Source organism: Mucilaginibacter sp. UYCu711 (genome assembly GCF_050433825.1).
Lineage (GTDB): Bacteria > Bacteroidota > Bacteroidia > Sphingobacteriales > Sphingobacteriaceae > Mucilaginibacter.
Map to the genome: position 1 here is coordinate 633,915 of NZ_JBNPWM010000001.1, position 115,343 is coordinate 749,257.

103 protein-coding genes and 1 tRNA gene (2 of these 104 cut by a window edge) are annotated in these 115,343 nt (G+C 40.1%); 74 read left to right on the forward strand and 30 right to left on the reverse strand.

The window, feature by feature from the left end; translation table 11 throughout:
* The 4 genes from purL to ABIB50_RS02980 all read left to right on the forward strand — a co-directional run.
* Window positions 1–2,209 carry the 3' portion of a phosphoribosylformylglycinamidine synthase subunit PurL gene (gene purL / locus ABIB50_RS02965; protein WP_429377129.1) on the forward strand. 17 nt of this gene lie to the left of the window's left edge, so 2,209 of the gene's 2,226 nt are visible here — the last part of the coding sequence; the start codon falls outside the window, past its left edge; the stop codon is at window positions 2,207–2,209.
* 48 nt (window positions 2,210–2,257) lie between these two features.
* Window positions 2,258–2,647: an SMU1112c/YaeR family gloxylase I-like metalloprotein gene (gloA2, locus tag ABIB50_RS02970; RefSeq protein ID WP_429377131.1), complete on the forward strand. Its 390-nt coding sequence runs from the start codon at window positions 2,258–2,260 to the stop codon at window positions 2,645–2,647.
* A gap of 122 nt (window positions 2,648–2,769) precedes the next feature.
* Window positions 2,770–3,474, forward strand: a complete 705-nt coding sequence (locus tag ABIB50_RS02975) for a tRNA1(Val) (adenine(37)-N6)-methyltransferase (protein ID WP_429377133.1) — start codon at window positions 2,770–2,772, stop codon at window positions 3,472–3,474.
* The gene (locus ABIB50_RS02980; protein WP_429377135.1) at window positions 3,475–3,969 is read left to right on the forward strand and encodes a metallophosphoesterase family protein; all 495 of its coding nucleotides are present in this window, start codon (window positions 3,475–3,477) and stop codon (window positions 3,967–3,969) included.
* Window positions 3,970–4,209: 240 nt separating this feature from the next.
* Here ABIB50_RS02980 and rnhA read toward each other — a convergent pair whose 3' ends face one another.
* On the reverse strand, window positions 4,210–4,680 hold the full coding sequence (gene rnhA / locus ABIB50_RS02985) for a ribonuclease HI (RefSeq protein ID WP_429377136.1): 471 nt from the start codon (window positions 4,678–4,680) through the stop codon (window positions 4,210–4,212).
* A 92-nt stretch (window positions 4,681–4,772) separates the two neighbouring features.
* The gene (locus ABIB50_RS02990) at window positions 4,773–6,866 is read right to left on the reverse strand and encodes a heavy metal translocating P-type ATPase (RefSeq protein WP_429377138.1); all 2,094 of its coding nucleotides are present in this window, start codon (window positions 6,864–6,866) and stop codon (window positions 4,773–4,775) included.
* Window positions 6,867–6,974: 108 nt separating this feature from the next.
* Between ABIB50_RS02990 and ABIB50_RS02995 the strand changes: the two genes are divergently transcribed.
* Window positions 6,975–7,053: transfer RNA gene (locus tag ABIB50_RS02995), tRNA-His, on the forward strand.
* A gap of 69 nt (window positions 7,054–7,122) precedes the next feature.
* On the opposite strand, the gene ABIB50_RS03000 is transcribed toward ABIB50_RS02995, so the two are convergent.
* Window positions 7,123–8,241, reverse strand: a complete 1,119-nt coding sequence (locus ABIB50_RS03000) for a zinc finger domain-containing protein (RefSeq protein WP_429377140.1) — start codon at window positions 8,239–8,241, stop codon at window positions 7,123–7,125.
* Between the two features lie 23 nt (window positions 8,242–8,264).
* The gene (locus ABIB50_RS03005; protein ID WP_429377142.1) at window positions 8,265–9,371 is read right to left on the reverse strand and encodes an SPFH domain-containing protein; all 1,107 of its coding nucleotides are present in this window, start codon (window positions 9,369–9,371) and stop codon (window positions 8,265–8,267) included.
* Between the two features lie 412 nt (window positions 9,372–9,783).
* On the opposite strand from ABIB50_RS03005, the gene ABIB50_RS03010 reads away from it, so the two are divergent.
* Together ABIB50_RS03010 and ABIB50_RS03015 are read left to right on the forward strand one after the other, a co-directional pair.
* Entirely contained in the window at window positions 9,784–12,066 is a 2,283-nt protein-coding gene (locus tag ABIB50_RS03010; protein ID WP_429377144.1) for a GH92 family glycosyl hydrolase, read from the forward strand.
* 126 nt (window positions 12,067–12,192) lie between these two features.
* Window positions 12,193–14,967, forward strand: a complete 2,775-nt coding sequence (locus ABIB50_RS03015; RefSeq protein ID WP_429377145.1) for a M14 family metallopeptidase — start codon at window positions 12,193–12,195, stop codon at window positions 14,965–14,967.
* Window positions 14,968–15,028: 61 nt separating this feature from the next.
* On the opposite strand, the gene ABIB50_RS03020 is transcribed toward ABIB50_RS03015, so the two are convergent.
* Entirely contained in the window at window positions 15,029–15,460 is a 432-nt protein-coding gene (locus tag ABIB50_RS03020) for a hypothetical protein (RefSeq protein WP_429377147.1), read from the reverse strand.
* A 151-nt stretch (window positions 15,461–15,611) separates the two neighbouring features.
* On the opposite strand from ABIB50_RS03020, the gene ABIB50_RS03025 reads away from it, so the two are divergent.
* The 5 genes from ABIB50_RS03025 (at window position 15,612) to ABIB50_RS03045 (ending at window position 23,184) form a co-directional block, all read left to right on the forward strand.
* Window positions 15,612–16,334, forward strand: coding sequence for a hypothetical protein (locus ABIB50_RS03025; protein ID WP_429377149.1), 723 nt, complete (start codon window positions 15,612–15,614; stop codon window positions 16,332–16,334).
* A 123-nt stretch (window positions 16,335–16,457) separates the two neighbouring features.
* Window positions 16,458–17,312: an OmpA family protein gene (locus ABIB50_RS03030; RefSeq protein ID WP_429377151.1), complete on the forward strand. Its 855-nt coding sequence runs from the start codon at window positions 16,458–16,460 to the stop codon at window positions 17,310–17,312.
* 104 nt (window positions 17,313–17,416) lie between these two features.
* Complete coding sequence (locus ABIB50_RS03035) at window positions 17,417–20,113, forward strand: glycoside hydrolase family 78 protein (RefSeq protein WP_429377152.1); 2,697 nt, start codon at window positions 17,417–17,419, stop codon at window positions 20,111–20,113.
* 242 nt (window positions 20,114–20,355) lie between these two features.
* Window positions 20,356–21,453, forward strand: a complete 1,098-nt coding sequence (locus ABIB50_RS03040; protein ID WP_429377154.1) for a hypothetical protein — start codon at window positions 20,356–20,358, stop codon at window positions 21,451–21,453.
* A 21-nt stretch (window positions 21,454–21,474) separates the two neighbouring features.
* Window positions 21,475–23,184, forward strand: a complete 1,710-nt coding sequence (locus tag ABIB50_RS03045) for a family 43 glycosylhydrolase (protein ID WP_429377155.1) — start codon at window positions 21,475–21,477, stop codon at window positions 23,182–23,184.
* Between the two features lie 4 nt (window positions 23,185–23,188).
* On the opposite strand, the gene ABIB50_RS03050 is transcribed toward ABIB50_RS03045, so the two are convergent.
* The gene (locus ABIB50_RS03050; RefSeq protein WP_429377157.1) at window positions 23,189–23,353 is read right to left on the reverse strand and encodes a hypothetical protein; all 165 of its coding nucleotides are present in this window, start codon (window positions 23,351–23,353) and stop codon (window positions 23,189–23,191) included.
* Between the two features lie 38 nt (window positions 23,354–23,391).
* Entirely contained in the window at window positions 23,392–24,684 is a 1,293-nt protein-coding gene (locus tag ABIB50_RS03055; RefSeq protein WP_429377159.1) for a DEAD/DEAH box helicase, read from the reverse strand.
* 180 nt (window positions 24,685–24,864) lie between these two features.
* Between ABIB50_RS03055 and ABIB50_RS03060 the strand changes: the two genes are divergently transcribed.
* From ABIB50_RS03060 to ABIB50_RS03070, 3 genes are all read left to right on the forward strand, one after another.
* Window positions 24,865–26,631: a hypothetical protein gene (locus ABIB50_RS03060; RefSeq protein ID WP_429377160.1), complete on the forward strand. Its 1,767-nt coding sequence runs from the start codon at window positions 24,865–24,867 to the stop codon at window positions 26,629–26,631.
* 431 nt (window positions 26,632–27,062) lie between these two features.
* Window positions 27,063–27,248: a hypothetical protein gene (locus ABIB50_RS03065; RefSeq protein WP_429377162.1), complete on the forward strand. Its 186-nt coding sequence runs from the start codon at window positions 27,063–27,065 to the stop codon at window positions 27,246–27,248.
* Between the two features lie 108 nt (window positions 27,249–27,356).
* A complete protein-coding gene (locus ABIB50_RS03070; RefSeq protein ID WP_429377164.1) occupies window positions 27,357–28,043 on the forward strand; it encodes a hypothetical protein in 687 nt (228 codons plus the stop codon).
* 6 nt (window positions 28,044–28,049) lie between these two features.
* On the opposite strand, the gene ABIB50_RS03075 is transcribed toward ABIB50_RS03070, so the two are convergent.
* Genes ABIB50_RS03075 through ABIB50_RS03095 form a run of 5 tightly spaced genes read right to left on the reverse strand, consistent with a single transcriptional unit; the run spans window position 28,050 to window position 31,953 of the window.
* Complete coding sequence (locus tag ABIB50_RS03075) at window positions 28,050–28,640, reverse strand: thioredoxin family protein (RefSeq protein WP_429377165.1); 591 nt, start codon at window positions 28,638–28,640, stop codon at window positions 28,050–28,052.
* 34 nt (window positions 28,641–28,674) lie between these two features.
* Window positions 28,675–29,931, reverse strand: coding sequence for an aspartate kinase (locus ABIB50_RS03080; RefSeq protein WP_429377167.1), 1,257 nt, complete (start codon window positions 29,929–29,931; stop codon window positions 28,675–28,677).
* Complete coding sequence (locus ABIB50_RS03085; RefSeq protein WP_429377168.1) at window positions 29,932–30,732, reverse strand: DUF3298 domain-containing protein; 801 nt, start codon at window positions 30,730–30,732, stop codon at window positions 29,932–29,934.
* A gap of 2 nt (window positions 30,733–30,734) precedes the next feature.
* A complete protein-coding gene (locus ABIB50_RS03090; RefSeq protein ID WP_429377170.1) occupies window positions 30,735–31,220 on the reverse strand; it encodes an N-acetyltransferase family protein in 486 nt (161 codons plus the stop codon).
* A gap of 43 nt (window positions 31,221–31,263) precedes the next feature.
* Complete coding sequence (locus ABIB50_RS03095) at window positions 31,264–31,953, reverse strand: YggS family pyridoxal phosphate-dependent enzyme (protein WP_429377171.1); 690 nt, start codon at window positions 31,951–31,953, stop codon at window positions 31,264–31,266.
* Between the two features lie 42 nt (window positions 31,954–31,995).
* Here ABIB50_RS03095 and ABIB50_RS03100 point away from each other — a divergent pair, with 42 nt between their 5' ends.
* On the forward strand, window positions 31,996–32,556 hold the full coding sequence (locus ABIB50_RS03100; protein ID WP_429377173.1) for a DUF4296 domain-containing protein: 561 nt from the start codon (window positions 31,996–31,998) through the stop codon (window positions 32,554–32,556).
* Window positions 32,557–34,917 carry an endonuclease MutS2 gene (locus ABIB50_RS03105; RefSeq protein ID WP_429377175.1) on the forward strand — a complete coding sequence of 787 codons (2,361 nt, stop codon included), beginning with the start codon at window positions 32,557–32,559 and terminating at the stop codon, window positions 34,915–34,917.
* Window positions 34,918–34,969: 52 nt separating this feature from the next.
* Here the strand turns inward: ABIB50_RS03105 and ABIB50_RS03110 are convergent, their stop codons facing one another.
* On the reverse strand, window positions 34,970–35,341 hold the full coding sequence (locus ABIB50_RS03110; RefSeq protein ID WP_429377177.1) for a hypothetical protein: 372 nt from the start codon (window positions 35,339–35,341) through the stop codon (window positions 34,970–34,972).
* 102 nt (window positions 35,342–35,443) lie between these two features.
* Here ABIB50_RS03110 and ABIB50_RS03115 point away from each other — a divergent pair, with 102 nt between their 5' ends.
* Window positions 35,444–36,142 carry a CoA transferase subunit A gene (locus ABIB50_RS03115; protein ID WP_429377179.1) on the forward strand — a complete coding sequence of 233 codons (699 nt, stop codon included), beginning with the start codon at window positions 35,444–35,446 and terminating at the stop codon, window positions 36,140–36,142.
* A 48-nt stretch (window positions 36,143–36,190) separates the two neighbouring features.
* Window positions 36,191–36,850 (forward strand): 3-oxoacid CoA-transferase subunit B, encoded by a 660-nt coding sequence (locus tag ABIB50_RS03120; RefSeq protein ID WP_429377181.1) that lies wholly within the window; start codon window positions 36,191–36,193, stop codon window positions 36,848–36,850.
* On the opposite strand, the gene ABIB50_RS03125 is transcribed toward ABIB50_RS03120, so the two are convergent.
* From ABIB50_RS03125 to ABIB50_RS03135, 3 genes are read right to left on the reverse strand one after another with little or no spacing between them, the layout of a single operon-like run.
* The gene (locus ABIB50_RS03125; RefSeq protein WP_429377183.1) at window positions 36,843–37,478 is read right to left on the reverse strand and encodes a uridine kinase family protein; all 636 of its coding nucleotides are present in this window, start codon (window positions 37,476–37,478) and stop codon (window positions 36,843–36,845) included. The genes ABIB50_RS03120 and ABIB50_RS03125 overlap by 8 nt on opposite strands.
* Window positions 37,471–38,412 carry a LysM peptidoglycan-binding domain-containing protein gene (locus ABIB50_RS03130; RefSeq protein WP_429377185.1) on the reverse strand — a complete coding sequence of 314 codons (942 nt, stop codon included), beginning with the start codon at window positions 38,410–38,412 and terminating at the stop codon, window positions 37,471–37,473. The genes ABIB50_RS03125 and ABIB50_RS03130 overlap by 8 nt, the downstream gene beginning before the upstream one ends.
* Window positions 38,413–38,433: 21 nt before the next feature.
* A complete protein-coding gene (locus tag ABIB50_RS03135) occupies window positions 38,434–39,186 on the reverse strand; it encodes a DUF4905 domain-containing protein (RefSeq protein ID WP_429377187.1) in 753 nt (250 codons plus the stop codon).
* A 97-nt stretch (window positions 39,187–39,283) separates the two neighbouring features.
* Here ABIB50_RS03135 and ABIB50_RS03140 point away from each other — a divergent pair, with 97 nt between their 5' ends.
* The gene (locus ABIB50_RS03140; protein ID WP_429377189.1) at window positions 39,284–39,763 is read left to right on the forward strand and encodes a Dps family protein; all 480 of its coding nucleotides are present in this window, start codon (window positions 39,284–39,286) and stop codon (window positions 39,761–39,763) included.
* 86 nt (window positions 39,764–39,849) lie between these two features.
* Here ABIB50_RS03140 and ABIB50_RS03145 read toward each other — a convergent pair whose 3' ends face one another.
* Together ABIB50_RS03145 and ABIB50_RS03150 are read right to left on the reverse strand one after the other, a co-directional pair.
* Complete coding sequence (locus tag ABIB50_RS03145) at window positions 39,850–41,322, reverse strand: hypothetical protein (protein WP_429377190.1); 1,473 nt, start codon at window positions 41,320–41,322, stop codon at window positions 39,850–39,852.
* Window positions 41,323–41,333: 11 nt separating this feature from the next.
* On the reverse strand, window positions 41,334–42,242 hold the full coding sequence (locus tag ABIB50_RS03150; protein WP_429377191.1) for a hypothetical protein: 909 nt from the start codon (window positions 42,240–42,242) through the stop codon (window positions 41,334–41,336).
* A gap of 131 nt (window positions 42,243–42,373) precedes the next feature.
* Here ABIB50_RS03150 and proS point away from each other — a divergent pair, with 131 nt between their 5' ends.
* The 4 genes from proS to ABIB50_RS03170 all read left to right on the forward strand — a co-directional run bounded on the left by proS (window position 42,374) and on the right by ABIB50_RS03170 (window position 46,434).
* A complete protein-coding gene (proS, locus tag ABIB50_RS03155) occupies window positions 42,374–43,846 on the forward strand; it encodes a proline--tRNA ligase (RefSeq protein WP_429377192.1) in 1,473 nt (490 codons plus the stop codon).
* A gap of 75 nt (window positions 43,847–43,921) precedes the next feature.
* Complete coding sequence (locus tag ABIB50_RS03160; RefSeq protein WP_429377193.1) at window positions 43,922–45,061, forward strand: cystathionine gamma-synthase; 1,140 nt, start codon at window positions 43,922–43,924, stop codon at window positions 45,059–45,061.
* 156 nt (window positions 45,062–45,217) lie between these two features.
* Entirely contained in the window at window positions 45,218–46,030 is an 813-nt protein-coding gene (locus ABIB50_RS03165) for a TIGR02757 family protein (RefSeq protein ID WP_429377194.1), read from the forward strand.
* A gap of 41 nt (window positions 46,031–46,071) precedes the next feature.
* On the forward strand, window positions 46,072–46,434 hold the full coding sequence (locus tag ABIB50_RS03170) for a DUF5655 domain-containing protein (RefSeq protein ID WP_429377195.1): 363 nt from the start codon (window positions 46,072–46,074) through the stop codon (window positions 46,432–46,434).
* Between the two features lie 227 nt (window positions 46,435–46,661).
* On the opposite strand, the gene ABIB50_RS03175 is transcribed toward ABIB50_RS03170, so the two are convergent.
* On the reverse strand, window positions 46,662–47,720 hold the full coding sequence (locus ABIB50_RS03175) for a nucleoid-associated protein (protein WP_429377196.1): 1,059 nt from the start codon (window positions 47,718–47,720) through the stop codon (window positions 46,662–46,664).
* Window positions 47,721–47,794: 74 nt separating this feature from the next.
* Here ABIB50_RS03175 and mnmE point away from each other — a divergent pair, with 74 nt between their 5' ends.
* Window positions 47,795–49,156 (forward strand): tRNA uridine-5-carboxymethylaminomethyl(34) synthesis GTPase MnmE, encoded by a 1,362-nt coding sequence (gene mnmE, locus ABIB50_RS03180; RefSeq protein ID WP_429377197.1) that lies wholly within the window; start codon window positions 47,795–47,797, stop codon window positions 49,154–49,156.
* Window positions 49,157–49,454: 298 nt separating this feature from the next.
* Window positions 49,455–49,601 carry a lmo0937 family membrane protein gene (locus tag ABIB50_RS03185; RefSeq protein ID WP_429377198.1) on the forward strand — a complete coding sequence of 49 codons (147 nt, stop codon included), beginning with the start codon at window positions 49,455–49,457 and terminating at the stop codon, window positions 49,599–49,601.
* 289 nt (window positions 49,602–49,890) lie between these two features.
* On the opposite strand, the gene ABIB50_RS03190 is transcribed toward ABIB50_RS03185, so the two are convergent.
* Window positions 49,891–50,058 (reverse strand): hypothetical protein, encoded by a 168-nt coding sequence (locus ABIB50_RS03190; protein WP_429377199.1) that lies wholly within the window; start codon window positions 50,056–50,058, stop codon window positions 49,891–49,893.
* A gap of 371 nt (window positions 50,059–50,429) precedes the next feature.
* Between ABIB50_RS03190 and ABIB50_RS03195 the strand changes: the two genes are divergently transcribed.
* From ABIB50_RS03195 to ABIB50_RS03235, 9 genes are all read left to right on the forward strand, one after another.
* The gene (locus tag ABIB50_RS03195) at window positions 50,430–52,649 is read left to right on the forward strand and encodes a bifunctional alpha,alpha-trehalose-phosphate synthase (UDP-forming)/trehalose-phosphatase (RefSeq protein WP_429377200.1); all 2,220 of its coding nucleotides are present in this window, start codon (window positions 50,430–50,432) and stop codon (window positions 52,647–52,649) included.
* A 6-nt stretch (window positions 52,650–52,655) separates the two neighbouring features.
* A complete protein-coding gene (locus tag ABIB50_RS03200) occupies window positions 52,656–54,437 on the forward strand; it encodes a glycoside hydrolase family 15 protein (protein WP_429377202.1) in 1,782 nt (593 codons plus the stop codon).
* A 2-nt stretch (window positions 54,438–54,439) separates the two neighbouring features.
* Complete coding sequence (locus ABIB50_RS03205; RefSeq protein WP_429377203.1) at window positions 54,440–55,534, forward strand: mechanosensitive ion channel family protein; 1,095 nt, start codon at window positions 54,440–54,442, stop codon at window positions 55,532–55,534.
* 77 nt (window positions 55,535–55,611) lie between these two features.
* A complete protein-coding gene (locus tag ABIB50_RS03210; RefSeq protein ID WP_429377204.1) occupies window positions 55,612–57,465 on the forward strand; it encodes a mechanosensitive ion channel family protein in 1,854 nt (617 codons plus the stop codon).
* 50 nt (window positions 57,466–57,515) lie between these two features.
* Complete coding sequence (locus tag ABIB50_RS03215) at window positions 57,516–57,731, forward strand: hypothetical protein (RefSeq protein WP_429377206.1); 216 nt, start codon at window positions 57,516–57,518, stop codon at window positions 57,729–57,731.
* 15 nt (window positions 57,732–57,746) lie between these two features.
* On the forward strand, window positions 57,747–58,991 hold the full coding sequence (locus tag ABIB50_RS03220) for a cation:proton antiporter (RefSeq protein WP_429377208.1): 1,245 nt from the start codon (window positions 57,747–57,749) through the stop codon (window positions 58,989–58,991).
* A 31-nt stretch (window positions 58,992–59,022) separates the two neighbouring features.
* Window positions 59,023–59,916: a mechanosensitive ion channel family protein gene (locus tag ABIB50_RS03225; RefSeq protein WP_429377209.1), complete on the forward strand. Its 894-nt coding sequence runs from the start codon at window positions 59,023–59,025 to the stop codon at window positions 59,914–59,916.
* The gene (locus tag ABIB50_RS03230) at window positions 59,913–61,661 is read left to right on the forward strand and encodes an APC family permease (RefSeq protein ID WP_429377210.1); all 1,749 of its coding nucleotides are present in this window, start codon (window positions 59,913–59,915) and stop codon (window positions 61,659–61,661) included. The genes ABIB50_RS03225 and ABIB50_RS03230 overlap by 4 nt, the downstream gene beginning before the upstream one ends.
* A gap of 50 nt (window positions 61,662–61,711) precedes the next feature.
* On the forward strand, window positions 61,712–62,182 hold the full coding sequence (locus ABIB50_RS03235) for a DUF2147 domain-containing protein (protein ID WP_429377211.1): 471 nt from the start codon (window positions 61,712–61,714) through the stop codon (window positions 62,180–62,182).
* Here ABIB50_RS03235 and ABIB50_RS03240 read toward each other — a convergent pair.
* Window positions 62,175–62,618: a hypothetical protein gene (locus ABIB50_RS03240; RefSeq protein ID WP_429377213.1), complete on the reverse strand. Its 444-nt coding sequence runs from the start codon at window positions 62,616–62,618 to the stop codon at window positions 62,175–62,177. The two genes, ABIB50_RS03235 and ABIB50_RS03240, sit on opposite strands and share 8 nt — an antisense overlap.
* A 279-nt stretch (window positions 62,619–62,897) precedes the next feature.
* Between ABIB50_RS03240 and ABIB50_RS03245 the strand changes: the two genes are divergently transcribed.
* From ABIB50_RS03245 to ABIB50_RS03275, 7 genes are all read left to right on the forward strand, one after another.
* The gene (locus tag ABIB50_RS03245; protein WP_429377214.1) at window positions 62,898–63,215 is read left to right on the forward strand and encodes an HPF/RaiA family ribosome-associated protein; all 318 of its coding nucleotides are present in this window, start codon (window positions 62,898–62,900) and stop codon (window positions 63,213–63,215) included.
* A gap of 12 nt (window positions 63,216–63,227) precedes the next feature.
* Entirely contained in the window at window positions 63,228–64,733 is a 1,506-nt protein-coding gene (locus ABIB50_RS03250; protein ID WP_429377216.1) for a trypsin-like peptidase domain-containing protein, read from the forward strand.
* A gap of 10 nt (window positions 64,734–64,743) precedes the next feature.
* Entirely contained in the window at window positions 64,744–65,178 is a 435-nt protein-coding gene (locus ABIB50_RS03255; protein WP_429377218.1) for a hypothetical protein, read from the forward strand.
* A gap of 21 nt (window positions 65,179–65,199) precedes the next feature.
* Window positions 65,200–65,439: a hypothetical protein gene (locus ABIB50_RS03260; protein WP_429377219.1), complete on the forward strand. Its 240-nt coding sequence runs from the start codon at window positions 65,200–65,202 to the stop codon at window positions 65,437–65,439.
* A 3-nt stretch (window positions 65,440–65,442) separates the two neighbouring features.
* The gene (locus tag ABIB50_RS03265; protein WP_429377221.1) at window positions 65,443–65,832 is read left to right on the forward strand and encodes a hypothetical protein; all 390 of its coding nucleotides are present in this window, start codon (window positions 65,443–65,445) and stop codon (window positions 65,830–65,832) included.
* A 161-nt stretch (window positions 65,833–65,993) separates the two neighbouring features.
* A complete protein-coding gene (locus ABIB50_RS03270) occupies window positions 65,994–67,094 on the forward strand; it encodes an AI-2E family transporter (RefSeq protein ID WP_429377223.1) in 1,101 nt (366 codons plus the stop codon).
* Window positions 67,095–67,156: 62 nt separating this feature from the next.
* Window positions 67,157–67,540, forward strand: coding sequence for a TraR/DksA family transcriptional regulator (locus ABIB50_RS03275; RefSeq protein WP_429377461.1), 384 nt, complete (start codon window positions 67,157–67,159; stop codon window positions 67,538–67,540).
* A 446-nt stretch (window positions 67,541–67,986) separates the two neighbouring features.
* On the opposite strand, the gene ABIB50_RS03280 is transcribed toward ABIB50_RS03275, so the two are convergent.
* The 6 genes from ABIB50_RS03280 to ABIB50_RS03305 are packed head-to-tail and all read right to left on the reverse strand — an operon-like array spanning window position 67,987 to window position 73,454.
* On the reverse strand, window positions 67,987–68,901 hold the full coding sequence (locus ABIB50_RS03280; protein WP_429377224.1) for a hypothetical protein: 915 nt from the start codon (window positions 68,899–68,901) through the stop codon (window positions 67,987–67,989).
* Between the two features lie 22 nt (window positions 68,902–68,923).
* Complete coding sequence (locus ABIB50_RS03285) at window positions 68,924–70,363, reverse strand: MBOAT family O-acyltransferase (protein ID WP_429377225.1); 1,440 nt, start codon at window positions 70,361–70,363, stop codon at window positions 68,924–68,926.
* An 11-nt stretch (window positions 70,364–70,374) separates the two neighbouring features.
* Window positions 70,375–71,097 carry an SDR family NAD(P)-dependent oxidoreductase gene (locus ABIB50_RS03290; protein WP_429377226.1) on the reverse strand — a complete coding sequence of 241 codons (723 nt, stop codon included), beginning with the start codon at window positions 71,095–71,097 and terminating at the stop codon, window positions 70,375–70,377.
* The gene (locus ABIB50_RS03295) at window positions 71,094–71,492 is read right to left on the reverse strand and encodes a MaoC/PaaZ C-terminal domain-containing protein (RefSeq protein WP_429377228.1); all 399 of its coding nucleotides are present in this window, start codon (window positions 71,490–71,492) and stop codon (window positions 71,094–71,096) included. The genes ABIB50_RS03290 and ABIB50_RS03295 overlap by 4 nt, the downstream gene beginning before the upstream one ends.
* On the reverse strand, window positions 71,489–71,728 hold the full coding sequence (locus ABIB50_RS03300; protein WP_429377229.1) for an acyl carrier protein: 240 nt from the start codon (window positions 71,726–71,728) through the stop codon (window positions 71,489–71,491). Before ABIB50_RS03300 ends, ABIB50_RS03295 begins: the two co-directional genes overlap by 4 nt.
* Window positions 71,721–73,454: an HAD-IIIC family phosphatase gene (locus tag ABIB50_RS03305; protein ID WP_429377231.1), complete on the reverse strand. Its 1,734-nt coding sequence runs from the start codon at window positions 73,452–73,454 to the stop codon at window positions 71,721–71,723. Before ABIB50_RS03305 ends, ABIB50_RS03300 begins: the two co-directional genes overlap by 8 nt.
* 336 nt (window positions 73,455–73,790) lie before the next feature.
* On the opposite strand from ABIB50_RS03305, the gene ABIB50_RS03310 reads away from it, so the two are divergent.
* From ABIB50_RS03310 to ABIB50_RS03425, 24 genes are all read left to right on the forward strand, one after another.
* A complete protein-coding gene (locus tag ABIB50_RS03310; RefSeq protein WP_429377233.1) occupies window positions 73,791–76,076 on the forward strand; it encodes an SLBB domain-containing protein in 2,286 nt (761 codons plus the stop codon).
* Window positions 76,077–76,308: 232 nt separating this feature from the next.
* On the forward strand, window positions 76,309–77,130 hold the full coding sequence (locus tag ABIB50_RS03315; protein WP_429377234.1) for a hypothetical protein: 822 nt from the start codon (window positions 76,309–76,311) through the stop codon (window positions 77,128–77,130).
* Window positions 77,114–78,412, forward strand: coding sequence for a nucleotide sugar dehydrogenase (locus ABIB50_RS03320; RefSeq protein WP_429377235.1), 1,299 nt, complete (start codon window positions 77,114–77,116; stop codon window positions 78,410–78,412). Before ABIB50_RS03315 ends, ABIB50_RS03320 begins: the two co-directional genes overlap by 17 nt.
* 9 nt (window positions 78,413–78,421) lie before the next feature.
* Window positions 78,422–79,390 (forward strand): SDR family oxidoreductase, encoded by a 969-nt coding sequence (locus ABIB50_RS03325; protein WP_429377236.1) that lies wholly within the window; start codon window positions 78,422–78,424, stop codon window positions 79,388–79,390.
* 27 nt (window positions 79,391–79,417) lie between these two features.
* Window positions 79,418–80,194, forward strand: coding sequence for a glucose-1-phosphate cytidylyltransferase (gene rfbF / locus ABIB50_RS03330; RefSeq protein ID WP_429377237.1), 777 nt, complete (start codon window positions 79,418–79,420; stop codon window positions 80,192–80,194).
* On the forward strand, window positions 80,179–81,273 hold the full coding sequence (gene rfbG, locus ABIB50_RS03335; RefSeq protein ID WP_429377238.1) for a CDP-glucose 4,6-dehydratase: 1,095 nt from the start codon (window positions 80,179–80,181) through the stop codon (window positions 81,271–81,273). The genes rfbF and rfbG overlap by 16 nt, the downstream gene beginning before the upstream one ends.
* Window positions 81,273–81,824, forward strand: coding sequence for a dTDP-4-dehydrorhamnose 3,5-epimerase (gene rfbC, locus ABIB50_RS03340; protein ID WP_429377239.1), 552 nt, complete (start codon window positions 81,273–81,275; stop codon window positions 81,822–81,824). The genes rfbG and rfbC overlap by 1 nt, the downstream gene beginning before the upstream one ends.
* Window positions 81,825–81,827: 3 nt before the next feature.
* Window positions 81,828–83,060 carry a methyltransferase domain-containing protein gene (locus ABIB50_RS03345; protein ID WP_429377241.1) on the forward strand — a complete coding sequence of 411 codons (1,233 nt, stop codon included), beginning with the start codon at window positions 81,828–81,830 and terminating at the stop codon, window positions 83,058–83,060.
* A 9-nt stretch (window positions 83,061–83,069) separates the two neighbouring features.
* Complete coding sequence (locus tag ABIB50_RS03350) at window positions 83,070–84,191, forward strand: DegT/DnrJ/EryC1/StrS family aminotransferase (protein WP_429377243.1); 1,122 nt, start codon at window positions 83,070–83,072, stop codon at window positions 84,189–84,191.
* 6 nt (window positions 84,192–84,197) lie between these two features.
* Window positions 84,198–85,004 (forward strand): formyltransferase family protein, encoded by an 807-nt coding sequence (locus ABIB50_RS03355; RefSeq protein WP_429377244.1) that lies wholly within the window; start codon window positions 84,198–84,200, stop codon window positions 85,002–85,004.
* A gap of 20 nt (window positions 85,005–85,024) precedes the next feature.
* Complete coding sequence (locus tag ABIB50_RS03360; protein ID WP_429377246.1) at window positions 85,025–85,696, forward strand: hypothetical protein; 672 nt, start codon at window positions 85,025–85,027, stop codon at window positions 85,694–85,696.
* Between the two features lie 16 nt (window positions 85,697–85,712).
* Window positions 85,713–87,218, forward strand: coding sequence for a lipopolysaccharide biosynthesis protein (locus tag ABIB50_RS03365; RefSeq protein WP_429377248.1), 1,506 nt, complete (start codon window positions 85,713–85,715; stop codon window positions 87,216–87,218).
* Between the two features lies 1 nt (window position 87,219).
* Window positions 87,220–88,242 carry a glycosyltransferase family 2 protein gene (locus ABIB50_RS03370; RefSeq protein WP_429377250.1) on the forward strand — a complete coding sequence of 341 codons (1,023 nt, stop codon included), beginning with the start codon at window positions 87,220–87,222 and terminating at the stop codon, window positions 88,240–88,242.
* Between the two features lie 203 nt (window positions 88,243–88,445).
* Entirely contained in the window at window positions 88,446–88,709 is a 264-nt protein-coding gene (locus ABIB50_RS03375) for a hypothetical protein (protein WP_429377252.1), read from the forward strand.
* Between the two features lie 119 nt (window positions 88,710–88,828).
* Window positions 88,829–89,944 carry a glycosyltransferase family 4 protein gene (locus tag ABIB50_RS03380; RefSeq protein WP_429377253.1) on the forward strand — a complete coding sequence of 372 codons (1,116 nt, stop codon included), beginning with the start codon at window positions 88,829–88,831 and terminating at the stop codon, window positions 89,942–89,944.
* Between the two features lie 18 nt (window positions 89,945–89,962).
* Entirely contained in the window at window positions 89,963–90,835 is an 873-nt protein-coding gene (locus tag ABIB50_RS03385) for a class I SAM-dependent methyltransferase (protein ID WP_429377254.1), read from the forward strand.
* Between the two features lie 8 nt (window positions 90,836–90,843).
* Window positions 90,844–91,740 carry a glycosyltransferase family 2 protein gene (locus ABIB50_RS03390; RefSeq protein ID WP_429377256.1) on the forward strand — a complete coding sequence of 299 codons (897 nt, stop codon included), beginning with the start codon at window positions 90,844–90,846 and terminating at the stop codon, window positions 91,738–91,740.
* Window position 91,741: 1 nt separating this feature from the next.
* A complete protein-coding gene (gene asnB / locus ABIB50_RS03395) occupies window positions 91,742–93,646 on the forward strand; it encodes an asparagine synthase (glutamine-hydrolyzing) (RefSeq protein ID WP_429377258.1) in 1,905 nt (634 codons plus the stop codon).
* Window positions 93,639–94,874 carry a glycosyltransferase gene (locus ABIB50_RS03400; protein WP_429377259.1) on the forward strand — a complete coding sequence of 412 codons (1,236 nt, stop codon included), beginning with the start codon at window positions 93,639–93,641 and terminating at the stop codon, window positions 94,872–94,874. Before asnB ends, ABIB50_RS03400 begins: the two co-directional genes overlap by 8 nt.
* A gap of 36 nt (window positions 94,875–94,910) precedes the next feature.
* Window positions 94,911–95,867, forward strand: a complete 957-nt coding sequence (locus tag ABIB50_RS03405) for an NAD-dependent epimerase/dehydratase family protein (protein ID WP_429377261.1) — start codon at window positions 94,911–94,913, stop codon at window positions 95,865–95,867.
* Between the two features lie 29 nt (window positions 95,868–95,896).
* The gene (locus ABIB50_RS03410; protein ID WP_429377262.1) at window positions 95,897–96,862 is read left to right on the forward strand and encodes a glycosyltransferase family 61 protein; all 966 of its coding nucleotides are present in this window, start codon (window positions 95,897–95,899) and stop codon (window positions 96,860–96,862) included.
* A gap of 34 nt (window positions 96,863–96,896) precedes the next feature.
* A complete protein-coding gene (locus ABIB50_RS03415) occupies window positions 96,897–97,970 on the forward strand; it encodes a glycosyltransferase family 4 protein (RefSeq protein ID WP_429377263.1) in 1,074 nt (357 codons plus the stop codon).
* A 161-nt stretch (window positions 97,971–98,131) separates the two neighbouring features.
* Entirely contained in the window at window positions 98,132–99,469 is a 1,338-nt protein-coding gene (locus ABIB50_RS03420; RefSeq protein ID WP_429377265.1) for an FG-GAP-like repeat-containing protein, read from the forward strand.
* Window positions 99,470–99,482: 13 nt separating this feature from the next.
* Window positions 99,483–100,049: a transglutaminase domain-containing protein gene (locus tag ABIB50_RS03425; protein WP_429377267.1), complete on the forward strand. Its 567-nt coding sequence runs from the start codon at window positions 99,483–99,485 to the stop codon at window positions 100,047–100,049.
* Here ABIB50_RS03425 and ABIB50_RS03430 read toward each other — a convergent pair.
* Window positions 100,033–101,382, reverse strand: a complete 1,350-nt coding sequence (locus ABIB50_RS03430) for a hypothetical protein (RefSeq protein ID WP_429377268.1) — start codon at window positions 101,380–101,382, stop codon at window positions 100,033–100,035. The two genes, ABIB50_RS03425 and ABIB50_RS03430, sit on opposite strands and share 17 nt — an antisense overlap.
* A 137-nt stretch (window positions 101,383–101,519) precedes the next feature.
* Here ABIB50_RS03430 and ABIB50_RS03435 point away from each other — a divergent pair, with 137 nt between their 5' ends.
* The 5 genes from ABIB50_RS03435 (at window position 101,520) to ABIB50_RS03455 (ending at window position 108,231) form a co-directional block, all read left to right on the forward strand.
* Entirely contained in the window at window positions 101,520–102,719 is a 1,200-nt protein-coding gene (locus ABIB50_RS03435) for a glycosyltransferase (RefSeq protein WP_429377269.1), read from the forward strand.
* 24 nt (window positions 102,720–102,743) lie between these two features.
* Window positions 102,744–103,706 (forward strand): NAD-dependent epimerase/dehydratase family protein, encoded by a 963-nt coding sequence (locus tag ABIB50_RS03440; protein ID WP_429377271.1) that lies wholly within the window; start codon window positions 102,744–102,746, stop codon window positions 103,704–103,706.
* 46 nt (window positions 103,707–103,752) lie between these two features.
* The gene (locus ABIB50_RS03445) at window positions 103,753–105,483 is read left to right on the forward strand and encodes a hypothetical protein (RefSeq protein WP_429377272.1); all 1,731 of its coding nucleotides are present in this window, start codon (window positions 103,753–103,755) and stop codon (window positions 105,481–105,483) included.
* Window positions 105,484–105,886: 403 nt separating this feature from the next.
* Window positions 105,887–107,164 carry an MBOAT family O-acyltransferase gene (locus ABIB50_RS03450; RefSeq protein WP_429377274.1) on the forward strand — a complete coding sequence of 426 codons (1,278 nt, stop codon included), beginning with the start codon at window positions 105,887–105,889 and terminating at the stop codon, window positions 107,162–107,164.
* Between the two features lie 2 nt (window positions 107,165–107,166).
* Window positions 107,167–108,231 (forward strand): hypothetical protein, encoded by a 1,065-nt coding sequence (locus ABIB50_RS03455; RefSeq protein ID WP_429377276.1) that lies wholly within the window; start codon window positions 107,167–107,169, stop codon window positions 108,229–108,231.
* A gap of 115 nt (window positions 108,232–108,346) precedes the next feature.
* On the opposite strand, the gene ABIB50_RS03460 is transcribed toward ABIB50_RS03455, so the two are convergent.
* Together ABIB50_RS03460 and ABIB50_RS03465 are read right to left on the reverse strand one after the other, a co-directional pair.
* A complete protein-coding gene (locus tag ABIB50_RS03460) occupies window positions 108,347–109,018 on the reverse strand; it encodes a GDSL-type esterase/lipase family protein (protein WP_429377278.1) in 672 nt (223 codons plus the stop codon).
* A 60-nt stretch (window positions 109,019–109,078) separates the two neighbouring features.
* Complete coding sequence (locus tag ABIB50_RS03465) at window positions 109,079–110,695, reverse strand: Na+/H+ antiporter (protein WP_429377280.1); 1,617 nt, start codon at window positions 110,693–110,695, stop codon at window positions 109,079–109,081.
* Between the two features lie 176 nt (window positions 110,696–110,871).
* Between ABIB50_RS03465 and ABIB50_RS03470 the strand changes: the two genes are divergently transcribed.
* The 3 genes from ABIB50_RS03470 to ABIB50_RS03480 form a co-directional block, all read left to right on the forward strand.
* The gene (locus ABIB50_RS03470; RefSeq protein WP_429377281.1) at window positions 110,872–112,335 is read left to right on the forward strand and encodes a 3-keto-disaccharide hydrolase; all 1,464 of its coding nucleotides are present in this window, start codon (window positions 110,872–110,874) and stop codon (window positions 112,333–112,335) included.
* 14 nt (window positions 112,336–112,349) lie between these two features.
* Window positions 112,350–114,431, forward strand: coding sequence for a plastocyanin/azurin family copper-binding protein (locus tag ABIB50_RS03475; RefSeq protein ID WP_429377282.1), 2,082 nt, complete (start codon window positions 112,350–112,352; stop codon window positions 114,429–114,431).
* A gap of 294 nt (window positions 114,432–114,725) precedes the next feature.
* A protein-coding gene (locus tag ABIB50_RS03480; RefSeq protein WP_429377284.1) for a serine hydrolase crosses the window boundary here: on the forward strand, window positions 114,726–115,343 show its 5' end (the start). It continues 1,566 nt past the right edge of the window; 618 of the gene's 2,184 nt are visible here — the first part of the coding sequence; its start codon is at window positions 114,726–114,728; its stop codon lies off the right edge, out of view.

The window sequence follows — 115,343 nt, forward strand, 5'->3', positions numbered from 1 at the left end:
TACCACCGTTGAAACAGCCAAAGATTTAGGCTTATTACCCGCCGAATACGATCGAATATTAGAAATAATGGGCCGCGTACCCAACTTTACCGAGCTATCTATATTCTCTGTAATGTGGAGCGAGCACTGCTCATACAAAAACTCAATTACCTGGTTAAAAACTTTACCAAAAGACAGTCCGCGTATGCTGGCTAAAGCCGGCGAAGAAAATGCAGGCCTGGTTGACTTAGGTGACGGCATTGGCTGTGCATTTAAGATAGAATCACATAACCACCCATCAGCGTTAGAGCCTTACCAGGGCGCTGCCACCGGTGTGGGCGGTATTAACCGGGATATTTTTACTATGGGTGCAAGGCCCATCGCGCAGCTAAACTCACTGCGTTTTGGCGATATTAAACTGGATAAAACCAAGTGGTTAATTAAAGGTGTTGTTAAGGGCATCAGCCACTACGGTAATGCCTTTGGTATACCAACTGTTGGCGGCGAGTTGTTTTTTGACGATTGCTACAATGTTAATCCTTTAGTTAACGCTTTCTCGGCCGGTATTGTTAAGGCCGGCGAAACCGTATCAGCAACATCATACGGTGTTGGTAACCCGGTTTATATCGTAGGTTCGGCAACGGGTAAAGACGGGATCCATGGCGCGGCGTTCGCATCAAAAAATATTACCGAAGATTCTGTTAACGATTTACCGGCTGTACAGGTGGGCGACCCGTTTCAGGAGAAATTGTTATTGGAAGCTACTTTAGAAGTTATTAAAACCGGTGCCGTTGTTGGTATGCAGGATATGGGCGCGGCAGGTATTATCTGCTCAAACTCTGAGATGTCGGCCAAAGGCGAGCATGGTATGAAGATAAATCTTGATGCGGTACCAACCCGCCAGGATAACATGAAACCATTTGAGATCCTGTTGTCAGAATCTCAGGAGCGGATGCTGATCGTAGTACACAAGGGCCGCGAAAAAGAAGTTGAAGCCGTTTTTGATAAATGGGATTTGAACTGCGCCATCATAGGCGAGGTTACCGATACCAAACGCCTGGAATACTACGCAGGTGGCGTATTAGTTGCTGACGTACCTGCTGATGATTTGGTATTGGGCGGCGGCGCACCGGTTTACGAGCGCGAATACCGCGAGCCTGCTTACTTTGCAGAGAATCAAAAATTTAAAATAGAAGACGTGCCTGAGCCGGCTAATTTATTAGACGTGGCAGAGCATTTAATATCGCATCCAAACATCGCTTCAAAACGCTGGGTCAGCGATCAGTATGATTCGATGGTGGGAGTGTCTACCATGACCACCAACCGCCCGTGTGACGCGGCTGTGGTAAACGTTATTGGTACCGATAAAGCCATTGTTATAACAGTTGATTGTAACTCGCGTTACGTATATGCCGATCCGCAGAAAGGTACGGCTATAGCCGTTGCCGAAGCTGCACGTAATATTACCTGCGCCGGCGGTGAACCGGTTGCAATAACCAATTGCTTAAACTTTGGTAACCCATACGTTCCTGAAGTTTACTGGCAGTTTGTTGGCGCTATAAAAGGTATGGGCGAAGCTTGTGCTAAGTTTGAAACCCCGGTTACCGGTGGTAACGTAAGTTTCTACAACCAATCTACCGACGACGGCCCGGTATTCCCGACACCAACCATTGGTATGTTAGGGGTGATGGACGATATCAGCAATATCATGACATCAGACTTTAAACAGCCTGATGACCTGGTTTACTTAATTGGCGAATCTGTTAATGATATCGCATCGTCACAATACTTAGCTTCCTACCATAAAATATTGGCTGCACCGGCACCGCATTTTGATATCGATAAAGAATACGATATGCACCAGGTAGTTAAAGAGCTGATCAAACATAAAATGATCCAGTCGGCCCATGATGTTGCTGACGGCGGCTTGTTTATTACTCTAATTGAATCGGCTCTGCCAAATGGTTTGGGCTTTGATATCGTGTCAGACGGTTCTGTCCGTAAAGATGCTTTCCTGTTTGGCGAAGCGCAAGGCAGGGTAGTGGTAAGTGTAGCCCCGGCCGATCAGGAGCGCTTTATAGAGCTAATGGCTACCAGCGAAGTTGAATTTAGTTTACTGGGTACGGTTACTCATCTTGGTAATTTAAGTATCGATGAAGAACCATTCGGTAACATTACCGACGTCAAACTGGTTTACGATAACGTATTGCACGCCATATTGGGAGACTAAGCCCCCCTCTAAATCTCCCCCGGTAGGGGAGACTTTTTGAATTAAAGTATGTTAAAGATAAACCGGGTACACCATATTGCTATAATTTGCGCTGATTACGAACGGTCGAAGCACTTTTATACGCAGATACTCGGGTTTAAAATACTCCAGGAGAACTATCGCGCGGAGCGCAAATCATATAAGCTTGATCTGGAAGTGGGCAACCTCTACCAGATCGAGCTTTTTTCTTTTCCCGACCCAACACCAAGGCCATCGCGTCCCGAAGCTGCCGGCCTGCGTCATTTAGCTTTCGAAGTGGATAATATTGATGATGCCGCAGCAGCTATAACAGCCGATGGTGTAATTGTCGAGCCGATCCGCATAGATGAATTTACGGGCAAGCGTTTTACCTTTTTTGCTGATCCGGATGGATTGCCTATTGAGTTTTACGAGAAGTAGAGCTTTTTTGTCATCCTGAGCGATAGCGAAGGATCTGCGAACTGTGCCTGCAAACTAAACATACGCCGCTTGGCAGATGCTTCGTTCCTCAGCATGACAAACTTATATGCTATCTTCACCTAATGTTCCGCTTCAAACAATTTAATGTAGACCAAACCGGGTGCGCCATGAAGATCAATACCGACGGCGTGCTGTTGGGTGCTTTAGCGGACGCAGATCAACCCAAAACTATATTAGATATTGGCACCGGTACAGGGGTAATTGCGCTAATGCTGGCGCAACGCTTCGCCGATGCGAAGATTGATGCGGTTGAAATAGATGAACCCGCTTCAGCAACTGCCGGGCACAATTTTGCAGGCTCGCCATTTGCAGATAGATTGAATTTATATGCGGATAGCTTTGAAAGTTACTTAAATAACCATCCCGGCAGGAAATACGACCTGATAGTTTCTAACCCGCCGTTCTACATTAACTCGCTGGAATCGCCCGGAGCCAAAAAGAGTTTAGCTAAACATACTGACCAGCAATTTTTTGAAACACTAATAGAAACTGTAGCTAAACACCTGGTAACAATTGGTAGTTTTTGGGTGATATTGCCCTTAGAAACTGCGCAGTTGGTAAAGGGCTTAAGTTCAAAACATGGATTAACTATTAAAAAAGTTATCAATGTATTATCCTATCCTGATTCAGAACCTCACCGTGAAATTTTAGTTTTAACTTTGAACGGTGAGAGAGAAGCTGATGAGCAATTTGTTATTTATGCTGAACCAAAGATATATTCGGAACGGTATGAGCAAGTATTAAAACCATTTTTTACGATATTTTAAATGACCCGCATAGGCCTTATATCTGACACTCACAGCTACCTTGACGATGCCGTATTCAAACATTTTGAAAACTGCGACGAGGTATGGCATGCCGGCGATTTTGGGAATATTGAATTGGTAGATAAGCTGGCCGCTTTTAAACCTTTACGCGGCGTTTATGGCAATATTGATGGTAAAGAGATCCGCCAAACTTACTCTGAAAACCTGCGGTTTAAATGCGAAGATATGGCTGTTTGGATGACACATATTGGTGGTTATCCGGATAGATACGATATGCGGATAAGAGCCGAAATCTATGCTGATCCGCCGCAGTTATTCATCTCGGGCCACTCGCATATTTTAAAAGTGATCTATGATAAAAAGATCAATTGTCTGCACCTAAACCCCGGCGCTGCGGGTAAGCAGGGCTGGCAAAAAGTGCGCACCCTAATGCGGTTTAATATTGAGGGAAATAAGATTCAGGATTTGCAGGTAATAGAACTGAGCAGTAAATAACAATACCTAAGATACTTAGGCGTGTTTCACTCGAAGTGTTTCACAAAAATTTTAAATGCGACCTGAAATTTATGTAATATCCTAATTAATAGATATTTATGGATTTTATCTAAACTATTACTACTGTTGCAAAGTGTTTCACCCGGTTTTAGGTAACAATCTTATTTACAATAACTTACAATCAAATAAGTGTTTCAGGTGTTTCAAAGTGTTTCATTTTTTAGTGAAACACTAAGCGGATTAAAACATATTTGTTTTTGCTGCTTCCATCTCGAAAACAGTGTCGATCAACAGCTCCCTTTGCTTACCGGCAGCTACCGCCAGTTCATCGCAGCGCTCGTTCTCCGGGTGGCCGTTATGCCCGCGCACCCATGTAAATTTGATATTATGCAGCTTGCTGATATCGAGGTAACGCAGCCAAAGGTCCTTATTCTTTTTATCCTTAAAGCCCTTTTGCAGCCAGCCGTAAACCCAGCGCTTTTCTATCGAGTCAATAACATATTTAGAATCAGAGAAGATCATCACATCCTGGTTGGGCTTGGTGATGGCCTCCAGTCCTTTTATAACCGCCAACAACTCCATACGGTTATTGGTGGTTTTGCGGAAACCTTCAGACAGTTCTTTATAATGTTGTCCCGAGCGTAAGATCACCCCATATCCACCCGGACCCGGGTTACCGCTTGATGCACCGTCTGTGTAAATTTCTATCATGCCCCCCAGCCCCCTAAAGGGGGAGCTATTATGGTGGGCTAAAATTAATAATAAAACAGGAAATTATGCTTAATAATTCCCCCTTTAGGGGGTTAGGGGGCTATGCGTTTGCTTTTCAGCCTGATTGAATTACCAATTACCACCACATCCGAGAAAGCCATGGTGAATGCACCTACCATCGGGTTTAAGAAACCTAATGCAGCTATCGGTATCGCAATAATGTTATAAGCAAATGCCCAGAAAAGGTTTTGTTTGATGGTAATTAAAGTATGCTTACTGATCTGCAGGAACTTAACCACCGAGCCAAGGTCGGTATTCAATAAGATAACCCGCGCTGATTGGATAGCTATCTGGCTTGCATCGTTCATGGATACACCTACATCGGCCTTGGTTAGGGCGGGGGCATCGTTAATACCGTCGCCTATCATTACGGTTTTACCTTTTTGTTTATAAATGTCGATGACAGTTAACTTCTCGTCCGGTAGTTTCTCGGCGTGCACTTCATCGATACCTATAGCTTTGGCAACCTTAAGGCAGCGGTTTTTACGATCGCCGCTTAATAATACCGGCACAATGCCCATTGCCTTAAGCTGGCTTACCAACGATGTTGCTTCGGGTTTAATGGTATCATCAATTGCTATCTGTGCCAGCAATACCTGGTTCTTATAAAGCGACAGGTTGAAATCGTTCTCGTTAGCAGTTTTACCGGTACCCAGGAAATAGGTATTGCCATCTACATCCTCGGCGCGCATGCCTAAGCCTTTTTCCTCGGTGGCGCTGCGTAATATCAGCTTGCTTTTAGGCAGATCTTTCAACCCATCCACTAATGACTTAGCTATAGGATGGTTCGAGCGTTCCTCGATAGCCATAATAATGCCGCGGATATGTTCCAGGTCAACGCCATCCTCAACCTTAATATCATTAATGCTGAATTTGCCGGTGGTTAGCGTCCCTGTTTTATCAAAGACTACATATTTGGTGTTGGCAACAGCTTCAATGGTATCGCCGCCTTTAATCAATATACCATTCTTTGCCGCACGGCCCAGGCCGACCATAACAGCGGTAGGCGTAGCCAATCCCATAGCGCACGGGCAGGAGATCACCAGCACCGCTATGGCATTCATTAATGATACCTGCAGGCCCTTATCGCTTAAAAAGTAAGTAGCTACAAACGTTACTACAGCTATTAATATCACGGCAGGTACAAATATAGATGCTACCTTATCGCCCAGCTTTTGTACGGGCGGTTTGGCTGCCTGTGCCTTTTTCATTAATTCAATAATCTGTGACAGGATGGTATTTGAGCCTACCTTGGTAGCAATCATCCGGAAGTTGCCGTTTACCACAATGGTGCCGCCTATAACTTTATCATATTTTTCTTTATCAACCGGTACGCTCTCGCCGGTAAGCATGGCTTCATCAACCGATGCATTGCCTTCTAATATATCACCATCGACAGGGATCTTATCACCATGGTTAACAATTAAGGTATCACCTGCCCGTACATCGCGGGCGTTGATCACCTCAACTGTACCATCAACAATCCTGTTAGCATTTACCTGTTGGAATTTGACAAGGTCCTTTACAGCTGATGTAGTTTGATTTACCGAACGTTTCTCGAAAACGTTACCCAGTAGTACCAGCGTAATAATAGTGGCGCAGGTCTCATAAAACTGGTATTGTTCGCCCAGGTTCTGGATGGTACCCACCAGGCTGTAAACAAAAGCCGAGGTTGAGCCGATGAAGATCAGCACATCCATATTAGGCACACCGCCTTTAACCGAATGAAAAGCGCTTTTACCAAAATGCAGGAAGCCCACAATAAAAACAGGCAGGCATAATAGCAATTGAACCATTGGCATATGCAGTACATGCCACGGGAAAATCATGTGCAAAAGGAGGGGAGCGGTGAATATCACGCAGAAAACAAACTTGTTTTCTACCTTCTCGTAAAATTTTGGTTCATGCAGCGTACCCTCTTCAACTACTTTAAAGCCTAATTGCTCAATGCCTTTAATGATCTCGGGCAGTTGTATTGTACCATTGTTACTGAACTTCACTTCCTCGCCGGCAAAGTCTACCAGGATGTTGTTTAAGCCTTTCTTCTCCAATAATTTATGTATGGATAGGGCGCAGTTATTACAATGCATCCCCGTTACGTTTAATTCTACCAATTGCTCTGCCATAGTGATACAAATTTACTGATACCCAAAGGCTAAACGGGTAAGCCTAATGTAATATTAAAAAAGGCTTTGCATTTAGCCCGAAGATTTTTACATTTGCACTCCCAACACGGTAGATGTAGCTCAGTTGGTTAGAGCATCGGTTTGTGGTACCGAGGGTCGTGGGTTCGAGCCCCATCATTTACCCCCAAAATTAAAAAGGGAAAGATCATTTGATCTTTCCCTTTTTTTTATGCCTCAAATTTGTATTACTTGCTAATTACCTATTTTGAGCATATAACACTATTACAGCTATCAGAATCAAAACAGCCACCACAGCAAAAACAATCTTCCAAACACTTAACGGCCGTTCGCCGATTACTTCACCAGTGCTGGCGTTAATGGTGAACTGATAGATTTTATTGTTATAGTTATAAGCGCTTATCCAAACAGGCAACATTAAGTATTTTATGGCTTTGTTATTGTATTCGGTGTCAGTATTGCCAATCCTTTGCTCGTCGCCGCCTATGTCATTCCTTATTTCAGCATTGATCTTTTCAACAGTTTGCGCAATCGCCAGGTTCAATCCATCCTGCGGATTGATCTGGTAGGTTTCAGACCTGAAGCCGCTCATATAGCGTTCATCAAACTTAACCAGCATATTAAACGCCCAGGGTTCTAACTTATAAAGTGTTTTGCCTGGTAATGATTTACTGGCCGGTACAATCAAATCCCTAAAACCACAATCAACGGTTCCTGATGCACTGCTCCAGCTGGTATGGCGTACTTCGCGGGTACGTGTTTCGCTTTTGCCGTCAACGGTTTCTGTATAAGTTTCTGTGGTATAATAATAATCGCCGCGTTCGCCAACGTAGTCTGTAACCGTATCGGTATCATACGCCCAATGGGGGATGTAGACACCATTTAATATCGATGTGTTGCCACTTACCTTCTTTGCCAGATCATTAGGTGACCACCATAAACCCTTTACCCATTGCTGAAAGAATGAAACAGCTTGCGGTTGTGTTACTGCAAAAGGTAAAACATAATGCGGTGTAACATATTGCTTTCCGCCTTCCAGATCAAGCACCAGTGGCGCTGTGCAAAACGAGCATTTATCTGACGTCACAAATGAATCAAAAACTGTTTGCGAGCCACAGCTTTTGCAAAGTACCGTTTTAACGTCCTTATTTTGTTTCTCGGAGTCTATGCTCTCCACAAAATCATCATAGTCTATCGCCTCAATTGCATGGCTATCACCGGTAGTTGTTATGGCGTTACTTTCACCACAATAATCACACTTTAGGTTATTTGTGCCGGGCGCGAAATGTAATAGCGCTCCGCAACCGGCGCAATTTAGTGTATTGTTTATTGCTGAGATATTGCTAACAGTACTCATATTAGGGTTTAGGTTTGGTTTAATTAAGATAACGGGGGAGGCTCATTGTTAAAGAAATCTGTGATCTCAGGTACAGATGCGGCGGCACCCCATTCGGTCATGCCCTTTTTCCAAACTAATGATTCTTTTGCCAATGTGTTGTTTTTAACCATTGCATTAATATCACTTAAACTATAAGGGCCTTCTGATTTTCCATCTTTAGCAATATGATATTCTGCCGTAGGTATAGATGGTGGATTACCGCCTGGTGAATTTGGATTAAATTGATTTTGCTGAAACACATTACCAACCTGTCCCATCATAGCTGCACCAACACCTAAACCCATACCAGCGGCCCCTAAGTTGCCACCAATGGTATTTTCGGCAGCTTTTTCCATCGCATTAGCAGCCTGGAATTGGGCGTATGCGCCTAGATTGCCGATGATACCCATTTCGCTGCGTTTATCAAGCATCTGCTCAACTTCCGTTGGTAACGAAATGTTCTCGACCAATAGCTTGGTAAGGTTAAGCCCCAGCTCTGCAAAATCAGGTTGGATGCTTTGGCTTATTACCGTACCCATCTCGTTATAATTAGCGGCAAGGTCTAATATGTTTATTTTAGATTGCGCTACCGAGTCCATACCTCTTGATACAATGGTATTACGCAGCTGCTCGTTAATGTTCTCTACAATAAACTCGGGGTTGGTGGCAGATATTTGTTGGAGAAACGTTTTGGCATCCGATACTTTAAAATTGAAAGAGCCAAACGCACGGATCCTTACAGGCCCAAATTCGGCATCGCGAATCATCACCGGGTTTTTAGTACCCCATTTTTGGTTTGTAAACTGGCGGGTACTTACAAAATAAACATCTGCTTTAAATGGGCTGTTAAAGCCATACTTCCAACTCAATAAAGTTGTTAATATAGGCATGTTTTGGGTTTGCAACTCGTAGGTGCCGGGCAAAAATACGTCAGCAATACGGCCCTCATTTATAAAAATTGCGGCTTGCGACTCGCGGACGATAAGTTTGGCACCCATTTTAATAGCGTTATCATTACGCGGGAATTTCCAAACCAATGTATTCTGGGTATTATCAACCCATTCTATTACATCTATAAACTCGTTAATTAAACGATCAAAAAAACTCATATGGTAAAGGTTAAATAAAAACTAAATATGGAAAAAAGTTATGGCATTGCGCTATATACGTTAGATTATTTAATTGACTGTTTGTTACAGTTTAGGCTTTATCAACCCGCTGTAGTAGTCTGCATATAATAATCTTTAATGCTTCCTTCTTTTATCCCATCAGCCATGTTAAGAAATTTATCATTGGGAAAAGTGTGATTATATCAGCCAAAAGTGTAAGCAGTCCGTGGGACTCCTCGAAGGGTAAAGTGATAAAATCAGTGTCCTCCCTTGGCTGATGGCCATCCAATTGAGATTCTTCTTTTTTTGGCATTGCGGAACCGAGTAAGTTAAATGGTAATTAGGCTTAATAAATAGTGGTTGACTTTAATGGATTTTTTTGTTTCTTTACTATCCAATAAACCACCAATTCATGATGAAAGCTAAATACTTATTGACCCTTACGGGGATAGTAGGGTCGTTAAGCCTGTCGTTTATAGCAAATGCACAAAAAGCTGCTAAAGCGCCGGCTAAACAACCTGTTGATTATGTAAACCCATATATCGGCGCCATTAGCCATATGCTGGTGCCAACTTACCCAACCACGCATTTGCCTAATAGTATGATGCGCGTGTTCCCGGTTAGGCATGATTATACTACTAATATGTTGGGCGGTCTGCCGCTGATAGTAACGCATCACCGGTCGGCATCAAGCTTTAATTTTTACGCTTACCAGGGCGATGAAAACGCGATAACCCCAACCAAACAACTAAGCTACGACCAGGAAAAAACAACACCATACCGTTACAGTGTTTACCTGGACGAACTGAATATAGGTGTTGATTTTGCACCATCACACCAAAGCGCTGTTTATCAAATCACCTTTGATAAGTCAGGCGCCGCCTATCTTGTATTCAATACAGGCGGCCGTGGCGGAATGGTAAAAGCTGTAGGCAACACCATTACAGGATCTAAAGAACTTGGAAATAAAACATCAGTATATATTTATGCTGAAACAGACGTAACCCCAATTAAAACCGGCGTACCAAGCCGTGGTGGGAGCATTGCCTGGGATGCTGCGCCGGCAGGTTCAATTGTTTTAGGATATCCTGCAGGCACCAAAAAGATCGGTATGCGTTATGGCGTTTCATTTATCAGTGCAGAGCAGGCTAAGAAAAACCTTAACCGCGAGATCAAAACTTATGATGTAAATACAATAGCTACTATCGGCCGTAAAATATGGAATGACGCTTTAGGCAAAATAGCCGTAGCAGGGGCGGTTGATAAAGAAACTACCGTGTTCTATACGTCTTTATACCGTACTTTTGAACGCCCGGTTTGTATCAGCGAAGATGGAAAATATTTTAGCGCGTCTGACGGGCAGGTGCATAATGATGAAGGCCGCCCGTTTTATACTGATGACTGGACCTGGGACACTTATCGCGCAGCACACCCTTTGCGTGTATTGATCAACAAACAGGTGGAAAATGATATCCTAAACTCGTACGTGCACATGGCTGAGCAAACTCCAAACCACTGGATGCCGACTTTCCCGGGTATATCTGGCGATGACAGGGGCATGAACTCTAACCACGGCATAGCAAGTATTGCTGATGCGTATGCAAAGGGTTTAAGAGGTTTCGACCTGGCCAAAGCTTACGAAGTTTCCAAAGGCGCTATCGAGGATAAGTCGTTGCTGCCATGGTCAAAAGCTGTGCCGTCAGGCGAGTTGGATGCGTTCTACAAGCAAAAAGGCTATTTCCCTGCGTTAAAACCGGGCGAAAAGGAAACTGTTGCCAATGTAAGCCAATGGGAAAAACGCCAGCCAATTGCGGTTACTTTAGGTACATCGTACGACGAATGGTGCTTGTCGCAAATTGCAAAGGACTTGGGTAAAACTGACGATGCACAACATTATTTAAAAGCATCATACAACTACCGCAATGTATTTAACCCTAAAACCGGTTTCTTCCACCCAAAAGATAAAGACGGCAATTTTATTGAGCCGTTAGATTACCGTACCTCAGGCGGACCGGGTGCACGCGATTATTACGATGAAAATAACGGCTATGTTTATCGTTGGGATGTGCAGCACAACATCGGCGACTTAGTGAATTTAGTTGGCGGTAACGAAAAATTTGTAGCGGCGCTTGAAAATATGTTTAATGAGCCTATCCCGGGATCGAGATGGGATTTCTATGCTATATTGCCGGATCATACTGGTAACGTAGGTATGTTCTCGATGGCTAACGAGCCAAGTTTCCATATCCCGTATTTATATAACTATGCCGGCGCGCCTTGGCGTACACAAAAACGTATCCGTTCGTTGTTAGACCAATGGTACCGCAATGACCTGATGGGTGTACCCGGTGATGAAGACGGCGGCGGTATGACAGCATTTGTTGTATTTAGCCAGTTAGGATTTTACCCGGTTACTCCGGGATCGCCAACCTATAACATCGGCAGCCCATGCTTCCCGTCGGTAAAAATGAATGTAGGTAACGGCAAGTTCTTCGAGGTAAAGGCACAAAACGCTTCATTTACTAATAAGTATATCCAATCGGCTAAACTAAACGGCAAGGTTTGGAATAAGCCATGGTTTAATCATAGCGATATTGCTAATGGCGGTGTGCTGGAATTAGTGATGGGACCGGTTGCAAATAAAATGTGGGGCAAAGATTCGCCGCCCCCTTCGGCAGCAGAAATGCCTAACTAATAAAGCGATCTTTAAATAACGCCTGCCGGGAAACCAGCGGGCGTTATTGTTTTGGCCCGCCACCAAAAAGTTACAATATAAATTACGCGAAAATTATTAAATTGAGCCATTAACTGATAACCGCTCATGATCAAAAAAATATGCCTTGCCGCGCTTAGCACGGTAATAGCTGCCGGTACATTGCTGGCGCAAACTGTCCCCACGCCAAAAGAACATTTTGGCTTTAATATCGGCGATGATTACCAACTGGCCAACTATACCCAAACCGAAGCTTATTTTAAGAAATTAGCTGCAACGCCACGTGCCAGATATCTGGATATGGGCCTTACCGAAGAAGGGCGGCATCAATTTATGCTGATCATATCATCGCCCGAAAATTTAAAGAAACTCGACTTTTATAAAAACATCTCCCTAAAACTAACCCGTGCAGAAGGACTGACTGACGCCGAAGCCCATAACCTTGCCGACCAGGGTAAAGCTGTTGTTTGGATAGATGGCGGCTTACATGCCAGCGAAACAGTTGGTGCGCACCAGTTAATAGAAACGGCCTACCAGTTAACCAGCCGTACCGACGAGGAAACTCTGCGTATACTGGATCATGATATCATATTAATGGTGCACGCCAATCCCGATGGACAGGAACTGATCTCCAACTGGTATATGCAGGAAAAGGACGTAAAAAAACGTAACATGAATGTGCCGCGCCTTTGGGAGAAATATATAGGCCATGATAACAACCGCGACTTTTATATGATGAATATGAAAGAGAGCCAGAACATAACCCATCAGCAATATTTAGAGTGGCTGCCGCAGATAGTGTATAACCATCACCAGGCCGGGCCGGCAGGGTCAATTGTGGCAGGTCCGCCGTTTCGCGATCCGTTTAATTATGTGTTTGATCCACTATTGGTTACCAGCTTAGATGCGGTAGGCTCGGCCATGAACAGCCGCTTAAATAAAGAGGGAAAACCAGGGTACACCCAACGCTCGGGCACCGAGTTTTCTACCTGGTGGAACGGTGGCTTACGCACGGCGACTTACTTTCACAACCTGGTTGGCTTATTAACCGAGATTGTAGGCAGCCCTACACCATCAACCATACCTTTGGTGCCGGATAGGCTGATCCCTAACAGCGGCACACCGTTCCCGGTTACACCGCAAAGCTGGCATTTCAAGCAATCGATAGATTATTCGGTGTCATTAAACTACGCTGTCCTAAACTATGCGGCCCGTAATAGCGACGAAATGTTATACAATGCTTATATAATGGGCAAAAACTCTATCGACAGGGGCAGTAACGATTACTGGACATTATCGCCTAAGCGTGCCGAAGCTATTAAACAACTGTATGCAAAAGCACAGGCAGGTACTGCACCTGCAAAACCAGATAGTATAGGTGGTGGCGGTCGTGGTGCTGCCGCAGGGGCAGTAACTGTTGGTGGCGGCAGGGGAGGTAATATCCCTGTAAGGTATTTCGATTCGGTATTGCGCAAACCTGAGCTGCGCGATCCCAGGGGTTACATTATTCCGGCAGATCAGGCAGATTTCGCGACGGCGGTTAGGTTTATCAATACCTGTATCATGTCCGGCCTGGTTGTGCAAAAAGCAACTGCCGCTTTTGCTGTTGCCGGTGTTTCGTATCCTGCGGGATCATATATCCTTAAAACAAACCAGGCATTCCGTCCCGAGGTTTTAGACCGGTTTGAGCCACAGGATCACCCGAATGATTTCCTGTTCCCTGGCGGCCCCCCTATACGTCCGTATGATATGACCGGCTGGACCTTGGCTTACCAGATGGGCGTTAAGTTTACAAGAGTACTGGATGATTTTACCGGGCCTTTTACACGCATCCCATACGGACAATTACAATCACCGCCTGCTGCAAAAGTTCCGACAATATCTAAAATCGGTTATTATATAAGCGCAGCTGCAAATAACTCGTTTATTGCTGTCAATGATCTTTTGCAAGCAGGTGTTGAGGTGTATCGGATACAAAGTGAGAGAAAAGAAGTTGTAAAGGGTACTTTCTACGTTCCGTATTCGGAAAAAGCAAAATCAATACTAGACAAGAATGCGGCATCATTAGGTATATTGGCTGAGCGGGTTGTCATTAAACCAGGTGCTATTGCGTTAATCAAAACTGCGCGCATTGCCCTCTGGGATACCTATGGCGGCTCTATGCAATCGGGCTGGACAAGGTGGTTATTCGAGCAGTATCACTTCCCTTTCAAAGTAGTTTATCCTAAAGAGATTGATGCAGGCGATCTGAAAAGTAAATATGATGTAATCTTATTTGTTAATGGAGCCATCCCGGGGCCAAACGGCCGTGCATTTAACCGCACCGATAGCGTGCCCGATGCTTATAAAGAAATGACCGGCCGTATCACCGTCGAAAAATCTATTCCGCAATTAAAAGCTTTTTTAGAGGCTGGCGGTAATATTGTTACTGTTGGTTCAAGCGCCAACCTGGCTTATCAGCTTAAATTGCCGGTACACTCTGCATTGGCAGACAGTGTAAATGGTAAAGAAGTGCCGTTCTCGGGCGATAAGTTTTATGTGCCGGGAGCAGTGCTTAGGGTAAGCTTGGATGACACCCAGCCGGCAAATTGGGGTATGGAAAAAGAAGCTGATGTGCTTTATGATAACAGCCCGGTATTTAAATTAAATACCGATGCTGCGGCAAAAGGCGTCAAGCCTTTAATGTGGTTTGCAACCGATAAACCGCTACGCAGTGGTTGGGCCTGGGGGCAGAAGTATTTAAAGGATGGTGTGGCCGCATTTTCTGCACCGGTAGGCGCGGGGATGTTGTATTCGTTTGGTCCGGAGATAACTTTCAGAGGCCAATCGCACGGGACGTTTAAACTGTTATTTAACGAGTTGTATACCAAGAGTGGTAAATAGTTAGGACTTACCTAAACAAGAAGGCTTCCCGATTTTCGGGAGGCCTTCTTGTTTAAAGCAGCTATTTCACTTTACTAAATTTAGAAACATACCCATCATACACATTTTGTGACATCGTTAACGTATCGCCTTTTATACTGATAATATCTGTTTCCTGTGCCGGTACCGATTGCGGGTTAAAGCGTAACAGGTTATCATCCTTTTGGGTAAATATGCTTTTGGCCTGGACGATGTCATAATTTCCCTGCTGGGTTATCTCTGCATTTGTAGATCTAACAAATTTATGATCTGCTTTAAACTCAACGATGTCCAGTTGAGATGGAATTGCTACATAAAGTGTATGAGTTGAGGCGAAAAACAAACTTTCAAATTTCCATTTGCCTACTAATTGTTGTTCGATTTGCTGGTCGATATTTGGGATGACCGTTTGTTTTTTACAGGAAGTTGCCGCAAATAATGTAATAGCTGTGATAAGATAAATAAGTAGTTTCATAAGTTTTGGGTTTTTGTAGATGAAACGGCGCTGATCATAAAAACGCTACAAAAGCCTGTTGTTAACTAAAACGACAATTAATCTTTTAAAATTCATTTATCAGAAAAAGGTATTAACTTGTAATACCAATTACACCCTATACCTAATTAACATGAAAAGAAAAAATATCCTAACCCTGTTAGTAATGCTTATTGTATTGCTAACATCCTGTAAAAAAAGCGAAAGTGCCGGGGATACTCCGGCTAAAAAGCTGAAATATCTAACACAAGTTATTAGCGTGCAAAACGGTAATACCGCTACTTCTGATTATACTTACGATGACAAAAAAAGATTAAGCATGATAACCGCTGGTACCGCTGTAACTACTTATACTTACAATGCCGATAAACTTTTTTCTGTTGAAAGGGTAGACCAACCTAATGGATTTAGAGAAGTGAGGGAACTTGCGTACAAGGATGGCGAAATATCCTCGATCCGCGCTACCATTTATAGAAATAATGTTTTAAATTCAGATATCACCTATAATTTTCTTGTTGTAGGGGGCAGGATAACTGAGAGCCATTATGAGATTTATGTAGACACTTATACCTACGACAGCAGAGGCAATGTTACTAAGGTTTACTTTAATAAAACAAATTTTAGTAACGAATATAGCTACGATGATAAGCCAGGCCGGTTTACCAATGGCATTCCAAAATATGGAATAAATTCGGATATTGAGTTTTTGTCGCCAAATAACCAGGTAACAAGGACCAACGTTGTTACTACATATATTTACGGCAGTGACGGATACCCTACCGGTGCTACAGCTGTTAGCGGTGCTGGAACTTCAGCCGTGACTACTAAGTACACTTACGTATATACTGAATTTTAAACTTTGCCGCATGATTTAGTGATTTTAACACCTGACGCCAAAAGTATTTCAAACTTTTTTAGATATAGTATGTTTGCTATGGATATTATAGATGTATTATAATATTATAAAAACTACAAATCTATGAAAAGTAAATTCCCCTTATTGCTGATGCTAATTGCCGCTGCCATTACGCAGGGTTGTGTAAGCAATAAAAAATACGCCGAATTGCAGACAAGCTATACCGCCCTGCAAACTAAACAAACAGAACTAAAACAAAGCTATGATCTTACCCAACGCGAACTCGAAGGATCAAAGACAAGGGTTAGAAGCTTAGAAGAACAAATAGCCTCAGAAAAAAGTAACCGTGCAGCGTTGCAGGATGCTTTGACCAAATGTTTAGCAGGCAACAACCAGGGTAATGTTAACATTGCCAAACTGGCCGACCAGATAACAGCATCAGACAAATACATCAAACAACTGATAGCCGCTAAAGGTAAAAGCGATTCGCTTAATATGGTGTTAACCAATAACCTTACCCGTTCATTAAGCCAGGCAGAAATGAAAGATGTTGATGTACAGGTATTAAAAGGTGTAGTTTATATCTCCTTATCTGATAATATGTTGTATAAATCAGGCAGCTATGAAATATCAGACCAGGCAGGTGCAACACTAAGCAAGATAGCTAAAATCATTATGGATTATTCAAATTACGATGTGCTGATTGAAGGTAATACTGATAATGTGCCTATCAAACAACCTAACATCCGTAACAACTGGGATTTGAGTACTTTAAGAGCATCATCAGTTGTGCAGGCTTTGCAAAACAACTATTCGGTTGATCCTAAACGTTTAACAGCCGGTGGCCGTGGCGAATATAACCCGATAGCTGATAATACAACAGATGCAGGAAAAATGAAAAACAGGCGTACGCAAATTATCATCACCCCTAAACTTGATCAGTTTATGGACCTGATAGGTAAGCCGGTAACAAAATAACCGTAATATTTCTATTACCTCAACGCCTTTGCCTAACCGCAAGGGCGTTTTTTGTTTGAATGAACCGCTTATTTTATATATTAGTCGTTCAAACCAATTCTATAATGAACCAAGTTTTACCAGTTAAATTTTCTGTAAAGAAAAGCATCACTTACGTGCTTATATCAGCTGCGACTTTATCAAGCTTTACCAAAGCCAAGGCCGCCGAAAAGATAGACGATCTTAAAACCGAATATTTGGTTAATCCATTCGGGATAGATGCTGTGCATCCGCGCCTTTCATGGCTAATGAACGCCGGTAACCGCGGTGCTATGCAAACCGGCTACCAAATATCAGTAGGCACCGATTCTGTCGCTTTAACAAAAGGCATCGCATCGGTATGGAAAACGGCTAAAGTATTATCGGGTACCAGCAGGGTAGTGTATGGTGGTAAAACCCTTCAGCCTTATACTAAATACTACTGGCGCGTTTCTGTTTGGGATGAAACCGGTAAGGCCACTTTATCGCCTATAGCAAGTTTTGAAACCGGCTTAATAGATAAAAGTAACTGGAAGGGCACTTTCATAAGCGATAACCGCGGACCGGAAGTTAAGCCGGCACCATATTTCAGGAATGTATTTTCGCTGGGTAAAAGGGTAAAATCGGCCCGCGCTTATATAGCGGTGTCGGGTTTGTATGAACTTTATATCAACGGCGAAAAGATTGGCAACCATCGCCTTGACCCAATGTATACCCGTTTCGACAGGCGGACCCTGTACGTTACCCACGATGTAACCAAACAACTGCAAACCGGTAAAAATGCGGTAGGAGTGATTTTAGGCAACGGCTGGTACAACATGCAAAGTACAGCAGTGTGGGATTTTCACAAGGCGCCATGGCGTAACCGCCCTACTTTTTGTTTGGACCTGCGGGTAACTTACACAGACGGCACAACTGAAACTATAACCTCAGATCGTAGCTGGAAATCGTCATCAGGCCCTATTATATTTAACAGTATTTATACCGCCGAGCATTACGATGCGCGCCTGGAGCAACCGGGATGGAACACCACCAACTTTACAGAAACAAGGGCCTGGCGAACGGTAATTATCCGCCCTGCACCATCAGCAAATATTGTGTCGCAGGCTATGCAGCCTATCCGCGCTATCGAAACTATCCCTACCGCCGATATGAAAAAGCTGGACGACAGCACGTATATGTTTAACATAGGCCGTACAATTGCCGGTGTAAGCAAAATTACCGTTAGCGGCGAGGCCGGTACGGTTATCCGCTTAAAACATACCGAGAAATTGGGAAAAAACGGGTATGGCGATATGTCAAACATTGATGTGCATTACCGCCCTACTGATAAGTCGGATCCTTTCCAGACCGATATATTTATTTTAAGCGGCAAAGGTGAAGAAACCTTTATGCCACGCTTCAATTACAAAGGTTTTCAGTATGTTGAGGTTACCAGCAATAAACCCATCAGCCTAAAAAAAGAAAGCCTTACCGCTTATTTTATGCATAGCGATGTGGCAACGGTGGGTAAGATCAACTCGTCGAACACCACCTTAAATAAAATATGGTTTGCGTGCAATAACTCTTACCTGTCTAACTTATACGGTTATCCAACCGACTGCCCGCAGCGCGAAAAGAACGGCTGGACGGGCGACGCGCACATAGCCAGCGAAACCGGTTTATATGGCTTTGATGGCGTAACCATTTACGAAAAATGGATGGCCGATCACCGCGACGAACAGCAGCCAAATGGTGTGCTATCATCTATTATACCCTCTGACGGTTGGGGGTATGAGTGGGGCAACGGTCCTGACTGGACAAGTACCATAGCTATTATCCCATGGAACCTCTACCAGTTTTATGGTGACAGCAAAACTTTAAATGATAACTATGATGCTATTAAACGTTATGTAAACCATATTGATGAGTTATATCCAAGCGGTATTACCACCTGGGGTTTGGGTGATTGGGTGCCGGTAAAATCAAAATCGCCGGTTGAGTTTGTATCGTCTATTTATTATTTTACTGATGTAAATATCCTGGCAAAAGCGGCTAAATTATTCGGCAGGGCAGAAGATGAAAAGCGGTATACTGCTTTGGCTCTAAAGATAAAAAATGCCCTTAACACGAAATATTTAAACACCACCACCGGCATATACGATAAAGGCTACCAAACCGAGTTAAGCATGCCTTTATACTGGGGTTTGGTGCCCGAAAATTTAAAGGCAAAAGTTGCAGCCAACCTTGCCGAGCGTGTTAAACAGGATAACAACCACCTTGATGCCGGGATACTGGGCGCTAAAGCCATTTTAGGCGCACTGAGCGACAATGGTTATGCAGACGTGGCTTATTCCATCGCTTCGCAAGAAACCTTCCCGTCATGGGGCTGGTGGATAAAAAATGGAGCTACCACATTGTATGAAAACTGGGATGTGTTTGCCAAAAGCGACCTGTCATTAAACCACATTATGTTTGGCGAGATCAATGCCTGGTACTTTAAAGGTATTGCGGGTATCAGGATAGACCCCGCAAGCCCGGGCTTTAAAAATGTTTGGCTGGAGCCTAATTTTGTTACCGGTTTGGATCATTTTGAAGCAGAGCATACCGGCCCTTACGGTAAGATTGTTTCTAACTGGAAACGTGATGGCGACATGGTTAAATATTCGGTAACTGTGCCGGCTAATTCAACGGCTACTGTTGTTTTACCGGCCGGTAAAAAGGTGGTGTTAAACGGAAAGCCCGTTGTTATTGGTAAAGGGTTGAAGATAGCCTCGGGGAGTTATGAATTTACGATCAGATAGGATCTAAGACTTTTTATTATTAACGCCCCTGCATAATGTGGGGCTTTTTTGTTTCTATCATAAAAAAGCAAAAAAATACGCAATCGATACCGTTAGCCTAATTGCGCTGTTTTGGCCGTTTTTGTCTTGATAATCAACAGGTTTATCGGGCTGAGCCACTACTCATCTTTTTGCATCAGGACAAATATGTTTATAATTGCTTCCGTATGCGGTTTCTCCGCGACATTACCAATTAAACCGTCATGAAAAAAAGTCTCTTAATCATCGTGATATTAACCGTTTTCTCAAGCGTAACCTTCGCGCAGAAGAAAGGTAAAACCAAAGCCACAGCTAAAAGTGCGACCCCATGCATGGATGTGCTTAACCTGTTTACTGCAGCTAACGTGCCCGCCATGGCACCAGAAGAAGAGTTGGCCCCGTTGATCGGTTCGACAGAAGTAACACCGGCAAACCTACCCGGAAACGGCCTGGCGCAGCATCCGATGTTATATGTTGGTGAAAACTGCAACAGGATGTTCTTAATTAAAGACGGCAAAGTTATCTGGACCTACAATACAGGTAAAGGACCTGAGTTTGATGATGTGTGGATGATGTCGAACGGTAATATTCTGTTTAGCCGGATGAAATATATCGCGGTAATCTCGCCGGATAAAAAAGTGCTTTGGAAAATGGACTTTAAAGTACCACAAGGGATGGATCATACTGAAGTACATGCCTGCCAGCCTATTGGTTTGGATAAAGTGATGTTTGTAGTTAATGGCCTGCCACCCAAATTGTATGTTGTTAATTTCAAGACAGGCAAAGTTGAAGTAGAACAAGAATTACCGTTTAAAAAAGAGACTGATGCCCGCGGTATTCACGGACAATTCAGGCGCGCCCGCGTTACCGCGCAGGGAACTTACCTTATTTCTTACATGAGCATGGGTAAGGTAGTTGAATTTGATAAGGATTTTAAAGAGATCTGGAGCTATGAGATTCCGCAACCGTGGGCGGCAATAAGGTTAAAGAATGGTAACACATTGATAACCGATGAAAAAGATTGGCTAACCCGTGAAGTTAACGCTAAGAAAGAAACCGTATGGGAGTTTAATTGCAAAACGGATCTGCCTGCCGAATACCAGTTTACATCTGCCCCGCAAAGCTGTACCAGGCTGGCAAACGGTAATACGATATTCACCTCGCGCGGACAAAGCGGTAAAGGCCCGCAGATGATAGAAGTTACAAAGGACAAGAAAGTGGTTTGGGTACTGCACGATTGGAAAACTGTAGGCGATGGAACCGCGGTACAGATCCTTGATGATCCGGGTATTCCTGAAATCCCGGGACAGTCTGAGCATTAATAAAAAGAATTAATAGAGCATATGAATCTTAACCGTTATTTTTTCCGGGCTTTTATAGCCTGTTTGTTAGGCTGTGTATTTTTAGTGCCAACAGAAGTAAAGAGCCAGCAAACATTTTGTAACCCGATGAATATAAGCTATCGGTTTACGCTTGATAAACCGTCGCGCCGTACAGCTGCCGACCCGGTGATTGTTTTATATAAAGACAACTATTACCTGTTCGCGACAGCTTCTGGCGGTTATTGGTATTCTAAAGATCTGCTTAAATGGACCTTTGTAACTACTAAAGATTTGCCGTTTGAAAAGGATGCCCCGGCAGCTGCTGTCATCAACGGGTCTATGTATTATATGCCCTTAAACAGTCATATCATTTATAAATCGGATGATCCGATGAGTGGTAAATGGGAGGAGTACACCAAAACGTTCCCGCTATCAATTGGCGACCCTGATTTTTTTCAGGACACCGATGGAAAAGTTTATATGTATTTTGGTTGTACCAACAACGGCTATTTACAAGCGGTAGAATTAGATCCAAACAATAAGCTTAACCCAATTGGTAAACCCGTAAATGTTTTAAAAGGCGACCCTGCAACACGTGGCTGGGAAAGGCCGGGCGACTACAATACCCAAACAGACGCGCCATGGACAGAAGCGCCTTGGGTAACCAAGCATAATGGTAAATATTATTACCAATATTCGGCGCCTGGTACGCAGTATAAGAGCTATGCCGATGGTTATTTTGTTTCTAATAATCCGCTTGGGCCATTTACTTACGCGCAAAGCAGCCCGTTTTCGGCTAAGCCAGAGGGCTTTATTACAGGTGCCGGCCATGCCGCCACATTTACCGATAAATATGGCAATTACTGGCGGGTGGTAACTATGGTGATCTCGGTAAAACACAGGTTTGAACGCAGATTGGGGTTAGTGCCGGTAACGTTTGACAAAAACGATAACATGGTTGCCCATACTGAATTTGCCGATTACCCGATGGTAATGCCCGATAATAAAATTAAAGATATCAGTGAGCTTTACCCCGGTTGGATGATGTTATCGTACAATAAAAAGGTCGAAGCCTCATCAAGCCTTGAAGCCAACCCACCGGAACTTTCCGTTAACGAAGAGATCCGCGATTACTGGAGCGCCAAAACAGGCGACAAAGGGGAGTGGTTGAGTGTCGATTTAGGGTCAGTATCCACTATAAAAGCGGTCCAGCTAAACTTTGCCGAAAACAATACCCAACTTTATGGCCGCGACGGTATAATGGCGCAGCAATATTTGTTGCAATATTCTGCCGATAAAAAGAATTGGGAAACACTGGTTGACAAAACTACTAATGAAGAGGATCTAACCCATCAATACCACGTATTTAAGATTCCTGTTAAGGCGCGTTACCTAAAAGTAACCAATTACCGCGTACCGGGCGGCACGTTTGCCGTTTCGGGTTTCCGGGTGTTTGGAACAGGTGTTATTCTAAAACCTGCTAAAGTAAACTCCGTTGAAATAGTAAGGGACGCCGTGGATACCCGCAACGTAAAACTACGCTGGAAAAAAGCGCTTAATGCCACAGGATACAACATTAGGTTCGGTGTGCAAAAGAACAATCTAAATAGGGTGTACCAGGTTTATAACGATACCGAACTAACCATCCGCAGTTTAAACAAAGATCAAAAATATTGGTTCGCGGTAGATGCTTTTGGAGAGAATGGGGTTACGAGGGGAGAGGTGAAGTAGTATATTAGATAATATTAAAGAGCTCGTCTACAGTATTAAATTTTTTACCATAGCCAGCCTTCAACTCTTCCATTGCGGCTATAGTGTTGGCATTAGGAATGTTTAGTTTCTTTACTTTAATAGTTATGCCTAATTCTTTCCGAAATTCTTTAAGCGGTCGGGTTTGCATACACAAAAATAATATTTATTAAATCAATTATAGTTCCTCTACCCGTGCTTTTTCTTCATGTTCATTTTAGCTTTTTGGCCCGAGCTAAAATTGTAGTTTTTATTGTTGGATGCCTTCTTTTCGTGGAACGCCGCGCCTACTTCCGGCTCGGTTGATTTTATCGACTGTTTAGTCGGTTTGGGTTTAGCGTCGTTTACAATAACCAAATCATCGGGTAGGGCAGCAGGCTGCATTCTTTTACCGGTGGCCTGCTCAATTTTTTTAATCTCGCTCAAATCTAAGTCGGTAGCAAACGTAAGAGCGATGGTTTCATCGTCGCCGGTAGTATTGGTAACGCGATTAATATAGGTTTCTTTCTCTTCTGGCAAATCAAAATGCACCAGGAAGGGGATACCCGAAAGGTCCGGTGTTTCTTCGGGTGCGTCAACTATTATTAATGCCCTTGCTTCAGCCTCAGCTTTAAATTCGGCTGTCGTTTTAAAACCTTTTACATCAAAAAATGGCGGGTTTAAATAACCAATTGCATCATTCATCCGGCGGTTAAGGCTTTGAAATACTTTTTCGGCTGTTGCCTGGTTGTTTACAAATATGGCGGCTTTGGTAAAAACCTCCTCATCATACATAAACAGGTTAAGCAGGTTTAGCTTGGTGGCAAAATTAGGTACGTTATATAATAATTGCTGATGTACCGCTAATGGCGTTTCCTCCAACGCTTCCACTTCAATTGTTGCCGCAAGTTGCATAAACGGGGCTAACACTTTTTCCAATTTGCTATGCATTACATCTGTAAATACCAAATGCTGGCATTTGCCAATACTGTTTGCCAACTCGGTAATAGGCAGCTGCATCCCTTTTTTTAGCATGCGGTCGGCATCATCAACAATAAATAAATCAACTTTATTTAAGTTAAGGGCCAGTTTCAGGTAAATGGCACGTGCGCGGTCGGGCGTAGCCACTACAATATCGGCACCATCGGCCAGGGCGTCCATTTGCGCTTCGGTACCCGGTGTAACGTAAAGGCCAACAATAGCTATAGCGGTATTTTTATTAAGGCGGTCAAATAATTCTATTACCGCCAGTACATCTTCTTTTTCGGGTACCAGTATTAATACCTTAGGTACGCCTTCGGGCGCGTAATTAAAGCGGTTAAGGGTACCTAAAACATAAGTAGTGGTTTTTCCAAAACCTTCGGGAGCAATGGCAATAATATCTTGTCCGCCGGTTATCCGGGTCAGGGTTTTTTGCTGAACTTCTTTTGGCGTATCATACCCCAGTTCGGTTACCGACCTTATTAATTGTTTATTCAGTTTTAACTTATCAAACCCTGCCATTGTATCGTATTAATTATTAAAACGCAAAATTACCTTTATAATCCCATAATCAGCAAATTTCTGTTGAAGAATGAAAAATGAGGGCATTTTACAGGTGCAACTATTTTTACTGCTCAACAAAACTTAACATAATTAAATATTAATTATTACTTTAGTTTTAAGTAATAATTACACACCCCTATGAAACTGTTGATTACCAAAGCCAATAGCTATGTTGTTGGGGTATTGATGTTTCTTTTCACATCCACCTGCATTTTACGTGCAGACGGGGCTGCTATAGTCAAAAATCCGTTTGATACACTTAAACAGGTTAGAAAGGAAAACCGTGCTGATGCTGCCACAGGTTTCTACAAAAAACACTACAGACGTATAGCAGAGGCACAGGCTATGAACTATCTGGATCAGCTTACCACAATTGCCCGCGGGTACGACGATAAGGTATTGGAGAGTGTTGTGTTTGACCTTAAGGCAGATTATTATGCCGTAAATAAACTGTTTAATAACTTAAGCATAAGTTACTACCAAAAAGCAATAACCTTCGCTAACGAGCATAACTTACCTTTACAAACCGCAATTTATCTGCATCATGAGGGTATGTTTTATTCTAATTTCAAACATAACACTACTGCGTGCCAGTATTTTTTAAAAGCGCAGGAAGAGTTTAAGAAGGTTGGATTTAAGAATGTGCCTAACATGAGCAGTTACTATGCCCAGGTTGCCGACTTTTATTATCACCTGGGCGACTATCATAACGCTATGATCCAATTACAGGAAGCGTTAAAATATAATATAGGTACCGCCCGCGAGAAGGTTAGTATTATAACTACGATAGGGCTGATTTATAGAAACTCCAATCAATATCAGCAAGCGCTTAATAATTTTAATAACGCGTTTAACATTGCCCTGCATAGCAGGGATACCGCATGGATGGGTATAGTAAAAGGTAATATTGGGTCGATATACTTTTTGCAGGGTGATTATGACAAAGCGTTACCTTATATACGAGCAGATTATAACCAGTCATTAAAATATGGTGAAAAAATTAATGCTACCATCGCATTGTTAAGATTGGCAAAAATAAACCTGGCAAATAATAAGATCGAAATGGGGTTAAAGCAACTGGCCATTGCCGAAACATTGATACGTAACAGCCCGGTGCCTGTTTTAAATTTAAGGGTTGACATCCTAGACCTTAAAGCACAGTATTATGATCAAATGGGCTTAGCCGCCAAAGCGCTCGATATTAAAAAAAAGTACCAATTAGCTAACGATAGTTTAGTGGCTCAAAATAACATTGCCGCCGTCGAGGTGGTTAAAATGCGGTACCTGATCAGTAAGCAACAGGCCGAAGAACGTAGGCTAAAAATGCAGGCAAATACCAAAGATGAACAACGTAATACGTTTTTTATTGTGGTTTTTTTGGTTATGGTAATTGCCATATGGTTATACAACAGGCAAGTATTGAAAATAAAAAAGGATAAACAGATCTTGTTATCCGAAAAACGCAGGGTAGATGAGGAGTTGAAATTTACCGAAATGAAATTAAATGCCTATACAGAAAATCTGCGGAAAAATAACGTGCTGATAGAAAGCTTTAAACAACAAATAGATCAACTTAAAAATAAAAATGCTGATGATGTAGTTGTGAAGCACCTTGAGGAATTAATGCAGGCACATATCATGACTGATGATAGCTGCGCCGAGTTTAAAAGGATATTCTTAAAAGTTTATCCCAACTTTTTTTTTGAAATAAAAAAAGCTTTCTTACATCTTTCAGAAACGGATATAAGGTTGTTAACCCTGGTTAAATTACAATGCAATAATAAAGAGATGGCAAACATGCTTGGGATAACTATAGAAGGTATCAAAAAAGCAAAACAGCGTCTCCGCAAAAAAATGCAGCTTGACGAGCAGGTCACTATTGAAGAAGCTATCTCAAATATTTAATTGCCCTGTATTAAATTTGTCCAGTTTTTGTACACTGTGTGCAATATATCCCGCTCGTTAAGTGGGGGTTAATTTTTAAGTAATTATTTTTTATCTAAATATTGCATTTTTAAGAAACAGTTGCTTTATAATTAACGTATAAGGTTCTTAATTATTAACATAATATCCCTAACGTTATGGCAATTTTTAAGGAAAGAAAAAAATGTAAAAAATGTGAATCGGGTGTACTGGATACCAGGGTACCCAGGGGCGTTTTAGCTAAGCTATTTCTTTTTTGGATCCCTTTAAAGCGCTACAGATGTAATGAATGCTGGAAAAAAAGTTACGTAATAGGTTCGGTATGGGTAGAAAAGAAACATAACCTGGTAACTGCGTAGCTACAATATCGGTACAGTTGTTGCTGTAATTAATGGAACTAAAAAACTATTATTATGAAAACGCAGGACATTAAAAACAATAACCACGGACAGGGCGGCACAACTGCCGACCGGGCATTTACCAATCAAAATGAAAAGTTAAAAGAAAGAGGCATCAGCAATGCTGGTGGTCAACGTTCTTTCCAGACATCAAGTAAAGATAGTATGCACAAGCCTGAACGAAGGAAACCTATTTTATAAGATAAAATGCCCCGGATAAGGGGCATTTTTGTTTAGTGATCTTTTACATTTCGTTATTAAAATTTAGGTTACAGGTATTTTAGGCATAATACATACTTTTGCAGGGATATGAAAAAAATACTCTTCGTTTGCTTAGTAGTGCTTACCGCGTGCCATTCAAAACCCAAAACTCCGTTCCAGGTAGTAAAATCAACCAAAATTAAGGACGGTGTAAAACTTGATGTGCAGGTAAAGAGCCGTATAAGCAAACAGGAAATGATAGACATAGCCTGTTACATAAAAAGTGATAGCTCCGACTATAAAAACCTACAGGTAGATTACATACTGCCCGGCAATAATTACGAAAATAAAGGTGGCATTTCTGTATATGCTACCGCTGCATATCATGATCAAGCCGTAGTTAACCCGGCTGATACCGTAAAAGATAATGACAATGACCTGCTAAGTTTTGAGTTTATTGGTTTTACAGCGGTACAGGCAAAAGAGCTGTTAGCCATGAATCCAAAAGAACTGACCGGCAAACACCTGATAGGTAAATTTATAGATGATGCTACTAAAACTATTACCATTATTTGCGAGGACAAACAAGAGGATAACCAACTGTACATTTTAGAGCTGGATGCTGTAGGTAACGTAGTATCGGCTATTGCGCCTATGGAAGTAACATCAAAAGGCATCAAGAAAATGGTGGTTAGCCAGCAAGGCGATTATATGGTTTTAAAGGATAGCATACTAACCCTATACAGCAGCACAGACTACGATAAGCCTTTTAGGAGCATTAAGCAGGTATTATAAACCAAATTATTTTGATGCAGGCTTTACGGGGGCAGGCTTTGCTACCGGCACGATTTTGTTCATGGCAAAACGTTTGCTTATAACTTCCAGTTGCTCATCATTCAAATTCGAGGTTGCTTTTAAAACTTTGGCAAAATAAGCCACTTCGTTTTCCTGAGCAGGACAGCCTACGCTTTCGCCGGGCGTATCTAATGAAGCGCCTGCCGGGCGTATCTGGCTATCAGCTAATAATTTGCATTTGGCATCTAATATTACCCAAAATGGAAGGCCGCTTTTTTCGCCCTTATACGTTTTTAATACATCCAACGAGCCAGGGTTTTCCAAATTAGCTTTGGCTGGTTGCTCCAATACATCTAAATGTGCTATTACGTAGTTATCATCAAATAGCTTTTTACAGGTCGGGTCACTAATACTGGCATCCATTTTTTTGCACCAGCCGCACCAAGAGGCATGGAACATTAGCAATACCTTTTTATTTTCTTTTTTTGCCTGAGCGTATGCTTGTTTCAGTACAACATCACTGGCAGGCAATGCTTCTTGTGCGAATGCTTTAATACCCAAAAGTATAATGGCGAGTAATAAAAAATGCTTTTTCATGGTTTGTTTGTTTAATGCAATGTACAAATTATAATTATTTCAAAACCACTTGTGCTGTATTACGGCTACTCTGCTCCAGAAAAATAGTTTTTCCTTCTGTTAAATCCCTTACCGCGTTACCTGTATAATGCCTCACGGTTATTAAAGTTAAGCCGCTGTTATACCTGGCTTTATAAACCGAATTTAGATTCTCTAATAACCCATTAAAATACTCCTCTTTATAATCAAAGCAAACGCTAAAACTCAGGGCCGATGTTTGCATAACGTTTACTTTAACCCGGCTTTTGGCAAATCTGCCCAGGATATCGCTCAGGTGATCTTCGGATATAAACGAGTAATCTTTAGTTGATATAGAAAGCAATACCTGGTTCTGCTTAATAATGATAACCGGCTTTGAAAATACGTTAGCAGCATTTTCTTTAATTACGGTACCGGATGCGGCAGGATCATTAAATGGTTTTACCAGCAAGGGTATCTTAGCGTTTTGCAGTGGCTTTATAGTTTTAGGGTGAATAACCGTAGCGCCGTAATAGGTCATTTCAATAGCTTCAGTATAGTTTAGCTCATCAAATTTTACGGTATCAGCAAACAGTTTAGGGTCGGCGTTTAAAATACCGGGCACATCTTTCCAGGTAGTGACAGATTCGGCACCCAAACAAGCCGCGAATATCGAAGCCGTATAATCAGATCCTTCACGGCCCAGCGTTGTTGTGAAATTCTCAGACGTTCCGCCGAGAAAGCCCTGGGTAACCACAATACTGCGTGCTAATTGCGAAGGCAGGCTTAGCGTTATGCTGCCGCGGGTTTTGTCCCATTGTACTACGCCTTCGCGGTAAGTGTTGTCGGTATGGATATAGCCCCGCACATCCAGCCATTGGCTTTTAAGGCCGGCTTTGTTTAAATAAGCGGCAATTATGCGGGTAGATACCAATTCGCCGACCGATACGATCTGGTCATATATAAAATCAAAATCATCATGCGGTTCATCCTCTATCATCCAGTCTATCTCCACAAAAGTATTCGCAACCTCATCAAACACAGCGTCGTTGCTGTCAAATAGCCCGGCTAATATATCGTAATGATATTGTTTAATGCCTTCGTAAATATCCTGCATATCATCGGTTTGGTCTACGTAGGCTTTGGTCAATTTCTCTAAAGCGTTGGTAGTTTTACCCATTGCCGATACCACTATAAGTAACTGCTCACTTTTATATTTTTCAACCACCTTAATTAGGTTGATGATACCTTCCGCATCCTTAACCGATGCACCTCCGAATTTAAAAACAAGCATTTATTTAAGATATTGAGTGATGACCGTATTAGGTTTGAGTAATGTTTTGATCTTAGCGTAGGGGATAAACAACTCTGTTTGCCCGGCAGCATAAGGTTTTATTTCGTATTGATTGTACAGGAATTTTAAGCCTAATGGGGTGATAACGAAATTGTTGTTAAGCGCGAATTTACTGTCTTTAAAAAAATAATCGTCCGCCAGCGAAGCGGTATCGGTTAGCTTTTCCTGTTTTCTAAAAATAGTATCAGCAATCGCGGTCAATTTCACCTTGTAATTATCGGCAAAAATCTCGCCCAGGCCTATGCTTTTTTGAGCTTTGGTATTCCAGTTAATAAACGTAGTGATCGAACTGCCATGCGCACCGCCCTGAAATTTGTACCCGCTTATTTCTAATGTAGTTAAACTCGAGTCCTGTCTTAATATTTTGGCGCGGCTGGCCAGCGTAAAAAACATTACCGATCTTTTATCCCGTTTTTTAAATGCAGTGTAAGCCGATAGGAAATGCTCCACATATTCCTTCAGTTCAATTCCCGGTTCGTCAGCGCCAAATAGGTTTATCAGCGTAGCACCAACAGTATCGTTTAAATTTGCCTGCCCTTCAAATATGGGGTAGTTAATTTTCACTACTGTACAACCGCTATCCGGCTTATTCTCGCAATCTGCCGCACGTTCTTTAATCGCTTTATAAGTATAGGTTAACGTATCTGTTGTAATATCGGCCTTTACGTTATTGTGTTCACCCCATTGGCACGAGCTTAACCCTAATATTCCCCCTAAAAACAACAGATATCCAATCTTCATACTTAATAATTTAATAACTGTTCGCGGGATAATGAAGCATTTAACCAGCCAGCCTCGATAGCTGCATTGTATTTAGCATAAAAGTTTAATGCCGGTTCGTTCCAGTCCAATACCTGCCATACCATACCACTAAAACCTAATTCTTTGGCTTCTATTATAAGCTGGTCGAATAATAATTTACCAATTCCGCGGCCGCGCATGGGCTCGGTAACAATAAAATCTTCCAAATACATACGGCAACCTTTCCAGGTAGAGAAGCGGACATAGTACAGCGCAAATCCAACCACCAAACCGCCAGCCTCGGCAACATAAGCTTTCCATACCGGTTTGTCACCAAATCCGGCGGCTTCAAATTCTTCTATGGTTACGGTTACTTCCTGCGGGGCCTTTTCATACAGGGCCAGCTCATTAACCAGTTCTAACAGGCGGATGCAATCTTCTTTTACGGCTACTCTTAAATTAATATTCGTCATTGTGTCATTAGTCATTAGGTTATTTGTTTAGGTTGGAAATAATTAAATCTGAAATTGCCTAATTATTGTTCCAATGCTTAATAACCCTGTCGCCAAAAATAGTGCTGCCTACGCGGATCATATTGCTGCCTTGCTCAATAGCTATTTCATAGTCTGACGACATACCCATCGATATTACATCAAAGCTTTCTTCCTTCCTAAAAAAACTTTGTTTAATACCATCAAAAAACGTTTTCAATTCCTGGAACTCGTCCTTCAATTGCTTCTCTTTATCGGTATTGGTAGCAATCCCCATTAAGCCGCGGATGCGAATGTTTTTTAACGTGGTAAACTCATCGCTTCGCAATAATTCTATCGCTTCGTCAAAGCCCAGGCCAAACTTGGTTTCTTCGTCGGCAATATAAATTTGCAGCAGGCAATCAATTACACGCTTATTCTTTTCGGCTTGTTTGTTTATTTCCTGCAATAGCTTTAGGCTATCAACCGACTGGATCATGCTGATAAAAGGGGCAATGTATTTTACCTTGTTGCTTTGCAGGTGCCCAATCTGGTGCCATTCAATGTCTTTAGGCAACTGTTCATGCTTCTCTACCATTTCCTGTACAGTGTTTTCGCCAAACAAACGCTGGCCGGCATCGTAGGCTTCCTGTATATCGGCAACCGGTTTTGTTTTTGATACTGCTATTAATGATACTTTTTTAAGTATAGTTTCGTTTTTTAAGCTTTTGATATTATCTGCAATGCTCATTTATCCGTAATTTTGACTTCAATTAAACCGCTAAATTACAGAATGCGTAAACATATCTCCTTGTTTTTTTCAGCTTTGCTATTTTTATATGCCTGTAAAGGCGGCGGCGATGCTTCGGGTGTTATAGACCGCGATGAAATGGTGAACCTTTTGGTAGATGTTCATATAGTTGACGGTAGCCTGTCTATGCAACCCAATGTCGATAGCCTGTATAAAGTTGGTACCGGCAGATACCTGTTGGTATTTAAACAACATCAGACGGATTCGGCACAATTTAAAAGGAGTATGAAATATTACGCCACGCAGCCCGAAACAATGCTGAAAATTTATGACGACGTAAATAAAAAGTTGCAGGCTAAAAACGATTCGTTAGCTATGATAATTTTGAAAGACCAGCAACGGGTTGTCAAAGATCAGGCAAAAGCTTCAAAACAACTGCAGACGATAAATGAAAAAAAGGAAAAAGCCAGGCAAGACTCCCTGCTGAAAATGATAAAAGACCATGAGCAGAAAATAATGAAGGAGAATACGAGAAAATTTAAGCTGGATTCTATCAAAAGATCAAAAGCAATTAAGCCTAAACACAATAAAAAGTTAGTATAAATGCTTTACCCTGAGAATACTATTGATAAGCTGGGATTTACCGAGGTAAAGGAATTAATAAAAGCGCACTGCCTGAGTGTTATGGGTCAGCAAATGGTTGAGAAGATCCAGGTAATGAGTAATTACGATAACATCAGCAAGTTTTTAAGCCAGGCGCACGAGTTTAAAAACATCCTGCAAAACGATGCCGCCTTGCCTATTCAGCATTTTTTTGATATTAAGGCGCTGGCCAACAAGGCCCGGCTTGAAGGCGCATTTTTAACCGAGGAAGAGTTTTACCAGGTTTTAGCGTCGTTAAATACGGTTTTTGCGGTTATAGCTTATTTTAATGAGCGCGAGGGCCAGTATCCAAATCTGGAAGCCTTGTTTGAGCATTTACCTATCGAAAAGGCCATAATCCGGAAGATAGAACAGGTGATTGATGCAAAGGGTAAGATAAAACCAAACGCATCGCGCGAGCTGGCCGATATTTCGACAGGCATAGCTAAGGCCGAACAAGAGGCCCGGAGAAAAATAGACCAGGTCTTTAAAAGCGCATCAGGTAACGGCTGGACTGCAGACGGCTCATTAACCGTTCGCGACGGGCGCTTATGTATCCCCTTACTGGCCGAAAATAAGCGTAAGCTAAAAGGCTTTATTCATGATGAGTCTGCATCGGGTCAAACCGTTTACATGGAGCCTGAGGAAGTTTTTACGCTGAATAACAAGATCCGCGACCTTGAGTTTGAACGCCGCCGCGAGATCATTAAAATACTAACCGCCTTAACAGACGAATTAAGGCCGTATGTGCCACTTTTATTATCATATCATAGCTTACTTACCAAACTGGATTTTGTGCGTGCCAAGGCGCTGTTTGCCATTGATATTGAAGGCGAATTGCCGCAGGTGGTAAACGAAGCAAGGTTAAAGCTGGTAAACGCCCGGCATCCGCTGCTGTTCCTCAATTTTAAGAAAGAGCATAAAACTGTAGTGCCGCTTAACCTGCAGATAGATGACCGTACAAGGGTTGTTGTGGTATCGGGCCCTAACGCAGGCGGTAAGTCGGTATGTATGAAAACGGTTGGTTTGCTTCAGCTGATGGTGCAGGCCGGTTTATTGATCCCGGCAGATGAGGCAAGCGTGGTGGGGGTGTTTAAACAGTTTTTTGTTGATATAGGCGATGACCAATCTATCGAGAGCGATTTAAGTACCTATAGCGCGCATCTATCCAAAATGAAAAATTTTGTGGAGAATGCCAATGCCAAATCATTAATACTGATAGACGAATTTGGTACCGGTACCGACCCGCAATTTGGCGGACCGATAGCCGAAGCGGTATTGGAATCACTGAACCATAAAAAGGTTAAGGGGATGGTGACCACCCACTACAGTAACCTTAAAATATTTGCGGGCAATACCGAAGGGATAGAAAACGCGTCGATGTTGTTTAATAACGTGGAAATGAAGCCGCTTTACATGCTGGAAGTTGGTAAGCCGGGCAGCTCGTACGCGTTTGAGATCGCCCAGAAAATAGGCCTGCCGCAAAACGTGTTGAACCTCGCCAAAAACAAGATTAGCGCCGGGCAAAAAAACGTGGATACGCTGTTAGTTGGATTAGAGCGCGAGAAGAAAGAGATATTGGATACCCGCGTAAAACTGGAGAAACAGCAACGCCAGGTGAATGCTTTGTTAACCGAAAATGAGCAGCTGAAAAGCTATCTCGAAGAAAATAAAAAAGTGCTGATCCGCGAAGCTAAGGATGAAGCTAAAAACATTATCCTTAATGCCAATAAGCTGGTGGAAAACACCATTGCCGAAATTAAAAGCAGTAACGCCGATAAGGAAAAAACAAAGGACCTACGCGAAAATTTGAATCGCGAACTGCAAAAGAATACGGCTAAACCTGTGGTGGCAAAAGCAGCCGCAACTGACGAAGAAATTAAGGTAGGCGATTGGGTTAAATTAGCCGACTCTGAAACCACCGGGCAGGTGATAGAGCTGATAAAAGATAACGTGATCATAGCCATTGGCGATTTGCGTACCGTGGCTAAACGTAAACGGGTGCAAAAGGTGGCAAAATCTGTTGTGCCTAAGGAAGTGCGGCGCAGCATGAACAGCCATACCGGCGACATTGCAAGCTTTAGCCCTGAGATAGATGTACGCGGAATGCGTACCGAGGATGCGTTAGGTGCTATAGAGCGCTTGTTTGACCGTGCCTTGATGATGGGCTTTGGCAACCTGAAGATCCTGCATGGTAAAGGCGACGGAATCTTGCGTAAAATGATCCGCCAGTATCTTAAAAAGTACGACCAGGTAGACCGTATGGAAGATGAGCATATGGACAGGGGCGGAGATGGTATTACGTATGTATATTTGAAGTAATAAATAGACTTACGAAGCTTCAAACTTCGTAAGCCTTCGAAATTTTATTCGCCTACCTTTGGGTGATCGGCGGGTCATTAGGCGCGGGCCCGTTAGGCTCGGCATTACTTTGTCCATCATTATCCGCTGTGCCTTCTTCATAAGTATGGGTAGGCTCCGTTTCCTTTTCATCGTCGTCTGATTTCCCGCTTTGTGCTTTTTCGTAATCGGGCTTGCCTTCCTGATCCACCGGCTTAAAATTATTACTCTCTGTATGCTCCTCGGCAGGTTGCGTGCGGCGGAAGTATTGGTTGCTGTACCCGGCATTTTGCGATGGATTGTTTTTATCATCGCCGGCCGGCGTAACATTATTTGATCCAAAGTTCTGGCCGCCCATTGGCTGGCCTTCTGTCACCGGTTTTGTTTCTTCATTATTGTCTAACATAATCTTGTTTTATTGGTTGTTGTATAATAGTAATGCACAGGCTTTATAATTGTTTTTCTGTGCCAATGGATTTGTTATTTTTACCGATACCAATTATAAGTAATGAACAAAGTTTTTAATAACGCGGATGAAGCTATCCGCGACATAGCCGACGGCGCAATCCTGCTGGTGGGCGGTTTTGGCCTTTGCGGCCTGCCCGAAAACTGCATAGCCGCGCTGGTTAAAAAAGGTGTAAATAACCTTACCTGCATATCAAATAATGCCGGGGTAGATGATTTTGGCATAGGCCTGATGCTGAAACAGCGCCAGGTTAAAAAAATGATCTCATCGTATGTTGGCGAGAACGCCGAGTTTGAGCGCCAGCTGCTAAGCGGCGAACTTGAAGTTGAGCTGATACCACAAGGCACGTTAGCCACCCGCTGCATGGCAGCCGGCTACGGTATGCCTGCCATATTTACGCCCGCCGGCATAGGCACGGAAGTAGCCATTGGGAAAGAAATACGAAACTTTAACGGTAAAGACTACCTGATGGAAATGGCATTTGATGCCGACTTTGCGATAGTAAAAGCCTGGAAGGGCGATAGTATGGGTAACCTGGTTTACCGGTCGACCGCCCGTAACTTTAACCCAGTTATGGCAATGGCCGGTAAAGTAACCATTGCCGAAGTTGAAGAGCTGATAGAACCCGGCGAACTTGATCCGGATCATATCCATACACCGGGGATTTACGTGCATAGGATATTTCAGGGCACAAACTATGAAAAGAGAATAGAGCAACGCACGGTACGCAGTAAACAATAACGTTGTCATCCTGAGCGATAGTGAAGGATGACAAAAAAGAACTTCATTATGCTTGACAAAACAGGAATTGCGAAACGAATCGCCAAGGAAATAAAAGACGGTTATTACGTAAACTTAGGTATAGGTATACCTACGCTGGTGGCTAATTATATTCCGGCGCATATTGACGTGGTATTGCAATCAGAGAACGGCTTATTAGGTATGGGGCCTTTCCCGTTTGAGGGTGAGGAAGATGCTGACGTGATAAACGCGGGTAAGCAAACCATTACCATGTTGCCGGGCTCGGCGATATTTGATTCGGCTATGAGTTTTGGGATGATAAGGGCACGTAAAGTTAACCTTACTATATTGGGTGCTATGGAGGTGTCAGAGAACGGCGATATCGCCAACTGGAAGATCCCCGGTAAAATGGTAAAGGGGATGGGCGGCGCAATGGACCTGGTAGCATCGGCAGAGAACATCATCGTAGCCATGCAGCACGTAAACAAAGCAGGCGAATCAAAGCTGCTGCCGCAATGTACCTTACCGCTAACCGGCATCAACTGCGTTAAAAAGATAGTAACCGAACTGGCTGTGCTGGATGTATTGCCCGGCGGCGGCTTTAAATTATTAGAACGCGCACCAGGTGTAAGTGTGGAAGAAATAAAGAGTGCGACAGGGGGTAAGCTGATTATTGAGGGCGAGATCCCGGAGATGGATTTTAACTAAGTATCTTTTCTCTCAACTCTGTCGAGATCTCATCAGTGATAGCCTGAATATTTTCGGCAGTATTGGTGTTGTTGATGATGATCTTGTGGCAGCCATCTTTATAAGGAAGCAAAAATTCATTGTAAGCCGGAACAACATGTTGTTCCCATTTATACATTACATCATCATGCGAGTACCCACGTTCGTTTAGATCGCGTTTTAAGCGCCGCTGTAAGGCCGTTTCCCCGTCAGCCTCTAAGAATATGCGCATATCCAAAAGCTCGTCTATCGCCTTAAAATGGAATATAAACAGCCCCTCGACAATTAAAATAGGTGCCGGTTTAATCTCCAGCATTTTAGGCTCTATGTTGGGGTTGTTAAATGTGTATTCCTTTTTATAGATAACCTGGCCGTCTATCAGCTTATAAATATCATTTTCAAACTGTTCGTTATCGATGGTAGAGGGGAGATCGAAGTTATAATGCTTGTTTTCCTCAGGTGTCATGTTATGTGCCACGGGGAAATAATAATCATCCTGCGATACCAGGCACACCTCATCAGCCGAAAAATGATCTAAGAAACGATTTAAAAAAAACGTTTTACCCGAGCCGCTTCCGCCGGCAATACCAATAATATAAGATCTATTCATTAGGAGGCGTACCGTAGCTAATGGTTACATGGATCCGTTTATCTAAAGCGCCTATTGATTCGGCTACATTTTTAGTCATGATCAAAATTACATCTTTTGTGGTTTCGTTGTCGCTAAAGCGGCCAACAACTTTTGCAAAAGTTGTACGATTGCTCATTGGGTTAGTGATTTTTATTACCGTGCCTATTGGCGCGGTGCGGTGCAATACCAGTTTTTTTGCCGGGTCCAGGCTGGTATCATCGATCCAGGTGGCAACGCCTTTCTCGTTTTTCTCGAACAAGCCATAACGGTTAGCGTTTAATTTACGCTCGGCGCTATCAATACCATTAGTAGGTGGATTAGTTGAATCTCGCGTAGCAACAACCGGGGGTGTTACAACAGGAGCAGGTACATCAGCAGTGCCTGATTTTACCTGCAATACCTGGCCGGGGCTAACGGTTGTTGATGTTAAGTTGTTTAGTTTAGTAATATCTTCAACAGTCGAATTAAAGCGTTTGGCTATAGCATAAAGCGTTTCGCCGGCCGATACTTTATAAGTTTGTGTAGCACCGCTTGTATTTGCTGCAGATTGCGTTGGTGTGACAGGTTGTTGTTGTGTTGCAACAGCCGGTGGAGGAGGGGTAAGAATTACCTGGACTTGTTTTTTCCCAACATTTGGTTTTGTTGTTTCTACAAATGACCTGTCAGTAGGTACTTTAATAATGCCGCCTATTTTTAAAGGCGCGTTGTTATTAAACTTGATGATATCGCCGGGTTTAACATCGTAACGGCGGCCTATAGAATAGTAGTTATCTTTTGGGTCCAGTTTGTGTAATATCACTTTTTTTCCATCCAGATTTTCAACCCCTACGGAATCTATTAGTCTGTTTTTGGCAAGAAGGGAGGAAGAAGCGGTTAGGAGGGATGTTAGTAACAATAAAGTTTTTAATTTCATAATAAATTCTTATTCAGTAATTTATAGGTTTAAAACCTTTAACTCTGATTTGTTTTTTATATAAATTAGCGAGTTTTTATACAGGATAAACGACTCGGGTTGCATTTTTTGTATATCGGCACTTAATAAATCTTCATAAACAAGGTTGGCTCCTTCCATTATATACAGATGTTGCTGCAGCTGCCCTGCTTTTAAAGTGTGCAAAGATACTATTCTGAAATTATTGTGATCAACGTAATGTATAATGTTTCCGTAAGGCGTGGCAGGCAACGGCCAGTGCGGCTGATCAAGAGTCGTGATTTGTGGAGCGATAATAAAATTTTCAACCTCGGTATCAATGGTTTGCTCAAATTGCCGAAGCATCGCCCCGGTCTTAACATCAACCAAAAATAATTTTTTAGGTTGTAGCTGGATATTGAACAATACAGGGCCATTAACAGAAATATGATCGAACGCGTAAGTATAATTGCTCCAACTAACCTCACCATTGGAATTAATAGCAGTAATCCCTTTATGCGTAGGTGTGTTTTCTGATTGATAATTATGCAACAACAACATACCGTCATAGGCTGTTTCCATGCCGGTTAACCATCTTTCGGGCGTAGTATAGTTGGTAAAGTTGGTTAGCCCGGTGGTAAGGCTTAACGACGAGAAAGAAACCTGCTTATCCGCAGTTCTTATTTCAAGGAAAATAGTATTGCTTAAACTATCAATTTCCATTCGCCAGATCACCCCGGAAAACTGTTGATTGATGGAAGGTAATAACATAGTCATAAAGGATACAAATATGCTATTATTATCAAAAGGAGTGGTAAATTTACTCAACAAAAAGCATTTGAATGCTTATTAATCACTCACAACAATAATTACCATGAACGCAAAAGAAATAAGCCTTAAAGAAGGTAAAGTAAAACCGGTGGTCGATCATTTAAATGATCTGTTGGCCAATTACCACATCCACTATCAAAAATTAAGGGGATGCCATTGGAACGTTAAAGGCAAAAGCTTTTTTACCTTACACATAAAATTTGAAGAACTATATACCCAGGCATTGTTAACTATTGATGAGCTTGCCGAAAGGATACTAACCTTAGGCAAACCGCCTTACAGCACTTTCGACGACTATATCAAAACATCAACCCTAAAAGAAATTGATACCATTGGTTTGAAAGACACTGCCATGGTAAAAGCTATCATTGACGATATGGCTAAGCTTATTGAAATGGAACGCGAGCTGTTAACTATAACCAGTGATGCCGGCGACGATGGTACCAACGATATGATAAACCGGTTTATGCAATTTAAAGAAAAGAATACGTGGATGTTGCGGTCGTTTGTTAACGAGGACTAATAGCCTCCTCTAAATCTCCCTCGGAAGGGGGAAATTTAGAGGAAATTTAAAGCCCTCCCTACCGGGGAGGGTTTGGGTGGGGCCGATTAATATCTAAACCCAAAAGTTAAAAAGAAATTGTTGTTGGTTTGATTAATGCTGGCAACAGGGTTACTTGGTAAATTAAGATTATAAGGTAATTCTGTTCTTGACCCCGTAATATGCATATAAGCCGCGTCAACATAATAGCTGCCCAGGCGGTAACCAAGCCCGGCTGTAGTAGTTTTTGTATCTGTACCGCCGGTTTTTAATGGGCTGGGTTGTATTCCGTAGCCTCCGCGCAAAGCAACAGGGCCTAACTTTACTTCGGCGCCGGCACGTATATTAACGGCTGATTTGTAAGTAGTTTTAATAATGTCGTTATCGTAAGAGTTAGTATAATAATCATTATTGTTTAGACGTGTGCCGCTATAGTCAACATATTCAACATCACCGGTTATAAAGCCATATTGCCCCATAAATACGGACACGCCGCCTGCCGCTTTAAATGGTGTACGCATGGTATAAGTTAAGGGGTATTCAATAGGGCCATTTGCATAGCTGCTGCCATTGCTTAACCTATTTGTCAGTCCCTCGCTAAATGAATCGTCGATAGTTAAAAAAGTAGGGGTGGTAATAACCGCACCCAAGCGTACAGCTTCAACCACCTTATATATAACACCAAATTTCATATTAAAACCTTCGCCCTTGGTTGTTTGGTATTGCGAATAGGTTGAATTAAAGCCACGGTCTGCAGGCAACGCGCCTTCAGTTATACTTGCCGTGCCTGTTTCATTAAACGTTTTGGTTGAATTATAGCGCAGGCTTGCAATGCCAAGGCCAAATCCCAGGTATAATTTATTGCTGTAATTTGCGCCTACAGATATATCAGAGCCGCTTTGCCCGCCGGTTCTGTTGATATAGCCGGTTTGCTGTACACCAAGATAGGAGTTACTTGCATACTTAAAACCAGTCCCTGATGCAAATGCGCTGATTAGTTTCTGGTCATACGCCCAGCTTTGTAACGTGCCCTGGTCTGTACCCTCGGCATTTGCCAGGTTAGCGTAATAATCATTGATGGAGTTATTGCTGTTTTTGCCGCCGTAGTTAACACGCTCGTCAAAATTATTTGTGCGATTATAATTAATACCCACATTCAGGCTTACCCAACCCTTAGTTTTTTCGTTCCCGCTGGGGGTGTTTAACCTGCTATAAAATACGAAGCCGGCGTTATTCATGTTTGGATTTCCCTTGGTAGCTGTAGCCGATTGGCCCAAATAACCCGCGTTACTGGTATGGCTGTCAAACTCGGGCGTTAAACTTGCTTCCGACCGGGTAAAATAGCCCAGGCCGGCAGGGTTACCGCTGATCGAGGTCAGGTCGCCACCTATAGCAGTATTGGCATTGCCAATTGCTTTTATGCGCGATGTTGAGCCTGGTTGGCCGGTCGAAAAACGTATGGCATCCTTTGCGTATTGGGCAAAGCTGCTCTTGCTAACTGCCAACAAGGCAATTACAAATAGTATATGTTTAGGTTTCATAGGTATATAGATTATGGCCTTACTGGTCTGCCGCCGCCGCCGCTGCTGCTACTGCTTCCGCTGTTTGAACTGCCTGAATTACTTGGGGGCGGAGATGACTGAACAGGTGCCGCACGTTCAATATTTGGTTGTTGTACAACCGGCCTTGGATTTTCGCTTGCCGGGCGTACATAAGGTGTGTTAGCTGTATTGTTTGATGTCGAACCAACCGGTGTTACCGCGTTTGTGCCGGGGCGACCCGGGTAAACGGCATTGGTACCACCTGGCCTGCTGCCCGAATATAAGCCACCGCCTGCCGGTGCGCCGTTTGCCCTGACGAATCTTGGGCCGGTAGTAGTGCCGGAGTTTGAGCCCGGATTATTTGCAATATATCTGCTTAACGGATAGGCAGCGTTAGCCGGAGTAAATGCTAAACCTGTACCACCGCCTCCATTACCCCAACCGGAATATCCTCTGCCGTGATGCCTGCTGCCCCCGCCGTATATGTAGCTTGAATAGGCATTGCCATAACCATAATTGTCATATCCGCCGTAATAGCCAAAGCCAAAATCAAATGCAACGTAGGTGCCAAAATCGTAGTATGGATTATAGCCGTAATCATAAGCTGATACTGCCGGAGTGTAATAACTATAAGGTACGTAGCTATAATAATCATCCTGGTAAGCAAATGGCGAGTAATAGCCAAAACGGTTTATCCGCGATTCATAATCACCATAATAGTAATAGTCATCATTACGTACGTTGCTGGCTTGCTGTTGATTATATTGGGCGACGTAATCAAATTGGTCGCCGGCTTTTGCTTTGGTGAAATAAACATCGTCACCCATGTCTTCTGATTTGGACAGCTTGTCCATGGTTGAGCAGGAACTCAATGCGATGGCACTGATCAAAAATATTCCCGTAAACAGGTTCCTTTTCATTTTTAGGCTTGGTTTTGAAGTTTAGACTATTATTTACGGCGATGGTTTAATTTGACGTTAATAACGTATAAATTTATAAATTTGACCACAAAAATAAGCAATTAAACAGTTAAAAGCTATTCTATAAAACAATGAGTAAAGGCGTTATTAGTAAAGATGAAGATTATTCGCAATGGTATAATGACCTGGTTATAAAAGCCGATATGGCTGAGTATTCGCCGGTTAGGGGTTGTATGATCATTAAACCCTATGGTTATTCTATCTGGGAGAAAATGCAGGCCGTGTTAGACAAAATGTTTAAAGACACCGGGCACAGCAATGCTTATTTCCCGCTGCTTATCCCCAAATCTTTCTTCTCTAAAGAAGCCAGCCACGTTGAGGGCTTTGCCAAAGAGTGCGCTGTGGTTACCCATTACCGTTTAAAAAACGATGGTAACGGTAATATCATTGTTGATGAAGATGCCAAGCTGGAAGAAGAATTAATCATCCGCCCAACGTCTGAAACCATTATCTGGAACACCTACCGCGGCTGGATCCAATCATATCGCGACCTGCCGATATTGGTTAACCAATGGGCCAACGTAATGCGCTGGGAAATGCGTACCCGATTGTTTTTACGCACCAGCGAGTTTTTATGGCAGGAGGGGCACACTGCCCACGCAACAGCCGAAGAAGCCGTAGCCGAGACCGAACAAATGTTAGCCGTGTATGCTGACTTTGCGGAGAACTTCATGGCATTACCGGTAGTACAAGGCCGCAAAACTGCTAACGAGCGTTTTGCAGGCGCCCTGGATACCTACTGCATTGAAGCTTTAATGCAGGATGGTAAAGCGTTACAGGCAGGTACCTCGCACTTTTTAGGGCAGAACTTTGCCAAGGCGTTTGATGTTAAATTTACTACTAAAGAAAATAAACAAGATTATGTTTGGGCAACTTCATGGGGTGTTTCAACCCGTTTGATAGGCGCGTTGATCATGGCTCATTCTGACGATGCCGGCCTGGTATTGCCACCAAAACTGGCGCCTATACAAGTTGTTGTTGTGCCGATATACAAGCATGATGAAGAACTGGAGAACATAACTGCTTATGTAAATGAACTGTCTAAAGCATTGAAAACTAAGGATATATCAGTTAAGTTTGATAAGCGCGATACCCATCGCCCGGGTGCTAAATTTGCTGAGTACGAATTGAAAGGTGTACCGGTACGCGTTGCTATAGGCAGTCGCGATATGCAAAACGGAACAGTTGAATTGGCCCGTCGTGATACCAAAACCAAGGAAACTGTTAACCAGGAAGGACTGGCTGAGCATATAGAAAAGTTGTTGGAAGAAATTCAAACCAACATCTACCAAAAAGCCGCTGACTTCCGTACAGAAAACACCACCGAGGTTGATACATACGAAGATTTTAAACGTTTATTAGACGAAAAACCAGGCTTCCTGTCTGCACATTGGGATGGTACATCAGAAACCGAACAAAAAATAAAAGACGAAACCAAGGCTACTATCCGTTGTATTCCTTTGAATAATAAGCAGGAAGAAGGTAAATGTATTTTGACGGGGAAACCGTCGACGCAGAGAGTGCTGTTTGCACGGGCATACTAAAGTTGCAGGTTGTATGTTATAAGTTGTAAGTTACAATTTGCATACAACCTGCAACTCATAACATACAACCAAAGAATGAAATTCGCAACAAAAGCTATACACGCGGGACAAGAGCCCGATCCATCAACCGGCGCGGTGATGACGCCAATATACCAGACATCAACCTACTGGCAAAAATCGCCGGGCGATCACCAGGGGTTTGAATATTCGCGCGGTACAAACCCTACACGTAAAGCGTTGGAAGGTTGTTTGGCTGCATTAGAGAATGCCAAATTCGGCCTTGCCTTTTCAAGCGGGATGGGTGCTACCGATGCGGTAATGAAATTACTATTACCTGGTGATGAGGTGATTACCGGTAACGACCTGTACGGTGGCTCGTACCGTATGTTCACAAAAATTTTTGCCAACTACGGTATCAAGTTTCACTTCCTTGATCTTTCAAATCCGGAGATCATCCGTGAATATACCAACGCAAACACCAAACTGATCTGGATAGAAACACCAACTAACCCGACGATGCAGATCGTCGATATTGCGGCGGTAACTAAAATTGGTCAAGAAAAAGGTTTGCTTACGGTCGTTGATAATACTTTTGCCTCGCCATACCTGCAAAACCCTATCGACCTGGGTGCTGATATCGTGATGCATTCTGTAACCAAATATATCGGCGGGCACAGCGATGTGGTAATGGGCGCTTTAATGCTGAACGACGAGGACCTGTATAAACGCCTATGGTTCATCTATAACTCGTGTGGTGCTACTCCGGGCCCTATGGATAGTTTCCTGGTGTTACGTGGCATTAAAACGCTGCATCTGCGCATGAAAGCGCATTGCGAGAACGGGCGTATAATAGCTGAATTCCTTAAAACGCATCCAAAAGTCGACAAGATCTACTGGCCGGGCTTTACCGATCATCCTAACCACGAAGTGGCCAAAAAGCAAATGCGCGATTTTGGCGGGATGATATCTATTACGTTAAAAGGCGCCGATCTGAAAGAAACGTTCAGGATTGCGGGTTCATTTAAAGTGTTCACACTGGCCGAATCATTAGGCGGGGTAGAATCACTAATTAATCACCCGGTTACCATGACACACGCGTCTATTCCAAAAGAAGCAAGAGAAGCCGTTGGCGTGGTTGATAATCTGTTGCGTTTAAGCGTAGGGGTAGAGGATGTGGATGATTTGTTAGACGATTTGAAGCAGGCATTGGCTTAAAATAATAAACGCGTCATTGCGAGGAACGAAGCAATCTCTACACTTGCTAATCAATGTTCGTAATGATTGTGCTGGCTACCGCCAAATGAAATTTATCTTATTGACTGTCTGTTGCAGAGATTGCTTCGTTCCTCGCAATGACGCGCGTTTATAACCATGATAGAAAATCTAAAAGCCTTTCTCGACACTAAAGTCGCCCAATACAACCAACCCGGTTTTATTACCAATGATCCTATCAGCATCCCGCACTTGTTCACAAAAAAACAGGATATAGAGATCATGGGCTTTTGGGCGGCAACATTGGCCTGGGGGCAACGGGTTACCATTATCAATAAATGCAAGGAACTGATCGCCCTGATGGATGGCGCGCCGTATGATTTTATAATGAATCATGAAGAGATCGATCTTAAAAAGCTATTACATTTTAAGCACCGCACCTTTAATGATATCGACACGCTGTATTTTATAGCTTTCTTTAGGTGGCATTATGAGAATTATGATTCGTTAGAGTCGGCGTTCATTCCAACGCCCCCCGGCCCCCTAAAGGGGGAGCAAGAGGAGCCAATCGAAAAATACCTCAACCACTTCAGAAGCTATTTCTTTTCATTGCCAGACTTTCCGCATCGTACAAAAAAGCATGTGTCATCGCCGGCACAAAAATCGACCTGTAAACGGCTGAATATGTTTTTACGCTGGATGGTGCGTAAGGATAATTGTGGTGTCGATTTTGGGATCTGGAACCAGATTAAACCATCAGAATTGATCATGCCCTGTGATCTGCATGTCGACCGTGTAGCGCGCCACCTCAACCTCATCCAACGCAAACAAACCGACTGGCAAACGGCAGTCGAGCTTACCCAACGCCTCCGCGAGTTTGACCGTAACGACCCGGTTAAATATGATTTTGCCCTGTTTGCCATGGGGATTGAAGAACGTTGGGGAGCTGATGCAATTATTCCTATCTTGTAGTCATAATCAGGCACACGGCGCAGTCAGGCCAAATAAAGACCATGCAACACAACAACTCCATATCTCAATTCCTAACGGGTAAATCGCCGCATACGCTGATGCTGTTCCATCATTTTATTAATGAATTTGAAAAGATAGGCGATATAACAGTCGAAGGCACCAAAACCATGATCGGTATATCCAACGCGCATAAACGCATAGCCTGGGTAACGCAGCTGGGTAAAAACTTTATCCATGTGGTGTTCCCATTCAAACAACCTTATGAAGATAACCTATGCTTCCAGAAAGTAGGGCAGGTGCCGGGGCAAAACCAGTTTAATCACCATTTAAGGGTATTAAATATTGAGGATATAAATGAGGAAGTTTTGGAGTTTATGCGGATGGCGTATAGTGAAGAAATGTAATTCCTTTCTGTTTCAAAAGTGTTTCACTTTAGGTGTTTCACTCCAAAAATTGAAAATTTGATAAAACGTAATAATTGGCTTACATACAGTAAATTAATATAATTTACCTAAAGTTTTTGTACTGTTTCAAAGTGTTTCACTCCAAAACATAAAGTATTAATTTAAAGTTAGTTAAGTAAAAAGTGCGTTTCAACTGTTTCACTTTTTGTTGAAACAGTTCAACGCATTTATTGCTCCTCTTTAAAGAACACTTTATAGTAACTCATCGCCTTCTCGTCGTCAAATCCTTTCTCAATAAGTTTGTTATCGCCATGGATGTAGATATGAAAGTTCTTGTCCAGCTTTAATACACTTTTGTAAACCCGGGCCTGTTTCTTTACCGCGTTGTTTGAGATCTCGAACGTGTCGCCGATCCTGGTATCAAACTCGTCCTCGTACTGGTTCTTAAAGGTCTTGAAGGATTCGATAGCTTTGGGGTTGCTGATTACCTCGCCGGCAAACTCGTCCATATCAAAGGTTTCTTTCTCCTTAAAGTACTTCATCGACCGGTTAAGCAGGTCTATCTTATCCGTCTTGGTCAGGTCAAACTCTTCATCCGCCTTATTGGTAACAAAGTTTTTGTAGATGCCCAGCACATTGCTGGTTTGGTTATAACTATCGTTGCGGATCTTCAATTGCAGGAAGTCGTCCTTCCAATAAACGGCAGCATCCTGTCCGCGATTGGCAGTATCTATCACAACTACTTTATAGCCGTTCTCTTTTTCAATATTGAAGATCAGTACGCCTTTGTCAAGCTTATTAATGTTGATGGCGTTCTCTTCGTAATCAACCGCGAAACCGCCTTTTTCGGGGAATACCTTCAGGTAAGTTTCTTTATTTTCTGATTTGAAGATACCTACCGCATCCAGCAAGTTACCTTCTATTTGTACATCCTTAAAATAAGCCACATACAACTCGCCCGATTTGATATTAGGGTGATTAGCCACCTTATACAGGTGCTTGGCTATCTGTTCAGATGCTTCATGAAAATTCTCTTTATCTTCAAATATCTGCGACGCGAAGTGGTGGACCTCGTTCAGCGCCAGGTCGCCACTGCTGTGCATCAGGTGGTAAACCTCTACCGATTTCTCGAACGGATGTAAAAAATACTGCTTCAACAGGCTTGATATCAGCTCGTCTTTTAAAACAAGCGGATGATCTGAAAGTGCGTACATTTCGCTCAGGGCCTGGTTGCCAACGTGATGTACCGAAATAGTGTCTAAATAAGCTTCGAAAGAGGTTACCATAATTGGGGCGCAATTTAGTTTTTTTACTTTAGGGTTATGGCTAATGTTGATACTAATTTGCGACCTTTGCGCCAATGACTAACACCGAAGAAACTATTGTTGCTTTAGCTACCCCTGCAGGTGTGGGTGCTATTGGCGTTATCCGCCTGTCCGGCCCCGATGCTATTAAAATTGCCGATAGCGTGTTTAAGGGTAAGGACCTGACCAAACAACAATCGCATACCATCCACTTCGGTAATATAGTTGATGGTGACGTGATCCTGGATGAGGTGTTGGCCTCTTTGTTCATCGCCCCCAAATCATATACCCGCGAGAACGTGGTAGAGATCTCTTGTCATGGCTCTAATTACATTATCGAGTCTATCATTAAGCTGCTGATCAAAAACGGCGCACGCTCCGCCAAAGCAGGCGAGTTTACCTTGCGCGCGTTCCTAAACGGCCAGTTGGACCTGTCGCAAGCCGAAGCAGTAGCCGATCTTATCGCATCAAACTCAAAAGCGTCGCAACAAGTAGCCTTACAGCAGCTACGTGGCGGGTTCAGCAACCAACTTCAAACTTTGCGTGAGCAACTGGTACAGTTTGCCTCATTAATTGAGCTGGAACTTGACTTTGCCGAAGAGGATGTAGAATTTGCTAACCGCGATCAGTTAAAGAAGCTAATCTATGAGATTAACTGGGTCATAGTCGCACTCATACAATCCTTCGAACTGGGTAACGCCATTAAACAAGGCGTAAACACGGTTATAGCCGGGCGACCAAACGCCGGTAAGTCAACACTGCTAAATGCGCTCCTGAACGAAGAACGTGCTATTGTAAGCCACATCCCCGGTACTACGCGCGATACTATTGAAGAGGTGCTGAACATAAACGGGATAAACTTCAGATTGATTGATACCGCCGGCATCCGCGAAGCTACCGATGCTATTGAGAAGATAGGAGTAGAGCGTACAATGGAAAAGATCGAGCAGTCGGCCCTGTTGGTTTATGTTTATGATGCTGACCAGATAACCATAAACGAATTGAATAGCGATCTTGAAAGTCTGCAACGCCCAGGTGTTACCATGCTAGTAGTTGCCAATAAAGCTGACCTGCTATCGCCGGAAAAACTTGATTCTTTAGCGCAAGTACAAACGCTGCTGATATCAGCAAAAGAAAAAACACATATAGATGAGCTGAAATCAAAAATATATCACTCGGCCGTAAAAGACCAGTTAGACGGCAACGAAACCCTTGTAACCAATATACGCCACCTGGAAGCCCTGCAAAAAACCGAAGAGGCTCTGGCAAGAGTATTAAACGGAATAGATACAATTACTTCTGATTTCCTCTCGATGGATATTAAACAGGCGCTGCATTACCTTGGTGAAATTACCGGGGCCGTTACTACCGATGACCTATTAGAGAATATCTTTAGCAAGTTCTGTATCGGCAAGTAAGTTATATAACTTATTTATAATCAATTAGTTATATAGCTTAAAACAAAACGTAAAAATCTGCATTTTTTCCCTAAATATCATAATATCAGGTCTTTGTAAATAAGACCAATCGGTATATTTATGCCTATTGCAGGGAATGTGCATGATGTGAAAACCAATACCTCCCAAAGTTTTGTGGGTATCCTGCGCAATGCTTTTATCAAGGCTTTTCACCAGGGTATTGATGGGTCGTTGCATTGATATTTTAAAACTTTACAGAATACGGCTTGTTAATGAAGGAACACTTAAAAATAACATTATGTCAAACATCCTCTACATTATTGCTGTAATACTGATCATTGGCTGGGCTATAGGTACTTTTGCTTACGCAGCAGGCAGCCTGATCCATATTTTATTGATAATCGCAATCATCGCCATTATTCTGGGCGTGATCAAAAGGGCTTAGGTAGTTATCCTGTATAGCGGTATTTCTAACGCCAGGCTGATGATGGCTCTGGGGTGGAAGTTATTTCGATGTTTTTAAAAGTAAGTGCTAAAACTATTATGGATACTGTTTGTGGTCTTAGTTTATACGCTTAGTTAAAACCGCTCATGAAAAAAAATCAGAGTCACCACTTAATTGCTGAAGCGATATCACAAGGCATTGTTGACCTAAATTTAGGAATTTAGGAATATTTTCGCTATATTTGTTATACATGCTAAAAAGATTTTTTCAACTTTTTGTTGCTGCATGGTTAATCAATGCGCTCATTTGCTTCCATCCCACTAATTTTCAGGAAAGCAATGGTCATATAACGTCCCGAACGGCAGCCAATGAATTTCAAGATGATACGCTCCTTGATATTTTTTTCAATCATGTTTCCACCCACAATGATCATCATCGGCACAAACCGATCAGTCATCGCAATAGGTTTCTGACGACAAAGACCCTTAATTTTAATTTACTAATACCATCTTTCCTGATTTTTCAGGAGCCTCCAATTGTACGAAATATTGATGCTGTAATATTTGACATTGGGCAAAACAAGACTTTCCTTTCCCCATTATATGGTTTTCTTTTCCGGCTCAGCCCTTTCTGATCTGACCTTTAAATAAACCGATAATTTTTACGAACTCATCATTAAACCTGGCAAGATTCCAGGTGACTTATGCTGCGATAACACCTAATTTTTGCTGCTGATTTTCCACTGGCCTTATTCCTTATAGAATTTGGGCGGGTTTTTGCACACGCCCAAGAGAGGCTGGAGATAAGCGCTATTTAATACAGATACCAATGAACAATAGACTTTTAATAATATCGAACCGCTTACCGTTGACCGTTGAAAAAAACGGGACTGAATTTACCTGCCGCCAATCTTCCGGAGGGCTGATCACTGCCATAAGTGCCTATTTGAATAAAGATGGCCAGAACGCTTTTACCAAAAAAATATGGATAGGGGCGCCGGGTTGCAAGCCTGATGAATGGAATGCAGCTCATCAAAGCTGTACTGCCGACTATCAATACCAACCCGTTTTTATCGACGCAGAACAATATGATGCCTATTATAACGGCTTTTCCAACTCCTTGCTTTGGCCGCTTTTTCATTATTTTCCGTCCTACGCTGAATATCAGCCTGAAGCTTTTGAAGCATATATGGGCGTTAACCGGAGGTTCGCCGAATCGTTGAAAAACCAAGTCAAAACCGGCGATGTGGTTTGGATACACGATTATCATTTGCTGCCGCTGGCTGGTATGCTGCGGGAAATATTTCCAGACTTAACAATCGGACTTTTCCTTCATATTCCATTTCCCGCTTACGAATTGTTCCGGGTTATCCCAAAAGAATGGCAACGGGAATTGCTAACCGGAATGCTGGGTGCCGATTTGATTGGTTTTCACACCATGGAATACGCCTCCTATTTTTTGAGTGCGCTTGAACTGGAATTGAAACTTAAGCCGGAAGAATCGATGGTGTTTTGGAACCATCGCCAGGTGAAAATAGACGCGTTCCCAATCAGTATCGATTTTGAACATTTTCAACAAACTGCTGGCCAAGAATTGGTTGCAGCTAAATGTGACCAATATTTGCAGCTAAAAGGGGATAAGAAAATGTTGTTTTCAGTCGATCGGTTGGACTACACCAAAGGCATCCGCAACCGCATCAGGGCTTATAAAAATTTTCTTACAGAAAATCCTGAATATCTTGGCCAGATCGTGTTTACACTGGTAGTTGTACCCTCGCGCGACGGGATCAAAAAATATGCTGACCGAAAAAGCGCGATAGACGAATACATCGGCAACCTGAACAGCGCCTTGGGCACGCTGGACTGGAAGCCTGTCATTTACCAATACCAACATCTGGAATTTGAAGAACTGGTGGCGCTTTATACGGCCTGCGATATCGCACTGATCACCCCGATGCGGGATGGGATGAACCTTGTCGCCAAAGAATTTGTGGCCAGCAGGATTGATCAGCAAGGTGTGCTTATCCTGAGCGAAATGGCAGGCGCAGCAAAGGAATTGACAGAGGCTTTGTTGATTAATCCTAACGATGAGCAGGGTATTGGCGATGCTATAAAAACTGCGCTGAATATGCCATCCGAAGAACAATTAGAAAGAATGTCGGCTATGCAGGCCTGTATAAAAACCTACGATGTGAATAGCTGGGCGGCAGATTTTTTTGACCAGTTATACAAGGTAAAAAAGCTTCAGCAAAGCTATGCGGTTAAACGCCTGGACAGTTTTGGCCGGGTTAAATTGTTAGATGCTTATGCCTCAGCTAAACATAGGTTGATATTATTGGATTATGATGGCACTCTGGTACCTTTTGCCAAAGAACCACGACTTGCACTGCCGCCAAATGAATTATTGGCCCTATTAAATAAACTGGCAGCAATTGCATGCAACGATATTTATATCATCAGCGGCCGGGACAGTATAACTTTAAACAATTGGCTGGGACATTTGCCCGTCGGTTTGGTTGCGGAGCACGGCGCAAAGATCAGGTTAATAGACGGCGAATGGAAAAGCAATACCATAGTTAAAGATGAGTATTTGGCAGGCGTAGAAATACTGATGGCCAAATACGTCAGCAAATGCCCCCATTCTTTTATTGAGCATAAGGAATTCTCTTTGGCCTGGCATTACCGAAATGCAGAAATATTTCAAGGCAAGAAAAGGGCTGAAGAATTATACAAAGCATTAATGATTTATACAGGTCCTTTACCCCTCGACGTGCTCAACGGTGATAAGGTGGTAGAGGTTAGGAACCGTCTGGTTAACAAAGGCCTGGCAGTGCTGGAGATATTAAAAACCAAAGCCCACGACTTCATCCTTTGTTTAGGGGACGATCAAACGGATGAAGATATGTTTAGAGTGCTTTCAGGTGTAAAAGGGGCACACACCATTAAGGTGGGCGACAAACCATCTATTGCTAACTATAACCTTTACTCTATCTACCAGGTACACTCTCTTTTGCAAAACATAGGCGACTACCCGGTTGTCATTAAATAAAATAAAATGGACAAACACACTTATCAAACCGGCATCATCGGTAACTGTGCCTACCTGGCCCATGTTAACAAGAATACCAATATCGACTGGCTGTGCTGGCCGCTTTTTGACAGTACTTTTATTTTTGGGCAGATGCTGGATAAACACGAGGGCGGTGAGTTTTCAATCCTGCCTGAATTTGAATTTATATCCGAGCAGTACTACCTGGAAAATACCAACGTACTGATCACAGAGATCAGTTGCGGGAACGATCAATACCGGATCACCGATTTTGCGCCGCGCTTCCGCGAACACGACCGCTATTATAAACCACTGATGCTGATCCGCCAGATAGAAACCTTGAAAGGTTCTCCCAGGATACGGGTAAAATGCAAACCGGTCACCGATTACGGGGCAAAACAGCTGACAGTAAATCGCGGTAGTAATCACATCCAATTTTTGGGAGGCGACGAAAGCATCCGGCTCACCACCAATATCCCGGTGAGCTACATTTTTGATGAACATCCTTTTGTTTTGAACGAAACCAAGTATTTGGTATTGACTTACGGGCAGCACCTGGCAGCACCGCTGGTAAGTACTGCCAAGCGCTTCCTGCGTGAAACCACACAATACTGGCGCACCTGGATCAAGCACTCTTCTATTGCCGCGTTTTACCAGCAATATGTGATTCGCTCGGCCCTAACCCTGAAGATCCACCAGTTTGAAGATACCGGCGCGATCATTGCCGCCAGTACAACGAGTTTGCCCGAATCGCCGGGCAGCGGGCGCAACTGGGACTATCGTTATTGCTGGCTGCGGGATACTTTTTATGTCATCACAGCGCTGAACCATATCGGGCACTTCGAGGAAATGGAAAAGTACTTTAGTTATATTACCGACATCTCTTTTTCAGGCGAGGACCGTTATCAGCCGCTTTACCGGATCAACGGCCAAAAAGAGATAGATGAACAGATACTTGACCATTTGCATGGGTATATGGGCAACAAGCCGGTCCGCATAGGTAACCAGGCATCGGAACATGTGCAGAACGATATCTACGGACAAGTGCTGATTTCGGTCCTGCCGCTTTATACCGACCATCGCTTTATTGATAACGAGAGAAAGGATTCGGCCAAGTGGATTGCTTACCTGCTGGATAAGATAGAACATACCATTGACGAAAAAGATGCGGGGATATGGGAATTCCGCAATTTTGAGAATATACATTGTTATACCAATCTTTTCCAATGGGCAGGGGCATCGGCTGCCGAAAAAATGTCCCGGACAATTAACGATGAAGGTCTGATAGCGAAGGCAATCAGTTTGAAGGATCGCGCAGCGGCGCACATAGAAAGTTGTTATGATGCGGAAAGGAAGGTATATACAAATTCGGCCGGCAGCCCCAATTTGGATGCCAGCACCTTACAATTGATTGTGATGAATTATCTTGACCCTGCATCTGACAGAGCAAAGGATCATTTACTAGCACTTGAAAGCGAACTAAAAGGAAACAACGGGCTGTTTTACCGCTATTTGTATAAGGATGATTTTGGCAAACCCAAAACCACCTTCCTGATCTGCGCATTTTGGTACGTAGAGGCGTTGGCAGCCGTTGGTCGTATCGATGATGCGATAAAAGAGTTTGAGAGCCTGATACAGTTTTGCAACCACCTGAAACTTTTCAGCGAAGATGTGGATGAAAAAGACGGCAGCCAGTGGGGAAATTTCCCGCAGGCTTATAGCCATGTGGGCTTAATGAACGCGGCTTACCGCATAGCCATAAAACTGGACAAACCTATATTTTTATAATTATGGATGATCAATTCACACAATGGTCGCAACATGTTCCGGCCTGGTTATGGAATATCGGGATACTGGCAATTGCTTTACTTACCGGATTTTTAATAAAGGCTGTGATCACTGCATTGCTGCGTTTTCATAAGCGAGATACCGGATATTCTTTTTTTTATTCGTTGCTTAAGCATACCGGGCCGGCGCTTAACCATTTTCTTCCGATACTCACGCTAAATATGCTGATTTCCTTTATGCATTTGGGCGGTGATAACCTGGCGTATTTAAGCAGGATAGCAGCTATACTGCTGACGATATCATTAGCGGCACTATTGGTCAGTTCTATTCAGGTTTTTGAGGACTATGTTTATCATATTTACGATCTCGAAAAATCTGATAACCTCAAAGAACGAAAAGTGCGAACTCAACTGCAATTTATCCGGAGGGTGCTGGTATCGCTTATCATTCTTATCGCACTTGCAATTGTTTTACTGAGTTTTGATAGTGTCCGTAAGATCGGTGCGGGCTTGTTGACCGGCGTGGGCATCGGCGGTATTATTGTAGGTTTGCCGCTCAAAAATCTCTGGGTAATTTCCTGGCCGGCTTCCAAATCGCTTTTACCCAACCCATACGAATTGGTGGTGGAGGGGGAATGGGGTAAGGTGGAAGATATTTCTTTTACCTATGTGGTGTTAAGTATCTGGGATCAGCGAAGGCTGATATTGCCGATCACGTATTTTATTGAAAAGCCTTTCCAAAATTGGACCCGCAGTACCGCTGAGATATTGGGGCCCGTTTTCCTGTATGTGGATTATACTTTGCCGGTTGATGAATTGCGGACCGAATTAACCAGGTTATTAAATGAATCGCCATTATGGGACAAACGGGTAGGCATACTCCAGGTAACCGATTCAAAAGGAAACGGCACTATGGAATTGCGCGCTTTGGTCAGCGCCGCAAATTCCTCTGACGCATTTGATCTTCGCTGCTATATCCGGGAAAATTTACTGAAATATGTTCAACAGCAACATATCACAGCTTTACCGCAAAAACGAATTATTTTGAAAAAAACGGTGATCTGCAAACCCCTGTTTAACACTCTGCGTGGCTGCTGAATTTCTTAAGGGCATAACTTTTACCTGCTTTAACGATATTAATTCTTTACTTTTAACCCACAAGCTGTGCATTCGCTATGAAACTATTGTATGCTCTTCTCATCATTTCCTTTTACCTGATGCCTGCCTATGCGCAGCAGGATACAATCAAACAGCAAAAAAAAGATTCGATTCTTAATGTTCAGCTGGACCGTCAGCAAAATAGAGTAAAACAGCTTTCTGCCGAACGACTGGCTTATTCCTTGAAAAAAGCCGAACTGGAAAAGCAATTATCTACCGCTGACAATTTTAAAAAAGCTCAACTTTTAAAAGAATTAAATACTTTTCGCCAAAAAGATTCTTTGCGTACCGTACAAAGAAAACACCAGATCGATTCCCTGCGTTTCTTTGTTAAGGGGTTTCCGGTTATTCCCTTTAGGGACACGCTATTTTACCTGTTTACCCGGCAGGGAAGTTTTACAGCACAGGACCGCGCGGCCGCCATAGGCAGCCGCATTAATAAACTAAGTTCTGCGTACCATTTTAATTCTGATTCCATAAAACTGGTAGAGACGGAACAGACCACCGATCTCATTTTTCGCGACCAACTGCTGATCTCTGTTTCAGAGCAGGATGCGTTGTGGCAGAACACCACACGGGTTAAACTGGCAGAATTGATCAAAAACAAGATTGGCAAAGCGGTGATCGAGCATAAGGAAGAAACTAAATGGCAGACCATTCTGAAGGAAAGCCTATTAACGTTACTGGTTATCGTCATCGCTGGTTTGATGCTCTACGGAGTTAACAGGCTGTTTAAACGCTGGCGACAAAAACTGGCACGGCAAACGGGATGGTTTGCCGGGGGTATCCATATTAAAAGCTATGAACTGCTCAACGCAGGCAATGTGCTTAAGGCTTTACAAAAAGTGCTGACGGTTGCTAAATGGGCTGCTATTATTCTCATTATCTATCTTGCGCTGCCTATCCTTTTTGGCATTTTTCCGTTCACAAAGGATTTTTCAAACACATTGCTGAATTATATTACCAATCCGTTAAAGGCCATTGCACATTCGGTTTGGGATTACATTCCCAACCTGATGACCATCCTGGTACTGGTGGTCGTATTTCGTTATGTGCTTAAATTCTTTAAGTTCATTGCTTCTGAAATAGCCAAAGGTGACCTGAATATCCACGGCTTTTATCCTGACTGGGCCAATCCAACTTACCAGATCATACGGGTGCTGATATTGGCATTTATGTTGATCGTGATTTTTCCTTATCTGCCCGGTTCAGACTCGGGTGTTTTCAAGGGCGTCTCCGTATTTATGGGCGTGTTGTTCACCTTTGGCTCGGCGGGGGCTCTCGGTAATATAGTGGCCGGTTTAGTCCTGACCTATATGCGGGCATTTAAAATAGGAGACCGGGTAAAAATTGGTGAGGTGACGGGCGATGTTATAGAAAAAAGCCTGCTAGTGACCCGGGTAAGAACAATTCAGAATGAAATTATTTCTATCCCTAATTCGACAGTGATGAGTAATCACACCATAAATTTCAGCAGCGATGCTCCGGAGAAAGGACTGATCATACATACTACCGTGACTATAGGCTATGATGCACCTTGGCGGCAAATACACCAATTACTTATAACTGCCGCATCTTCGACACCTATGATCGAACAGGACCCAATGCCTTATGTATACCAAACAAGTTTGGATGATTATTATGTGAGCTATAGGATCAATGCCTTTACACGGGAGCCTAATAAACAGGCAGCAATTTATTCAGCGCTGCACGCTAATATTCAGGACAAGTTCAATGAAGCGGGGGTAGAGATCATGTCCCCTCATTATAAAGCATTGCGTGACGGAAATACGACCACGATACCGCCTGATTATTTGCCAAAAGATTATCAGGCACCTGGCTTTGTAACAGAGACCCGCAAAAAAAGCTAAACATTTTGTGTTTTTTTGGCTTGTTTATGTAAACTTTAATCAATTTGATCATGAACAAAACTTTAGGAATAATTTTATTAGTAGCCGGGATCGCTATGCTGATCTGGACAGGCTTTACTTATACCAAAAAGGAAAAAGTAGTGGATGCGGGGCCAATTCAAATTTCAGCCGACAAAGAACATTCCGTTAACTGGCCCCCTTATGCAGGTGGTATATTGGTTATTGGTGGTATTGTATTATTAGTAATGGACAAGAAAAAAGCCTGATCGGTTAGTATATAGATGCAGACACAGGAAATATTAACCATAACTATCGTACTGGCAGCAATATTTGCCTATGTCAACAATAAGATGATCAAATGGCCGCCAACTATTGGTATCATGGCCCTCTCGCTGATTTCTTCAATCTTGTTAGCGACGCTTGGCTCGCGTTCACTGCTATCCGATAAAGCGGTTCAGTTAGCGTCCTCGGTCGATTTTCAAGACGTACTGATAAACTTTATGCTTAGCTTCCTGCTGTTCGCGGGTGCTATTCATATTGACGCGGTTAAATTGAAAAAGGAACGCTGGCCAATTTTAATGCTTGCTACACTTGGCATTTTAATCTCGACATTCTTTGTCGGCGGAAGCGTTTATTACCTATTTATACTATTCAAGCTACCGATTCCATTTATTTATTGTTTACTATTCGGTTCACTGATTTCGCCAACCGACCCGATCGCAGTATTGTCAATTCTTAAACAGCAAAAAATTCCGGAATCGCTTGAATTAAAAATATCCGGAGAGTCGCTTTTTAATGACGGGGTGGCTGTTGTGATCTTTATTACCATCGCTGAAGTCGCACGTTCGGGGGGAGGTGATTTTTCTATCCTTGCTGCGGGCAAATTATTTTTACAGGAGGCGGTGGGCGGTCTCATCTTCGGCGGATTGCTTGGTTATCTGGGTTTTTGGGCTCTCCGATCTGTTGACGATTATAAAGTAGAAGTATTAATCACACTGGCCATTGTTATGGGCGGTTACTTTACGGCGGGAAAGCTGCATATCTCCGGCCCGCTCGCCATGGTGGTCGCGGGTATTATTACAGGGAATAAGGTAAAGGAAGAAGGGATATCAGATGAGTCGCGAGATTATTTGGGTAAGTTTTGGGAATTGATCGACGAGATATTGAATGCGGTGCTATTTATGCTTATCGGGCTGGAAATGCTCATCATTAAGGTTAACACTACCATCTTGCTTATCGGTCTTATCGCTATCGGACTTACCTTATTGGCACGCTGGATATCGGTGATATTTCCTGTCTTTTTATTAAGATATAAGATCAGGTTCGAGCGCAATGCGGTGGCCGTGCTGACCTGGGGCGGACTGCGTGGCGGGCTGTCTGTTGCGATGGCGCTTTCATTAGGCTCAGGCATGCACCGCGATGAGTTTGTATTGATCACTTATATGATCGTCGTGTTTTCTATAATTGTACAAGGGCTTACAATCGGTCGGTTAGCCAAAAAACTGCAGACAGTACCCGCAAGTTAGAAAATACGGGGAGTTTTAAACAAAGGAAATTATGGATATTAATAAAGCCTATGAACTGATTACGCAAAAGCTGATAACTTGGCTACATAACCTGATTCGTTTACTTCCAAATATTCTTTTAGCTGCGATTATATTAGTCTTAGGGTTTTATGTGGCAAAATGGCTCAAGAAAATTGCGGCCAGTCTGATCAAACGCGTTTCGGATAACTCTTCGTTAAATAATTTATTCGTTTCAATCGTTTATATCTTTTTTATTGGTGTTACCTTATTTACTGTACTCAGTGTATTGCACCTGGATACAGCAGTTACATCAGTACTCGCCGGGGCGGGCATTTTGGGGTTAGCGCTGGCCTTCGCATTTCAGGACATTGCCGCTAATTTTATTTCCGGCATCTTTATTTCTTTTCGGCGGCCGGTGCATATTGGTGACATTGTGAAGATCAAGGACTACATGGGTAAGGTGGAAGAGATCAACCTGCGTGACACCGTTATACGCACGTTTCAGGGTCAGATGGTTATAATCCCTAATAAGGATGTATTTCAAAGCCCGATTGAAAATTTTACGCTTTTAGGAAAACGCCGGGTAGACCTGACCATCGGGGTATCTTATGGAGATGACCTCGATAAAGTCGAAACCATAACGTTGGCAGCTGTCAGGGATATTACAGGTCTGTGCTCCGAAGAGCAGGTAACGCTTTTTTATAAAGAGTTTGGTGATAGTTCGATCAACTTTGTATTGCGATTGTGGGTAAGTTCTACCAGTCAGCCTGATTTCCTCCGGGTGGGCAGTGAAGCTATCAAGCGGATAAAGAAGGCCTACGATGAAAATGACATCATGATTCCCTTTCCCATCAGGACATTGGACTTTGGTATTAAAGGTGGTGTTCCCCTGGACGACGTAAAATTAAATGGCGAAACAAAATGACGAAGTTAAAAATGCCTATCATAAAACTTAACCAGTTACAGGCGACTGCCATTTGCGGTAATGATATAAGTTCGTCCTGCCTCTATGTATCTGCGTTAACGATCATGTATGCGGGACAATACGCCTGGATCTCGTTACTGATCGTCGCCTTGGTCTTATACCTGTTCCGGAAAATCTACGGAGAAGTGGTCGGTGCTTTGCCTTTAAATGGCGGCGCTTATAACGTGTTGTTGAATACAGCATCTAAAAGAATGGCGGCTTTTGCAGCTTGCCTTACGATTCTTTCTTATATGGCAACTGCTGTAATATCAGGTTATGAAGCCATGTATTACTTCAAGGGTATTATCCATAATCTGCCGTTAACACCGGCTACAATTTTGTTACTGGGTATTTTTATGATGCTGGCTATCATTGGTATTGGCGAATCAGCTATCGTAGCAGTTATTATTTTCATCACGCACTTGGTAACACTTTCATTACTGGTATTCGCGAGCCTTTGTTTTTTGGCTCATAATGGATTATCTGTATTTAGTTTTAACTGGGCGCAGCCGGTGGAATCAGGGAGCCTGCTCAAAGCACTTTTTTTTGGATTCTCTGCTGCGATGCTGGGTATATCCGGATTTGAAAGCTCAGCCAACTTTGTTGAGGAACAGGAGAAAGGTGTATTTCCCAAAACGTTACGTAATATGTGGGCGGTAGTCAGCTTTTTTAATCCGGTGATCGCTTTGCTGGCTTTATGCATCCTCCCTATAGCAACTATTCACGGTCACCAGGAATCGCTGTTATCTTTTATGGGGCAGACGACTGGCGGCTCGTGGTTAAGCTGGGTCATCTCACTGGATGCGGTATTTGTACTGAGCGGCGCTGTGCTGACTTCCTATGTTGGTGTTACGGGCCTGGCGGAACGGATAACCCTTGACCGCATTCTTCCAAATTTCTTCCTCGCCAAAAACAGGCGAGGGGTTAACTACCGCATTGTAATCGTCTTTTTTATATTATGCATTTCAGTGTTGCTGGTTACCCACGGCAATCTTGTTAACCTGGCCGGCGTTTACACTTTCTCTTTTCTGACTGTCATGGCGCTCTTTGGCGTTGGGAATTTATTGTTGAAAGCCAAACGAAAATCGCTGCCCCGGCCCGAACGAGCACCGGTACTTTCTATTATGCTGGCCATTGGCCTGATCATTGCCGCTTTCCTGGGAAACATGGAATTGAACCTGCTGTCCTTTTATGTTTTCATCAAATATCTTATCCCTACTTTATTATTTGTTGTAATCATGTTAAACCGTGTTCGCGTTATTACCTGGTTAATTTATCTTATCAAATATCTGTATCGGCCGTTAAGGGGCTTTGCGGTTAAGGGTAGCAGGCGACTGGAAAGATTGTCAAAAAAAATCAGTTCCCAGGAACTGGTATTTTTTACGCGCGGTGATAATGTGGCTATCCTTAACCGCGTTATGATCTATGTAGAAGAAAACGAAACGACCAAACGATTAAAGATAGTACATATCACCAACCCCGAAAGTAATAACACCGCGTTAAAAAAAGACATTGAAGTTTTAGACAGGGCTTACCCGGATATAGAGATCGAGTTTTTAGAGATCGAGGGCAAGTTTGGGCCGGATATTATTGACGAGCTGTCTGGAAAATGGGAAATTCCAAAGAATTTCATGTTTATCGGATCGCCCAGTGATAAGTTTTCCTATCACGTATCAGAATTGGGCGGAGTACGGCTGATCATGTAATCCCGGAGCAGCGTAAAATTAAACTATCAAGCTATGGGGGTCTAATAAATATGTCAGCTATTCAAAAAACATTTTTCAGTTGGTTAACAATATTTTTGACCACTATTATGTTTTCCGGAAATGTCATTGCGCAAGCTGTTCCTGCACGGGAACGCATTTGTGGTAAATGGGAAAATAAGGATAAAACTTTAAGGATACAGATATATACGGATAAAAATAATTTTCAAGCCAGGATCATCTGGTTCAGTGACACAGAAGGCAAGCCGATGAGTTACTGGAAAGACAAGCACAACCTCAACCCGGCCCTGCGCAACCGCACCATATTAGGCATGAGTATTTTGAGCGGTTTGCGGTATAATGCTAAAGAACATACCTGGGAAGATGGTATGGTTTATGACTCTAAGCATGGGAAGGAATGGAACGCTTCTGCGGAGATCGACCCGAAGGGAATATTAAAAGTGCGGGGATACTGGCATTTCAAGTTTATCGGAAAAACCATGAATTTCCACCGGATCAAGTAGGATCACCTGTTAATCCTTTGATCGGTATCGGGAATAGAAAATCGTCCAATACATGGTCGTGTTTGGCGGATACGTGATCTTTAAATGCTTTCATGCTATGGTGCATCATTGCCGCATTAGCAGGATCCAATTTACGCAGCAATTCTTTGATCTTTCTCAGTTCTACCTTGATGGCTACGTCCCGTTCCAGTTTGCCTTTTGGTAACTGGTTGTCTAACATTTCGAGGTTGGGCTGATAGTTTTTTTGCGCTTCTTCATAAAACCCGGTCAACAATGGAAGGCAATTGTAAGTTTCCAGGTCGTCAAAAGAAACGGCTTGTTCTTTTTCCTCTTCCGAAACAAAGCTATCCATATTGGCGGCCAGTAACGAAATATATACCGGATATTTTAAAAACTCATGAAGTTCGGTTTCGGAGAGTTGTTTAAATAAGTTCATATTATTACAACGACAGTTCTCTTAAATAGTTGCAGATCCCCCATGGTGAAACAAAAACAGCAACAGGGTGTTGAATTTATAAAGGTTTATATTCTGTTATAATTTTTCTTCCAAATTATACTAAATAACAAAACCTCCCCTAAAAAACTTCGGACTTCTCTGTATTGCGGTGCTTTTCGTTATTACCGCAGAAGACTAAAAAACATCCGACATCCGGGCGTATCATAATTTTAAACGCAAAATAATAAGAATAAACAAATAATAAATAGATACAAAACCATGCAAATACAGATCAATACTGACCATAACATTGACGGAAATGAGCGTTTAAATGCTTACTTCGAAACCAAAATTACTGACGCTCTATCACGGTTTGAACAGCACCTTACCCGGATAGAAGCACACCTGACCGATGAGAACGGGGAAAAAAAAGGAAAAGATGAAAAGCGATGCCTGCTGGAGGCCCGGTTGGAAGGCATGGAACCTATAGCGGTTTCCGGGTTGGGTGATAACATAGAACAAGCGGTTGGTCATGCTCTTGAAAAGATGAAGGCCAAACTGGTTACCGTAACCGGGAAATTAAAAGAACATATTTAAGATCGGCATAACATGAACAAGTTAGCATTGATGGGTATAACCGCTGTAGTGGCCGCGGCGGTTAGCTTTACCACCATTAAGGTCATGCAGCCTGGCGGCCTTTCGGTCGGTTCGGCGGAGGCGGGTAATCCGTCTTTTCGTTTCGCTGATAACCGTAACAGGGGGAAAGCAACAGCTGATATCCCTGAATTCACAAAGGCTGCGGCTTTGGTTACGCAATCAATTGTACATATCAAAGTTAAACTGAACCGCCCGGCTGAAAATGAAGGTGCTTACGGCGGCTATTATGGCCCGACCCAGCGCGCAGTGCCGGTCATGGCTTCTGGTTCAGGAGTGATTTGGAGTAAGGACGGTTACATTGTTACTAATAACCATGTGGTGGAAGGTGCGACGGATATCGAAGTGATCCTGACGGATAAGCGGATCTTCCCGGCTAAACTGGTAGGGCGTGATCCCAACACCGACCTGGCGCTGATTAAGATCGGCACCAATGACCTAACGCCGATAACACTCGGTAACTCGGATGAGGTAGAGATTGGCGAATGGGTGTTGGCGGCGGGTTACCCGTTTTCATTAAACACCACCGTAACGGCTGGTATTGTCAGTGCTAAAGAGAGAAGTATCGGGATCATTGGGAAGGAAGGCAAACAACAAGATGAACAGTCCGGGGCAACGACCGCCATGAGTTCGGCAGTGGAAGCTTACATCCAAACCGATGCGGCGATCAATCCCGGCAATAGCGGCGGGGCGCTGGTTAATACCAGCGGGCAACTGATCGGCATCAACGCGGCCATCGCTTCGCAAACCGGCAGTTATGAAGGGTATGGTTTTGCCATACCCGTAAACCTGACCAGCAAGATAGTGGAAGACCTGCGCAAATACGGCCAGGTAAAACGTGGTTTGTTAGGCGTAAGTTTTCCTTCACCTGCTACAGAAGATCAATTTCTGATCCAGCAGGGGATTAAGCCAGGCAGTATAAACGGCGCTTACGTCACGGGAGTTCAAAGTGGAAGTGCGGCAGCCGCAGCCGGATTAAAGGCCGGTGACATTATCCAGGAGATTGATGGCGCAAAGATCAGCTCATCTGTGGAGTTATCTGAACGCATCGCACGTCACCATCCGGGTGATGATATTAAATTGGACTATCGCCGCGGCACGGCGGTCAACAGCACGAATGTTACGCTTAAAGCACAGGAAGCGCTGCCGAAAACAGACGAACTTGTACCGCAGGCGTTAGCCTCGAAACTGGGTGCATCCTTTGCGCCGCTTAGCGATGCATTTAAACAGCATTTCCAAATGAATACGGGCCTGGCTGTAACAGCTATAGTTGCCGGTGGATTGTTTGAACAGATCGGAATACAAAGGGGCTCTATCATTATCAGCGTAAATGGCAACCGTATTAATACGGAAGATGATCTGAGCAGGGCTTTTAAAGCTGCTACTAACGGTATAGCCCGCTTTGCGTGCATCACGCCGGACGGCTCACGGATCGTATTCAATTTATCACTCGGCGCTTAAAAATAATATTATGAACACATTTAATGAACTTTCTACCCATGAACAGCAGGAGTTTTTAAAATTTCCGGTCTACGTATCTTTACTGGCAGCTAACGCAGATGGTACAACAGACGATGCAGAAAAGAACACTGCAATTGCTTTCGATCATACCAAAACTTATACAAGCAATATATTGCTGGCGGGATATTATCAAAAAGCAGATCAGGTATTCCGGGTGAACTGGAACGAGTTGGACGCGTCATTACCCAAAGGGCAAGTTGAACGAAAGACCGCTTTACAAGCAAAATTAGGCAAATTGGAAATGTTATTGAAAAAATTTGATGCTGATTATCAATCGGTGATGCATAAAAGCATGCAAGCATTAAAAAATCACGTTTCGCACGCTCATCATAACATTTTGGAAGATTTTTTATTTCCGGTACCGATAAAGGGATTGAATATTTAAGTTTTCTCAAATTTTTTAAACATGAAGATCACGATAACAGAACCCGCAAAAAACAAGACACTAAACCTGGAAGCCATCCCTGAAAGTTATATTGGAGGCTGTACCTGGAGGATTGAAATTTCTCACGAAGCCCCATTCATTGTTAGCCAGGAGACTGGTGTATGGACAGTGATCGGGCGCACAAACATAAACCCGGAACTGATTAACCAGATCGGTATCGCTCTTCATCCCATTGCACGTTACACCTCTTTTAATTCTTAAGTTATGACCACTAAAAAGAAAATTTTTTTGATCATTGGCGGCGTTTTATTGATAGCGCTCATTTCCATGATATATTATCGGTACTATTTTGTTTTCGGCCAGGGTGTAAAAGCTGGTCAGCTCAATTATTTTGTGGAAAAAGGCTATTTGTTCAAGACAAATGAGGGCAGGCTGATATTAGCGGGATTCAAAACTCAACAGCCGGGTACGATAGCATCCAATGAGTTCATGTTCTCAGTTACAGATTCTAAACTGGCCGATACGCTAAACCACCATGCCGGTGGGATACTACAACTTCATTACAAAGAATATCTTCATACGCTGCCTTGGCGGGGAGTGAGCCAGTTTGTAGTAGACAGTATTTATTCAATAGAACCAGGAACTAAACCTTAAAATCAATAAGCTTTATATTAAGTTGCTAATTTTCAAAAAATTCCATTTATTCCTCTGGAATAATATAAAGAATAGTAGTTGCCTTATCGAATCGAATTTTTAAAGTTGAATAAATCTCTCAAAAATATAGAAAGAAGTAACTTGCTGAAGATAGACTAAATATGGAACAAACTACTACTTCATTAACGCGCGCTGTTCAATACTTACTGTTGTTATTTTTGTTGTTTGCCGGATTATATTTTTCAGCCGGAATATTAATGCCTATAGCACTGGCAGGGATAATGGCCATACTTTTTCTTCCCTTAAGTCGCTGGTTGGAGAAAAAGGGGATTAACCAGACGGTAGGTGCTTTGATTTGCGTCCTGTTGCTGCTTTTAGTGTTCGGCTTAATGATCTTCCTATTTAGCTGGCGCGTGTCTAACCTGCAGGCCAACCTTGACCAAATGGAGCAGCAGGCCAATAAATATATCGGGCAGTTGCAGCAATTGATCAATGACCGGTTCGGGGTTTCCAAAGAGCAGCAGGACGCAATGCTAAAAAAACAGAGTTCGTCGGGAGCCGGAAACGTAGCTACTTATATAGCTTCTCTTGCGGCGGGTTTTTTGGGATCGCTCACCACCGGTATCTTGGTGCTAATTTATATTTTTCTGTTCATCAATTCCCGGAAGCATTTTAAGAACTTCATTTTGAAGCTAGTTAAAAAGGAGCATCAGGCTAAAACAAATACCATCATAGAAGAAGCATCCGGGGTAGCACAGAATTATGTATCAGGACTGGCTAAAATGATCGTTTGTTTATGGGTCATGTATGGCATTGGGTTCTCCATTGTCGGTGTGCAAAATGCTTTCTTTTTCGCAATTCTTTGCGGCACGCTGGAGATCATACCTTTTGTGGGTAACCTTACCGGTACTACACTAACCGTTTTAATGGCAGTAGCACAGGGTGGCGGCAGCACGATGGTGATTAGTGTGTTGATTACTTACGGACTCGTGCAGTTTATTCAAAGCTATATTTTACAACCTTTGGTAGTCGGTAAGGATGTCGATGTTAATCCTTTCTTTACCATTATGGTCTTAGTATTAGGCGATACTTTATGGGGCATTGGGGGCATGGTGCTTTCTATCCCGCTATTAGGGATGTTAAAGATCGTGTTTGATCATATCGAATCTTTAAAACCCTACGGTTACCTGATTGGGAACGGGGAAGGAAAGAAGAGCGAAAAGCCTCTCACAACTAAGATCAAAGCGCTCTTTAAAAAGTAATTCTGATGGTTTTGTACCTTCGGAAATTTAATTAATATCGCCATGGCGAAGTAAAACAGATGATGAACGAAGAATTTAAAAAGAACCGATATTCGGATGATGAATTAGCAGAATTTAAAGAGCTGATCTTATCTAAAATTGCGATAGCTAAAGAGGAGTTGAACACCCTTGCTACAGCTTTAAACGTATCTAACACAAATGGTACCGATGATACAGGTGGCACGCATCAAACTCTGGAAGATGGTGCGGTTACACTTGAACGCGAATCTACTAATCAGTTAGCAGTTCGACAACGCCGATTTATTGACCAGTTAGAACTGGCGCTGATCAGGATTGGTAACAAAACCTACGGTATATGCCGGGAAACCGGTAACCTGATCCGGAAAGAAAGATTAATGGCAGTGCCGCATACAACATTGAGCATGGCAGCGAAACTGAAACAATAATAATATTACACTGAAGAATCTTTAAAATAGTAAAAGGTGTTGTACTTGCACGGCCATTGCAAAACAAGTAAAAAAAATGCAGTTTTATCATCATAGTATAGGAGCGGTTACAGTGCAAAGTATTTTCAAATTGCAAGATTTGGATTCTATTTGGAAAAATCGCAAATTATTCTTTAATTAGTAGGGGAGTTCTCCACATTTTATCAGTAAGAAACGTCCTAAAATCAGGTCGAAAAAAGCGGTTCTATTTTGTTCCTGAATCGTTGTAACCAACTGATAATCAGCGATAAATTATTTTCTGTATCGGAAAGTAACCGAATTGTTAATAAAATTACAATTTTTAGTGGAAAGTTTTTTTTACAAACTTTGACATCCGTTAGATAACTGGTTAGGTACACTATCGGCCTGTACAGTTTTTTAATTGTGCCATCAATTGTTTTTTGCACCTACTCCAGGATTCCGTCTAGCACCCGCGTTTTCTTTACCGTATCTATCAAATCCCTCGTAAATATTCTTGATCCAAGTGTATTTGTGTGTTCAGTATTATTGAAATACTTTTTTTGATAAGAGAGTCTGTTTTTTGAATAGTCAAAAAATGGTATGTTATATTTTTTACTGTAGCTTTTAAAATAAGCAAATATTTGACTGCGGTTAATAATTTTATTTTGCCCTGAATAGTATTCGGGAGGATAAACAAATATTACCTTGATATTTAGTTTTTTGCATTGGGCCAAATAGTAATCAAATAGCTTTAACATAACGGGGTCGTTGTCTATTTTAACTTTGTAATTATTATCCTCCTGCCAGGGTTTGGTCATACTTCTAAATCCGTGTTCGTGATAGTTCTCTCTTGTACCAAATGTAGACCGGTAGTAATACCAAACATCGAAGCCTTTACCGTAATACCTTACCAGCGGTATATAATAATCTAAGAGTTTATAGCCATCATATTTAATAGTTGCCTCCTTTACCTGTTTATTCCAAAGCACATAAGGCAAAAATTGATAAGCCTGGAAAAGCTGGGTACCTTTTTGGAACATAAAAACATCCAGGCTATGAATAATAACTTTGGGCCTTTTATTATATTTTATTAATAACTGCTGCCTTAACCATTCCATTTCAAAGCCGTAGCCTACAATTCCCAGGTTATAGGCTCTGGTACGCAAACTATCGCCAAGCATTGTCGGGTCTATCATTCCCTGTGCCCTTGACGATCCTTGTACTATTACATCAGAATTAACTTGGCCTGTGTACAATGCCTTCCATATTTGGAGTTCGCCATCGCTATTTTTTAATTGGTTGGATATAAAAATGTCTATCACGTACGATAATATAATGATAGGACCAAAAAAGGCCATCATACGTAACAAAAATCTTTTTATACTAGAACTGGACATATATAAAATTTTGGTTTGAACCCGCAAAAAAGAAAATGACCCAAAATATAAAATAATAAAAGCCCCACCTGATAAATGCAGGCCAGCTGCCACCAATTTTAGCAAGGCCGTATTGATGGTCGCGCCCCAGCCACTCTATTACTATAAACATCACCAAAAAACCTAGGCTATGCTTTGATGACCAATCAGGAATATGAAATAACGATATGGACATAATTCCTTTAATAAAGCCAAATGCCATACTTAAATTATCGGCCCGGAAAAAAATAAAAGCTATGTTGACCAGGAAAAAAGTTGATAGAATATTAAAAAACTCAGTGGGCGAGGGTAGTAATTTACCGTGCGTTATTTTTTTATTTTTATTGACCTTGCCTGTAATGATCAACGGGATAAAGTAAATGGCATGAATCAAGCCAAAAGCCCCATAGGTCCATTTTGCGCCATGCCAAAAACCTATGGTTATAAAGTTTATAAATACGGCTAGCATCAAACCGGACTTCCCCATATCCCTGAAAGCGATGGTGAGGGGGGTAAACAAGTATTCAGTAAGCCATTGGGTTAATGACATATGCCACTTACGCCAAAATTGTGCTGTATTTTGGGCGAAAAATGGATAGTCAAAGTTCTTTGTTATTTTTAGTCCAAGCAATCTTGATATACCGATAGCCATATCAGAATAACCGGAAAAATCAGCATATAGCTGAATAGAGTAAAGGAAACTGATAAGTAATAAGGTGCTCCCGTTTTGGTGCTGATAGTTTGTAAATATGGCGTCGGTATTAAGTGTGAGGTTATCCGCTATTACAACTTTTTTGAAAAGTCCCCAACCAATTTGTTTTATGGCGTCTACAGAGTCATCAAAGTCGAATTCACGCCTTCGCTGTAATTGCGGTATTAGTACTTTGCTTTTATCGATCGGCCCGGCAATTATAGCAGGAAAAAAGCCTACGTATGTAAAAAATACGCACCAGTCGTCAACAGCATTTATCTTGCCGTTTTTTATATCAATAAGATATCCAATTATTTTAAACGTATAAAAACTTACACCTAAGGGCAGTATTATATTTAATAAATGGACATCGGCGTGGAGTCCCAATTTATTCAAACCTATCGTAAACGACTCTATGAAAAAATTAAAGTATTTAAAATAAATCAATTGACCTAGGCCAATAATAACACCAATATTTGCTAACAAACTCTTGCGCTTTTGTTCTTTTGCTGCTGCGATATATCTGCCAAGTAAAAAGTTTATGAGTGAATTAAAGATGAGTAATAGCAAAAACCGGCTATCCATTAGGTAATAAAACAAATAGCTGGCAAATAATAGCGATAGGTTTTGCCAGCGTAAGTTGTTTCTAAACAAGAACCAATATAACAGGAAAAACGCCGAAAAGAAAATAGCGAATGGGATAGAGTTAAAAAGCATGTTCCAATAAGCTATTTTATATTGATTCCTGAATTGATGACAATGTCAATTCCGTTAAGATGCGACGATGCATATACAAGGCTATGCACTGTTTCGGCTACTTCTTCGGGCATTAATAAGCTTTTGAGCGGATGACTTTTGATCATTTGTTCTATAATTCTTTCATCAACATCCTTTGTTAAGCCCGTGAGCATAAAAGCCGGTGACACAGTATTTGATGTTATGTTGTATTGCGCATTCTCGGTAGCCCATGATTTTGAAAGCTGCGCCAAATATGCTTTGCCCGCTACATAAACTGATGTTCCGGTCGGTGGTTGATTTACCAGGTAAGATGTTAAGATCGTTATGATTTTCCCATGTTTTTTAGCCCTGAAAACTTTTATCGCCGAACTTGTAAGTGCAATAACAGGCATAATATTGCGCTCAAAGTCTTCCATAAAATCATCGGCATTAGTTTTATGAAAATGTGTCTTTAAAGGCTCGCCCTTATAGGCATTATTGATAAGCACATCAGGCTGCAACTCCTCAATTTTACTTTTTAATTTTTGTATGTCGTCTTTATTAGATAGATCGTATTTTATAGCGTGTGTGTTCGGTTGGACCGTTTCTATCTCTTTTGCCGCTTTATCTGATGAGTGATAGGTAAAGTAAACAGTATTTAACGGATCCTGGGCAAGTCCTAAAGTTATTGCCTTACCTAACCCTGAGGCTCCGCCGGTTATTAAAATGATCATAATAATATCCCTATCTGTATTTTTCCCTTAGCCACGGTTTTAAGTGCTGGGTTTTGAAAAGAAAACTTAAATTCAACTGCGTTCACAGATTCAAAAACTTCGACTACCGTTGCCTTAAAAACTAAATTATCGTTCATGTAAACCGGGTTTTTAAAATCGATATTCTGCGCATGAATAATTACGTTTTTACAGGGCAAACATTCGCCTATAAAAAATGAAACAAATCCATTTAATATATTGCCATGCATTACACAGCTATTAAAGCCATGCTGTTTTGCAAACTCATCGCTTGAATGTAATGGGTTCTTATCACCAAATGTGTTTATAAAATCAAGATATATTTGTTCGGTTACAATGAATGTTTGTTCAAATGTATCGCCTGATTTAAAGATCATTTCTTTTTTATAATGTTATCCAGCATTTCGCCAATATTTTGCCAGGTTTGAATTTCATGCGCAGTAAAACGAACTTTAAAGTGTTTTTCAACAGCAACAACTAATTGTATATGGTTTAGTGAATCCCAATCTTCTACATCATCAGCCGAGGTTTCATAGTCAAGCTTTATATCATCATTGTCAAGCACCTCTTTAAAAATGTCATTTACCTCAATTAAAGCTTCTTCTTTATTCATCTATTGTCTTTTGTGTTATAAAACATTCTTTGTTTCGATATTCTTTAATATCTAATATCCAATAATTATCTTGCTTTTTAAAGCCCAATTTTTCATAATGGCTCTTCACCATTTCATTTTTTGTTGTAGGAAAATATTCACCCTTTAGTGTTGTATAACCCGACTGTTTAGCAAAGTTTGCAATCGTATTTAAAGTAAAGTTTTCCATTCCTCTTTTTAATACCCTGCAGCTCATAAACCAAGTGTTTATAAATAGGATATGCTTATCCTCTTCCTGCAGAATGATCACGCAAATTAAGCCATTGTTGCCGTACTTATCTATAAGTGTAAAGGTAAATGGGAATATATCTGTTTGTGAACTAAGCCTTTCTATATCAGCCTCGGTGTATCTTATTGTCCTTAAGTTGAATTGATTGGAACGTTGTGATAGCTGGGTTACCCGCGGTATATTAAATTTATTAAATGGCTCAACCTGTGCAACCATTTCTAAATTTTTTAAAAATGATTTCTCATCTTTATAATTATTTTGAAGGATAGCGCGCTCTACTTCGGCTTTATAATAACCGGTCCGTTCCGAATCAGCATCTGAAAAGGTGGTGGTTTCAAATAAATTTAAAGTATATAAATATTCCAGGTAGTCAGCCGGATCTTCGGGCAATTCAGGTACGATAATATCCGGTATAGCTTCACGTACCATGTTCCGCTCAAATGGATTATCGTCAAGAAACACCATTGATTCAAAACTGATATTCAGGATATTTTGAATGGTGCAAATGTTATCAACCTTATTTTCCCAATTGGCTATAAAAACCGCAATGTCCTCTGGCTTTAACACCATATCCGCATGTTCTTTAAAAGGCCCTAACGCCACTGACTCAGTGTTTTTACTACAAACGGCTAGTATAATACCACGGTTTTTTAATTTTTTTAGCCAATGCTGAAATTCAGTAAAAGCTTTGCCAATACCTAAATATCCTAATTGTATATTCTCAATTCCGTCATCACCAATAGTACCTCCCCACAATGTGTTGTCCAGGTCTAACACCACACACTTTCTTATTTTACCCTGTAATGAACCGATAAGTTCTAATGTTCTTGATGCTATCAAAGGCAAGGCCTCAATGCTCAACACCATATCGGTATTTATGTATAAAGGAGAATGGAACATCCCCATTTTGCCTATTTGATTTTGCACGAAAGATAGATCGCTTATATAAAAGCTTGGGTGGCTGGCTGCAAATTGCATTAATTCATAATTAAGCTTCCGCAATTGAAACAAGAACGAGGAGGGAATGCTATTTGCATAATTACCAAATACGCCATCATCAAGCTCCTGGTAATTATAGTAAATCAGCTTAGCACCCAGGCGCTCTTTTATAATGTTATAAAGTTCTCCAATCAGCTGCAAACGACCTTCCGCCAGTGCTGATTGCTGGTCGACAGGCATTTTATTGTATTTTGCCAGTAATTTATGCGACGAGTGAAATATGATTACAATGGCAGGTGCAAACTCATATAACTCTGATGTGCGATCGGTTATCTGTTGCTCAATTTGACCGAAATCGGCTTCCCAAATCTGTAAATTAAAATTATGATCAACACCCGTACCCCGTATGGCCTGGTTCAACAGTTGTGTAGCGCTATCACCCAATAATGCTACTTTTAATGTTAGGAAGGATGAAATATCTTGTTTTAAATTCCTTTTTAATTGTGCAAAGTTTTTCATTAATGAGGGCCAATCTAATAATTTTATTCCAAATGCATTCCTCTAATCAAAATTGAGCAGCTGCGCTAATACATAAGTGTCTAAAGGAGTGGCAGTAGTAAGCTGTACTTTTTTTAACTAGTAATGTATTATAGCAAAAATGTAGCTTTGAGTTAATAATAATAATGTTAAGTAAGAATCGTAATAATTAGATAAATACTTTTTAAAAGGCTATAATTGCAGAAATTACCGCTAAGTATAAATGTTGATTATATATATGTTAATTTTAAGGTCTGATTTAATTAATTTTTACTAATAATGGTAATCGATAATCGATTATATCTTTTGATTAAAAAAATGCATATAAAAAATAGTCTTTTATTATTTATAGCTTGTTTTATTTCTTTTAATATATCTGTCAATGATGCTAAAGCTCAAACTCCCTCAAAAAGGGACTCTTTGGCTAAAGGCGAATCTTCAAAAGTTTCTGTTGAGCCAACTGCCACGCCTATAGTAACAAGAGAAACACAAAAAAACGATTATTTATCATCTCCTAAACCACCCGGAAACAAGGTATTTGGATCATCGTTTTTCGATTCGCCTTCTTTATCATTTGAGCCTAACTTACGTATAGCCACCCCAACTAATTATATTTTAGGACCTGATGATGAATTGGCTATCAATGTATCTGGCTACCAGGAAACAAATATAAAAACTACAATTGGACCCGAAGGGACTATTTTTATACCCCAGGTAGGTACAATTGAATTATCAGGATTACGAATTGATGACGCTATTGCACGTATAAAGGGTAAGATGGCGCAAACTGCCTATCCCTCTTTAAGAAGTAATTTATCAATGCTTACCGTATCTTTAGGAAAAATACGCAGTATACACATTATTGCTATAGGTGCTTATAAACCGGGTAATTTTACCGTATCGTCTTTAACTACTGTTTATAATGCACTTTTAGCCTGCGGCGGCCCAGGGGATATTAATACTTACCGGAATATTGAATTGATAAGAAACAATAAGGTTTTCACCACTATTGATATTTACCAATTTTTAACTCGCGGCGATCAAAAGGGGAATATTATGTTAAAAGAGGGTGACGTGATCAATTTCCCGGTTTACAAAAAGCATGTCGAATTAAGAGGGCAAGTTAAAAAGCCGGGCATATATGAATTGAAAGATGGCGAAACGTTTGAAAACCTATTGTTTTTTGCAGGTGGGTATACCGATAGTGCGTACAGGGCCAGCGTAAAAGTTAAACAGATAACAGATATAGAACGACGAGTAAAAGACCTTTCAAAAACTGAGATATTAGCTTATCAACCTGCCAGCGGAGATGTATTTACGGTTGATGCAGTATTGACCAGAGTTGAAAATTCAGTAAACATAAGTGGTGGCGTTTATCGCCCGGGAGAATTTGAATTAACACCGGGGATAACCATAAGCGCACTGATAAAGCGTGCGGGTGGTTTGCTGGAAAATGTGTTTACAGACAGGGCAACACTAACAAGAACACATATTGACGGTACAACAGAAAATATTACTTTCAATGTATCTGATATAATGAAGGGAGGTTCTGCAGATATACCTTTAATAAAGCGGGATAATATTAATATCTCGATATTAAATGAATTTGTAGTTCCCTATAAGATAAGTCTATCCGGTGAAGTTAGACGTCCGGGTAGTTTTGATTATAGTAAAAATTTGTCGTTAAAGGATCTCATCTATAAAGCGGGTGGGTTTACGGATGCAGCTTCTACTTATAATATAGAGGTAAGCAGGCGGATAATCAGTAATCGCACGCAAGTGGTAACTGATTCTATTGCAATCATATATACTTTAAGTACAAGTACTAATCTAAGTATTGAAAGTGACAAATTTATATTATCGCCTTTTGATATAGTTGTAGTTAGGCGCAATCCGGGATATGTAGAGCAACAAAGCGTAACTATTAATGGTGAAGTAAATGTTCCGGGTGTATACATTATTAAATCAAAAAACGAACGTGTAAGCAACCTTATAAAACGCGCGGGCGGTTTAACTCCTTATGCTTATTTAAAGGGTATATATCTAACTCGGCGTGCAATCGATAATAACACGCAACAAAAGGAAGAGATAGTTGAAAATATTCAAAAAAGTATTAAAGACACAAGTTCAAAAGCCACTGATGATATAGCAAAAACTAATGCCAGGATACCTATAAATTATAAAAAAATAATCGACGACCCAAATACAGTTCAAAACTACGTTTTATTAAATGGAGACATTATTGAAGTTTTAAAGGAAGACCCATTAGTAAAAATAAGCGGCGAAGTATTAGCGGCTAACAGAACAGGTTTTGTTGAAAACAAAGGTTTGGGTTATTATATAACACAAGCCGGCGGTACAAACTTAAAGGCCCGAAAATCAAAGATATATGTGATTTATGCTGATGGCCACGTAAAAAGGACAAAAAACGGTTTCTTTGGTTTGTTTAGATCATACCCTACAGTAGAGGCCGGGGCCGAAATTATTGTACCTCATAAACGTGATGGCGGAGGTGCAACTGCAACAGAAATATTAGGACTTACCTCAGGCATTATCTCAATAACAACATTAATTATTGTTACTATATCATCACTAAGAAAATAATATGCCAGCATATAATACTCAAGAAATAATTAAGTATTGGCAAATAAAAATCATAAACGCTTTATTATATCTGTCTAAAAAGTGGTACCTGATGCTACTGGCAGCAATTATATCGGGTTTTATAGGGTTTTTGATGTATAAGCCGGCTGTACCTGTTTTCACGGCCAATATAAGCTTTGTATTATCAACAGAACAAAGATCAGGTAATAGTTTGTCAGGCTTGGCGGCACAGTTGGGTTTTGATGCCACAACCGGAAACCCTGAAAATATATTTTCAGGTGACAATATTATTGAGTTATTTAAATCAAGAAGTCTTATCGGCACAGCCTTATTATCTGAAGTAAATAGTGTATCTCATCAAACACTATTAAATTATATTGCAGAGCATCAGTATCGCGCGTTTTATAAAAAAGCAGGACCTTTTGGTAATAATCCTAAAACCTACAACGCAGCACAATTAAAATTATACAGAAGTATAATAACTTATGTAAGTAGAGCATTTATAGTTTTTAAAAAAGACAAAAAATTAATTTTTTATATAATCAGTGCCCAATCAACCAATCCTGATATAGCTTATTATATAGCTAAATGCATGCTTAAACAAACATCTGATTTTTTTATAGATACTAAAACTACTGTGGCAGCTACAAGTGTACAGCTATTAAAAAAGGAAGCGGATAGTTTAGGTATTTTATTAAAAAGTACCTTCAGTTCGTCGGCTTCTTTAATTGATCGTACCTATAACTTAAACCCATCCATTACAATACAACGGTCATCATCTCAATTTACTCAAGCAAGGGCGTCCGCGTTTACAGCAGCATATATCGAGGTAATGCGTAATTTAGAAATTGCTAAAATAAATTTGCAAAAAGAAACACCGTTATATCGAATTATTGATGAACCCGACCTTCCGTTACCGCCAAGTACCGGGCCAACTTTGAAAGCTCATATAAAGCGTGCAGCAATAATAGGATTGTTATTAATGCTGGTAGCGCTTATAGGCAAATACATATATAACACTTCAATAAAAACAAATAATGAATACCCCAAGTAATGAATTGCCGGTAATAGGCATAGTCGGTTTAGGTTATGTAGGATTGCCTTTAACTGTTGCCTTTGCAAAAAGATATCCGGTAGTGGGATTTGATATTAGTATCCAACGCATTCAAGAACTGGCATTAGGTAATGATCATACGCTTGAAATTGATACTGCGGAGTTAAAGAGTGTTATTAGTACTGAAACGGCTAAAAAAGGAGCACGTTTTACAAATGATTCTGCTAATTTAAAGGCTTGTAATGTCTTTATTGTTACCGTGCCTACACCTGTAGATAAGTATAATAATCCTGATCTGACGCCATTAATAAAAGCAACACAAACCGTAGCTGTAGCATTAAAACCTGGTGATATTGTTATTTATGAATCAACCGTGTACCCAGGTTGCACAGAAGATGATTGCGTGCCGATTTTAGAAAAGTATTCGGGTTTGAAATTTAACACTGATTTTTTTTGCGGCTATTCACCCGAGCGGATAAACCCAGGCGATAAACTCAGGACATTAACAAATATTAAAAAAGTAACGTCTGGCTCCACACCAGAAGCTGCACAAACTATTAACACCTTATATAAATCTATAATTACAGCGGGCACACACTTAGCATCATCAATAAAAGTTGCGGAAGCCGCAAAAATTATCGAAAATGCACAGCGCGATATTAATATTGCCTTTGTAAATGAACTGTCCAAAATATTTTCGTTGCTTAATATTGATACTAGTGAAGTTTTGGCGGCAGCTGCTACTAAGTGGAACTTTTTACAATTTAAACCTGGACTTGTTGGTGGGCATTGTATAGGTGTCGATCCGTATTACCTGGCACAAAAAGCTAATTCTGTAGGTTACTATCCCGAAATTATATTGTCTGGCCGTCGTATTAATGATAGTATGGGTGCTTATGTAGCAGATACAGTTGTAAAACTAATGCTAAAAAAACAAATTAATGTATGGCACGCCGATGTATTGGTTTTGGGTATTACTTTCAAAGAAAACTGCCCGGATGTACGCAATACGAAGGTTGTAGACATTATCAAGGAACTGCAGTCATATAAAACTAATATTACAGTATATGACCCTTGGGCAAACTGTGAACAGGTAAAGCACGAATACGGAATAACTTGTTTAGATAGCTTACCTTTATCAAAAACCTATGATGCTATCATATTGGCCGTGGAGCACCAGCAATTTATGGAAATTAGTTATGATGCTTTATTAAGTGAGCCTGGGGTATTATATGATGTGAAAGGAGTGCTTGATGTTGCTATGATTGATGGCAGACTTTAATAATATAACATGTACAACAATAAATACCATAACGAAAAGTTAAGCCAATACAAGTTTCTAATTACAGGTGGAGCTGGTTTTATTGGATCAAACCTGGTTGAATATTTATTAAAATATGGTGCGAAAAAAGTCCGCATACTTGATAATTTTTCAACCGGTTTTCATGAAAACATTAATGAATTTAAAAGCAACCCAGCATTTGAATTAATTGAAGGAGATATACGAGATATTGAAATTTGTAATAAGGCAGTTGATGGTATGAATTATGTGAGTCACCAGGCCGCGCTAGGATCAGTACCCCGCTCAATTAATGACCCGATAACTACTAATGAAGTAAATATAAGCGGTTTTTTAAATATGCTTAATGCTGTAAAAAATAATCGCAATGTTAAACGATTTGTTTACGCTGCTTCTTCATCTACGTATGGGGATAGCACCGAATTACCTAAGGTAGAAGATAACATAGGCAAGCCTTTATCGCCATATGCAATCACAAAATATGTTAATGAATTATATGCGGATGTGTTTGCTAAAACATATGGCCTTGAATCTATTGGTTTAAGATATTTTAATGTTTTTGGGCCAAAACAACGTGTTACCGGAGCCTATGCCGCAGTGATACCATTGTTTATTAAAGCGGTAAAAGAAGGTGAACCGGGCCAAATAAATGGCGACGGCGAGCAGACAAGGGATTTTACTTTTGTAGAAAATGCGGTGCAAGGCAATATAAAAGCGTTTTTCGCCAAACATGAAGCCGGCTCAAGTCAAGTATTTAATATAGCTGTAGGAGAACGGGCTTCTTTAAATAAGCTTTGGGCTTTAGTTAATGAAATTGGTAATAAAAATATTTCCTCTGTTTATAAAGCTCCCAGAGTTGGAGATGTACGGAATAGTTTAGCTGATATATCAAAAGCAAAACAACTATTGGAATATAACCCTTTGTTTGATTTGCACGAAGGATTGAAACTAACATATTGATATATCCCTAAATTGATAAAAAGTATTATGAAAGTTGTATTACTAGCCGGCGGTCTTGGTACCAGGCTAACGGAAGAAACCACAGTAAGGCCCAAGCCCATGGTAGAGATAGGCGGTAAGCCAATAATATGGCATATCATGAAAATTTATTCGTATTATGGATTTAATGATTTTATAATATGCCTTGGCTATAAGGGACATATTATTAAAGAGTATTTTATCAACTACTTTTTATACAATTCAGATATAACTGTTGAATTGCACAATAATCAATTAGATATACATTATACCAATTCAGAATCATTTAAAGTAACCTTAGTGGATACAGGGATTGATACCAATACGGCCGGAAGAATAAAGAAGATTAAGAAGTATATTACCGAAGACAACTTTATGCTTACTTATGGGGATGGTGTAGCAGATATTGATATAAACAAATTAATAGCTTTTCACAACGAGCAAGGTAAATTGGCAACCCTTACTGCCATTCAACTACCCGGCCGTTTTGGCAGCGTAACCATTGATGGAGATAATTCTGTTTCCAGTTTTTGGGAAAAAGCCGAGAATGAAGACTTTTGGATAAATGGCGGATACTTCGTGTTGAACAAAAAAGTTTTTGATTATTTAGAAGGAGATATGGAGTTGATACAGTGGGAAAAAAAACCATTAATTGATATAGCACATGATGGGCAACTAGCGGCATATAAACATCGTGGATATTGGAAAGCCATGGATGCCATGCGCGACAAAATTGAATTGGAACAAGAGTGGAACTCAGGTACTCCAAAATGGAAAAAATGGTAACCAAAGTGGTAGCTGATTCATTAAGAAAGGCTTATAACGGAAAAAAGGTTTTTTTAACCGGACATACCGGTTTTAAAGGTTCCTGGCTTTTAGCAATGCTCAATATATTGGGAGCAAACGTTAAGGGATATGCACTTGAACCCGAAAATGAACAATCACTTTATAGCCAGATTGAGGGCGATAACCTTTGTCAATCCGTTATAGCTGATATACTTGATAAGCAAAAGTTAAGAAACGAAATACTACAATATCAACCAGATTTTATTTTTCATATGGCTGCACAGCCATTGGTATTGCAATCTTATAAAACACCGGTAGAAACATTCGAAGTAAATGCAATTGGGACAGCAAATTTGCTGGATAGTGCAAGAAGTATTGAAAAGCCATGCTCCATTATAGTAATAACCACCGATAAGGTTTATGAAAACCAAGAATGGGAACATTCTTACAAAGAGACAGATAGATTAGGCGGACATGACGCTTACAGCGCAAGTAAAGCATGCACCGAGATTATTGTAAGTTCTTACTACAAAAGTTTTTTTAGTAATGATGATAATAATATAAAGGGACTTGCGACAGCCCGAGCTGGAAATGTGATTGGCGGCGGGGATTGGGCCGTTGATAGAATTGTACCCGATATAGTGCGTTCACTTGAAAAGGATCAGGAAATTATTGTAAGAAACCCTTCGGCTATACGACCGTGGCAACATGTACTAGAACCCTTAACTGGTTATTTAATATTAGGGGCAAATTTAGCTGATAAACCATTGGTTTTTTCAGAAGCATTTAATTTTGGTCCGCACATAAGTGACACGTTAAAGGTAATGGAATTGGTTAACATCGCCCTTAACATATGGGGAAAAGGACAATCGAAATTATTAAATGACACCACTAAAGTTCATGAAGCGGGCATATTAAAATTAGATAATAATAAGGCTATAGAAAAATTGGGATGGAAGCCTGTATTTACATCAACAAATGCATTAAAATGGACAATTGACTGGTACAAAAACTATACAAAACAACCTGTAAAAGAGCTTACTTTTAATCAAATTAATGCTTATTTTAAGCTTTTATAATGATATTTACACAAACATTTATACCCGGGGCTTATATTATTGATGCCGAGCCTTTTAATGATGATAGAGGGTGGTTTGCACGTACATATTGTAAAAACGAATTTGAAAAGATAGGCCATCAAGATGAATGGTTACAAATTAATCATTCTTACACCACCGAAAAAGGCAGTATACGAGGGATGCATTTTCAATACCCGCCTTATGCTGAAATAAAAACTGTAAGATGTATTGCAGGGAGTGTGTACGATGTTATAGTTGATTTGCGTGAAAGCTCTCCGACTTTCTTAAAATGGTTTGGAGTTGAGCTTTCTGCAGAAAACAAGCGGACAATATATATTCCAAAAGGCATGGCACATGGTTTCCAGGTGTTAGAGGATAATAGTCAGTTAATATATTGTCATAGTGCAACTTATAATCAGCAAAGTGAAGGTGCTATATTATACAATGATAAAATGGTTGGCATAGTTTGGCCATTACCTGTTGCCAATGTTTCAAATAAAGATAAAGGGTATAATCCCCTTGATATAAATTTTAAAGGAGTTAAAAATTAAAAAATGAATTGTCGTTTTTGTAATACCACACTTAAAGATGTTTTTATTGATCTTATAAATGCCCCGGCATCAAACTCCTTTTTAGTACATGATCAATTAAATGAACCCGAAACATATTATCCGTTGAAGGTTTACACTTGTAGTAAGTGTTTCCTGGTTCAAGTTGACGAGTATAAAAAATCAGACGAAATTTTTAATAGTGAGTACGTTTATTTTTCATCATTTTCAACCAGTTGGCTTGCCCATTGCAAAAATTACGTTGATCAAATAACTGACCGGTTTAATTTTAATGAGCAATCGTTAGTTGTTGAAATTGCATCAAACGATGGGTATTTACTGCAATATTTTAAAGAGAAGGAAATACCTGTATTAGGTATTGAACCAACAAAAAATACTGCGGCGGTAGCTATACAAAAAGGCATAGATACAGTTATCGAGTTTTTTGGTGTAAGGCTGGCCGAAAGCCTAATTGCCGAACAAAAAAAGCCTGATTTAATATTGGGCAATAATGTTTTGGCACATGTGCCGGATATTGTTGATTTTGTTGCGGGCATGAAAAAATTGCTCAAGCCCGCAGGCGTAATAACAATGGAGTTTCCGCATCTTTTGCAACTTGTTGAAAATGCTCAGTTTGATACTATTTATCATGAACATTTTTCATATTTATCCTTCCATACTGTAAAGCAAATATTCGAGTCTAACGGATTGCAGATGTTTGATGTTGAGGAAATACTAACTCACGGCGGCTCGTTACGGATATATGCAAAACATGCCGAAAACGAGGCTATACCAATTGTTGATTCAGTTGCACAACTTATTAACAAGGAGATTGCAAAAGGTGTAGATAAACTTGATTTTTATTCAAACTTTACATCTAAGGTTAATCAAATCAAAGTTGACTTGTTGGAATTTTTGGTAAACCAAAAAAAGGCAGGAAAAAAAGTAGCCGCTTACGGCGCCGCTGCAAAGGGCAATACTCTACTTAATTATTGTGGAGTAAAAAATGATTTGATTGACTTTGTTGTGGATGCAAATCCGGCTAAACAAAATAAATTTTTACCCGGCAGTCATATCCCGGTAGTTAACGAACAGTATTTAAAAGATGCTAAACCTGATTTTGTTATCATTTTGCCTTGGAATATTAAAAATGAAATACAACAACAACTAAAATATATTAAAGATTGGAACGCGAATTTTGTTGTTGCTATACCAGCAATAGAAATAATTGCACCTTAAAAAACACACATGATACCTGTATTTAAACCATTATTGGAAAAAGAAGAATTTGATGCTGCCCATAATACCCTCGAAATAGGATGGCTAGGAATGGGAAAGTTTGTAAATAAATTTGAAGAAGAAGTTAAAAAGTTTCTGCAATGCGAAGATAAGTATGTTGTAGCTGTCAGTACCGGCCATGCTGCTTTGCATTTAGGGTTGCTTATTGCTGGTGTTGGGCCGGGCGACGAAGTAATAACGCCTTCTTTTAACAATATATCAGATTTTCAGGCAATATTGGCGACAGGTGCCTCACCGGTGTTTTGTGATATACACACAGATACACTTTGCATAGATTTAGCCAAAGCCGAAGAATTAGTTAATGAAAAAACAAAAGCCATTATTGTTATGGATTATGATGTTTTTTTATGCGACCACGATGAAGTAGCTAAGTTTGCAAAAAAACACAACATCAGGGTTATTCACGATGCTGCACATTCTTTTGGTTCAAAATATAAAGGTAAAATGATCGGTAGCTTTTCTGATATAACTATGTTTAGTTTTGACCCTGTTAAAACCATAACCTGCCTTGATGGTGGTGCACTTGTTGTTAATACAGAAGAGGAAATGATTGCACTGCACCAAATGAGATTGGTAGGCATGGGGCAGCCTGCGTCAGTAATGTATCAAAATAAACGAGCATGGACTTATAGCGTCGACAGACTTGGATTTCGATATCATATGTCCAATATGCATGCAGCCATAGGGCTTGCCCAATTGTCAAAAATTGCTAAGATATCAGAAACGAGACGGTGGGCTTGCAAATACTATAATGAAACGCTAAAAGATGTACAGGAAGTAACAACACCCAATACAGATTTTAAAGATATAACCCCATTTTTGTATTATATTAAAGTTGCTGCAGACATAAGGGACGAATTTAGAGAATATCTAATTGACAAAGGGATTGATATTGGGATCCACTGGCAGCCAGGCCATTGGTTTAAATTATTTGAAGATACAAAAAAGGGAGATCTTACGGTAACGGATACTATAGCTAAAGAAATTTTATCATTGCCTCTGCATTCATGTATGGCAGAGGAAGATTTAGAAAAGATTACAACAGAAATTAAAAGATTTTTTAATAAATAAGCTCCAATGGGTATAAGCGTAATTTTATTGGGCTCAAAGCCAGGCTCGGTTGTAGTGTTAGCAAAAATGCTACAATTGGGTTGGGATGTAAAGTATGTAATTGTCCCTATTAATTATGACAGTAATTGGATAGCGGGCCCGACTTTAGAAGAGTTTGCTAAATCAAAAGGATTAAAAGTATTATACGGACAAAAAGATTTACCTGATAATTGTAAGGTTGATTTTGTAATTAGTTACATGTACCGCAACCTAGTGCAGGCCAAAACCATTAATTTGGCAACGCAGGCAGCATTAAATTTCCATGCGGGACCATTGCCCGAATTTGGAGGTTGGGCATTCTACAACCTAGCGATTTTAGAAGATGTGGCGGAGTATGGCTGTACCTGTCATTATATGGATAATTCTTTTGATACCGGACCGCTGTTAAAAGTTAGTAAATTTCCGATAGAAGCATCGCAAGAAACAGCTGTTTCGCTTGAGCGAAAAACGCAGAAAGATATGATAAAGCTTTTTGTCGAATTTTGCGATATTGTGGTAAATGAGGTGCAATTACCTTATGAAGAACAGAATAAAGATAAAATGCGCTATCTTAATGTAGATGAATTTAAAAAATTAAAACAAGTTCCGGCTGATGCAGATGCGCAAACTATAGATAAATATGCCAGGGCATTTTGGTATCCCCCATATGAATGTGCGTATACGATGGTTAATAATGTCAAGGTTGAAATAATACCAGAAATTGCAAAAAATGAAATAGCGTCACACTTACATCAAAATGATTTCAAAGAGTTGCTGACCAGCGCAGGAATCTAATTTGATTGCTTCACAAGTATATGGACGAGGAATCATCAGTTGATAAAAACTTTTCAATAAACGAGCTAACAACCTATGTAAGTTTTCAGCTTGATGTTTTTTTCCCTGATAAGAAAATATATATTGATGATTTGAAATTGTGTGTTGTTGATGCATTAGATAGAACACTATTTTCTATAAAACACGTTAAGCTGAATGGATACGCTAGATTCAGCTATCTTCACTCCGACTTGTATGCTCAATTTATTTATTATTTATCTAACACAGTTTGGCTAAAAACTCAAAATAAGAATTTAGCAACCAAATTATTTTATTTAAATAAAGCACTACATAGTTTTAATTGCATGTATGATACAAAACTACCTGATATCTTTTTGTTAATTCATTGTGTAGGTACTGTTTTAGGGAAAGCCGAATATGCTGATTATTTTGTGGCTTGCCAAAACGTAACTGTAGGAAGTGATAAGGGTGAGTCTCCTCAAATAACAGGGCCGTTATATATGGGGCCGGGAAGTTCAATAATTGGCAAATCAATAATTGCACCATTCACGAATCTAACAGTTGGGTGTAATTTGTTAAATGAAACTACACCGGCCAACTCGGTAGTTATAAACACAGCTAAAGGCATTGAGTATAAACAATCAAAAAGAAATTTAATTAAAGAAGTATATTTTAATTATAATACAATTTAATTCGTGTATAATAACCGTGAAACTTTCAATAAATATTGCCGCTAATTTTTTAGGACGTGCATGGGTAGCCGGTATTGGTATTGTGATGGTTCCATTATACATTAAGTTTTTGGGAATCGAATCATACGGATTAGTAGGTTTTTACAGCACACTTATTGGCTCAATGGGGCTGCTTGATCTGGGTTTAAGTACAACCTTAAACAGAGAGTTAACCAAAGCACGAGTTGAAAAGACCGATGCAACTACGGTTCGTAATCTTGTATTTACATTAGAGTGTATTTACTGGTCAATAGGTTTATTAATAGCAGTATGTGTTGTTGCTTTGGCCCCAGCTATTGCCACTCATTGGTTACAAGCTAAGAATTTGCCCGTCCAAACTGTAAGTAAAGCTGTTATTTTAATGGGGGCAGTAATGGCTTTTCAATGGCCCATAAGTTTATATAATGGTGGAATGTACGGTTTAGATAAACAGGTAACAGATAACACAATAATGGTATGTATGACAACTTTACGGTCAGTAGGCGTGGTTCTGTTATTGTGGCTGGTGGCGCCTACAATTGAAGTTTTTTTTATATGGCAGGCCATAATAAGTTTTATATACGTATTTGCTATGAGAACAGGCTTATGGTATTATTTGCCAAAAGCTAACACGTGGCCAAAATTTTCAAAAGACCAGTTAAAATTAATTTGGCGTTTTGCTGCCGGTATGACCTCTATAAGTATAGTCGGTTTTCTTTTAATGCAAGCTGATAAAATTGTTTTAAGTAAGGTTTTACCTTTAAGCCAATTTGCTTACTATATATTAGCCTTTACAGTAGCTGGTGGCATAAATATGATAGTCAATCCCATTAATGCGGCTATATTTCCGCGTTTAACGGCTTTTGTAACTTCTAATGATCGGCCTGGCCTGATAAATGCATATCATAAAGCCTGCAGATTAATAGCATTGACTGTTTTTCCTGTGGGGTTAATCTTGATATTTTTTGCAAGTAACATCTTACTGATTTGGACGAAAAATCCGGTTACTGTTGCAAAAACCACTTTAATGGTTCAGATTTTGGTTACAGGTACTATAATTAACAGCTTAATGGTAATACCTTATCTATTGCAAGTAGCATACGGAAAAACCCGCCTTAGTTTCTATCAAAATTTAATAGCAGCAATAATTTTAGTGCCTCTGCTTTTTTGGTGGGTACATTTATACGGTGCGGTTGGGGGAACTTTTGTTTGGCTGGCGGTAAACACAGGCTCTTTGTTAATTACTATACCAATAATTCATAACACATTATTAAAGGGGGAATTAAAAAACTGGTGCATAAATGACGTTTTTATTCCGCTATTGCCAAATTTAATAAGTATTACTGTTATTAAATTGATTGTAAACAAATATCCCGAAATATTAAAACTTAATTTATGGGGCATAGGCATAATATTTTTACTGGTTGTTTTTATATCGTCTTTTTTTATATCTGAAATGCGAGAATTAAAAAAAAGAGTTAGAACAGCCATTTTAAAATCATAATATGAATAATACCCAATTGCCTTTAGTTAGTATTTTAATACCAATTTATAATCAGAAGCCTCATTTTTTACGGGAAGCGATAACGTCTGCAATAAATCAAACATATCCAAATATTGAAATAGTACTATCTGATAATTTAAGTACGGATAATACTGTTCAGCAGGTTATCGCAGAGTTTGAGAAGGTTAAACATGTTGTATCGTGTCAGCCAAAACAACATCTTTCGATGATTGACAATTTTTGTTTTGCAGCTGAAAATGCAACAGGAGAATATTTAAGTTTTTTATCATCAGATGATATGTTGGAGCCCGAGTGTATAGAGCAGCTTATGGGACTTATTAACCGTTATCCCGACATAACCTTTGCATTTGGTAACATCGATTGTATTGATGCATTTACCGAGCAACATTTAGTATACCAGCGAGACGAAACCTATCGGACCGGCTATTATACAACTCAAGAATTTTTAAATTCTTTTATATATTTAAAGGATGTATGGATGAATGGCGATATTATCAGAAAAGATAAATATTTTGAAATAGACGGGATCGGATATAAGCCAATAAGATATGCATACGATATGGCTTTTGCGCTGAGGTTACTAGCTGCTGGCGCTGTTGTTGGTTATGTAGGCCAGGTATTAGGTAAAGTTAGAATATGGACCGGCGACAAAGCAGCACAAAAAATAGTACAATTAGATCTGTTAACGGAGATACATGATATTATTGAAAATTACATTATTGTACTAAAAAACCAATATTTATTGGACTTAATGGATGGCGGTAAAGACAAAGTATTAGAAATACGAAATAACAAGGTACGTGATAAAGTAAAGTATGCCGTCATTTGTTATGTTAAAGGATACATTGATGAAAATGCAATGCTTGAAATTAAGGATATGGTGAATAACCTTAATGATTTTACAGCGAACTTATATCTGGTGTGTTGCAAGTCACCTTTTAAACAGCTTCTGCAGGGTGTCATAGGTTTTAAAAATATTTTCAGTAAAAGAAGCACAGTATAATGCCTACACTATATAAATACTTATCAAAATTCATTAGGGGCATAAGCCATGTAAGTTTTTATATAGCCAATGGTTATAGAAAATTTTCGCTTAGGGTGAAGTACCCGGGGCTTGAGATTGATAGCCAAAGCGTAATCGAAAAAAATTGCAAAATTGTTTGCGTTGATGGAGGAAGGATGCTAATAAAAAGTTCTCATATTTTAATGGGCGCGCATTTATTTGCAGATGAAAATGCCTTACTTGAAATAGAGGGAAGTTCTGTAGGTAGATATACACATATTGCTGCTAAGCTAAGCATCGTAATAAAAAGCGGTGTGGCCATTGCCGAAATGGTAGTTATACGCGATCAGGATCACGCTACTGATCCTGAAAACAAAGAATCAGGTTTTAGTGCTTATAACGTTGCACCTGTACTTATTAACAAAAATTCCTGGATCGCTTCAAAAGCAACAATTTTAAAAGGGTAACTATTGGCGAAGGTTGTATTATAGCGGCCTCGGCGGTAGTTACTAAATCTGTACCCTCAAACCAGGTATGGGGCGGCGTGCCAGCTAAGTTTATAAAAAATACCGACCTATAGAACCGTATGCAAAAGCACGTTTTATTTATTTTACATGATATACAAAAATCACTGGGCATTGAGTGGATCACTATTGGGTTGGTAAATAATGGTTTTAAGCTATCTTTTATTTTAATAAATAAAAATGAAAGTGAAATGGAACAATTTCTTGTAAAAATAAATATTCCTGTACATAGAATGAGTTATAAAAGCAAGATGGAGGCACCTGTATTTTTATACAAGGTATACCGTAAAATTAAAAGCGCAAATCCGGATATAGTTCATACAAATTTAAGAGACGCTGATGTATACGGACAAACTGCCGCTTTTATATGTGGCATCAAAAAGCGTATATACACCAGGCATAGCTCTACATTTAATCATCTATATCATAAAAACTCTGTTAAAATAGATAAACTGATTAATTCTTTAGTTACAGATATCATATCTATATCAGAAGTAACCAGTAGGGTTTTAATTAATATGGAAGGAGTGCCACCAAATAAAATAACATTGATTCATCATGGTTTTGATTTGGATGGTTTTGATACTATTAGCGCGGATAGAATTAACCTTATAAAAAGTAAATACAAATTTCCCGATGGTGCGGTAATAGTAGGTGTAATTTCAAGATATACGATATGGAAGGGATATCAATACATTATACCGGCATTTGCAAAATTGAAACAAAAAGTACCAAATGCACATTTTGTATTTGCTAATACCGTTGGCGAATACTTGCCTGAAATAAAAAAAATGCTTTCCGAATTTTTACCGTCAGATAGTTATACAGAAATAAGATTTGAAAGTGATATTCAAGCTCTTTATAGGCTTTTTAATTTATACATACATGTACCAATTGATGATACAGTAGAAGCATTTGGACAAACTTATATTGAAGCCCTGGCATCAGGAGTGCCTTCAGTATTTACCTTGTCTGGCGTGGCAAATGAGTTTATTGTAAATGAAAAAAATGCATTAGTTGTTGATTATAAAAATAGTGAACAAATATTTTTAGCTGCCGAACGTATTATTAATGATGCCGATTTAAGGCAAAAACTGATTTTTAATGGAAAACAGGATGTTAAGCAATTCAGCCTTGACCTTTTTATTAAAAAAACTATAGATTTATATTTAAGTTAATTGAGATAATATTATAAAATGGCGTGTTTGTTTTGTGGCTCTGATAAAGTTGTTAACTCTCCCTATGAGAGTACCTTGTTTAATAATAAAGAATTTAGTTATTTAAAATGTGCCAGTTGCGATCTGGTTTACATCAGCCCATTTCCTAATAACGACGATTTTGAAAAAATGTATCCCATTACTTACCAGGGGGCTTTTGCTACTGCCGCAACTGGTCGTTACGACTGGCTTTTTAAGGATATTGAAAAGAGCGGAAAGTACAGTAAGGTATTGGATTACGGTTGTGGCGAGGGTAAATTTTTATTGGAAGCTATGGCCAAAGGTTATGAGGTAACCGGTGTTGAGTTTAATCTTGATTTGGTGAAGAGCTTAAAAGCCGCTTTCCCGCAGAATGATTTTTTATCTACCACCCAATTTTTTGAAAGCGACGAACGGTTTGATATAATCTTTTTGGGCAACGTGTTAGAGCATTTAACCAACCCGCGAGAAATGATACAAATTTTTAAAAGTAAGCTTTTACCGGAAGGGTTGCTTGTAATGGAGGGCCCTTTAGAAGATAATTTTACACTGGCTGGTGCTATTAGGAAAGCCTTTTTTTCTGTACGCAAAAAGTCAGGTAAAAAGGTTTCACATACGCCTTGGCATATGTTTTTTTCCAACTACAATAATCAATTAGCCGTCATTAACGACGCCGGATTTGAAACAATCAAATACCAAGTTAAAGAGCATCCATGGCCTTTCCCGGTCAAGCTGGCTGAATGTAACTCTATTAAAAGTTTTACATTCTTTTCGATAGCTAAGCTATCAATGCTGGTAGATAAATGTATATATAAAAGCGGTAACAATTTTACTTACATCGGCAAGTCTGCCGGCAATAGTAATAATTTTTAATCTTGCTTGTGAACATAAAAGCTGCCACAGTTCCCGAAGTAATGTTTACGATAATAGTGCCTACTTACAATCGTGAAAAATTGATTAGGGGGACTATCCAAAGTTTATTGGATCAGACCTTTAAAGATTATGAAATTATAGTTGTTGACGATGGGGGAAATGACAATACTAAAGCCGTAATTGATGCTTTTCACAGCCCAATTATAAGCTATTACTGGAAGGAAAATGAGGAACGTGGCGCTACAAGAAATTATGGTGCTAAATTAGCCAAAGGTAAATACGTCAATTTTTTTGATAGTGATGATATTGCGTATGATAACCATCTGCAAACCGCTTTTGATCACATACAATTAAATAATGATGCTATAATTTTTCATACAGGTTATGATAGAAGAAATAGCCAAATGGATAAAATTGGTCAATCTGTTATTCATACAGGTTTACTAAATGAGCGTATTTTTAAAAATAATATACTTAGCTGCAACAATGTTTTTATCAGAAAAGAAGAGTTTAATATGCTCCGGTTTTCTGAAAACAGGCAACTTACTTATGGTGAAGATTGGTTGTTGTGGATACGCAGTAGCATAAAATACCCAATAACCGGTTTGCCAAACGTAACATCAGCAATTATTGAACATGATAACCGTAGTATGACAAACGCTTTTGGAGATAATATTTTAAAAAGTACAAATATTATTTTGGCAAGTTTGACCCACGATAATGCGCAAAAAAATATTATAAAAAAAGTGACCGCCGAAATGTATTTTTTAGCTTCGCTTTATTATAGTATTGAAGGTAAGAAAAAGGAATGTTTGAATCTTTTTAATACTGCTTTTAAATTGAGCCCAACCATAATATATACTAAAAGAACCCTGGCTATATTAAAATACTTAATAAGAAAATGAAATGTGTGGAATAGCCGGTTTTGTTGATTTTACCAACAAAAGCTCAAAAGAGATATTAAGTTTAATGACACTGTCAATGCAACACCGCGGCCCCGATGGGCAGGGGGAGTATTATCAGCAAAAAGATGATTTGCAGGTTGGCTTAGGGCACCGGCGTTTATCAATTATTGATCTGAGCACCAGTGCCGATCAGCCTATGCATTATGATAAACTGCATGTTGTTTTTAATGGCGAAATATATAATTATGCCGAGTTGCGCGAGCAGCTTATACAACTTGGGCATGAGTTTAAAACCCATTCAGATACAGAAGTAATTTTACATTCATGGAAGCAATGGGGCGCTGCCAGCATCCATAAATGGATAGGTATGTTTGCTGTTATTTTATATGACGAAGAGACTAATGAGGTTACAGCAATTCGGGACAGGGCAGGCGTAAAACCACTTTATTATTCTTATGATAATAATTTATTTTGTTTTGGATCAGAGTTAAAAGCAATCACTAAACACCCCAGCTTTATAAAAGAAATTAACCGTAGCGCAGTAGCTAATTTTTTGCAATATGGTTATGTAGCTTATCCGCATTGTATTTATAATGATACCTATAAACTTGCACCTGGTCATATTTTAAAGTTAAATTTAGCTACCAAAGCAGTAAAAATTGAACAGTATTGGGATGTTTATGAATACTATAAAAAAACCAAACTTTCTATCTCATTACCCGAAGCCATAACAGAAACTGAAAGCATTTTGCAAAAAGCTTTTCAATACAGGATGGTTTCGGATGTTCCGGTAGGCATTTTTTTAAGCGGTGGATATGATAGCACCTGTGTTACCACATTATTGCAAAAAGACAGTGCCGAAAGGCTAAAAACTTTTACCATTGGCACTACAACAAGCGCTTTAGATGAAGCTCCTTTCGCTAAACAAATAGCCGCGCATTTGGGTACAGATCATACAGAGTATTATTGCACCCCAAAAGAAGCGCTTGAAATTATACCGCAATTGCCCCATTTTTACGATGAGCCATTTGCTGATAGCAGCGCTATACCCACAATGCTCGTAAGTAAACTCTCGCGCGAAAAAGTGACCGTAGCTTTATCAGCAGATGCCGGGGATGAAGTATTTGCAGGCTATAATAGGTATGATTATATAGCCCGCTATGGCAATAAAATTGCCGCTATACCCAAGCCAATACGCAAGCTAGCCGCGTATGTAATGGATAACATATCGTCAGAAAAAATACCGGGTTTTAAAAACCGGCAAAATTTTCATGGCAGGTATACCAAATTTAAAAACTTATTGAATGATCCATCGCCGGCTGAATTAATGAAAAATTTAACGCAAACGTTTACTAATACCGAGTTAGACAAATTATTTGCAAAACCTTTTATAGGATTAGTAACTGAGCATGATTGTGATCAGTTTGATTTACACAATGACCCATTAGCCTATATGATGGGGGTTGATTATAAAACTTATTTGGTTGATGATATTTTACAAAAAGTGGATAGGGCAACCATGTCTGTTGGTTTGGAGGGTCGGGAACCTTTTTTAGATCATCATATTATTGAGTGGGCCGCCCAATTACCCTCAAACTACAAATATCATAACGGCGATAAAAAGCATATAATTAAACAAATTGTACACAAATATGTGCCACAGGTATTAATGGACAGGCCAAAAATGGGTTTTGGTATACCAATTGAAAAGTGGTTGAATAATGAATTAAAAAGCCTGGTATTTGAAAACCTAAACAAAGATAAATTGAACCAGCATGGCTTATTCTCGGTTATTGACGTTGAAAACATATTAAACCAATTTTATAGTGGCCGCACAGAAAAGCATTTACAAGTTTGGTATTTGTTAATGTTTCAAATGTGGTATAATACCTATATGAATGATTGAAAAACCTAAAGAGGTATTATACCTATCGTATGATGGAATGACAGATGCACTTGGTGAAAGCCAGGTAGTATGTTACTTAAAAGGCACAAGTAAAAAGGGGTATAATATCTCCCTTATAAGTTTTGAAAAGGAAACCTCCTATGCCCTAAAAAAAGATGATATTAAAAAAGTGCTTGACGAGCATAATATTGCATGGCATCCGTTTATGTATACCAAAAATCCACCGGTCATTTCTACTATTATCGATCTGTGGAAAATGCGTAAAAATTCTGCTGAACTAAACCGGATAAAGCATTTTGATATTATTCACTGTCGTAGTTATATCTCAGCGCTAGTTGGCTTGTATTTAAAAAGGATAACCAAGGGTAATATCAAGTTTATTTTTGATATGCGCGGCTTCTGGATAGAGGAACGGATAGAGGGCGGAATGTGGAATACCAAAAAATTGATCTATAAACGTATCGTCTCTTTCTTCAAATCAAAGGAAGATCAATATTATCAACAGTCAGATAAGATTGTCAGTCTCACTAACGCAGCAAAATCATACATAGTTGATCATAAAAACATCGCCCCGCAAAAAATTGGTGTTATACCAACTTGTGTTGATTTTGATTTGTTTAAAGTGACTAATTCAAACGAACAATCAGAATTACGGCAACAACTGGGCATTAGGCCGAATGCAAAAGTATTTGTTTATGCCGGGGCAATTGGTGGCAGTTATAATATTGATTTAATATTTAAGGCTTATCAATATTACAAGTCATTTTATGCCAATACCCATTTGCTGCTTTTAACCAAGGACGCTTTAAGCACGGAAGGGCGTCAATTGCTTAATAAGTTTAATATTAATGAAGACGAGTTATCAATTGTTGAATCGCCATTTAAAAAAGTACATCAGTATTTAAATATTGGCCATTTGGGGTTTGTTTTTTATTCAAAAAGCTGGTCAAATATAGCCCGTAGTCCTACCAAAATGGGCGAATATCTAGCATGTGGATTGCCTGTATTGGTTTACGGGAGCATAGGGGATATAGATTCACTGCAATCTGAACTGGAAATTTTTATTGTTGATGATATTGCTCAGGACAAATGCTTTGACGTATTTGAACTACTTAATAATACTACCAAAACAACTGATGATATGCGGAAAGAGGCGTATCAATATTGTAGCATTGAAAAGGGGATTGAATTTTATGCTGATATTTATAAACAAATATTAAAGAATTAAAAAGCTGCATAAATAAATGAAGGTAAATTGATATAAATGAAGAGAATTATAGTTACAGGTGCGGCTGGTTTTATTGGGAGTAATTTGGTGAATAAATTATTGGATGCTGGTACAGAGGTAATTGGTATTGATAATTTTGATAATTTTTATCCGCGCGATATTAAAGAGGGTAATATAAGTACTGCCTTAAAGCACCCGTTGTATACTTTCATTGAAGCATCAATTCTCGATATTGGCACATTGAATTTATCAAAGAATGTTGATTGTATTGTACACCTTGCCGCAAAGGCAGGGGTATTGCCATCTATAAATCACCCTTCGGCCTATGTAGATACCAATATACAAGGCACACAGGCAATTTTAAATTTCATGCAGACAAATGCTATTAAAAAATTGGTATTTGCTTCATCATCATCAGTATATGGTAATACCGATGTAGTACCATTTGTAGAATCGGCTGCAACAGATTCGCCTATATCCCCATACGCAGCTACAAAAAAAGCAGGCGAATTATTATGTAAAACCGCCCATCACCTTAATAAAAAGGATATTATTTGTCTGCGGTTATTTACCGTTTATGGCCCTGGGCAAAGGCCTGACCTGGCTATACATAAATTTTTCAAACTGATAGATTCAGGCAAACCCATCCAGGTATATGGGGATGGGTTGACTTCAAGGGATTATACTTTCGTAAGCGATACAGTTGACGGGATACTATTGGCAATTGAACATGTTATGGCTAATAGTAATGTTTTTGAAATAGTGAACCTGGGCAATGAGTATCCGGTATCATTGAACCAGCTAATTGAACATATAGGTGAAATATCTGATTCGCCCATGCAAATTAATAGGGTTGATAAAAAACCCGGTGATGTTGATATCACCTACGCGGATATTTCAAAAGCAAAACAATTATTAGGCTATGCCCCCAAAGTATCAATACAAGCAGGCTTGGAGGAATTTTATAAGTGGTTCAAATCAAATAACGGATAATCGGTGCTATATAATCAATATAGGTAGTTATGAATACAGACGAGCTTAAAAAATATCTGCAAACGCTCCATATTGATATGCAAGACAATGATAACGCACTTAAGTTTCTTACCGCTAAACCTTACACTAATTTTTATTTAACCACAGCAGGAGTTGGATTTAAAAGGTTATCACTAATAAAAGAATTATTATTTGGTAGCTATCAATTAGGCTTTTTTAGGTTATACGCTTTAAAGCATTTTCTCTTCTCAAAAAAAGTAAAATTAGAGGATGAGAAATATTTGATCATTCACAATTTTTGGTCACAAGGCTATCATCATTGGTTGGCCGAAGCATTGTTGAAACTGATAGTCTTCAACGCAAATTACAGCGAGTATACACTGCTATTACCTGCATCTTATTCCGCATTCGCGAAGCAATCATTAGATAAATTTAAATTTAAGGATATAGTATATTTAGAAGAGCAATGTATATACCACATCCCTAATGGGGTGGTAATTAATAATCCTAAGTCGGGTTTCTTTTATGATGAACATATAAAGCAACTTAAAGATTTTTATCTTTCTACTTCATCAAACCCTTTCAGGAAAATTTACATCAGCCGACGCAATGAAACGCTGCGAAGAATAGTAAACGAAAAAGACATTTACCCGCTTTTAATTGAAAATGGATATGAAATTATTGAGCCTCAATTATTAAGTTTTCAAGAACAAGTTACCTTATTTTCAGAAGCGGTAGAAATAATTGCTATACATGGCGCCGCCCTAACTAATATAGTATTTATGCAGCAGGGTGCCAGGGTGGTTGAATTATATAGAGAGGTAACCGCCAATGATCTAATTAATGGATGTTATTATCGTTTAGCTCAAGCCGCTAAGCTTAAATATGAGATGTGCTTTTTGAAAATTGGAAATAAACACAAGGATATTGACCGGTCAGACCTTATTATTAGTAAAAACGAGTTTGCTTTACTGCTCACATCCAATAATAATTAACATCATTGCAATACATTGCAGCTGAACATAAATAATGAATACAAAAGTCCTTTTCATTGTACCTTACCCATTTGATAAAGCTCCAAGCCAGCGGCTTAAATTTGAACAGTATTATTCCGCTTTCAAAAATAGCGGCTTAAGTATTGCCTACGAGCCATTTATAAATGAAGATTTTTGGGCAATTGTATATAAAAAGGGTTATTATTTTAGCAAGTTGTATTACACTGTGCAGGCATGGATCAAACGTTACATGCTTTTAGCAACTATACGCAAATATGATGTAGTGTATTTGCATTTATGGGGTACTCCTTTCGGATTTCCGGTATATGAATGGTTGTTACGTAAATATTCAAAAAAGTTAGTTTATGATATTGATGATTTGATATACAAGGCGGCTTCAAGCCCCAATAATTGGTATTTAAGTATTTTAAAATCAAGTTTAAAGGTTGATTTTTTGATGAAACATGCCGACCATGTTTTAGTGAGCACAGATAAATTGTTTGATTATTCCCGAAAAATAAATAACCAGGTTACATTAATACCGGCCACTATTGATGTTGAAAAATATATTATTCCAGATAAAAAGTCGGACGTGGTTAATATTGGCTGGAGCGGTAGCCATACCACCAGTAAATATGTACACTTACTAGATAATGTATTAAAAAAAGTAGTGGCTGCGCATAATGTTAAGATCATGATCATGGGCGATGATACTTTTAGTATTGATGGGGTAGACGTTCAATTACTCAAATGGACGCCAGAGAGTGAGATACCTAATATGAACCTTTTTGATATTGGCATTCATCCATTACCCGATGAAGAATGGGTATATGGAAAAAGTGGGGGCAAATTAGTGCAATATATGGCCGCAGGTATCCCAATTATAGCATCAGCAATAGGCCCTAATTTAAAAGTGATTGAAAACGGCTATAATGGATTTTTGGTAGGTACTGAGGATGAGTGGATAAAAAAATTGGAGTTACTAATAACTAATGAAGTTTTAAGAAAACAGATGGGCATCAATTCAAGAAAGCATGCGGAAACATTTTTTTCGGTTGAGGCTAATTTGAAACATTATTTAGATACTTTTAATAGTCTTATCAAATAGCTATTATGCAATTTAATTTTAAATCACCTTTAATAAAAATTACCGTTATAATAATTGCATTATTATCAGGTACAATAGGCGTACTGTATTTTTTCAGATCCAGCCCACAAATAAGGGTATTAGGTATAAAGCTATTGGGCGATAAAAATTTATACAGGGTAATGAAGCAATATAAGGTTGGTTTTATCCCCGAAAAACTTATCCAATATACAAACACAACCGATACAGATAACATAGCAATATCCTGGGCTTTCAGACCCGAATATATAGTAGGTTTTTATCCCATCCCAGTCGTAGATGATACGGATAACGACGGGAAACCTGAAGTATACTTAGGCAGCTATACACGCAATATATATGCACTTGACGGTAAAAGCGGTAACACACTATGGAAATGGAAATTGCCATTTGGCGTAGTTGGCGGGAGGGTAGTTGATTTATTCGATTTGGATGGCGATGGAAAAAAGGAATTAGTTTTTGGTACACATACAACGTTGCCTATAAGGGTATATGCTTTAAAAACGGGCAAGCAAGAGGATGATAAGCGAATGTTATGGGCCACTAACTTATCTGGTGATTTTTTAGAGGGCGGTTTAACAGTGAGTAAATTAAATGGAGAGCCAGTGGTGGTTGCCATTACGCGAGATGCGCCCTATTCGCGTGGAACCATTAACGTTATCAAAGCTGATGGTTCATTTCTTTTTCCATCAATAGCAGGGGTTGATGACTGTGCAAGCAGGCCTGCCGTAGGGTTATTACCAGCCAATAAATATACATCAATAATTCATGGCAGCCATGCTGTATATAATGCCCAATTTGCTGATAGGATCATTGCGCGCGATTTAAAAACTGGTAAGATGCTATGGATGTCACCTAAAATTGGAGATACCGGTTTTCAAAATCATCAATTACTAGATGTAGATTTTGATGGAAAAAATGATGTTGTCGCATTTGCCGATAGTACAGACGTTAAAGAAGCAAGTATATATATAATTAATGGCCTTAACGGAACGATAGTTAAACAAGTGCCGTGGAGTGTGCAAGGTGTATTAAAAGATAAAAAACAACTAATTGTTTGCCAGGACGACAAAACGATGTGTTTAAACAAACGCGGCGATGTACTATACACTATCCCTAAAATATCATTTGGGGTGCATACAACTCACGGTCAAATAGTGCTATTTGCCATTAGTTATAATAATAAGTTCCTAACTATAAATGAATACGATGTAGCAAACGGTAAATTGTTAAAGACTTACAACTGCCCTAAAAATCTTCCTGACCATATTAAAAAAAGTGATTATGGGATATTTATTCCTAAAGATAGTGCGGCGTTTTTGACCCTTGCTGATACGGATAATGATGGTAATTGGGACTGTTTAATACAAGTAAAAGATTTTATAGTGAACGTGAAATTACCTATAAAGGTACAAGCGGGTACTGAACCTTATGCTCCAATAGCTTTAAGAAATGTAGATAACAGCGGCGTTATTTATTAAAACAACAGGTAAAGTGAAAAGCAGATTTACATTTATCGTTATAAGTTTTTTGTTGCTGGTTGTTATGTATGCAGGTTATTTGGCAAGTGACGATAGATATTACACTACAGTAATTTCTGGAAACAATTTACAAACGCCGCAGGACGTTTTTGAATGGACCACCAAAAAGTTTAGTTCAGTAAGTTATATGTACCACAGCACTTATGCATCCCCAAAGTATTTAATGCAAAACCATACAGGCTTATGGTGCGATGAGGGTGCTATTGTTATGGCTACACTTGACCATAAATTAGGATATAAAACACGTCTGGTGGATTTAATTGGTTACGATAACGTGGCGCATCACACGCTTTTACAAGTTTACGAAAATAATAAATGGGTAAATTACGATTTTACATTTAGGCTGAACCACCAGGCTATTTTAAAAAGCAGCTATGCCTTTAATTTGAAAATGAAAGAGGCTAGGCCCAAAACCTATCCAAAGCTTTATAATTTTATTGTTAACAATAATTTTTTTGCCAAGAAGGTCATATTCGCGCTACGCGGAATCAGAGAAAAAGAACCTACTGGTGGTCTATAGCTGGTGTTACAGGGTCTTTTGTCTGATTATTAAATATCAGGATCATTAAAAAAAGCATGTAAAAAGGTGTACATGGAATTTTATATCTGGATAGCGAACCGAAATTATAGCTTGAAACCCCCACAATAAATGCAAATAACAACGAAAAAAATAAACACATTATTAAATTAGGGTCCTTGTAAATATTATTAATTGTTATAAATATATTTCGTCTTACCAATAAAAATAGTGTAAGCAATAATACTGTTGTCGACTCTAACGAATTAAACAATTGTACAATACTTTTTGATTCCCAGGGATATGGCCTAAATAGCGCTACATTAATTGCCGGTACTATCATTTTGGCAATTCCCTTTACTGAAGGTTCAAAATCTCCCAGATCATATGCTGAACCATCTTCATCTAATGATTTGTTTAATAAATAATCCTTTTGTTTTTTTACAGTTTGTAATACGCTTGCAGTTGAAAAAGTGGAAAGATATGATGCCGCCCTTTGTATAGCGAAGGAAACAATTAAATAAAAAATAAATAGCACAAAATAAAACATCAATTGTTTTTTTTGCTCAATTGCTTTTTTCTTAAATGATAGTATAGTTTTTATAACTAACGTAGGTAACAATACAACTAATATATATGCTTTAATAAGTAGTAGCAGAGTTACGGCGGTTAAACACAGTATCACTAAAGAAAATTTAAATCGCCTTTCTTCAAACAAAACATAAAAAATGTACACTAGGCAGCCTATTGAAAACATACAAAAGCTATCTTTAAACAAGCCAGATCCCCACACCAGCGGACCTGGCATAAACAAAATAGCGATAGCGATATACATTGTTATGCTTTTATATTGCTTAGCAAAGGCTATAAACATAAGCCATGACCCAATAAATGATATTACTGCAATAATTGAGTTGATTATCAAATATTTAGTAAAACAAAATAAGCCAATTATTGCACCAATGCACGCTGTTGTGTAGGATGGTGTATCATCATACCAAAACATACTTGAAACTATTTTTTGGTCGGTAATATTATTCTCGTTAATATTATGCGTAATCAATCTAAACCAGCTATCGGGGGTGTCAATAAACGTTGAGTTTATTAGTTTGGTAACAAAGAAAAAATTAAACGTGTCGCCTCCATTATAATAATAAGCATATATCAACCCAATAAATATTGAGCCTGCTATTTTAGCTATTAATGCGGGTATAAAATAAGGCTTGAACGGGTGGTTTTCTGGATAATATTTATTGCGAACATTATAAGCTATTTTAAAAATTATGATTAAATAAAAGGGAAGTAAAATATAATCGAGTGCAGTAATGTCCGCCATTTCAAATCAGATAATTTAATGCTTATAAGGAGTGTAAAATAACAAAATATATTTCAGTATTTTTATTGCCTGAAATATAGCAGAAATAATTTCGGTATCCATTTGTTAAATAAGCAGATAATAATAGCGTTGTATGTATGTCTAAAATTCTACGAATATTAAACCGCTTAAACGTTGGCGGCCCAACTTTAAATGTTGCTTATCTTTCAAAATATTTAAATAAAAAATACCACACTGAAGTACTGGCCGGGCACAAAGAGCCTTTTGAAGGAAGTTCTGAATATGTACTTAATGATTTAAGTATCCCCTATAAGTTTGTTCCAGATATGTACAGAAGCATTGATCTGAAACGCGATTATAAAGCTTTTAAATATATCCAGAATGAAGTTTTAAAATATAAGCCTGATATTGTGCATACCCATGCAGCAAAAGCAGGCGTATTGGGGCGTTTGGCTGCCTACCATAACCGCAACCGTCCCAAAGTAATTATACACACCTATCATGGCAATGTGTTTGATGGGTATTTTTCTCCGCTCAAAACCAAGATATTTCTTGCTATCGAGCGCTATTTAGCTAGTATAAGTACTGCTATTGTTGCTATAAGCGATCAGCAAAAAAACGATTTAGTAAATAAGTACAAAATAGCACCTGCTGATAAAGTTCATGTAATTAGGTTGGGGTTTGATTTAGACAGATTTTCGCAAAACTCTGACGAAAAACGGCAACAATTCAGAAGTTTTTATAATATACAGGAAGATGAGGTTGTGATTACTATTACAGGCAGGCTTACAGCTATAAAAAATCATTGCCTTTTTATTGAAGCATTACAAATGCTTAAACAACAAAAACCAAAACTTAAATTTAAAGCATTTATTGTTGGCGATGGCGAGTTAATGGAGCCATTAATTGATAAGATCAAACAAACAGAACTTAGCTTTTGTAGAGTTGCCGATAGCAATTATTTGGCAGATATAATTTTTACTTCCTGGCGCAAAGATATCGACGTAATTAACTCAGGATCGGACATTGCGGCGTTAACATCACTAAATGAAGGTACACCTGTTAGCATTATTGAAGCCATGGCATCCAAAAAAGTCGTGATTAGTACAAATGTAGGCGGTGTAAAGGATGTTATAAAAGACGGTTATAGCGGTTTTTTATGTGAACAAACGCCAGAGAGCTTTGTTTTTAAACTAAAAAAACTTGTTGAAGATAAAGAGCTTAGAGATAAGATGGGCGCAAACGGAAAAAAATTTGTAATTGAAAATTATTCTTATTTTCGTCTAGTACAGGAAATAGAAAGTTTATATAGCTTTCTATTGAAAGAAAAAAACTAACTTTAGCTTCCTAATTAAAGTTAAATGATTAAAGTTTTAATAACCGGTGGAGCAGGCAACGTTGGAGGCGCCCTTGCCTGCCATTTAGTGCAGAAAGGATATCAGGTTGTTGTGGTTGATAACTTGATTACAGGTTCACTTCATAATCTTCCTCAGGGATATGACAATTTTACATTTATTGAGTGTGATGTGAATTGTTATACGGATTTATCAGCTATTATGTTGGCTTTTAAATTTGATTACGTTTTTCATTATGCAGCACTGGTGGGTGTGGCGCGTACATTAAAAAATCCGATTGCTGTTTTAGAGGACATTGAAGGCATAAAGCATATTTTAAGTTTATCAAAAAATATAGGTGTTAAACGTATATTTTACTCCTCATCCTCTGAAGTATATGGCGAGCCGGTAGAATTTCCACAAAATGAACACACAACACCCTTAAATTCAAGGTTGCCGTATGCCATTGTAAAAAACGTTGGAGAGGCTTTTTTCAAGTCGTATTATAAAGAGTTTGGCTTGGAATTTACCATTTTTAGATTTTTCAATACTTATGGTCCTAAACAAAGTGTCGATTTTGTAGTGTCTAAATTTTTAAACGCTGCATTAAAGAACCAGGATATCAACATATATGGCGATGGAGACCAAACCCGTACCTTTTGTTATATAGATGATAATATAGAAGCCACCACCAAGATTTTTGAAGAGTCGCTTTATATAAATGAGGTTATCAATATTGGTAACTCAAAAGAAATGACAATTCTTGAACTCGCCCAAAAAGTAATAGCAATAACAGGCTCGTTATCTTCGATAATTCATCTCGAAGCATTAAAAGAGGGAGATATGACGCGTCGTCAGCCTGATAATTCAAAAATGCTGCAGGTTTTAAACAGGGATTTATTAACTATTGAAGAAGGTGTTTCTAAAGTTTTAGAACTTAAGTATTACATATCTGCCCAATCACAATCCTTAAATGTCTTTTCAGCTTAAATTAATTCTATCGGGCTGTATTTCGCTATTGACATGTGTTGCAGTTATGCCATTTGTTATCAAGTTAGCAAGGTTTAAAGGATGGGTTGTCTTTCCGCGTAACGATAGATGGCATAAAAACCCTACAGCGTTAATGGGGGGGATTGGTATTTTCGTGGCTTTTAGTGTTACCATGTTAAGTGTGGGAGGCACATTAGAGACAAATTATTGGATGGTATACGCTGCGGCATTTATTATGTTTTTAGTAGGCTGGGCAGATGACGTACGAGAAATAAAACCTGTTATTAAGCTAGTGGCACAAATAGCGTGCTCTTTTGTTTTAATATATAACGGTTACATTTTTGGCGGTGGGTTGCTGGAATGGGCGGGGATCCCATTAACATTTATTTGGGTTATAGGTATAACTAATGCAATAAATCTGTTGGATAATATGGATGGCTTAGCTGGGGGGATATCAGCCATTGTCGCGATAGTTTCGGGTGCTTTAGCTGTTTTAAATAACGAATATGCATTGGCTGGTTTCGCTTTTGCCATTGCGGGATCAACTATTGGTTTCTTGTTCTATAATTTTAAACCTGCCTTAATATTTATGGGCGATGCCGGGAGCTTATTTCTTGGTTTCTCGTTATCATTTTTGAGTATAGCGGTGCAAGGAAAAATGGGTTCATCATCGCCAGTGTTAATGTTATTAATTCCTATAAGTTTAATGGCAATACCTATAATGGATACCACATTGGTAACTATTAAGCGCCTTGCGGCCGGCCGGCGGATAGATCAGGGTGGAAAGGATCATACCTCGCATCGGTTAGTAGCCCTTGGTTTAAGCGAAAAGAAGGCTGTCTTCACTTTGTATATTATTAGTGCTATATGGGGTGTATTATGTTTGCTTATGTCTCGCATCCAGGTTAATAACCTGTTTTTATGTGTGCTTTTGCTCATTATTTTTTCAGTTGCGTTTTCCTTATTGCTTTCTAAGGTAAAGGTTTATAACGAATCGCCAGAGAAGTTGTCCTATTTGGAAAAACAAGGTTTAAACGTAGATAATAACTTCACCCTTCGTTTTTTCTTGCTCCATAAAAAATTAATGATTGGCCTTTGTACTGATATCTTAATAATTTACTGTGCCTTTCTTTTTGCTACCAAGGCTACCCAGGTTAATTTAGAATATGATTATATTGTGCTGGCCACATTTATCTGCGTAAAAATTACTGTGTTATATTTAAGTAATCTTTATTATCGCATGTGGCGTTACATGGAAGTTTTAGAGGTTGCAGGATACTTTATTTTTACTTGTATAGCAACAATTATATTAGTAATTATATTGTATCTAAAATATAGAACGGGCACCTATACACTGTACTTTTTCATATTCGATTTTCTGCTGACTTTTACAGGTATAGTTTTTTCAAGACTATTTTATAGATCATTAAGCGAATTAATTAATAGAAACAGAAATTCGGAGAAAAAGGTAATGATCTACGGAGCAGGCGACAGTGGATATTTATTGATAAAAGAAATTTTGCAAAATCACCGGCACGAATTAAAACCAATTGGATGGATCGATGATGACCCATCAAAGTATAATCAATTCTTGTATGGTTATAAAATATACGGAGGTAAAACGCAGTTGCTGAAGATATGTCAAAAGTTTAAACCGGATATGGTTTTAATATCAACAAGCGCAATTGATAAAGAAGCAGAAGATGAACTTAGAGATTTGTTAGCCGTACATAATATTGGTATCGGTCGGTTTAGTTTAACTATATCTTATAATTAATACACGTATTCTAACTGGAAAAACACCATTCTACATATATAATGTTTAATTATATATCTTTATTTTAGGCTAGTTTTAATTAGCTTATTTTAAGCTTTAACACCTTTCTTTTCTCAATAACCAGCTCAACTTTTCCATTGAGGCCGTCAAGAAAAATATTGGCGACTTTACCGACAAAAGTATAGATTTGAAAAATCAATAGCGATCAATTAGCGCATCATTTTAATATAAACCGATAGGAAGCCTTAATTGTACAAATATAATAATCAAATTTTGCATGCTTTTTAATTCGTTGCCCTTCCTTTTCTTTTATTTAATAGTTACGCCGTTATTTTTCTTGGTAAAAGACACCAGGCGGTGGATATTACTTCTTATTACCAGTTGTTATTTTTATATCACTTTTGTGCCCGCATACTTGTTAATTATAGCGTTTACAATAGTTATAGATTATTACGCTGCCCTTGCGATTGAAAAAACGCCAAATAAGAAAAAAAGAAAGTCGCTATTGATTTTAAGTTTAATCGCTAACATTGGTGTATTAGCCATTTTTAAATATTATAACTTTTTTGCTTCAAATATCAATGTGCTTTTAAATGGGCATGGTTCTTTGTCATACCTTAAAATACTGCTGCCCATTGGCTTATCATTTCATACTTTTCAAGCTATGAGTTATACTATAGAGGTATACAGGGGCAATCAGGCAGCGGAAAAACATTTCGGAATATATGCCCTTTATGTGATGTTTTATCCGCAACTTGTTGCCGGACCTATTGAAAGACCTCAAAATATTATCCATCAGTTTTACGAAAAACATCCATTTGATTTTAATAATTTAAAAGCCGGGTTAATGCAAATGGCTACAGGCTTATTTAAAAAAGTGGTTATTGCAGATCGGCTCGCTATACTTGTTGATGGTGCTTATTTGCATCCGCAAACACAATCCGGTACTACACTATTAGTTTCAACACTATTTTACAGCTTTCAAATTTACTGTGATTTTTCGGGCTATTCAGATATAGCGATTGGGGCGGCAAGGACAATGGGTTTCACCCTAATGGATAATTTCAGAGCCCCTTATTTCTCGCGCTCTGTAAATGAATTCTGGACACGTTGGCACATATCACTATCAACATGGTTTCGGGATTATTTGTACATACCGTTGGGTGGTAATAGGGTAAAGGTTAGCAGGTGGTTTCTTAACCTGATGATCGTTTTTATTATCAGCGGTTTTTGGCATGGAGCCAATTGGACTTTTATTGTTTGGGGAGCGCTCCACGGTGCATTTTTGATTGTACATATTGCCTTTAATAAATTTTTGCAACATTGGGGATATAAGTTTAAACCCAACCCGTTAAAAACGTTTTTACAAATTATATTCACTTTTTTACTGGTATCCTTTGCCTGGGTTTTTTTCAGGGCAACTTATATTTCAGATGCTGTTTATATTTTAAAAAGTATCTTTCACTTAAATGTTCATGATCAGGTTCAATTCTCATTAAATAATAACGAAATATGGTTCTCGGTATTCCTTATCGCTCTGCTTTGTTTAAAAGAGCGGTTTTACCTCACTATTCCAACCAAAAAGAATCTTTCGTTCATTATGCTGTTTTCGATAATCATTTTTAGCTGCTACTTCTTTGGTGTGTTTAACAACAAACAGTTTATCTATTTTCAATTTTAGACATGAAAAAGATAATTGGAATTTTAATACTGGTTTTTGCAAGCATTGTATTTATTGCAAGCGCGGTTAGCGAACTGACCAATTCTTTTTTTGGGTTAAGGAACAAAACGTCCGTTCGTGAAAAATGGTGGGGATCAGACAAAGGTGCCGCAGGTGACCTTTATGGCTTTACCTGTTTAACTCAATTTTGTGTATCAGATACATCCATTCTTCGAAAACCTGATTGTAGTGGTACTAATAAAAGTTACAATATTTATGCGCTTACGGATAGTTATACCGAGGATATTTTTAAACATCCAGATTATTTCTGTGGGGCTAATAAATGCGGGTACGCATTTTCAAATAATGGAGATGTGCTTCCCGTTCATTTAGATACAACACAGAGAAATATTGTAATGATAGAATGCGTTGAAAGAAATATTAGAACAAGCCTGGCGGATTCTTCCCACTTAAAAGGGTTTCTAACTATTTTAAAGGAGAAAATAAATGAAACGAAAGCAGCCGAAAAGGCGCATAGCTTTCATTTTCATTTCAATATTAAAAACTTAGACGGTGACTATGAGACCAACCTTTGGGATTATCGGTTCTTGAGGCCATTAAAACAGCTAAAATCGAAGATGACTTTTAATATTTTCAACAGAACGTATGTAGATGCATTAGTTTCGCCTGATGGTAAATATCTGTTGTATCAGTCTACAGTTGATACATCATTTATTCAAAGCTCCTATCGGCCAATTGAGGATAAAGAATTAAAGGCAATTATAACAAGCTTGAATGTTGCTTATGAACATTATAAGCGTCTAGGTTTTGACGAAGTTTATTTATCCATAATACCCAATCCAACCACTATTCTTTACCCCAATTACCACGGATTAAAGTATAACCAGTTAATACCAAGATTAGAAAATGATCCGAGATTAAAGCTAAAAGTATTTGGCATCTATGATGTCTTTAGAAAAAGTTCGGAAAAAGATAAACTTTACCAACGGTCAGATACGCACTGGACCAGATTTGGCAGTATGGTTTGGCTGAATGAATTTAATCGGAAAATGGCATCCCACTTATAAAAATAACTGCGATTGGCAATATAGTGTTAATAATAGTGATTATACCATTAAACTGTCTGACAAAGGATACACACAAGCGTTGAACTTGAAATAGTAAGTGAGGTCTTGTATCCGATTATTTAATCAAATACGGCTTCACCGCTTTTTCCCAAATGGCATAGCCTAACTTGGTCATATGGAGTTTATCGCCGACATATAATTCGGGCCTTAATTTGCCGTTGTCAAGCATCAATGGGTATACATCAACAAAAACGGCGTTTTTATCAGCAGCGAAGAAAGATTTCATCTTGGCGTTAAATTCAAGCTCCATGGGCATTATTTTTTCGCGTGACGGGCTTGGTTTCATACCAATATAAAGAATCGGTACTTCAGGCATTTTAGCACGAATAGCTTGATATAATATCATGGTACGATTGTATACTGAATCGACGTTAACTATCGCATTAGCTGCCACCAGGTCATTTTCGCCAACATAAATCACGATCTGCTTTGGCTGATACTTAAATACAAGATCATTTACGTAACGGGTAATATCGTTAGTTACCGCGCCGCCTATCCCGCGGTTTAAAGCGGCGTATTCAGCAAAGGTATATTCCACGTCGTCCCACTTACGGATAGAAGAGCTTCCTGTAAATACTATAGGGTGTTGCGGGGCTGCAAACATGCCATCATACTTTTTTATCACTTGTACATCGTCCCAAAACGGTGGCTTTGGAGTTTGTGCTGTTTGCGAAAAAGCTGAAGTAATAAATAAACTAAAAAAGGCAATAATGATATATCTTTTCATTTCAATGGGTAATTAAATTGGTCTCGCAAATTAATGCAAAAAAATACACATATCAACTTACTATTCGCCAGCTTCAAAATGCTGGCGCAATTTCTCTTCCTCCAGGTCAAGCAATTCAAGCTGATGCCTTACAAGCGTATCACTTATGTTTTCTTTTTTATTAAGTGTTAGCAACAGCGCACGTTGCTCTCTTAGCAGATGCGCCATTATCTTACGGTAATCTTTATAAAAATCATTGGCACGCTCTACATTATCATCCTTTTCCCAATCTTTTAAAAACTCCATATCGGTAGTATATCGCAGCTTAAGCGATTTTACCATACCGTTGTGCTTTGCATACTCGTGGTAATCTTCGTCCAGTATTTTAAGCGATAGGTGCGATAGCTTTTTGCGTACCAGTTGCCTTTGTTGTTCTATAGACATGCCAGCAAGATCAGGATCAGGCATATTTACAAGTTTTATCACTGCCGGTAATGTTAGTCCCTGCAAAACCAGTGTAACCAATATTACGCTAAAGGTCATGAATAGGATCATATCTCGATTAGGAAACGGATGACCCGGGCTAAGTGCTACTGGGATACTTAAAGCTGCCGCTAATGATACCACACCGCGCATGCCGGTCCAACCTAATAATATAGGTGCCCGGAAACCTGGGTTAGGGTCGGCCACGGTAATGATCTTGCTCATAACCATAGTAATTACGGTAGCGCCAAAAGTGCTGGCAAACCGGGTCACAATTAAAACAGCCGTTATAATGGTGCTATATTTAATTGCCGGCGCTAAACCATTAGGCCCAAGGTTTTTAATGATGACCGGAAACTCCAATCCTATCAGGATAAATACAATTCCGTTTAATATAAATGCAACGGCTTCCCATACATTTACTCCTTGTAAACGGCTGCGATGAGACAAAAACTGTTGCTGACGGAACGATAGAAATAAACCACCACTCACTACAGCTAACACGCCCGAAAAGTGAAACTGCTCTGCCGCCATATACATGGCGTATGGCGTAATAAAAGTAAGTACCACATCCATATTGTTTGATGTAGGTAACCAGCGATGAATGGCATAAAACAATAACGCAACTAAAATACCTACCGCAATACCCATAACAATTACCAATACAAAACTGGTAGCTGCTTCTTGAAATACAAACGTACCGGTAAGCACAGCCGCTAACGCGAAGCGAAAAACTACCAAACTGGAAGCGTCGTTCATTAAGCTTTCGCCTTCTACAATGGTGATGAAGCGACGGGGCACTTTAATGGTTTTAAGTATTGCGCTGGCCGAGACTGCATCAGGAGGTGAGATAATCCCACCCAATAAAAAGCCGGTTGCCAGGGTAAAGCCCGGAATAAGGCTTGCCGAAACAAAAGCTACCACGCACGAAGTAAGTATAACCACCGGGAAGGCAAAACTGCTGATAACCCGTCGCCATTTCCAAAAGTCCTTCCATGAAGTGTTCCAGGCAGCTTCATAAAGCAGGGGCGGTAAAAATATCACGAATATCAATTCGGGCTGTATCTCAACCCCACGCAAAAAAGGGACAAAACCTAAAGGCAAACCAATTAAAACCAACACAATTGGGTAGGCTATCTTTATTTTCTGCGCCAGCATTACGCTAAATAAAATTATAGCTAAAAGGCAGGTGTATTGAATAACGGTATTATGCATGCAATAAAAATACAACAAACCACCGTAAACAGCGTACAACAGTAAGCCAAATCTTAACAGATCAAGTTTTTTAAATAAAAGTTGACTATACAAGTTGAAAATTGGTATTAAAATTACATATTTGTATTAAAACCAATAGACACTATTCTTTCTATCGTCTTACTAAATTTAAGTTTATGCAACACAAGTACATGCTAAAATGTATCCCATTGCAGGCGTTTTTATTAGCAGCCTGTATGCCTTTTTTTGCCTTAGCGCAAAGGGGAGGAGGCCAACTAAATCAACAGATCGCGCTGAATGATCTTTCGGCTTTTAAAAGCCCAAGCGCAAACTGGTCGGTAGCAAGCTCGGTCTCGGCCGATTTTGTTAAGCACAACACCATCACCAAAAAAGATGGGACAGGCATACTGGTAAGTATCCCCGGTAAAGAAAAAAACGAAGATATCTTCACCACTATGGAACATGGGGATATTGACCTAAGCGTTGATTTTATGATGCCTAAAGAGTCAAACTCTGGTATCTATCTTCAGGGTCGTTATGAGATCCAGTTACTTGACAGCTGGGGTAAATCAGCCCTTACAAGCGGCGATTTGGGCTCAATATATGAGCGTTGGGATGATGCCCGACCTGCCGGACAGCAAGGTTATGATGGTGTAGCGCCGCGTATTAACGTTAGCCGGGCACCCGGCCTTTGGCAAAACATCCGCATAGCTTTCCAGGCACCAAAGTTTGACGCATCCGGTAAAAAAATAGCTAACGCACGTATTGTAAGGATTATATTAAATGGTGTTACTATTATTGAAAATGCCGAGTTGCAGGCTCCAACCCGCGGATCGGCATTTGCTAATGAGGCGGCCACTGGCCCATTGCGCATCCAGGGCGATCATGGCGCGGTAGCTCTTAAAAATATCCGCTATTCAACCAGGGTAAACAGTATGCAGGTTGATGGTACACGCAACGTTTGGGACGCTAACGAAAAACCTGTTAATATTGAAGTTAAAGGCGAGCCGGTGGTATTTCGCAGCTTTATGGATATCCCGGGTAAACGTATAACCCACTCTGCAAGTGTTGGTTTATTGCACAATATCAGCTTTGGGTATGATTTGAGTAATGGTGCTGTTTATCAAATATGGAAAGGCGCGTTCCTTGATGCTTCGCCAATGTGGTTATCGCGTGGCGACGGTAATTCTAGAGCGATTGGTAGTGTGATACCTTTAGATGATAAACCGGCATTAGCTTATATTCATGAAGAAGCGCAAGCCTGGCCGGATAGTTTGGCAACAGGTGTTTTTCGCGCTAAAGGTTATGAGCTGGATGCCGATGGTATACCAACTTTTAAATACAACTATGATGGCATTTTAATTAATGACAAAGCAACCAGTGAAGATGGTAAAAACTTAGATCGTAAAATTTGGGTTGACGGCCCGGCACCAAAAGACTTGTATGCCCGCGTTGCTGATGCCCGCGACATTACCGACCTGGGTAATGGCATGTACGCCATAAATAACTTTACTTATTATGTACAATTGGATAAAAGTGTGAAACCGCTAATCCGTACATCTGCAAAAGGTAAGGAATTGCTTTTACCTCTGAAAAACACAGATAAAGGCACCTTTGTACAATATTCATTGATCTGGTAATAAAACGCATTAAAATGAAAGCTATTTATAAAAATATATTAATTACCGCCACCGCAACTTTAGGCTTTACGGCCACATTTGCGCAGGCTGGTAAAAAATCAAATACAGAAAAAGATTATTATCGCATAGTTACGGTTCCGGTGCCGGAAGGCGTGGAGCTGGAAGTTGGCGGTTTAACTACCTTGCCTAATGGCGATCTGGGTGTATCAACGCGCCGCGGCGATGTCTACGTTATATCAAATCCTTATCAACTAAATGGAAGCCTGCCATACTATAAAAAGTTTGCTTCCGGGATGCACGAAGTATTGGGCCTGGCTTATACAGGCGGCAACTTTTACTGCGTACAACGCGGTGAGCTAACCAAACTGATAGATAAAAACGGCGACGGTAAAGCCGATATTTACGAAACGGTATACGCCTGGCAGTTATCAGGTAACTATCATGAATATTCTTACGGCCCTGTAGTGATGCCTAACGGACACTTAATGGTAAACCTAAACGTTGCCTTTGCCGAAGAATGGTGGCGTGGTAAAAGCTTTAGACCATGGCGGGGATGGAGCCTGGATATTACACCCGATGGCGATATGAGCCCTTATGCAACGGGCTTTCGTTCGCCTTGCGGGCAGGGTATTGTAGATGGAAAATATTTTTATTCTGAAAACCAGGGCGACTGGATAGGTTCGGGTTATATTATGCAGTTAGATAAAGGCGACTTTGCCATGCATCCTGCCGGATTGAATTGGGCCGCTGACCCATCATCGCCGGTTAAAGTTCGCACAGAAGATATTTACGCCCTGGTAGATAAACGTTTCAATGACCCGGAAGGTAAGATAGAGGATCGTGATCCAAAACGTCCATATAAAACATTGGCAGAAGTTTCGGCTATAGTTGGTAAAGGTTTTAAAGCGCCCACGGTATGGCTGCCGCATGGTGTGTTAGGGCAATCAACATCAGCATTAATTCAAATACCAAGAGATGATAAGTTTGGCCCGTTTGCGGGCCAGGTATTGGTAGGCGATCAGGCGCAAAGCCGTATCAACCGTGTGTTCTTAGAAACTGTTAAAGGCCAGTATCAAGGCGCGGCATTTGCGTTCCGCGAAGGCTTTGAGTCGGGTGTGTTGAGAATGGCCTGGGGAGCAGATAATTCGTTGTTCGTTGGCCAAACCAGCCGCGGTTGGGGATCAACCGGGCAAAAAATATTTGGCTTGCAACGTTTAGTTTGGGCAAATAAAACACCATTTGAAATGAAGGCAGTGCGCGCAATGCCTGACGGTTTTGAAATTGAATTTACCAAGCCTGTAAACAAACAAGCAGCAGCCGACCCTGATAACTATAATATTACCGGATTTACGTATAAATATCACCCGGTTTATGGTAGCGCCACCATCCGCGAGAAAAACCATATTGTTAACGCAGCTATTGTATCAGAAGATGGTTTGCGTGTTCGTTTGGTAGCCGATAGCTTGCGTGAAAAATATATTCACGAAATTAAGGTTGACAACAAAGTAGTATCGGCTGATAGTAGCTTTACTTTATTACACCCGGTAGCTTACTACACGTTAAACAATATTCCTGATGGTGCAAAACTTAATGTGCCTAAAAGAAAAGCTAAAATGGTGCACGATATGGGGGGCATGAATATGAACGTACCTGCGCCAGCGGCAACTAAGGCTACTACCGGCGCTGCGCTAAAAAAGAACCAAACGGTTAAGCCGGCTTCATGGACTACTATTGATCAAACAATTACCTTAGGTACTAAACCTGGTTTAAAATATGATAAAACTGAGCTTACCCTAAAAGCAGGTGCTAAAGTTAAGTTGACGTTCACTAACAATGATGACATGCCTCATAATTTTGTAGTTGTACCGCAAGGCCAGGCCATCCCGGTAGGTGAGTTGGGTACAAAACTTGGATTACAGGCAGTTAAGCTAAGCTATATTGCCAATACCCCAAAAGTATTGTTCAATGCTACGCTTGTTGGGCCCGGTTCATCACAAACTATTTATTTTGTGGCCCCTAAAGCCGGTAAGTATACTTATGTATGTACAGTACCGGGCCATTTTTATGTGATGCAAGGTACGTTAACGGTTGAGTAACCAACTTTAGTCATACACCGAAAGGCAGTAATGATATACCTATCATTACTGCCTTTTTTGTTATAATGTCTAAACCACCGCCTTTGGCGGTAGGTTAGGGGTGGAGGCTATGCTAGAAACCATAAGCTCAGTTTCTGAGCGACTATGATTGTTTAGGTGAGATTGCTCACAGGACATTTAAAGCCACCACCTTAGGTGGTGGTTGTTTACTTAATAACATTAACAGCATTATTACAGATAGTTATATACTTGCTTTACAATAATTAGGTAATTTAGGTCACCAATATGTTCCTGATGATAAAAGCGACTCGTATCCTTTTTTTAGCTTGCTTGTTTCTATCGCTTAGTTCAAGAGCACAAACGCTTGTAAAAAAAGAATTTGTTTGGCAGCGCTCAACTCCCGAAGCACAAGGGATGTCATCCGATAAACTGGAGACACTCAAAAAAAGCTTATTATCAAAAGGTACCAAGAAATTACTCATCATTAGAAACGATAAGATCATCTGCGAGGCATTTGCAAAGGGCTGGAGCGATTCTTTGGTTACAAGCGGCACAGCGTCATTGGCAAAGGCGTTGATTAGTGGTATGTCTTTAAACGCGGCCATAGCCGATGGGTATATTGCCGCCGATGCCCCAGCTTGTTTATATATCCCTGCCTGGAAAAAATCAGATGTTAAATCAAAGATCACCATTCGCCAATTAGATACCCATACGTCGGGCCTCGAGGACTCGGAAGGGACCGATGCGCAGATGGATCAACTTATCGCCAAAAAGAAAGACCGGCACATGGATCTGCCGGGCTGGAAAGGCCAGTTCTGGCGGAAAAATCCCGACCCGTTCACTTTATCGCGCGATAGCGCAAAAGTTTTATTTAAACCGGGTACAGGCTCTGAATATAGTAACCCCGGTATA

Bases quoted from the DNA above. Each gene is read 5' to 3' on its own strand.
- ABIB50_RS03210 (WP_429377204.1), top strand. From the start codon at position 55,612: ATGAAACTATTGTATGCTCTTCTCATCATTTCCTTTTACCTGATGCCT.
- ABIB50_RS03085 (WP_429377168.1), bottom strand. From the start codon at position 30,732: ATGAAGATTGGATATCTGTTGTTTTTAGGGGGAATATTAGGGTTAAGC.
- ABIB50_RS03065 (WP_429377162.1), top strand. From the start codon at position 27,063: ATGAAAACGCAGGACATTAAAAACAATAACCACGGACAGGGCGGCACA.
- ABIB50_RS03150 (WP_429377191.1), bottom strand. From the start codon at position 42,242: ATGAAAAGGAACCTGTTTACGGGAATATTTTTGATCAGTGCCATCGCA.
- ABIB50_RS03055 (WP_429377159.1), bottom strand. From the start codon at position 24,684: ATGGCAGGGTTTGATAAGTTAAAACTGAATAAACAATTAATAAGGTCG.
- ABIB50_RS03430 (WP_429377268.1), bottom strand. From the start codon at position 101,382: ATGGCGGACATTACTGCACTCGATTATATTTTACTTCCCTTTTATTTA.
- ABIB50_RS03270 (WP_429377223.1), top strand. From the start codon at position 65,994: ATGGAACAAACTACTACTTCATTAACGCGCGCTGTTCAATACTTACTG.
- ABIB50_RS03070 (WP_429377164.1), top strand. From the start codon at position 27,357: ATGAAAAAAATACTCTTCGTTTGCTTAGTAGTGCTTACCGCGTGCCAT.
- ABIB50_RS03030 (WP_429377151.1), top strand. From the start codon at position 16,458: ATGAAAAGTAAATTCCCCTTATTGCTGATGCTAATTGCCGCTGCCATT.
- ABIB50_RS03195 (WP_429377200.1), top strand. From the start codon at position 50,430: ATGAACAATAGACTTTTAATAATATCGAACCGCTTACCGTTGACCGTT.
- rfbG (WP_429377238.1), top strand. From the start codon at position 80,179: ATGGAAAAAATGGTAACCAAAGTGGTAGCTGATTCATTAAGAAAGGCT.
- ABIB50_RS02980 (WP_429377135.1), top strand. From the start codon at position 3,475: ATGACCCGCATAGGCCTTATATCTGACACTCACAGCTACCTTGACGAT.
- ABIB50_RS03420 (WP_429377265.1), top strand. From the start codon at position 98,132: ATGAAGCAATATAAGGTTGGTTTTATCCCCGAAAAACTTATCCAATAT.
- ABIB50_RS03025 (WP_429377149.1), top strand. From the start codon at position 15,612: ATGAAAAGAAAAAATATCCTAACCCTGTTAGTAATGCTTATTGTATTG.
- ABIB50_RS03440 (WP_429377271.1), top strand. From the start codon at position 102,744: ATGATTAAAGTTTTAATAACCGGTGGAGCAGGCAACGTTGGAGGCGCC.
- ABIB50_RS03400 (WP_429377259.1), top strand. From the start codon at position 93,639: ATGATTGAAAAACCTAAAGAGGTATTATACCTATCGTATGATGGAATG.
- ABIB50_RS03405 (WP_429377261.1), top strand. From the start codon at position 94,911: ATGAAGAGAATTATAGTTACAGGTGCGGCTGGTTTTATTGGGAGTAAT.
- ABIB50_RS03060 (WP_429377160.1), top strand. From the start codon at position 24,865: ATGAAACTGTTGATTACCAAAGCCAATAGCTATGTTGTTGGGGTATTG.
- ABIB50_RS03285 (WP_429377225.1), bottom strand. From the start codon at position 70,363: ATGCTTTTTAACTCTATCCCATTCGCTATTTTCTTTTCGGCGTTTTTC.
- ABIB50_RS03280 (WP_429377224.1), bottom strand. From the start codon at position 68,901: ATGATGGCCTTTTTTGGTCCTATCATTATATTATCGTACGTGATAGAC.
- ABIB50_RS03115 (WP_429377179.1), top strand. From the start codon at position 35,444: ATGAACAAAGTTTTTAATAACGCGGATGAAGCTATCCGCGACATAGCC.
- ABIB50_RS03465 (WP_429377280.1), bottom strand. From the start codon at position 110,695: ATGCATAATACCGTTATTCAATACACCTGCCTTTTAGCTATAATTTTA.
- ABIB50_RS03050 (WP_429377157.1), bottom strand. From the start codon at position 23,353: ATGCAAACCCGACCGCTTAAAGAATTTCGGAAAGAATTAGGCATAACT.
- proS (WP_429377192.1), top strand. From the start codon at position 42,374: ATGAGTAAAGGCGTTATTAGTAAAGATGAAGATTATTCGCAATGGTAT.
- ABIB50_RS03040 (WP_429377154.1), top strand. From the start codon at position 20,356: ATGAAAAAAAGTCTCTTAATCATCGTGATATTAACCGTTTTCTCAAGC.
- ABIB50_RS03110 (WP_429377177.1), bottom strand. From the start codon at position 35,341: ATGTTAGACAATAATGAAGAAACAAAACCGGTGACAGAAGGCCAGCCA.
- ABIB50_RS03200 (WP_429377202.1), top strand. From the start codon at position 52,656: ATGGACAAACACACTTATCAAACCGGCATCATCGGTAACTGTGCCTAC.
- ABIB50_RS03415 (WP_429377263.1), top strand. From the start codon at position 96,897: ATGAATACAAAAGTCCTTTTCATTGTACCTTACCCATTTGATAAAGCT.
- ABIB50_RS03265 (WP_429377221.1), top strand. From the start codon at position 65,443: ATGACCACTAAAAAGAAAATTTTTTTGATCATTGGCGGCGTTTTATTG.
- ABIB50_RS03185 (WP_429377198.1), top strand. From the start codon at position 49,455: ATGTCAAACATCCTCTACATTATTGCTGTAATACTGATCATTGGCTGG.
- mnmE (WP_429377197.1), top strand. From the start codon at position 47,795: ATGACTAACACCGAAGAAACTATTGTTGCTTTAGCTACCCCTGCAGGT.
- ABIB50_RS03370 (WP_429377250.1), top strand. From the start codon at position 87,220: ATGAATAATACCCAATTGCCTTTAGTTAGTATTTTAATACCAATTTAT.
- ABIB50_RS03320 (WP_429377235.1), top strand. From the start codon at position 77,114: ATGAATACCCCAAGTAATGAATTGCCGGTAATAGGCATAGTCGGTTTA.
- ABIB50_RS03175 (WP_429377196.1), bottom strand. From the start codon at position 47,720: ATGGTAACCTCTTTCGAAGCTTATTTAGACACTATTTCGGTACATCAC.
- rfbC (WP_429377239.1), top strand. From the start codon at position 81,273: ATGATATTTACACAAACATTTATACCCGGGGCTTATATTATTGATGCC.
- ABIB50_RS03220 (WP_429377208.1), top strand. From the start codon at position 57,747: ATGCAGACACAGGAAATATTAACCATAACTATCGTACTGGCAGCAATA.
- ABIB50_RS03190 (WP_429377199.1), bottom strand. From the start codon at position 50,058: ATGACTGATCGGTTTGTGCCGATGATGATCATTGTGGGTGGAAACATG.
- ABIB50_RS03170 (WP_429377195.1), top strand. From the start codon at position 46,072: ATGCAACACAACAACTCCATATCTCAATTCCTAACGGGTAAATCGCCG.
- ABIB50_RS03455 (WP_429377276.1), top strand. From the start codon at position 107,167: ATGAAAAAGATAATTGGAATTTTAATACTGGTTTTTGCAAGCATTGTA.
- ABIB50_RS02975 (WP_429377133.1), top strand. From the start codon at position 2,770: ATGTTCCGCTTCAAACAATTTAATGTAGACCAAACCGGGTGCGCCATG.
- gloA2 (WP_429377131.1), top strand. From the start codon at position 2,258: ATGTTAAAGATAAACCGGGTACACCATATTGCTATAATTTGCGCTGAT.
- ABIB50_RS03095 (WP_429377171.1), bottom strand. From the start codon at position 31,953: ATGAGCATTGCAGATAATATCAAAAGCTTAAAAAACGAAACTATACTT.
- ABIB50_RS03165 (WP_429377194.1), top strand. From the start codon at position 45,218: ATGATAGAAAATCTAAAAGCCTTTCTCGACACTAAAGTCGCCCAATAC.
- ABIB50_RS03245 (WP_429377214.1), top strand. From the start codon at position 62,898: ATGCAAATACAGATCAATACTGACCATAACATTGACGGAAATGAGCGT.
- ABIB50_RS03105 (WP_429377175.1), top strand. From the start codon at position 32,557: ATGCTTTACCCTGAGAATACTATTGATAAGCTGGGATTTACCGAGGTA.
- ABIB50_RS03360 (WP_429377246.1), top strand. From the start codon at position 85,025: ATGGACGAGGAATCATCAGTTGATAAAAACTTTTCAATAAACGAGCTA.
- ABIB50_RS03015 (WP_429377145.1), top strand. From the start codon at position 12,193: ATGATCAAAAAAATATGCCTTGCCGCGCTTAGCACGGTAATAGCTGCC.
- ABIB50_RS03460 (WP_429377278.1), bottom strand. From the start codon at position 109,018: ATGAAAAGATATATCATTATTGCCTTTTTTAGTTTATTTATTACTTCA.
- ABIB50_RS03345 (WP_429377241.1), top strand. From the start codon at position 81,828: ATGAATTGTCGTTTTTGTAATACCACACTTAAAGATGTTTTTATTGAT.
- ABIB50_RS03295 (WP_429377228.1), bottom strand. From the start codon at position 71,492: ATGATCTTTAAATCAGGCGATACATTTGAACAAACATTCATTGTAACC.
- ABIB50_RS03350 (WP_429377243.1), top strand. From the start codon at position 83,070: ATGATACCTGTATTTAAACCATTATTGGAAAAAGAAGAATTTGATGCT.
- ABIB50_RS03000 (WP_429377140.1), bottom strand. From the start codon at position 8,241: ATGAGTACTGTTAGCAATATCTCAGCAATAAACAATACACTAAATTGC.
- ABIB50_RS03045 (WP_429377155.1), top strand. From the start codon at position 21,475: ATGAATCTTAACCGTTATTTTTTCCGGGCTTTTATAGCCTGTTTGTTA.
- ABIB50_RS03125 (WP_429377183.1), bottom strand. From the start codon at position 37,478: ATGAATAGATCTTATATTATTGGTATTGCCGGCGGAAGCGGCTCGGGT.
- ABIB50_RS03240 (WP_429377213.1), bottom strand. From the start codon at position 62,618: ATGAACTTATTTAAACAACTCTCCGAAACCGAACTTCATGAGTTTTTA.
- asnB (WP_429377258.1), top strand. From the start codon at position 91,742: ATGTGTGGAATAGCCGGTTTTGTTGATTTTACCAACAAAAGCTCAAAA.
- ABIB50_RS03260 (WP_429377219.1), top strand. From the start codon at position 65,200: ATGAAGATCACGATAACAGAACCCGCAAAAAACAAGACACTAAACCTG.
- ABIB50_RS03275 (WP_429377461.1), top strand. From the start codon at position 67,157: ATGAACGAAGAATTTAAAAAGAACCGATATTCGGATGATGAATTAGCA.
- ABIB50_RS03305 (WP_429377231.1), bottom strand. From the start codon at position 73,454: ATGAAAAACTTTGCACAATTAAAAAGGAATTTAAAACAAGATATTTCA.
- ABIB50_RS03160 (WP_429377193.1), top strand. From the start codon at position 43,922: ATGAAATTCGCAACAAAAGCTATACACGCGGGACAAGAGCCCGATCCA.
- ABIB50_RS03020 (WP_429377147.1), bottom strand. From the start codon at position 15,460: ATGAAACTACTTATTTATCTTATCACAGCTATTACATTATTTGCGGCA.
- ABIB50_RS03435 (WP_429377269.1), top strand. From the start codon at position 101,520: ATGTCTAAAATTCTACGAATATTAAACCGCTTAAACGTTGGCGGCCCA.
- ABIB50_RS03300 (WP_429377229.1), bottom strand. From the start codon at position 71,728: ATGAATAAAGAAGAAGCTTTAATTGAGGTAAATGACATTTTTAAAGAG.
- ABIB50_RS03090 (WP_429377170.1), bottom strand. From the start codon at position 31,220: ATGACTAATGACACAATGACGAATATTAATTTAAGAGTAGCCGTAAAA.
- ABIB50_RS03130 (WP_429377185.1), bottom strand. From the start codon at position 38,412: ATGAAATTAAAAACTTTATTGTTACTAACATCCCTCCTAACCGCTTCT.
- ABIB50_RS03375 (WP_429377252.1), top strand. From the start codon at position 88,446: ATGGGCGCGCATTTATTTGCAGATGAAAATGCCTTACTTGAAATAGAG.
- ABIB50_RS03355 (WP_429377244.1), top strand. From the start codon at position 84,198: ATGGGTATAAGCGTAATTTTATTGGGCTCAAAGCCAGGCTCGGTTGTA.
- ABIB50_RS03250 (WP_429377216.1), top strand. From the start codon at position 63,228: ATGAACAAGTTAGCATTGATGGGTATAACCGCTGTAGTGGCCGCGGCG.
- ABIB50_RS03140 (WP_429377189.1), top strand. From the start codon at position 39,284: ATGAACGCAAAAGAAATAAGCCTTAAAGAAGGTAAAGTAAAACCGGTG.
- ABIB50_RS03005 (WP_429377142.1), bottom strand. From the start codon at position 9,371: ATGAGTTTTTTTGATCGTTTAATTAACGAGTTTATAGATGTAATAGAA.
- ABIB50_RS03120 (WP_429377181.1), top strand. From the start codon at position 36,191: ATGCTTGACAAAACAGGAATTGCGAAACGAATCGCCAAGGAAATAAAA.
- rfbF (WP_429377237.1), top strand. From the start codon at position 79,418: ATGAAAGTTGTATTACTAGCCGGCGGTCTTGGTACCAGGCTAACGGAA.
- ABIB50_RS03135 (WP_429377187.1), bottom strand. From the start codon at position 39,186: ATGACTATGTTATTACCTTCCATCAATCAACAGTTTTCCGGGGTGATC.
- ABIB50_RS03290 (WP_429377226.1), bottom strand. From the start codon at position 71,097: ATGATCATTTTAATAACCGGCGGAGCCTCAGGGTTAGGTAAGGCAATA.
- ABIB50_RS03310 (WP_429377233.1), top strand. From the start codon at position 73,791: ATGCATATAAAAAATAGTCTTTTATTATTTATAGCTTGTTTTATTTCT.
- ABIB50_RS03385 (WP_429377254.1), top strand. From the start codon at position 89,963: ATGGCGTGTTTGTTTTGTGGCTCTGATAAAGTTGTTAACTCTCCCTAT.
- ABIB50_RS03235 (WP_429377211.1), top strand. From the start codon at position 61,712: ATGTCAGCTATTCAAAAAACATTTTTCAGTTGGTTAACAATATTTTTG.
- ABIB50_RS03410 (WP_429377262.1), top strand. From the start codon at position 95,897: ATGAATACAGACGAGCTTAAAAAATATCTGCAAACGCTCCATATTGAT.
- ABIB50_RS03205 (WP_429377203.1), top strand. From the start codon at position 54,440: ATGGATGATCAATTCACACAATGGTCGCAACATGTTCCGGCCTGGTTA.
- ABIB50_RS03255 (WP_429377218.1), top strand. From the start codon at position 64,744: ATGAACACATTTAATGAACTTTCTACCCATGAACAGCAGGAGTTTTTA.
- ABIB50_RS02990 (WP_429377138.1), bottom strand. From the start codon at position 6,866: ATGGCAGAGCAATTGGTAGAATTAAACGTAACGGGGATGCATTGTAAT.
- ABIB50_RS03470 (WP_429377281.1), top strand. From the start codon at position 110,872: ATGCAACACAAGTACATGCTAAAATGTATCCCATTGCAGGCGTTTTTA.
- ABIB50_RS03215 (WP_429377206.1), top strand. From the start codon at position 57,516: ATGAACAAAACTTTAGGAATAATTTTATTAGTAGCCGGGATCGCTATG.
- ABIB50_RS03145 (WP_429377190.1), bottom strand. From the start codon at position 41,322: ATGAAACCTAAACATATACTATTTGTAATTGCCTTGTTGGCAGTTAGC.
- ABIB50_RS03010 (WP_429377144.1), top strand. From the start codon at position 9,784: ATGATGAAAGCTAAATACTTATTGACCCTTACGGGGATAGTAGGGTCG.
- ABIB50_RS03230 (WP_429377210.1), top strand. From the start codon at position 59,913: ATGACGAAGTTAAAAATGCCTATCATAAAACTTAACCAGTTACAGGCG.
- ABIB50_RS03325 (WP_429377236.1), top strand. From the start codon at position 78,422: ATGTACAACAATAAATACCATAACGAAAAGTTAAGCCAATACAAGTTT.
- ABIB50_RS03080 (WP_429377167.1), bottom strand. From the start codon at position 29,931: ATGCTTGTTTTTAAATTCGGAGGTGCATCGGTTAAGGATGCGGAAGGT.
- ABIB50_RS03075 (WP_429377165.1), bottom strand. From the start codon at position 28,640: ATGAAAAAGCATTTTTTATTACTCGCCATTATACTTTTGGGTATTAAA.
- rnhA (WP_429377136.1), bottom strand. From the start codon at position 4,680: ATGATAGAAATTTACACAGACGGTGCATCAAGCGGTAACCCGGGTCCG.
- ABIB50_RS03475 (WP_429377282.1), top strand. From the start codon at position 112,350: ATGAAAGCTATTTATAAAAATATATTAATTACCGCCACCGCAACTTTA.
- ABIB50_RS03380 (WP_429377253.1), top strand. From the start codon at position 88,829: ATGCAAAAGCACGTTTTATTTATTTTACATGATATACAAAAATCACTG.
- ABIB50_RS03035 (WP_429377152.1), top strand. From the start codon at position 17,417: ATGAACCAAGTTTTACCAGTTAAATTTTCTGTAAAGAAAAGCATCACT.
- ABIB50_RS03445 (WP_429377272.1), top strand. From the start codon at position 103,753: ATGCCATTTGTTATCAAGTTAGCAAGGTTTAAAGGATGGGTTGTCTTT.
- ABIB50_RS03100 (WP_429377173.1), top strand. From the start codon at position 31,996: ATGCGTAAACATATCTCCTTGTTTTTTTCAGCTTTGCTATTTTTATAT.
- ABIB50_RS03225 (WP_429377209.1), top strand. From the start codon at position 59,023: ATGGATATTAATAAAGCCTATGAACTGATTACGCAAAAGCTGATAACT.